The sequence below is a fragment of the Mucilaginibacter mali genome (assembly GCF_013283875.1).
Classification (GTDB): Bacteria; Bacteroidota; Bacteroidia; order Sphingobacteriales; family Sphingobacteriaceae; genus Mucilaginibacter; species Mucilaginibacter mali.
In genome coordinates, this window is sequence record NZ_CP054139.1 from 173,014 (window position 1) to 283,208 (window position 110,195).

Here is a 110,195-nt window from a genome sequence, read left to right on the forward strand (position 1 = left end):
TGATTCCGCTTTTCGCGTTGCGTTAGGGGTAAATTAGGCACGTCTAAAGCATATTCCCTTATTCGCTTTCTAATAGCTGAGGTTACCCCTTTGGGTTTAACTAAATATTCTGTGTAGTTTGGTTCCTGATCAAGGATATCAATAATTTGATAGCCTTCAACTTCCGTCTTTTTATCTGCAGTCTTCAGACTTGCGGTACCGCAGATTTCAGCCGCTATGTCTTGAAAAATGCCATTGAGCTCGTTTTTTTCTCGGCCAATAAGTTCTGGTTGGGTTAGGTTATCAATGAATTGTTGATCAAGAATGTAGGTGGCTTTGACATGCGCACCCCATAGCCCTTTTTTGGTTTGGTATGGGTGTGATAAGCTTACAATAGATTGGATCCAGGCTTTGCTCCAAGAAGCGTTTTTCTCTTTTAGCTTACTAGCTAATACCGAAGTTTTGAAGCGTAATGTTTTATGAGGATTACGAGTCTCCCGGTCATTCAAGTACCAATAATTATCGTCTCCCTCTAATCGGCCGCTAAAATCTTTGTTTTCAATATTGAATATGGCGTGTGGCGCAACTATAATGCAGTCATATTCCAAATACTGAACCTGGTGATTCTTGGGGTTGAGGTAGGCAAGTTCAATATTTGATAAAATCAGATAGTCATCAGAAAGGTTGACCTCCAGGTATTTCAACAAGCGTTCTTCGCCCGAATTAACAGGACCCTGATGATTACCACAATGCATTAATTTTGCCATGATTCGATTGCGTTTTCAACTATATTGATAGCCTCATATTCTTTTATATTGCCAAGGCTTAATTTTTCATAGGCTGTATTTACCAAATCTCCAATTTCTTTTTCAATAGAGACAGATAGTCTTGGAATAGGCATCTCTTCTAACAGAGGTAAAATATAATACAATAAGTTAGTGCCATAAACTATCGATCTGAAAATTCTGAAGAATAGATCCGATTTAAGAACTATAAACAAGTATCCAGGGTCAATTTTTCTCCTATCCGGCATTATTCTTAATAAATGTTCGGATAAAACTTTACCTTCTAAGTATCCATGTACAAAAAGAGGTCGGCTAAAAATTTCATTTTCTCCAAGCGTTCCCACTGCGGGGACAATTATCATGTCTTTTTTAGCTGTTTGATTATCCAGGTTATCAATGTATTTTTTAGAAATGATTTTCCCTTTCGGCTTGAGATTATGTAAATCGCCTTGATTTAATAATTCAACTGCGTTAATTGAATTTTCTGAAACTTCAACCCTCTTATATCTCCCACCTTTTACTGGAGCATATTGTAACAATGAAATGAGGCTTTCATGGGAGCCATTTTGAAAGACTTCTTTTATTAGTTTTAATCTTTCGCTATATGTTCTTGATCTTATTGATAATGGTGTTATTGAAGACTTTTTCACGATAAAACTACATGAGGTGGCTGATTCCGAAGAATTGGTTATTTTATCGAACAACTCATCATTGATGTTTAAATTGGAAATAAATAATTGATCAGCCTTTCTCAATAATTTATTAGCCTCGGTACGTAGCGTAGATGCTTCAATTATCAAATTATGTATTTTATGTTGCTTATCATCGCAAAAGACAGGAATTGGCATATCTTTAATCATTTCTTCTGTAATATAAGGTTGCACGCCGCCTGCAGCTAATTTCCAAAGCAATGTATTTCCGTATTTTGATACCAGAAAGGAGTAAATGTATCCCGATTTATTTTTGTCTTTAGGCACTATACGAATCATGTTATCTGAACCCATAGCGTCCAATTCTTCGAATTCAGATGTAATATAAGCAGTTTGCCCAATGGCTCCGACCCGACCTGTAACAATCATTCCTTCTTTCAGAAAAGATAATTCATCAAATCCATATTTACGAGAGTTATATTTGCACCCATTAATCGGGTTTTGTTTTACAACGTCAGAATTACTTAAATAAGGATACCCAAATTTTCTATCGGTATACATTCTCTTGCTTCTTCCCGCAGTAAATATTTTTGATGTTAAATTCTGGAGCTCTTCATGAGGCATCTCATGTATTTTTTTTAAATACAGAGTCCCCTCCGAAAGATGAAAACCACTATCAAACCGCATGGCATTAATTATATCCGTTACTCGGACTGTCGAAGTTTTCATATTGCGGTTTCTTTACAGAATTCAAAATATGCTTTACTAATTTTAGGCAAATCATCGTCCAAGCGCTTGATTTTTTCATTTCTTTTTTTCAAAACTTTACCTTCCAATTTATTGTAAGTCAGATATGTTTTTATCTCATCAAACAACAGTTCCGCGCCATCTTCATCCCTAAGAAAAATTTGATTGCCACGCCTGTCTTTCCCTAATTTTTCGGCAATTGCCATAAATATATCATAATCAGAGTGATGCAAAAGGGAATGAGCGCGTTCATCTTCAGTTTTCTTTTGCAAAAACAAGAGCGATGCTTGTACGCCTACCTGAGGTAAAAATGCTTCCACGGCTAAATCTATGGACGCTAACAATTTAAATTTGTCTAATATCCATGATCGAACATATTCGGTGTTAGGATTACCTAAAATGCCATCAGGCAATACAATAGCCATTTTGCCCCCTGGTTTCAAAAACTGATAACATTGATCAATAAACAGTATTTCAGGCGGTTGACTACTACTCAAATTTAATTTTTGCCATTGTCCATTAATGTCTTTTTTCCAACTAAACCCTAAATCGAATTGCCTTAAGATCTCGGGATCATTTATTGGTATTTTTGCGCCGAAAGGCGGGTTTGTAAAAATAAGATCGAATTTTCCAAGCGCGTTATAATCTTGTTCAAACGGGAAATCGGCATCGATTCCGGTTCTAATACTTTTACGGACGGCCTCATTGATTTTATATAGTTCGGCTTCATTGTCGCCTTTAGGGTAAGCCAATGAGTTAGCGTGAAAGATATTGGCGTGACCATCACCCGCCATCACCATGTTCATCCGCGCTGCCTTTTTTAAGTCAGGATCAAAGTCGAATCCGAAAAGGTATTGCTCTGCATAATCTTTAACTTTGTTGTTTACTTCTATAGAGTTGAACTTTTCCTCCAACCATGGCCCCTCTAAATCAGGAAATATTTGCTTAGCGAACTTTCTACGCACATGATCCAAAACCATTACCAAAAAGCCACCGGAGCCACATGCAGGATCCAATACTCTTTGATGGGCCGTTGGATCCATCATTTCTACCATGCATTTAACTATATTTCTTGGCGTAAAGAACTGGCCGGCTTCCTGCTTTAGTGTATTGGAAACTATGGTTTCATAAGCTACACCTTTTACATCAACTGTTGCATCTAAAAACGAGTATTTAGCTAATTCAGCCGCAATAAAGGCCAGCCCTTTGTCAGTTAAACTTATTTGTTCGTTGCCATCAAAAACTTCAGAGAAAAGTGGGTCTTTCCTAAGCTTTGCAAAAATGTCTTTTATTCGTTTTGCAACCTGTTCTCGGCCTTTAATCGTATTCTGTTCTTTTACGCCTACCCAAAATTCACGTCTGTAGCTTTCACCGCTTTCCGCGCAAGTGAAGCGTCTTTTTTCATCGTAGATTTTGCAAAAAATAAGGTTTAGTAGCTCCCAAAATGCAGTTTTTTTCATGCCTTCATTACCATAGATATAATCATGGCAGCGTTTAAATACGCGTATGAGTGAATCATTAGCAGGGTTACGAGCAATGATTTTATCAGATCGATCAAGATCGGCGATAGTTTGCCCTACGCCAGGAAAATCTGAAAGATCAGAAAATTGAAGATTATCAAATGCGTCAACTTCTTTCTGTATAAAATTGTAGGTAGCACCATTGGTCCAAAGTCCGAATTCGCAACTACCAACACAGCTTAATGCGTTTTGCAACGATATTTCTACCCCCTTTTTTTTGTCATTTTCCTTTGTCTTTTCGTCATGGACGATGCATAATCGAGTAATATGATCTTGTTTGTGAGGTTGATCCGGTTCAAAAATGACTAGGTCTATTTTCTGCTTCTTTATTTTCCCTGAGTCTGGGTCGTAGCCAGATATAACAAAATCCCGCGCCATATCTGGCAAATCGAACCCGTATTCTTCGTTTAACATTCTGGCAACCGACTGGAATATAATTTCTCTTCCACTGGTCGTTTTAATTTCACCAGTAAGAATACAAACAAGTTGACTGTCCTCTAAAACAATCTCATCGTTTGTAGGGTTATTCTGAATTAAATTTTCTTCGCTCATGCGGTTTTATTTTTAGATATTAAAGCCAATTGCCAATAGAAGAAGGCTTCTGGATTTGATTTTTTTAGTTTATTTAATTTGCTGTAATTGGAAGCTGTAATTTCCAGGTCTCTAATCTGCTCGGCAGATCCAAATCGTTTAATATTATGATCATCATTTAACATTAACGAACACAGGTAAGCGGTTTTAGCTCCAGCCAAAATGGCTTCATCGATTGTAAATCGATGAATTATAAAATTTACAATATTGCGAATGCCTGATTGCAAATGCTCAAACTCTTTTGACCTGGGTTCACGTAAAGCAAGTAGAAAACAAGTTTCAATAGCATCCTCAAGCGGCCCCTGCCAATCTATTTGCAGTTTCCTCAGCGCGATCTCCTCTTTAACTATGGTCCTATAACTTGCTTTGATAGTGGCGAGGTCATTTGAAAGTTCAAACAAAAAGCCGATGTCATATAACTGCTTGATAATTTCTACAGGACGGTTTTTACTATATAAAATTCCTGTTGTATTTGGCGCAAATGCGGTTAGTTTATCACCCAAAATAGATTCAAAAGAGGGTAACTGAATTGTTATCGCTTCGCCCTCCTGATGTAACCAGGAATGCGCAATGAGGTGTTCTTGCAAGGTCGGGTATGGATTCTCGCCAAATAAAATATCCAACAAAATAGGCTCTTCACCAAAATGCTGATTTACCCGGCTTTTATAATATATTTTATAATGTGATACCGGTGCGTCAGTTACATGTTTACGTTCGTTATCTGATTCCCAACTTGTAAATTGTCCCCGTGCTATAATTTTACCTATGACCATTTCAATCTCAGATTGACTGGCAGTAGTAATAATATCTATGTCTATCGAGAAGCGGCGCGGAGGGTCTGTTACTAATAATAATGATGTACCCCCCTTAAAAATTAAATTTAAACCATTGGCCTTTAATTGCTCCAATAAGTATAGTGCATAGATGACCTTTTCTAACATCTTTGGGTCACCTTTTCGCCCCAGTTTTGTAGAAACGGATTTAATCCACTCCAATTCAAAATTCTGTCTACTTATCATGTTAGTATATTGGCATATTTAATGTCATTTTGCCAAAGTTTTGGTTATGTATTTTTCAAGTTCGTTCAGTTGATTTCGCCGCCTGGCATATCTTTTAAGCTTGTTAATATTGAGTTTGTATTTTTTTAATGAGGTACTAAAAATGTATTCCAACTCATTTTGTTGTGCAGCAAAAAGATCTTTTTCGATAAGGGCATCAACAAGTAATTTTTCCAGGAGGGCTACGTGTATGCCTTTTTCGTCAACGTTAATAGGCGCTTCGGAAACCATGGGTTTAACAATAATGACTTCATTGAAATTGGCGATGTACCGCTCAAAAATCTCGTGGTCGGGGTTTAGATATACTTTTTTGCTGAAATCAGTTAGTGAATTAAAAACAGATTCCATAACATCCTTCTCTGTTTCGACAACCAAATAGTTTTTGAATAACTGATGGACCATTAAATCATTAAACCATTTACTTTCCCAAACGCAGAATTGAATAAAAGGAAATTCCTTATTGATTTTATTGTTAATTCTTTTAAGTGTGTTTGATATCTGAGGCTGGAAATCCCTCTTGTTGTCCAGCGAGTACACTCCCCTGGAAACATGCGATATGGTTCCATTTGACTTTAGACTGTGAATATGCCACGAAATTGTATTTCCAGATGCTGCCGGGAAATACTGCCTTAAATACATTTCTAACTCATTTTTGGTAAAAATGCCTTTGTCAGCAAATTTCTTTAGAATATCTATTTCGATTGCGGCTTTCAATTTTAGGTTTCTGTTGGTCATACAATAGTAGAAAATGAAAATGACATTTCAAAACTTTGGCATATTATTGTTGATTATGCCAAAGTTTTGCACGTTTCATTAGCGCAAATGCGCCCAAGCCAGATCAAGAGGAAAATATAGAGACGATAAAAAAGTACTGTTATTACATTTCCGGCAGTCATCCAGATCAACTGTGAATTAACCAGTGCTAAATTTAGAACAAGCTGAGTTGTACCATTCCAATTAAAGCTTTATTAATATCACGTAGGGTTGCCAGTATGACCGGCTGTTTATCGTTAAGGGTATCTGTACTGCCGATCCTTGAAACCATTTTAGATTTTAAATCGCTAAGGGCATCGGCAAATGCGTCCATACGGTTGTTGAATTGTTTGCCATAAACGGATAAGCCGTAACCGCCACCTGCGACACCATAGCTGTAAGAGATGGCATAAGTCCAGATACCATTTAAGCCCTTGCCTAATTTGATGGTACTGTAATTACCATAGCGGCTGGTATCACCAAAGGTCAGTTCTTCCTGATCCAGAAATACTGGTCGTTGAAACCAGCCATATTTATCAAAGGCAATTTCGCTGAAGCCGAACTGCAATCCCATGCGATAGGCATGAACATTCATGGTGATGGTACTGAATGAATCGCCGAAGTTGCGAAACCAATCTAATTGCTGTTGGTCTTTCGCTTGAATGGCAAAGATCATTTCCTGAAAGATTTCTCTTTCATAATGAACCATGTGGTTATCCTTCATGTAGGCTTTGATTTGATTTTTTGATTGAAGATTTAATACCAGGCTTTCCATAACATTACATTTTAGTTTTTTAATGCAAGGGTTTAAAAAGCACAGTGCGCGGTTGTCAAGGGCCCGGCCTGGCGCGGGGTTTCATAGACCCTTGACAACCGCGCAGGGGGCTTTACCTTTGCATTTTAAAAACTAAAAAGGTTGGAAAGCCTGTCCAATCGAACGATAAACCAACCGGTTATGAAGAGGAATAAAGCAAGGGGCAGCTTGCCGGTGGGCGCGTATAATCAGCCGGTATAGCGAAGCGGTACGAGCTGATTCGGACGGTGCGGCTGCTAAACGGCGGGCTGACGCTTGCGGTGGGGGCTGTTATCTGGTGAGCAACAGCGAACCTGATTTACAGGCAGGGCCGCATTAGCGATGGCAACGGTATCCTTTTTGGGAAAAAAAGATATAGTGGACAGCGCGGGCCGCAGGCAATGCCCAAAAAACTGGAAGTATTAATTACCAGCGATGTCATTCCTTTTAAAATGGAACGACAGATGTATTAAGTATCAATCATCGAAATGATTTCATGGGTAGGTGCAGTACTATTTACAGATAGTTAGATCAAGGAATCTATAGAAGTAACTTTTAAAAATCGTAAATCAAAATTACATTGAGATAGTGTAAGCTTACACCTAAGGAATTGTAAGCTTACATCTAAGTAATTAAGCGTTGATATTTTATGTAAATCAATCTTCATATTTGCAATATTAGATTGGACTAAACATAAAGACTTGTATATGAAACATCTTCGATTGATTGCAGTTTGTTCGCTATTGTTATTTTCGTGTAGCGATCATAGTAATAAAATTACAATTTTAGCAGAAAGTGCGACGACCATTAAATCACTGATGTCGTTCCAAAAAGACTATGAGGCCAAACATCCAGATGTCAAACTGGACTTTAAACCCAACAGCTTCGACGATGCGTTTAATAAAGCCAACCAGGATTTCGCCAATGGTACCGGCCTTTACGACATTGTGATGCAATATAATTTCTCTCTTGCCTCATTTGTGACCAACGATTACGTTTATCCCATCGATGAGTTGATCAAAAATGTGCCAGACAGCTTGAAAAGCTTTGAGAAAGACATGTTCCCACGAGCCTGGCACGAGGTTGGCTTTTACAAGAACCTGAAAGACCCCCAAGGCCCGATTGTGAAAGTAGGTTATCCTTTTACATCCAATACCATGTTCCTATGCTATAACAAAGCAATGTTTGACGATAAAGCGGCACAGACGGCTTACGAAGCAAAGTATAAAGAAAAGCTACAGGTACCAGCAACGTGGGAACAATACCAGCATGTAGCCGCATTTTTTACCCGTCCGGATAAACATACCTATGGGGTTTGCCTGCAGGGTGCCGTAGGGAGCTGGCTGTATTATGAATGGGTGAATTTCCTGTTCGGTATGGGTGGCAAAGTGATGGACAAAGAATATGGCTGGCAGGGTGATCAAAATACAAAGGTGCTGCTCAATACACCGGAAGCCCTGAACGCCACCAAATTCTATTATGGCCTGAAGCCGTATAATGCAGGTAATTTTACAAATGTTGACGCTTATGAACAGATCAAACTCGTGAAACAAGGTAATATTGCCATGGCCTTGATCTGGTCTGACCTGGCTTATAGCCTTACCGCCAAACCAGATGGTTCGTTCGATACCAGGTTCGGTTTTGCGCCTATACCGGGCAACAAATCATTATTGGCCGGAGGCAGTTTTTTCATCAACCGCAAATCCAAAAACCCAGAGGTTGCCGCCCGCTACATCATTGATCAGATGCAGCCAAAAGTACAAGTGGCTTTATTTAAAAAAGGATTGTGTTCCCCTTTAAAAACGGTTTATGATGATCCGGAAGTAAAAAAAATCCCCTATGCTGAAGCGCTGAGAAGTTCGCTCGACCGTGGGGTCTATATGCTGGAAGCTGGTATCGATGCGACGATGATCAGCGACAAAATCACAGCTGCGCTTCAAAAAATGTGGAATAATGAGCTCACCCCGGAACAGGCGGTCAAGATAATGCAAACTGACATCGATAAGGAGCGCAAGGTCATTTACGCGAACGCGGCAAAGCATTAAATATCTTTACTAAAGCAGCACAGGAAATAGTGGGTAGATATCTATATAGGATTGGCGGAATTGCTTTAAGTGCGTTGTTCCTTTTTTATTTGCTGCCGTCATTCACAGGCATTGCGGAGGGACGGCTGGACCTGATCAGCAAAAACCCTGAGGGCGTCAGCGCCTTCATTAAAAGCTTCAATTTTGCATGCCTGGCTTCGCTGTTCAACGTAGGTCTCAGCTTATTCCTGGCCTTGGGCCTGACAAAGGTCGCGATCAGTTCGACAGCGGGCAAATGGCTGAATCTGCTGATCGTGCCGGTGATGTTGGGGAATGTCTCCATCGCTTTTATCGGTAAGATCATCTTTTCTGATCTGGCTTTCTTTCAGCAAGGCAGTACGGTAAAGTTCCTGACCTTGACACTGCTCCAGTTCTATCAGTACGGCACGCTTTACACCTACCTGTTCTGGCTCATTATTCAAAACCTTCCGCGTCCCCCGATAGCTTACGTGGAAGGAATACGGCTTACTGCCGCAGAAAAAATAAAAGACATTTTTCTGCCGGCCTGTAAAGACCTGGCTATACTTCTTTTCGTGCTCAATTTTATTCTTTCATTTTACGAAGACGCCAAGTTTCAACTGATATTCAAAGCTTCGATTGGTACTAATACAGAGTTGATCAGCCAGTGGCTTATCCGCACATACACTTCCAACGCCTTATACAGTCCGGTGTTCGCGAATAATCAGGTGCTTGCCTTATGCTTGATCGCGCTCGGGGCTGCTGCGATTGCTATAGTCGCCGTTTCCGTGATTTACACATGGTTATACGAAAGACTCCTTACACGCAGGCGCCTGTTCCTGATAAATGTTCAGACGTTTGCCGGTAAAGTTTATCCGACCGTATTGCTTTTACTTGTGACCCTTCCTTTGGTTTACGCCATCGGGCGAACCATTGTCAACTTTCAATTTGACTTTCAGACCCTTATCAGCCCGTTGCTATTCACCACACTAGCGGCTATTTTCGGCGTGGCGTTTTCCGTTGTGCTGAGTATCTGTTTAAGATTAGGCTGGAAACGCACACTCGCATCCTTTAACAGGCGTTCGCTGGTCTTTTTCTTACTTTTATTTGCAATGCAGCTCATCCCTCCGGTCGCCATTTATCTAACGGGCTTCCAATGGCTTCGGCTGGCTGGCTATAGCAGCGAATGGAACCTGAAATTGTTATGGCTGACCGGACATGCCATCCTGACCATCCCGCTGATTTCCGGTTTTATTTTGGTGACGCATTTCCGGACAAGTAATAACGAACTTAGCTATATGGAAGCGCACCGGTTGCCTTTTAACAAGATCGTTACTGATTGTTTTCTTAAGCGTTACCTGGCAGAGTATCTCCTCACATTTCTGATATCTTTTTCCCTAATCTGGAATGAGTCGATCATTAATAATCTATTTTCCGATTTCATTCCTTCTTTTGTAAGCGAAATGAAAATGAATATCGAGGGTAGGGCCGCAGACTACGCCAGGGGCGTAAATTATTTATTGGTTTCACTAATGATCGCCGCTGCCGCTGTGCTGCTTTGGCGGTCCATTCTAAAGAAAATAGATCCGCACCATGAAATCACTTAAGTTTGACCGGGTGACTTTCGGCTATGATAAACGAAAGTTGTTATTTAACGATACCGTTTTTGAAATAAACGCCGATACAGTTGCCAAGGGACATATCGTGGCTTTAATGGGTGCCAGCGGTACCGGTAAATCCACGTTGTTTAAACTAGTCCTGGGTACCGAAAAACCACTATCCGGTAAGATCAGTTTCCAGGGCGAAAATGATGTGATCGCATACCTCCCCCAGGAGCCCGTCCTTTTTGAGCACCTGTCCCCGGCGCGCAATGCTTTGTACTTCCAAAACACTGCACGCTATGGCAAACATTTTAACCAACAGTTGTTTGACGAGCTCGTCGTATCGCTCGGTATGGGTGAAGTCCTCGCTGGTGCGGGTTCTGTCAGCGATCTCAGCGGCGGGCAGCGGCAGCGCCTTTCTTTATTACGTGCACTGTCCATTAACCCGTCATTGCTGCTTTTGGATGAACCTACCAACGGTTTGGATGCAGAGATCAAGATGAATTTTTTAAGCAAACTTCGGGAAATAACGGATCAGTATGGCCTGCTCGTTATCTACATCAGTCACCACAAGCTGGAAGCAGAAACTATTGCCGACGAAGTACTTTTTCTACACAGTGAAGCAGATACTACCTTGGAGAACCAGGTTTACCAAGGCAGCATACTTGATTTTATACAATCACCGCCGCTGTTGGATGCCCTTAAAGTTTTTCAGTATCCCCATCCCAATATTTTGCTGCTGGAAAAAAATGGCCCTCTGCTTACACCGGTGCGCACTGGGGGTGCAGGCGCCAATTACTATATAGGCTTGAAGGATGAACATATCCGCATTTCGGATGAAGGCTGGGCTTATGAGATGGTTTCCGGCAATCCGGTACATAATGTGATCCGATTATCGGAAAGCGGCCAGTTACTTACCCTAAGCACTAAACTTTTTGAAAATACAATGTCCAATAAAATAATGATCTATGGCAGTTTTAATGCCTATGATCTTAATGGAAAATTAATAAGAACAATTCAAATAAAGCACAATACGGAAGATGAACGATATGCGTGAGAACGATATAGCCGTGCCGGCCTACGAGCAACGGAGTACCCAATTTATGAATACAGAATTTTATGTTGACCCGAGGGTATATGTACCGAACGCGGAGACCGAATTAATGATGGCTTTTGTCCTGGAGCATATTGAAAAAAACGATCTGGGGCAGGGCACCTTTGTAGACGTCGGCACCGGCTGTGGCTGCAATGCCATTACGGTTGCTAAACGATTCCCCGGGTCCAGGATCATCGCAACAGATATATCCCCGGAAGCACTGGAAGTAGCCCGGTATAACGCCGAAAGGTATGGCATTACCAATATTACTTTTGTACAAACTGATTTGGTTGCAGGTGTTAACGAAGTACCCGACCTCCTATTTGGGAACCTGCCCTGGGGCGATGACGACCATTTATTGCAGACCAATACTAAAGAAGGTTTGGCGCTGATGCCCGACATTGCCGTCTTTGCCCCTGATGGTATTGTAGGGGCTTATGTAAGGCTCGCCGAGCAGATCCTTCAGAAGAACTGGACAACGACTTTGATCGCGGAAACCGGGATGCTTGGTATCGATATTTTAGAAGAGAACCTTTCCAATGCCTATACCTGGAAGCGGGTGCAACTCGATAGTCAGTTATTTGATTATTCTGTTACCGTATTCAAGTTCGAGGAAACAAAAAAAGGGCAGTTGGTACATCACCATTTGATCTACCAGGCGACCGTCAACCGGCCTGACCTGAACGTTGAATCAGGCGAAACCCTGATCCGTTTCCTGAAAGATATAGTAGAAGAAATTGGCGTTAAGATACTGATTGCGCCGCAGGTGGCCTTTAGCCACCAGAAAGCCTGGACCGGTATCGTAGGTATTATTACGTCCCATATTTCATTTCATTACTGGACAGTGGAAAGCTACCTGCAGCTCGATGTGTACAGTTGTAAGCCTTATGATGTAGAACATATTGTTGCATATCTCAACAAGTATTGGAAAGCCAGCGGTTCGAAGAGTATCTTTTTGGAAAGGGAGGTAGACCGGGACTTTATGATTAAGTATATTTGATCATGATATTATACGGCGAAAGGACCAGCGCTACTGCAACATCCCTGATCATTGATTTCTTTAACAGATGGAAGGGGGATGCGCCGTACATCATGAAAACAATAACTGCCATTTATAAAAAAAATGACCAGATATTCAATGACCTATCCAGATATCCCATTGACGCCCCCTTTCGCCCATACTATGATGAGTTGACCAAGTATGCTGGCGAATATCAATTAGATGATTTATTTTTTAATCCGGATGGATCAATCGGGGAAGGATATTATTATTTTCAGTTTGCTTATGACGCACGGCTGAATAAGTTCCTGGTCAGTGAAAGCCCGGCAGAAATCAGTCGCGCTCAGCAGGAGCGTTATATACCAATGTTATACAGCATGGTGACTGATGCCAAGATAGATTGGCAAGAAGCCAAGTATGAAACAATTGAAGTGGGCCAAAGCTATGCGGATGAAAAACAGATATTGCTTGTATTCGGAGAAGCCAGCTCACAAACGCTGCAATTTAGTTGGCTGGCCACCTTTGAATTAATAAGCCAGCTTAAAAATGTCAAAGTTTTAGCCGAAGAAATCAGTGCCCGCAAAGAGATACTGATCAATGCAGTACAAGGGGTTTTGTTCAGTCAACTCGATGACGTAATCATTGAAATTTTGCGGGCCAAAGATCAGCTTGCACATACACGTGAGCTGATTAAGGACCATAAACATACCTTGAAGAATTTTGGTTTCAGGGGTGTCATGGCGAGTTTGTATCATTCCATCAAAGAAAAACGCTTTACAGAAGCGCTGGAAGATTATACACGCGTGGAGAATCTGTCCATTTTGCGAGATTATGCAACGGATATACTGTACAATTTCGATGCTGATGCAGGTGAATTATTGCTGAAACAGCACGGCTTCGATACCTTTACGAGCATTCTCAATCTCATCCATAGCGCGACGCAATTGGCAGGTGAAAAAAGGATCATTTATTCGGAGGAGGTTGAACAACATCCTCTCAATCATATTAAAACTGAGAATATCCCAAGCCTATTTACAGTGTTGCTGAACCTTTATTCTAACAGCAGGAATAAAGGAAAATCAGATTATTTAGTTAACCTTGAGATAGTTGATGAAAATAAATTAATGATTATATTTACCAATGCCGGCGAAATGCAGGAGAAATACCGTGACTTTTTCCTCAGCAGCTCAGCAATGAGCGGCCTGAAGGGTGAGGGTATTTCTTTTATTAAATCGGCTTTGAGTACTTTAAAGCATATCCAAAGGGCATGTGAAACCCGGGATGGCAGAACCATTATCACATTAACCGTTGATCATGAAACCTAAACCAATCCTAATTATTGACGACAAACTTTCTGAAGTTACAGAGGAAATCGCTGACCCTCTTAAGCGACTCGGCTATCAGGTTGAACTAATAGAAAACCCTGAGACCGGCCTTAAAGTCGCCAGTCACCGCTATTTGGCCATTTTTATTGATTTCCGGTTTAGTGACGAACATACGATTAACGGCGCAGATGTATGTTATCGCATCAACGATGTTTATCCATTGTTACCCCTTGTACTATTAACAGCCTATGGAAAAGACCATATTGATGATTTTTTAAATGCTCCATGGAATTCGTATTGTGAAAAAGGTAAGTTGGCCTTGCGTCCAAGTCTTCAGGATGCATATGTTAATGAGTGTTTAGTAAAAGCGATCAACCACGCTGCCAATATTGTAAAATTTGATATAAACCAGGAAAGGGCGAATACTATTCAAGCCTATAAAGACCTGTTATCGAAGTTAAATCAGTTTTTCGTTGATGATCCAAAGGCAGCCCTTTACGACAATGCATATATTGCCAAGGTCATTAATGCTGGTACAAGGTCAAACCTTGTCGAAAAGTTCCAGATTAAAGAAAGCGGCAATATCACCAAAAGAAGTTTACTGGTCAGACACATTTTGGTTGACAACGAAGCGGAATGGGAAGAAGCAAGAAAACATTTCTCTCCTCTTAAAGCGTTGATAGAATATTATAGTATCTGACGCTAGCAGACTGTCAGCTTACATGTAAATAAACTTGTTCACTTGCGCGTAAGTCGCGCTGTAATCCGACGATAATGTATTGAAAATCAAATACTTATTATTGCATAATTAGTCTATAGTGATTTCCTTTGTCATAACAATTCAGCGACGTTATGAAAAGGAAACTTACTCCAATTACAGATCCGGCAAATAGCAAAACAGCTCACCCAAAAGCTGTTGCCAGCGACACTAATAACCCTGAAATCAATATCCTGCAGTTTACCGCAGTTTCTGCTGCGCGCCATTTAAAGATCAGCCAGATACTGGCCAACTGGTCTCAAAAATCTCCGCCCTAATGACTGATCCACACCGCAGGTTAAAGCTTTCAATAAACTCAGCTTATGTCGCTACGGCTGATAAAATAATGTAGAGACATTATTAAAAATAAAAACATCAATGAGAACTAAATTTTATCCGTTTGCCCGATTTGCAATACGCAGAAGGGCAAACCATCCCAGGGTTATGGAGGCCCTTCAAGCCGAAAGAAAAACCTATCATAATGACAACATCCAGACTTCGTATAAAAGGAAGTCGATCAAATTGAATCGTTATGGTGAAGAATTGGAAACAAGGATTTCAAAAAATGATGAGCATTTGATCAGCACTGATAAATGGGGAATTGAACGCAATTATGAGGCTCCTATTTTAAAACCCAACGAAGTGGCAACTGCAAGTAGGGACAGGTACAGTTGGACGGTAGTCACTTTTATTTTATTAATATTTGACAGCTATTTTGCGTCAATGATTGTACCGTACATATTGCCTATAAGCCAACTATGGCTCAAATTTATTTTAGGTGCCTGTATCGCTATATTAATTATTTTGTGCTGCGAAGCAGGTTTTAAAAATCTGGCGCTTTATTTTGAAGGTCGCTTATTATTGAAAAAGGGCGAACTGTCCGAAGATGATAAACCAAGAGTGATTAAAAGATTAGTAGTGGCTATTGGATTTATCACTGCGGGCGTTTTTGCCACTTTTACAATAGCAATGGTTAGGCTTATTTTCTTAGAGGCAGTTGATGTAGCAGTTAATAACCATTCAGCTATAATCAATCAATTGAATTCAAAACTTAATTCAGGATCAAAATATGCTGCTGCTGCCACGTTTGTATTGGCATTTATCGTAATAGGGCTATTCGCTTTTTATAGCCTTCAAAAAAACAAATATGCCACCCGATATAAACTGTACAAAAAATATCACAAAAATGCGAGAAGAATTAACAAATTAATTAACCGCATTAATAAAATTAATTCAATGTTTTGGCACACTGTTAAAGATAATCTTGAAGCTGCCTGGTCATTAATGCTTCATATCCGGCGTATATTGAAACGGACTGTAGATGAAGAAAATAAAGCCAAAGAGGCCGAATTTCACACAGTATCAGCGCGTGATGATTTTGAGATTAACGATAACGTTTACCGGCAATTTGAAAAAGTAGCATGCTGCAACAGGGAACTTTTTCTTTACGGAATTGATGAATCAAAAGAAGTACGAGCAATTAAACTTTCGTGGAATACAATGATGATAAAGATTAATACCATGATCGAACTTTACAAAAGTACACACCAATACAATTCAAAACCTATCAAGAAAGCGGTATCAGTTCCAAATGGGGTAAATGCGGTAATATTGGTTTTAGGGCTTTTGTTTTTTGCTTCATGTAATAATTCACCTAAAAGCATTAATATGGTGGCCTTTGTTGATTTAAGTTCCTCAATAAATAGTGATGTTAAAGATTATTATTTGAAAATAATCAGATCCTTGTTAGATGACCTTACACCAGGCAGTAGTTTAAAGGTACTTCCGTTGGATGGGAGTACCGAAAAAGGCAGTACTGAATTTATAAACGTTAGCATTCCGCCAAAAAGCACGTTCGAAAATGAATTAGATCCTCCAAGTCAAAAACTTTCACTTGAAAAGATGAGGTTTGAAGCTTTTAAGGACTCAGTTATTAAAGTGGTTGATGTAGGTATCAAGGCCATTTCTCCATCAAGCAGGAACGTAGCAGATCGGCTGGAAACTGATGTGCTTGGCGCTTTTCGCTTGTTAAGCAAATACCAGGATACAAGCAGTAAAACTACAAAGAATACAGTTTTGTTCCTGTCCGATATGTTAAATTGTAACAGAGAACTGGATATTGAGCATCATAGCTATAATGAAGAAAAGCAACAATTAATTATTGCCAAAATAAAAAAGGAAGACCTTTCAACATGGCAGGTGTTTGTTCTGACAGGTCAATCCAAAGTTACGTCGGTTAAATATTTGTCGACTAAACAGTTTTGGAGTGATTATTTAGAACAAAGTAAGAATAAAGGATTAATATACGAATCGGGTGCAACATCTTTAATTTTCAGTAAAATCAAAGAATTAACCAAACCTGATCCAGATAAGTTTTCATTTTTAAATTAACACTTCCTTCTATTTGATGTTAAATATCTACTCAATATTAATGGGGGCGGTGCGTGGTCATCGCCCTCGTTATTTTATAATGAAAGCTGGCTGTTTAATCGCAATCGTATTGTAGAGATATGCAGGATATGTCCGTATAGGCCACTGATTATCATTTCGCGCATGAACTTAGGGTTTTGTTGTTGACCGCTTCGGCTGGAGACGGCATCTTGAAGCCAGCAGAAGCACAATAATTTCCTGACGTTTGTTTATCTTGCGTCGTGTAAACAGAAAAAGAACGATGCTCAACAACCCCGCTTTAATAAAAATTACCAGGGATAATGGCCTACTGGAAACGGTCGATATCTTCCCGGTTTACCGGAAGGAAGGGGAATTGTATGTGGCTACGCAGGCTTTTCGTTTGTATGAGGGCTACCCGGCTGAAGAAGTTGAAGACTTTGAGGAAAGATCGGAACGTTACCTGGAATACGTAGAACTGGAGGGTGAAGCCAATCCCGGCTTTTTGGGCGAACTGCACTTCCAGGGCACAACCGTATACGAATGGAAGTATACCGGGCAGCACCTGAGCGAGGCAGAAGTTTTACAAGTGGTTGATTTGTTGCAGGATAACCAGCCAGTGTTCCTATCCGGTAATGATCCTGATACAGCGCTATCCTTTACCTATGACCGGTTCCATGAACGCAAATATGTCCAGCTCATGGCCGATGAAGATCGCTTCCTGGTTTTCATTAATGGCGGTTTTTCCGCCGAGATCGAGCGGACGGAGACGGAATGGGAAATCACCAGCGGGGATATTGCTGATAACCGGCTTGAAAGGGAGATCATGAGCCGGATCAAAGTTATACAACCTAAACGGCCGAAGCGGGAATAGAGTGTTTATGACCCAGATGGTAACGTAGGGATCGATGGGAACGAATGATAAGTAAGCTACCGGTTGTAACCCTGTCGGGCATGTTTTTCCAGCAATAATTGTTGTTCCTCGCGCATGGCAGCTAACTCGGTGTCGTCCTGCAGATCTACTTCTGCCCAGGCCAGGCGATAAATTGTTTTCAGTTCATTATTTTGGTAGATGGCTTCTCCGTACATGCCGTTGGTCATTTCATCGAAGCGGCTAATAAAATCGACCTCGTAACGTTCGGCGAAAGCTACCAGCAGGTCAAGGTTCGGTTGCCAGCGGCTCTCATAATTGATCCAATCTTCATTAAAGCAAATATCCAGCATGTGGCCCTTGTCGCCGGAGACAAAATTAGGTAGGTGATATCGGTGCGTCCGCTGCTGCTCCCTTTCAATATTGGCGAAAACTTCTTTTATTTCAGCTACAGTGGCCGCATCGCCCAGGAAAAGCACGCTGTTGGAACAATAATTGGCCATGGGAATCAAGAAAAAAATAAAAGCCCCAATGCACTCGCTGCCCGGGGCCTTAAACCTAAACCTTATCACAATGCAGACGAGGTGTCCGCTTATAATGGTGCAAAAATAAGCAAAAATTACTTTAAATGGATGATTATCGCAGCCGCTGGTAAATGTCCGTGTCGCTTTTTTGCGCTATTTTCTGATCAAGGATATGATCCAGCAGGTCGCCTTCATATTCGAAGACTTGCTCACCATAGGGATAGTCTCTCTTTTGCGGGTCGTAGCAAATGGCCGCGCGCAGTTCTTCCTGGTCAAGGTCGGTGATGGTTAGCATATAAAAGTCATAACGTGCTTCGCCATACAGCCCGTCGCCTATTTCCATATAACGATTAACAAAAGCCGCATCATAATGATCGGCGATCTCGGCCAGTAAACTGATATTGGGTGATGAGCGGGTGGTAAAAGTAATGCAGCCGGGTTCCAATACTATGTCCCGCATAAAGCCCTCGCTGACGGCAAAGTCCGGCAGATGGTAACGGCCATCCACCTCCTGTTTCTGCTGGATATCCGTAAACAGATCTCGGATCATCCCCAGCCTGTCCTCCGCCGCGAAGAACACCACGCTGTTAGCGCACCAGTTAGGCATATACCCTAAAATTTGGAGGAAACAAAAAACCCGCTGGGGGCAGCGGGTCGGTTAATTATCTTTTCAGCGTGCTTGCTTACGCGGTTGGTGACGCATATAATCCTGGAACTGGCGCTCCATGTCGCGGCGCTCATCATTTTTTTTCATGCGGCGATAAACACCCCAAACGAACAGCGCCCAAACGCCAAAGCCAACGGCATACAGCAGGAAGGGTGTTTTTGAATACAGGGCACCCATAAAGGCACCGGTAGAAATGAAACAGGTAAAAACCAAATAAACAAACGTTTTCATTACAGTAAAATGATCGGATTTCCTTGCTAAGCAACCTCGGGCAAATTGGTTAAAATGCCCTCATGTTTTATACCTAAAGATACTAAATTTATTAGTTATTAGAAAGGATTTTAACAATAAAGTTTAATTGAGCTCATAAATTTTATTGTTCAGCCTAGCCTGTTGTACGTAGCCGCGCAGGGTGTCTACGAGGTCTGAAGCCGGAATACCGCGCAGCCAGATCACCGGGTTTTCCGGGTCAGTACTTTTTAGCGTCAGGTTCATCAGTCCGCAAACCTGTAATAAAAACGGCTGCGTTAAAATGTAATCTTTCACACGATATAGCTCAACCTGGTCGGTGCGTTTAAAAAAGATTCCCCGCCTGATGCGGATGATCTCCGGCGTGATGGTATAACAAACGCAGCGGATAAACCAAAAACGGTACAGCCCGAAAGCTGCCGACAATAAACTGATCCACACCAACCCCGGCAAGAAGCGCCAGGCCAGCAGCAGAAAGCCGAGACTGCACAGCATAAAAGCCATAACATGCACAAAGGCAAAACACGCGCAGGCCGGATCGTGATCACCTGCGGCTCATCAACAATATTTGATTCCATAAAATAAAATGATTAATCAGATCAAAAGCCCGGCGTCCGCCTTCAGCTCGTCAAAAAAAGTATTGTATACCTTCGGCTTATCGGCAGCCACGCCAAACCGCACACCCGCCGCGCGTTCAAAAGCTGCCAGGCTGAATTGTTCCTGGCTGAAAGAAAAATGGCGTTGCCGGAAACTAATTACAACCTGTTCGCCTTCGCCGGAATAAACCGACAAAGGCCAACCCTTGATGCCTGCGGCCAGCTTCAGATCAGCCATCCGCCCCAGCAGATCCCGCCCAAACAGGAGCCGGAAAGTTTTACCAGGCAAATGCGCCCTGATCCACAATACTTGTGCATCACTTACACCCGCCCCCAAAGCCAAAAACAATAAATTTTCGGTCTGCGGAAAAGCAGGCAGCTTTTTATTCAGCCAGGAAACCGCATCGAGTGCCGAAGCGGACAGGATAACCAGGCGGACTTGTGAAAATTGCAGGTTACATGCCAGCCAAAACGTGTCTGTTACCGGCACCTTATGAAAAGCAAAACCAAAATGTTCTGCTTCCGCGCCATAAGCAAAGACCAGGTTACCCAAAGCGTCCGAACTATAGAAAGGCCGGAAGAATAGTTGCACTTCCGGCCTTATGCCCAATCGGGTCAGGTAAGGATGCATCAGCGGCTGATCGTTTCGGAAATTTCCTCGTCTGTATCGTTTTCCGGCTTAAAGTCAGGTGCAGCCTGTTTCGCTTCCGCTTCGGAAAGCTTCTCCATCGCTTGATGAAAGTTCCTGCCGGGTTCCTTGTGCTGCGGCTTATTAAACAGCGCATTCAGCCCTTTGAACAATACATAAGAAACACCGCCGTCTATCAGTACCGAAGCGATCAGGGCCAAGCGGTCGGCACGTATCGCCTGCTTGTCTTTGGCGGAATACTGTATAATTGTGCCGTCTTCGGTTTCGACTTCTTTTCCTTTGCGGTAGTTTTTCTTTTGCTGCTGTGTCAGCGGGATGCCATTGATTTCATCAGGTGGAAAAATCTTCCCAGTATCGACGGTAATAAACTCATTGGTGTCCTTATCAAATTCGACCAGGACTTCGCGTTTATCGCCTTCGCCGTCGCTAATGGTTTTTACCACATTCACGGCTTCGCCTTTTTCCAGGCTTTCAATTTCGGCATCGGTCAGGTATTCCGGGCCTTCGGCAAATTTATAGATCGGGTGCGCTAAGAGTTCCACACTGCCATTTTCATTGCGGCGAAGCGATAGCTTCGCATCCAATGCCGGGATATGCAAACCCTGCTGTTCCAGGTTTTCGAGGCGCAGCATATCGGTTCGCCGTCCGGCCAGCAAAGCCGAAAGGTCGTCATCATCGATATGCAGGACGTTCCAATCCGCCAGCCCTAATTTTTGAAGTTGCTCCATCGGGAGTTCCTCTCTTTTAAATTGTTGTCTGATCATCGCTTTTATCGTTCTATCTGGTATTGTTCATCCAGGAATTGTTCAACGGCCTCGATTTCATGATAAGCGGCTTCTTCAGCAGAAGTACCCCGGTCAAGAGAAACTTCCTGCGAGTTGTTGCGCGCGTCCAATAGTTCACCAAACAGCGCATCTTTAGAACTCATTTTGAACTTGCGCTCACTGCCTAAATCCTGCATCTGGTAAACGTTGTTCTTTTGCGCCTTAATTACCTTAAACTCGGTGCCATTATGGGGGATGACCTCGCCTTCAGTGAGTTTGGTGGGATCAATCTTTGTGGTATCGACTCCGGATTCCGCTGCTTTTCCGGTTTCATTCCCATGCTCTGTCTGCACATTTTGGTCAGCTTCCAGTTTTTCTTCGATCTGCTGCTCAAAGCCAAGGATATGATCCACGATCTTTTGCGCATCTGATGCGGCTTTAAACAATTCGGAAGGCTCATCCTTCAGTATCTGTGCCCAGGAACTGACAAAGCCCTCGTGGTAATTCAGTTCATAGGGTAGGTTCAGTTCTTTGCTTAGCAGCAAAGAGGCCAGGTTCGTCCGCAATTCCTCACGGATCATCACAAATTCACCCGCTTCGCCTACCAGCGGACGGTTCAGCCGGTTCTCTGCTGCTGTCCAATGGGCCAGTTGGTGCAACGCTTCGGCATAATACTGTTCCGGGCTGGCAAATTGTTCCATATCCGGGATAATGATCGCATCTAACTGGCGGTCATAGAACATATCCTCGCCGCCATTTTCGATCACGGCTTTACTGTTATCCAGTATCGCCTGCGCACGTTCAGCGGGTAAAAGAATGTTTGGCTCCTTTTCCCATTTTTCGAGCTTGCGCATCTGCTCACCGTTAAAGAGCCAGGCATCGACCTGTTTGGGTTCGTCCAGCTTGATGCGCTCGGTACGCTGCTTGCCGTTCTCTTTTAAAACGGGCTGCCCTTCACCGTCCACCATTTTCTGGTATTCGTAATTGGACATAAACTGGATCAGTGTGCCAGTGGCACCTTTGACCACCGCCGTATGGTTACGGTTGGCCTGGTTGGAAGTGCCCCAGCGCGGGTCGTCCCGTTTCTGCATTAACAGGATAAGCGCTGACGGCCCGGCATAACGGTGGCCGCTTTCGATGTTGAACGGCAATGCCGAGTTTAAACTGTTGTTTGGGCGTTGAAAGATGGAAGTTCCAGCTTTCAGGTCCGCGATCATTTTTCCTGTGATCTGTTCGGACAGGGGTTTAAAAGGTGTACTCATGGTTTTTCCTTATTTAATTTGTTAATTGATTATTCATTAAGCCCCGCAGAAAATACAACGGGTTGACAGGTGCTTGTTTGTAGCTGACGCTGAAGTGTAAATGCTCACCGGTCACCCGACCGGATGAACCGGTAATACCTAATGGGGTACAGGAATTCACATAGTCTCCCGGCAATACAAAGACCTGCGATAAATGGCCATACAGTAAAATAAAGTCGCCGCTTGCCAGGCGGATATACACACCAGTCACCCGGTTATAGCCCACGAATGCAATTCTCCCTTGCATGACCGCAAAAACGGTATCATGACGCGCCCGCAGGTCGATACCGGAATGAAAGCACAATTGCCCGGTAACAGGATGGACGCGAAATCCGTAGCCTGATGTAAGCGATAAATGCCGCAATGGCAAAGCCAGCAAGCAGCAGTAAAATAATTTAATCATCGTCCGTATTGATTAGAAAAGTCCCGGGAAAGCTGGTTTTTTAAAATTTCGACACATAAGTGTTGAATTGCAGGATTGTCACGGGCAGTTTGCATGGCTTTGATCTTTTCGGTCACATCTCCATAGCGCACTAACAGTTCTACGCGTCGCAAAGCCATGAATTCATTTGAGGTTTTATCATGCACCAGGCTCGCGAGGTTGTTCTGTATTTGATCAGCGGACAAGAATGTAAACAAGGCATCCGTCGAAAAAAGCCCGGTCTTATCCCGGAAGTCCACATAAATATTATCAAGGGCAATGTCGGCTTCGCTAATCACGCCGACCTGGTTGCGTTTGCCCAAAGGATCAGCTATCAGCCCAGGATGCACAAATACCACCACGCCCCGCAGCTTATCGTTTGCGCCGGAAATTTTAAAGAAATCAAAATCGTTCATCACCTTCAGCGTCCTAAGCTATAATCCTGCTTCAATCCCAGTTCTTCTTCCAGCGAAGCCATGCTATATGCCAGTATCACAGGGTTATCGCGCGCAATTTCAATCGCTTGCCGGTGATCCTTCGTTAAGTTGGAGTTGGCCAGCATACCTACCCTCAGCAGGTCTTTAAAATCCTTCGTGGTCATTTTCAGGTGATCCTGCATGGTATCAAAATGGATACTGCCCGGCTTTTTTAAAACCAGCAATGCATCGGCTGAAAACAATTCCTGCCCATCGTTGCCGAAGCTGACGATGACGTTATCGTTTTCGATCTCTGCGGAGGCAATGATGCCGATCTGGTTCTTTTTTTCTGCGGGGTCGGTCAATAATTGAGGGTGTACCAGCACTAAGGTGCCGGAGAGTTCGTCGTGTTTGTTCATGGGAAAGTGTTTTAAAAATGGTCGGCGGTGTTATTTTGGTGGTGGTACCGGCTTCATGCTGCCTTTGGGCAGCACCTGTACCTGCGGGATCGGTTTGCGGAAGCTTTCGACAATGGTATCGACCTCGCTGTTAATGCGCATAAAGTTCTCCCGCAGAATTTCCTCTTTGCGCCCCCCGAAGTCATAATAGACGGGCAGGTCGCGATAACCAGCTTCTTCGGCGCTTAGTTCGGCAACGCTCAGATTCACTTTGCAGTTAATGGCCGATGTCTCAAACTTACCTGTATAGACTTCCTGCACATCGGCAGCGATCAGGCCCACCATCTCACCCGTATTGAGCGAAGCCATTTTACCTGCTGGTATGAGCGGCTCTAACTTTTCCTGTAAGGAAGTTGAGGTTTTATTACGGTCAATGGAGAGGCTTTCGCCGATCTGCTTATTTTTGCCAAACAACCGTTCAAGCCAGTCCAAAGTTTCTTTGTTCCTGACCGAACCAGCCAGCACATTGCCCACTACTGCGGTGATGGTAGCGGCGGTATCTTTTCCATAATGTTGATTGAACTGCGGCAGCTCCTGCAAACCCATCAAAATCGCCACCTTATTGCTCCTGGCAACCGCTAAAAGATTTTCGATCTTATAGGTGTATAAAGTTGGAATTTCGTCAATGATCAAAGCCGAGGGCAAATTGCCCTTGCTGTTGATCAGCTTAGTGAGCCGGTTCATGACCACCGAGTAACAAGCTGAGTTAATATTCTGTGTATTGGGGTCGTTTGCCAGTACCACGATACCCGGCGTTGCCTTGTCCGATATCTTCAAATTGAAATCATCCCCGGAAAAAACCCAAAAAGTTTCTTTCGTAGCCAAGCGGGATATAAAGATTTTCAGCGTACCAATCTGACCCTCCAATTGCGGAAAAGCTTTGGTGGCGTAAGCGCTTTTAAACGGTGACAACAAGGAGACCAGTTCCGGCTCAGAAAACAAAGTATTGAAAACATCCTCGTAAGAATGATTGAGAAAGGACAGTACATGCGGAAAGCTGGAATATTTGCCGCCAGCATGTTTAGAAAAGAAGTAAATGCAAGCAGCCAGAAAGTTGATAGCCGACTGCGTAAAGAATTGGTCGCTGCCGCCGGACTTATCGCCCTTTTTCATGGCTTCCACCAATCCTTCGGCACCCTCGGAAGCATCGGCCAGCGACCGCAGGTAATCGGCCCGCCAGGGATTGGTACGGCGACTGCGCGCCACATCGTTTAAGTTAATGACATGAAAATCATAACCCTTGCATTTACCCTGCTGTTTGGCTAACAGGTAATGGTAATAGGCGATCTTTCCCAAGTCGGGATATTTGTAATCGTAGACCACCGTACAAAAACCCTTGCCGATCATTTGCCGGATAAAGGGATTGACGATGCCAAAGGATTTACCTGAACCCGGCGTACCGATCAGGATGGTACCCCGAAAGGGATTGACGATATTGATCCAGCCAGCCCGCACTTTGTTCTTGTAATAGAACTGCATGGGGATATTCACTGAATAATCAGTAACGACCGGCTTTACCGGCTGCATAAAGCTTTCGCCTTCGACATTCCAGATATCCTTACCCAAACCGGAGCGGATCATCTTTGAAACGTTATCCATCGAAACGCTGGTCAGGATAGCCCCGAACAGGGAACCAAGCATATAGCCTAAGTTCCACCAGGTGGTATAGGCAAAAACTAAACTACTATCCCGGCCATATAAAAAGGCTCCGCCAAAAAATAGCAAAAGCCCCAAAGCCAGCGGGTAGAGGATATGCAGTTTCGGGTCAAGTTCCTGCTTCTTTTTTGCTAAGGTGCCGATGCTGACCAGGCAGATCAACAACAGGGTTGCCAATTTGCTGTACAGTAAATTGCTGTAAATGGCCACATGACTTAGTTTCTCAATAGGCCCATAAAAAAAGCCCCAGAACGGGGCTTGCTTATAAACAAAGATGGCGGCTTCAAGCGCAATGGACACATAGATGAGGCATTGCATAAAACCATGAAGCTTATGCTGCTCGTGGGTTTCTTCCATATAATTTGATTTTTAAAGGAAGTCAGGAGGGCTTGCGCCGTTCTTCCATAACAAAAATTGAAAACAGTAAAATTCAAGGGCCAAAGCGTTCGATACTTGCAATCGTATCATGGATCGCGCCGCCGTGGCTGAACAAGGCAATGCGCTCCAAGGAAAATTTCCGGCCTGCACCCATCACGATAGAGTGGTAACCAAAGGTGATTACGATACCGCCCGGCGACAGGCAACGCGGTATTTCGTCCTTCAGTTGCCGGAACGGGCTACAGATATTGCCTTTATACAGCTCCATGCTTTTCCTTATTGAGTAGGGAGGGTCAAGCAAAATCGTATTAAACCTAACACCTGACCAGCTTCGCAATAGTGCTAAAGCATCGAGGTGATAATCGGCAGGCATGGCCGGGTCAAGGTCATTGCGCACCTCGTTCACATTAAGCAAAGTCGGGCCTGCAAACAAGTTGAGTACCTGGCCTTCACAACGCTTTTCCACCCATTGCCTGACCGGCTTAACGGAAAAGGTATAGCGGTGCAACGGACAGCGTATATGTTCAAACTGCACCATATTAAATAAATCAGGGACTAATTATCGCGCTAAATCTTCTGCTGAATAATCGACACCTAAAAGGTGTGCACGACGAATCATCTGCAAGTTTTCGGAATGGTCGAGGGTTTCGGTTTGCGCTTGTTCTTCGGTCTGTTCTTCTGCCTGTTCTTCTTCCGGCGCGGCTTGCTTTTGGGTTGCCTTGATCTTGGCGGCAATTTCCTGTTCGAGCCTGCGCAGCTCTACCCGCAGTTCAACCAGTTCCTGTTCCTTTTCAAAGGTCTTTTGACTGAGCTCTTTTAAGGTCGGCACCTCGGCAAGCAATTCGGTTTGTTCCTTTTCATACTTCTCCCGCAAGCCGGTCACTTTGTCAATCGCGTTTAGAAAATAACGGGCTGCCAGCTTGGGGTTATCGATGTTGGGGTTCCCGCCGTTAGCCTGGTATTTGATACCGCCCGGCCCTTCAGCAAACAGGTGGTTTTGCATCCGGTATTTGAATAAACCCTGATCTTCGTAACCCTCGCGCTGCTGGCGGATATAGAGGTTAAACCCATATAGAGTGCCGATCTGTTTTTCCTCCGATTCGCCTTTGCCGGGCTGCCAGCCCTTGTACAGCGCAATGATCTTGTTCCCCAAAGCTTCGGCATCCGCAGATTGAAGATCCGTCAATTGTATCGGGTTCAGTTTATTACCCTCTTTGTTGTGCTTTAATTGAGAATTGTAGAGCGCTTCGTCCTGGAGCAGGCCATCCATCGTGCCTTTGATTTCGTCCAGCCTTTTTTCGGCGGCTTCGAGGCTGTAACGATTGCGGGCGACTTCCCGGAAGTGGGCTGATTTCCAACCCTCTAATTGCGCCACTTTCTTTTCAACTTTTGCTTTCTCCAACAGCGTGGTATCGCCGGAAAGGATGGCGATATACTCCGAGAAGTTCATGCCGCTTTTTTCATCCAAAGCACCCTCGTCCAGCGTCCGCACATTCAGCTCACAGTTCTTCATTTGCGAAATAAAGGTCTGCTTGTTCTTCAATAAATTGAACTTGTAAGCATCCAATGACTGTTCTACGCCATAAATAAAATTCAGCACCTTGTTATCATAGAACTTTTTGGCCAGCCAGTTGCCCTGCCTTGCGCCCCGGCCATCGCGCTGCTCCAGGTCGCTCGGTCGCCAGGGTGTGTCAAAATGGTGCATGGCAACAACCCGCGCCTGTACATTGAGGCCGGTGCCCGCCTTTTCGGTACTGCCTAACAAAAGCCTGATCTCCCCCGCATTCATTTTGCGGAACAGTTCCGGTTTTTGCCGGTCTGTCCAGTCGTGTATAAAGGTGATCTCGTGCTTTGGAATATCAAAATCGCTCACCAGTTTATCGCGTAGGGCATCATAAATATTGAATACATCAGGCTTCGGTGTGCCGATGTCGCTAAATAAGATTTGTGTGCCTTTATGCTCCGTACTCCCATGATAAACCTCGGCGATCTTTCGCGCACATATATTCAATTTACTATCCGGGTGGTCTTCATAATCCGGGTCGATCAGCCGCATATCCGCCGACATTTTTTTGGCGTAATTGGTGGCGATCAGCATCCGGGCATTATCTTCCTCGGCGGTCAACCGTGGACGGCCCAATAAGGTCGCGTCACCTGTCTCGGCAAACTGCATCAGCTTTTTGATAAAGTCCTGCTGATCCGGTGTCGGGTGAATGTTTACTAATGTTTCAGCAAGTTCCGGCTTGTCGAGGTTAATGTGTTTGGCTGTCTTGTAATCGGTGATCTCATTATAAAAAAGCGCCAGTTCGGGCACTTTGATGAAATGGCGGAAGCGTTCCTTGGCGGTGATCTGGTTGGTGACCGAAAACTCGAAGTCGGTGGTTTTCTTGGCAAAAACCGCTGCCCAGGCATCAAAGTTGGCGATGCTTTGGCGTTCAAGTTCATTTGGCCGCAGGTATTTGAAGATCAAATACATTTCGGTCAAACTGTTGGAGATCGGCGTACCCGATAAAAACGTGACGCAGAGATCAGCATCAAATTTTTGCTGTAAAGTCCTCACCGCAAAGAGCATATTCAAAGCCTTTTGGCTGCCGTCCTGGTTTCCCAAACCCGCCACACGGTTGTGCCGGGTGGTAAAGGTCAGGTTCTTGAACTTATGCGATTCGTCCACAAAAAGGTGGTCAATATTCATTTCCAGGAAGTCGATACCTGCATCCTTTTTATTTTCGAGCGTGTATAATACCCCCTCTAATTTGGCTTCCAGGTTCTTCTTGCGCAGTTCCAACCCTTTGAGGATCGAGCGCGAAACTTCTCCGCCCAATGATTTAAGCGTGTCCAGGTCGGCTTGTATATTATCCAGCTCTGCTTCCATGATCTCCTGCTGCACTTCGGGCGATTGCGGGATCTTGCCGAACTGGTCGTGCGTCAGGATGATACAGTCCCAATTGTTATTCTTGATCTGGTGAAAGAGCGTTTGCCTTTTGACCGGCGTAAAATCATTTTCACCCGGTGCCAGTATTTTGGCATGGGGATAGGCTTTCCGGTAGGTATCGCTGATCTGCCCCACATTGGCTTTGAGCGCCAGGATCATCGGTTTTTGGACGATGCCCAAGCGTTTCATTTCCTGCGCGGCCACGATCATGGTCAGGGTCTTGCCCAAGCCTACTTCATGATCGATCAGCGCGCCTCGGTTTTGAATGATGCGCCAGGCGGCATTACGCTGTGAACTGTACAGATCTTCGATGCCCAATGCCTTGCGGTCAAGGCCGGGGAAGGCCAAATGGCTGCCGTCATATTCGCGCAGCACATAGCAGTTGAACGTTTCATTGTACAGCGCTTCTATGCTGTTCTTTTCGCTTCCGGGCAATTCGCGCAGCCATTCCTCAAAGCGGCTGCGGATGGATTCAATTTTTTGGTGGCCTAACTGGATCGCCTCGTTATCCGGCAAGCGGACCGCTGTGTCACCCGTACCGACCTTATAGCTGAAATAGGGGCTGGTATTTTCCAGCGCATGTTCCAAAAGCGCGGCACCCTTCATTTTAATGCCGGACTTCGGCATAATGGCAAATTCCTCGTCGGTCTTGGCATTGCCGTTTTTGTAGCTAACCTTAAAAGCATCAGCCGAGGAAAAATATTCGATATGCGTGTCCAGGCCAAACAGGTCGCTGGCAAATTGCTGGTAATATTCCACCGGCATCCACCGTTCGCCGAGGTTAAAATCTAATAATTCAAAGGGTATCTTTTCCGGCTGCACCCGCCTGATCGCTGCCAGGCTCCGCGCGATCTGCAAATCATCGGGATGCGCTTCGGCGGCCCTTTCCGCCAACTCTAATTTTTGCACTACGTTTCCCGACAGGTAACTATCGTTGGTTTCCCAGGTGCGGTTAATGGGGTTCATCAAAATTTTGCCGTCCAAAGCTCGGATGATCGCATATTCATCCAGCCCGGTCATGGTGCTCATGTAGTCCAGGTCAACGATACCTTTGTCATTCAGGCTCCGCGCCAAAGCTTCGGCGGGATCATCGGTATGGAGGTCTTCCTGCTGCGAAAACACCGGGCCAAATAAGATATCGGCTTTTATCCAGGCTTCATTTTCCCGGCGTTCCAATGACGAAAGCGCCACGAAACCCAAAGCGGCATCCTGTAAAATCTTATTCCGGTTGCTGCCTTTATTTAAGTCCCCGAATTTGCCGGTAAAAGTTTCATAGTTCCGGTTGAGCAAAACCCGCAAATGCGGCTGAACCTGTAAAGTTTCCGCTTCCTTCGCGTACAACTCCATATAGCTATCCCGTAAGGCGATGTATTGCCGGAAAAAGGATAAGTCATTTTGACCATCAAAAGGTTTAAAATCCGCCTGCCCGTTCTCGATCTGGCCGGTCAGACCCGCCTTTCCTTCGTGGATGACTAAAGTGTCCTGCTTGTAAAACGGCTTGATATTGGTGAACGGCACCGGGCGGTCAGGCAGCAATTCAAATACGGCTTCCAAACTCCGGTCACCCTCGTAGCGGTAGTCATGCCCGAAAGTTTTCAGCCTGGCGGATAAGGCCTTTAATTCATAGGTCAGGGTATTGCCGCTGACCCATTTGTTGGAAAAGCTCAGTTCCTGCACGTTGCTGAACAATTTATACAGGTAGCGGCCGGATTGTTTCGCCTGTGCGGTGATCAAAACAATGCTGTCATGGTCGGGCCGGGTGGTCGTGCGGATCGTACTGATCTGCCTGCCGGTTGCGGGATCGACAAAGGCTTTGTCCAGATCGGATAAATAACCCTGCGCCTGGTCATTATTTAAAGTCGGGGCATCAAAAAGCCCTAACTGGCCCTGTGTTGAAACATCGCCAGCCGGTAGTTCCGGCATAGCCAGGAAAGTAAAAAAGCGAACACTTGGCACGGTTTTACTTTCGGTTTTGCTGACCGTTGGTTCCTCGGACAACCGCTCTTGTAAAGCTTTCCAGCGGTCGAGGTCAAAATTGGCGGCTAAACCTTCGGCAACCTGTTCCATGAGCGGCTGCCTGATATCCTCCACCGGGCCTTTCTGCCAAATCCGCTGGCTTGGCTTGCCGTACTGGTTTTTGCCTTCCCCTATTGTATCGGCCAAACGCAGTTCCGGGTGCCGGTCGATATAAGCATTGACGGAAAATTTACCATAGCTATTTTCCTGTTCAACCGTATCGACCAGAAATTGCTCTGCTTCGGTAAAAGCTTCTTTGTTGTCGTTCTTCTGAACCAGCAGCAAATGGCTCGGCGCTTCCGTGTTGGCGGTATCCTTCATCAGGTTATCCGGCAAAACCGAAAGACTGATGAAATCTGCCGAGGTAAATACATGCTTACGCCCCAGGGTATTTGAGGCCGTGTTTAGAAAAGCATCCGTCACCAAAAAGGCCAGCAGCCCGCCGTCACCTAATTTATCCAGGCCTTTAGCAAAAAAATAGTCATGGATCTTGTTGGTTACCGCGCTGCCCTGATAGGCCGGATCGAATACCTTGAAATTACCAAACGGGATATTGCTGGTAATAAAATCATATTTGCCTTTTTCGTCCGGGGCTGTTTCCTCAAAACCACGAACCTGAACGATATTGTTTACCGGCAAAGTCAAGGCGAGCGCCATCAGCACCTTGCCGGTCAGGATGTCCTTTTCGACTGCGTTGACCTCCTGCAAATCCGGGAAGGCTTTTACGGCCTCTGTAATAAAGATACCTGCGCCACTGCTCGGCTCGTATAGGTACTGCGGCAAAATGCCCTGATCCTTCATGGCGGCGTACAAAGCGCCAGGCACTAAGTCCGGCGTATAAAAAGCCGTCTGGATGCTGCTTTTCATGGCATCTATCGCCTCCTTATAATCGGCAGGCGACTGCTTTTCCCGCAATAATTCATGCAAGGCTACGACTAAAGAGTGCAGCCGCAGGTCATTGGCCGAAGCGTTTTGCTGTACCCATTCTTCCACCGGCCCCGCGCCAAACAGGATGGCTTTCAAACCCCCGAAACCGGCGTAGCCTTTTAATGTTTCTACTTCCTCCTGGCTATAATTATCCTGTTCCGATAAAGCGATGCGGAGGGCATCAATATTACCGGCCAGTTTTTTTGAACTGTTAAAAGCCATGATCTATTCTCCTTCCAGGTATTCGGCAATGGTGTCGGTGACGGCGTAGCGCAAAAGGCGGCTGTCCTCGCTTTCAGGAAAGCCGAACTCATCAAACAAGTACTTGCATACCGATAGCAAATTCAGCAGCTCATAAATGAGGATGCCGTTAATATGAAAAGCCAGGTGGGTCTGCTCAAATTCTTCCTCAAAGACCTCCTGCAAATAATCATAGCGTTCGCGTTCGTCCGGCTCCAGTAGCTTTAATGGGTTCATCAGATGGGGATTGTATCCGCATCGAGCACGTCCTGGTAGGTAATACTCAAGGTGATCACTCGGCCAGAAATCTGCTTTTCGCTCAATTCGATATGGAGTACTTTATTTCCGGGAAAGGTCATTTTTTTCAGGACGATGATGTTGCGGTAGGTCTTTTGAAAAAAGGGGTTGTTAAATAAGATATATTCGGGCTTGAGCTCTACTGACTGCACATTGGTAGCCTTGGTGATCTTTTTATCATCAATGTGGAAACGGAAGTCTTCAATATTGTAGGCCAGGTTCGTTTTGTTCCAGTAACCCAGGTCGATAAATACATAATCCCCGGCTGTATAGATATGGTATAGTTCTGCTTTCAAGCCGAAAGCCTTCGTCTTTTCAATGGCCCGTCCCGGCCGTTTACAAAAGAGGTTGAGCGCCATTTGCTTTAACTGGTTTTGCGAAAGCCCGATACCCGAAATATCCAGCGGGTGAGTGCCAGCGGGGTCAATCGCAATTTCCGTTCGGGCATCCCTGGCCGTGATCGAATCCGCACGGATCACATGGTATTGGGTGATAAATTTCTCACCCGCAATAGTGATCACCGCATCCGCCAAATTCACCGAATCCTTTAAGCGGATGCGGAGTACATTTTTTAGCGGCAGGTCGCCGATGACCGATTTGGCGGAAATATCCACGTACTGGATCGGTTCGGGCGAAATGAACTGCACCGAAACATTTTCGGGCAGGTAAACAATGGGCAAAGCGTTCTTTTTAATACCCTCTGCAAAGGGTGTTAATTGCGCATAGCTATGCAGGCCCGCCAGTAAACCGGCAAGAAATATGAATATTTTTTTCATGGTTAGTAGTGTTGCTGCGCTTTTTCCAGCGCTTCGTTATCGATTAAATAGAGGTAAGAATTGTATTTGATCCTGGCCTTATCCTTACGGATCAGCCCGGAGATGGCAGATGAAGTGGATTCAAACATTTTGCTGGCGGTGCTCATTGCAAATTGGCTGGCAACCGAGCCGGTGCCGCCGCCGTCAATAGTTACACCCTGCACGGTATTGGTGCCGAGGTCTTTGGTAAAATCACGAAAAGCCGATTCCGGCACATAAAGCCCGGAAAGCCCGTCGAGGTCGTATACCTGCAATTTGACCGGCAAAATCTTATTTTCATACAAAATGGATTTGACCGTCAGTTCTACACGCTGCCCGGAAAAACCCGTGATCATTGCATAGAGGTAAGTGCCTTTGCTAATCCGGTAATTTCCTGCTTCTATGTCATCCAAAAGCCGCAGCCGGATACGCGAACCGGCATAACCGGTCAAATTCTCATCAATCACAACCTTAATAAAGTCCGGGTGTCTCTCCGGCAGCACGGTATTGAATCCTGATGATGGCGCATCGGCCAGCCTTACAGCTAATTTGGGTTCGGCGGCTTTTTGAGCGGCTATTTTTGCCCGTGACTCAGCTAATTGCCGCTCGGCTTTAACTGCCGGATCATTGACCTTGTTCATGCTGTCAAGGTAAGCCATCTGCTGCCGGAAGATTTCCATCGGGTCTTTGACCTTTTGGTCATTGTTAACACTGCTTTCCGCAGGGTGCCGATTCTTTAAGCCGTTAAGAGCAGCAAGCATAGCCTGGTCGTTATTGCCCGGCTGCTTATGCATCGGGACCGCCGTAGGGTTTTGCGCATATTTCGCTTTTATCGCTTCATTGATCGAATCCAGCATTTTTTTCTCTTTATCTGAATAACTGCTTTGAAAGGCCGGGTTGCTGGTTTTTTCAGCGGGCAGTGCATTGACGGCGGTCATACCGTCACCTTCTTTATAGGTATTACGATAAGCATCCAGCTTATCTTCCAGCTGCTTTTTCTGCACATCGCCGGAAACCTGGCCGACCGAAGTGTTAATGCCATTTACTGGCTTGTCCTCTGTTTTTTTAGCAGCAAAGCCGCTGTGGTAAACAAAGAAGAACAAACACAAAAACGGCAAAAGTATCAGCGGCAGGATGTATTTGGGTTGTTTTAAATTGATAGTCATGATACTAATGGGGTAAGGTGAGACGGATATGCTGCAGGCTGTCGAGGTCACGTACCAGCGTTAAGCTGTCGGCCTGGGTCAGTACTTTTTTGGCGGTGATGCTATCGACCTGCCGCCTTAACCGGATGGTTTGCCCAAGTGCCGTACCTGCGGCTAAAATGAGGTCAAAACCACTATTTAACATTTCTGTCCTCGGCTTCACTTTTGCTTTTTCCGGCGGAACGATTTGGTGACGCAATGCTACCGCCAAAACTGCGGAGACAATCAATAACACGCTCATCAAACCAAACAGGAAGCGCGGATATTTACCGGCAAGCTGTTTGCCAAACCGGCCTCCTTTGTCGGCATAAACCGAAAATTCCTTTTTCAATTCCCTGTACAGCGTATCCCTGGGATCGCGGTTAGAATGTATTTTTCTGAACATTTTCGAGGTCTTTGTTTTCAAGCGTTTTCCAGTTCATAATGAGCACGCCATGCGGGTTATTGTCGCTGCGGGGAATATCCTTTAGATAGCCTTCGGTGATCAGCGAACGGATGACCGTCGAGCTGCGCCGGTCGATCTTCAGCTTGCCATAATAGCGGAAATAGCGTTTGGTCATGTCAAGCGAAATGGAATCGGTTTGCAGGGTAATGACGGAACTGGAGGACAGTACGGAGTTGAAAAAACCGTTCTCCTTCAGGTTGTTCACCTGGTCGGCACCTGATTCATCGACGAGGTACATTGCTTTTTTTAACTGATATTCGATATACTTATCATCCGGTGTCAGCGAAAAAAAAAGGGCATGAAAAAGGTCGATGTCGGCCCGGTACTCTGAAGGGCGGTTTACCTGCATATCGGTTTGATTGGCCTGCAAGGGAATACCATTGCTCAGGATGTAAATACTTTTGCGGGCGTCCGAAACCTGCCAGTAGGCGTACGAACAGCAGATAGCCGACAAAACGATGGAGGTCAGAAAACTGCCCACAGTCACCCAGGTCGCCAGCCGTATTTTGGCTTCGATATTTTTAACGATCATAAAAAGTTGAGAAAGAGGTTAGATGAAACTGCCGACGATGCGGGTGGCACCGGCCATGGTGCTGGCACCACGGCCAATGTTGGAGGCGGCCGAGCTGATACCCGAAGTGGAGATGATCCACGTAGAAATGCTGGGCACGGTAAACATACAGATGGCACCGATCACAAATACGATAATGACCGTACCGAATGACAATATACCGTTACCGGCAAAAACCGCCAGTTTCGCCATATCCGCAGGCGCTCCGGTTTTACCCACGAGTTCCTGGTACTTGCTGATCTCGGAGGTCAGTGCATATTGTTCCATCAGGCCGCAGAGGTACATGATCAGGTAAGCGATACCCGAATACAAATTGACCGACACAAAACGTGCTACCCAGGTTGAAAAACTATCGCGAAAAGCAGGCAGAATACTGACCGCTACCGAGAACGGCCCTAATATGATCAAGATAGATGAATAAATAATCTGGATCATAAATATAATGTACGTCGCGATGCGCAGAATCCAAATCCCCAATAACTCCAAAAGTTGGGTAAATAGCAGTTGCATCCCGACCGTGAGCCGGTTCTTCAGTTCCAGCAATGGCGAAACCACATCGGCGATACCTTGTTTCACTGTGCTCGTTACCGTATTCCAGGCCTGCCCGTACCAGGTATCGCTTTCCTTTTCAGCAACGTCGGCCTGTGCCTGGAACGTATATAAGGAATTGGCGACTTGCAGCATTAGGTTAGCCCGTGTAAAGCGCAAGCCGTCTACATCGCTTTGCACGCTGTCAAACATTTGCTCGGTCTGCTGGGCCACCAGGTCTGTCGGAAAGGCAACCATTTTCACGAATCCGCCCCACCAGATAATGATCATGGCCAAACCGAAAGGCCGTAACAGCGGCATGATCTCCATACGCTTGTCACCCACCATCATTTCATAGCTTTTGATGGCAAAAAATATGATCATAAAGATGGCGGCCAACGCCTGTGCATCGCCGATGAACATACTGAAATGGTTCCAGATCGAGCCTTTGAGCCCTTTCAAAAATACCATGACACCGCTTTCATAGACCGCATCGCCTTGCAGGTATTGCAGCGACTTGCGGCTAATGGCTGTATCAACGGTAGCAGTTTGGGCAAAACCTGCCGTTCCCCATAAGGTGAACAACAGGCATAAATAAAATAGTTTCCGTTTCATGGTTAGTATTTAGCATTCTGCAATATTTTATTGGCGATGTGCACATCGCTGTTAGGCGTCCAGTTCGGAATGGAGACCGAACCTTTCTGCAAGGTTTGCTGATGGGCTGCCATATCCAATGTCATTTGCGCTGTCGAGGTGCGGATCGCCCAAACAGATGAAAGGTTTTTGTACTCATTCAGCATCCGGTAATAAGCCATGATCCGGGAACCGCGGTCCATATCGGTTGAACGCGCCCCGTTCAGCCTTCCCTTTAATTTATCCAGTTCGCCCGTGTACCAACCGTAAAGGCCTTCGGAAACCAGCTTACCGCTGACCTGCGGTGATAAGCCGCCTAAAATAGACACCGGGGAATAGTTCAACAAGGGATTGAATTGCTGCTTATAGTATAGCAGCCACAAAGGGTCGGCATCTGATAATAAACCAGATTGGGAAGCGATTTGTGATAGCGCCGTGTTCCTGGCCGTATCTGATTGCAGCTTATAGCGGTTATCGATCCCATTCATCGTAGCGACCAAGGCCAGTCTTTGGGTTTGCTGACCGCTAGCGCTTAATGGGCGTATGTCGGTTTTGTGATAATTCGGGTCGAACAGACCCCACACGAGCCAGTAATAAGGGTTGAGGCTCAGAAAACCAGCCTTTGGATAAAACTTGTTCTGGTCCCATTGCTGGAACACCATGCGCTGGCTTTGGTTATCCACCGCATCATCCTTGATGATGGATTGGGCTTTAACAGTATAAAGGCTAAAGCATAAGGCGAAAAGCATTAATATTTTTTTCATTCTTTGAGGTATTTAGCGTTAGTAATAATTTGCTGGACGAAGTATTTGTCCTTATTGATAAAGTCCTGCCAGGGGTTGATCGTGGCGATAATGCCGCGCTGTTTGGCCCAATACATGGCTCGCCAGGCACCATAGGCCAGTCCGTCTAAAATCTGTAAGGTAGTCGTGACCTTTTTGAGCAATTGGTCACGCCCATTATAATCGGCCAGTATATTATCGCCGGATTTCAGCACATAGGTCGAAACTTCACTAACTAAAGCGACTGACCGCACTTTCATTTCGTTGGCGATATTGGTGGCAAATAGCAGCAAGTACGGATCGGATTTGCCTAAAGCCAATGCCTGGTTCAGATAACTGATCATATCGGCGGTAATGGTCGCCATGTATTTAACCTCCAAACCATCTTTTAAAGCGGAATTGACATTGGATAAGCCGTTATAGATGATCGTTTGTGCCAGCACCACCGAACCTACATTGGTATTCAGGTCTTCGATGTTATTGTTGATCTTGCTTAAATACTGATTATGCGTTTCCTCTGCGCTGCTGCGCACGGCCTGGTTAGCTTCGACAGAAGCAAAGTATTTCGGGTCGAAAACGTATTGCTGACCAAAAGCGGAAAGCTTAAAGCATAAAACCAAAAGTAAAAGAATAATATGTTGCTTTTTCATTGCTTTAAGTATTTAGCGTTTTGGATAATACTCTCGGCTACGTTTTTATCCTGGTCGATATAATTCTGAAAAGGATTGATGGAACGCAGCAAGGAATTCAGATTGGAATAGGTCAGCGTATTGACCAGGTTGCCTGATAACTCCTGTATCTCCGAAAGTTGCATCAGTACATAATCAAATAACAGTTTCCGGTCGGAAGCTTTCATTTGGTTCACATCGCCAATCGATAAGGTCAGCCCTGTCACATAACCGATCAGGCCCTGCGCTTTTTCCACAAATTCGATCTCCGTTTGGTAACCCAAAAAAGCAAGCGCCGGGTTCTTTTCCACCAGACCGATGATCTGCGCCTGATAGCTCACGATTTGTTTGACTTCCGGCGTGGCATAGATTCCAATGTCCGCGATATTGATGGCTGTCCCCAATGTATTATACCTGTTTTGTAAGGTGCGGTACATATTTTTCATTTTGGTCAGCAGTGTCAAATTCGCCTGTTCATTAGTGGTAACGGTTGCCTGGTTGTTCCGGGCATTGACCTGCTGGGTATGCTCTGATTTGGACTGATCGATTAACTGGTGGATACCGGCAATGTCGAGGGTGCTTTGCTGCGCGGAAGCTGTAAGCGAAAAGCACAAAGCTGAAAGCAGAAATAGATAAATTCTTTTCATTGCTTTAAGTATTTAGCGTTGTTTAATACATCGTTGGCAATCTGCACGTCCATGTTCTTCCATCCCGCCCAGGGATTGAGCGAAGCCCAGATACCCCGCATTTTTGCCCAATACATCGCCCGTCCCATCCCGTAAGCAATGCCCCTTAAAATCTGCATTTCGCTCTCGATATGATTTAAAAGCTTGCCGCGTTCACCGGCGTCCATGAGGTTTGAACCGCCTTTGAGCACAAAGGCGCTGACATCAGCGGCAAGCGTTACTGCCCGTATTTGAAATTCACGTGCGCCTTCCTCGGCAAACAGTAATAAAACAGGGTCGGACTTGGCGATGGTAATCGCCTGGCCCACATCGTTGACTATATCCGTCCCGCAGCTGGCGATCTCCTTAATGGAAGTGAGGTTATTAATGACGGAAGCCACCTGACTCAGGCCGGTGTAAATCTTGTTTTGCAGGTCATTGACAATAAGGAGTTGACTTGTTACCGCCAGTTGTCCCCGCTGTATGGCGCTGAGGTTGTTATTGGTAGTATTTAACTGGCCGTTGATGACGGAGCTGTTCACGATAATGGCTCCGGAGGTTAAAGGGTCAACGACAATTTCCTGGCCGAATACTGCTTTACACAACAGTAGTGGCAGGAGGATAAGGAGCATTAATATTGTCTTCATGGATGTCATAAAAAAATGGATGATCGATTTGATTAATATGGCTGACAAACTGTGCGAGCGACATTTTGCTGGCGTGAAAGTCATTGACAAAGTGATCCAGTGCATGCTGGTATTTGCCAAAGTACTCGATGTATACCTCCAGCGCAGACTTCTCCGGCTTTTCCGTTGAAAATGTGAGATACTGATGCAAACTCACTTCGACACCATAGACCTCGCCAGCCGATCCGCGCCGTATATATACTTCTTTGAAGCGTCCGCGTCCTTCGGTATTCTCCAGCTGGTTAATAGAAAATATCTTTTTGCGCTCCGTTTCATTGATCGATAAGAGCGAAGCGATAGCACCGTAATTGTCCTTGAACTTGGTTTGATCCAGCAGGCAGATCGTATCTGAATTGTTGATGATGCTGTCTTTAACCACTGCGTTGCCGATTATATCTCCTAATTCCTGGGTAACGACTATGGCCTCGCCCCAAAACTTTCTAACGGTTTTGTAGAGGTATAGAAGGTACGAAGCCATCAAAGGGCTTGCTATCGCTTTCCACGCTTCCTCCACCACAAGGGCCTTACGACGTGAGGAACGGAAGCGCATCTTCTGGATGAATACATCCATGATCGCCAGCGTAACGATTGGAAAGAGGACGCGATTTTCTTTTACCGCGTCAATTTCATAGACAATAAAGCGCTCGGTAAACAGTGAAGAATCGGTTGCTTCGTTCAGGATCTGGGCAAATTCGCCGCCCATATAAAACTTCTTTAATACATAGCGGAACTCATCCACATCGAACGGAATGCGTTCTTCCTGTTTGATCTCCGGTATTTTCCAGAGTGCAAACTCGTAAAAGCTATTAAAGTTTAACTGTTCAATATGCGGCTTTCCATCGGCTTTAACGCGGCGCAATTGTTCGTCTTTAACTGCCTGGTGAAACTTTTCATCATAAGCTGCCCGGAAAGGATTGGTCTCGTTCGGCGTTAAAGTGTCGCCGGAATGGGTGAGTGCATCTACCAAGGCCTGGTCATCGCGCGGCAGTTCACCCGCTAAATCATTGTCCAGCACTTCAATTTCAAATTCGGCGAATGGCGTGAAGCCGCTACCACCTTTCATTTCTTCCAATACTTTTTTGCGGATAGCGAACTGATCTTTTTTGGAGATTGGCGGCAGTTTTTCCTGCTCAAAGTATTGCAGGTAATAAGCGTTGATCACATTGCTGATGACATCCCGTTCGACCTGGCTGAAAACTCCGTCCGCACCTTTCCAAAGCAAGCCAACCAGCGAGATCAGGAAATCCTTTTTCTCGATGTTGAATTCCTCCACGGTGATCTGGAAGGGGTTCATGGTAATCGGCTTCTTATCAGTATAGGTAATGTATTTGCCTTTATAATAGGCGCATAAACCGGAATAGGAATGGCCAGTGTCCACAATGACCATATCCATATTGAACAGCATATATTGTTCAATCAGGCTATTCATGAAGAAGGATTTACCCGAACCGCTGGGGCCTAACACAAACTTGTTCCGGTTATTGATGCGGTTAGTCCGCATAGGAAGATCGGCTACGTCAATTCCTACCGGTACGCCCTGCCGATCTGTAAAGCGTACCAAAAAATCGGACAGCTCATCGAGCGGCATCGACTCTTTTAGAAAAAAGCAAATGGCAGCATCGCAGGTGGTAAGGAACCAGTCATAATCCTTCAGTTCCACCGCATTACCCGGCAGGGCGCATCGGTAAAGTTCCAGTTGGTTATAGCCATTCTTGCTGGCCATAATACCCAACCCAAAGAGCGCGCTCTCGATAAAATTGGCGGCTTTCTGTATCTTATCCTGCTGAGCGGCCAGCACAATATTAAAATGGCAGTTGACCAATAACTGGTTCTCCCGTGCCACGTCATTTAAGAGCAGATCAATATCCTCGACGCATAGCGTATTAGCAGGGTCGGGAATGCCCGAATGTCGCTTCTTTTTTAATTCCAGCTTTTTGAGTGTCATAAACTGGCTGGGTATGTCAATGACCTGGTTAAAAAGGATCACCTCGAAATCTGGCACCCGGAACAAAAACGACAGGAAATCTACCGGGAAACCGCGCAGGGTTTCCTTCTCGTTCATTTCAATGTGTGTATTTACCGTTGGTGGCAGATCCACGTTATCAATATTGATCAGCGGGATATTGCGGATCGCGCGGTCACCCATTTTAATCTCGGTATCGTTTGGCGCGAAGTTGTTCAGCACGATATGTTCCGGCTTAAAGTCCATTGCAAGAAACTGCATGATCAGTAAATTAAGTTGCTGCTCCTGAAGAATCACCGGTGACGTTTTGGCAGCAACCAGGATGTCCATGACCTTATCCAGTTGCTGGCTGAAATCACGAAGCACCTTTTTATCAAATACATAAAAAGCGCCCTTGCGTACCTGTTTGGTCAGGGTCATATAGGTATTAACCCTGATATAATCCCGCCCGGCGAAATGTTCATTGTATTTCTGCTGCAAATACTCGCTGCCCTCTTTGAGCGGGTATTTTTCTTTACTGATCACATCCGACTTTTGCAGTAAATACCCATCGCCCATGATCTTGACCACGTTGATCATCAGGGCATGAAACTCGTCGTACGCAGAAGAAGCGGCAGAGAAGCGGGTAACCGGATTGGTAATTTTGATCACCACGGAACATTCGCCGCCTGTGCCGACCAGAATATCGATGCCATGATAGTGATCGATACCGATGTAAGGAATATTAAAGACTTGTTTTCCGGCCATAACGGGAGAGATTTTTGAAATTGACCTGGTGAATAAATATACCCGTCGGACGGGCTTTGATATGGAGGCCTTGTTTCTGTTTGGCGGCGATAAAGACCAGTCCACCAGCAACTGAGGCGATCAGGACGATCAGGCCGAGCCACATATTGACCAGCGCCATCGTTAACGCGCCCAATACCAGACCGGCTAAAAGCGAAGCAACGCCCCAATAGATGTATTTGCCTTTAAAACCGCGATATACGAGCGGCCTTTGCAGCCCCTTGTATACCTGGAATTGCCTTGCCATTAGGTCAAACCAAAGAAGGCTTTGATCACGACTGCGGACACCACGAGGAACACACAACTGCCTCCCCAGCCCATTAATTCTTTGTTAATATCCTGGTCGCCGCTGTTCCATTTCGAGTAAACGCGGATCGCGCCGACAATGCCGACGATACCCCCGATGACCAGGGTCACATTGGTGACAGGGGCGACATAAGTTTTAAGGGAAGTGGTAGCGGAGTTCAGGCCGGTAACACCGTTCTGGGCAAAGGCAGAAGCCGTACCCAATGCAAGGGCCACGGCTGTGGCCCACATTTTTCTGATTTTGTTCATTATAGGGGTATTAAAAATTATTAGAAATAAAAAAGGCGGCCCCCGAATCATCGGGGAACCGCCGGGGTTATGGAGGGGTATTAAAGAATTTACAGGCCAAACACGCCGCGCAGGAAGACACCTGCCAATACCATGAAAAACGCGGCAAAGAACCAGGCGGCCACCTGCTCATCGATGCGCGGGTGGCCCATTTGCCAGTTATGGTAAATACGCACCGCGCCGATAATGCCAAACACAGCGGCCAGCACCTGAGCGCAGTCCATCGCGGAGAAAAATGTCGATCTTAAATTTTGCTGCGCCTGCTGCATTTCCGAAATGCCAGGCTGCGCGTTTGCGCCCAATGCCAGCAGGCAACAACAAAATGTCATGAACTGTCTTTTCATATTAAAAGCTGACAGAGCGTGTATAGATAATGGCTTCCTGTTTGGCCAGGCGAAAGAGGTCGGTGATCGGCACCCCACCGGAGCCAAGCACTTCGTTTTTGTTTGAGGATTTAGCTGGCGCGGCCGGTTGCGTCGCCAGTTGCACCGGCGTAACCTGTTCGGAAAAGGTCAGTTCGTACGGATTTCCGCTGGTCACGTCCAGCCGTTTGCTCCGCGCCAGGTCGGCCAGAATAACGATCAAATAATAAAGGCCGTAGCCGACAGCCAGCCAAAGTAAAAAATGGGTCCAGTTCATGTTTTGAGTTGTTTTAAGAATTGGTCGATAGCCAGCCGCAGTTCCGGGTGCTGCTTGAGCAGGTCGTTGATAGCATAGGCCATCACTTTGGTAATGTCAATGCCTGTGGCCAGCTTGAGCTGGTTCAGGATCACGACCGTATATTCATCCAGCCGGATATGTACCACACTGTGGTGGTCACTATTATCATAGGCCCGGATACGGTCGAGTATCTCATTGAAGGCCGGGTCGCGCTGCTGGCGAAGGATTTTTGGATTCATAGCTCGAAGTTGGCTAAGTGTGCTTTGATTAATGATTTGAGTTCGGGGTTCTGATCGAATAGCTGCCTTATGGAAAAACAGATCAGGCGGGTGACCTCTATGCCGGTTGCAATCTTCAAATGATGGATCATCTGCGCGGTTTGCGCATCCACGCGGGCATGGATCAGTGTTTTGTTGGCGCTGACATCGAGATCACGCATCAGCGAGACGATCTCCGGGATGTCCGGCGGTTTGGCTGATTTGGGTTTAACCACTTTTACCGGCTTTTCCGGCGTGTCCGGCTTGGCCATTTTACTCCTTAACTGGTCGGCCAGTGTTTTGATCTCGCTCATAAATAGGGTTGGATAAAGTCTTTAAAAACCCGCTCGAAAACCGGCAGCAAAAGCGCCTGCACGTTGATTGGTGTCTGGAAAGTATTGGTGCGCTGGAAATCGATACGGTCGGCAATCGCCTCGGTAACGTGCCCCAGTTGGTTCAATTGGTCGTTCACATCCGCTTTGATCTCGTACTTGACATTGGCCTTGATGCGGTTGGGTACAAATAATAAATGCACCTCCGGGTTAATCTTCTTCAGTACCAAAGCGAAAGGGATCGTTGATTCAAAGCTGAACTCATCATAGGCAAATGGACAAATCGCTACCTGCGCTGCTTTAAAAACACCTATCAAACCATCGTCATCCAGCTTGCCCGGCAGGTCGATCAAAACAATATCCTTTGGATTATCACGGATAGTGTCTGCCATCATTGGGAAGTCTGCTAATCCAAATGCCAGCACCTCATACGGCTCGGCATTCTCCAGTATTTTTGCTTTCTCGAATTTTTGGGAAATTGACTGCTGGTAATCCATATCCAGCACAGTGACTTTGCACTTTTTATTTTGCGTGAGATAATTGGCCAGCAAAAGTGTGAGCGTGCTTTTTCCGGCGCCGCCTTTCTGGTTTCCGATAATAATGACCATAAGCTAAATTTTAATTGTCAGCGGAGATTGGTTCTTGCTTTTTTCTTCCGGCGGCGCTTCATCCCTAATACTGCATCATCATCTATGTCTGATGCCAGGTTGATGCCGGGTATTACCGGATGCTGTCTTTGCGACTGTTCATCCCGAAAGTGGTAACTGAGCGAAGCTTGTTCTTTTTCGTTTAAAAGTTCAGCTGTATTGATAAATACTCCAGCTGCCGGATCATGCAGGGTAAAGCCATTTTCGTTTTTAATGATGACCAGGTCCTGATGCTGTAAACCCTGCGTCAGATCAGGGTAATTGTACATCGCCGCTTTTAAGAGCGCGTCGTAATAGTGCATTTGTTGATGGTTGTTCTCGTAGCGAACTTTCGGTTTTTCCTTTTGCGGACTTTCAGAGACGCGAATGGTTAAAAGTTCTTTTAAGGGCATGATCTCACCGCCCTTAAAGACATTTTTACCGGAATGATCGATCACCGAATAACCATAAGGCGGTTTGTCGCCGGAAGCGTGAAAGACCAGTTCGATGCCGAATTTGACTTTCATTACAGCTGAAAATTCAGATTGGTAACCCTTACGGCCTTTTGCCAAGGTCGTATCATGGGTGGCTGCATATTTATGAAACCAGGCTTTTAGCTGTTCTTTCCGCTGCTGGTCAGCATCCTTGCTTAACTTTTCAGCTATTAAACTCCGCTCAATGGTTTCCAATAATTTCCCAAATTTGATCGCCTCGTAAAGACCGCCCCGCTCCCGCAGTACATAGCCCTTACTTTCCAGGATCATGCGGAATTGTGCTTCAGTGGCAAACCGAAAAGCCAGCGCATTTTCAATATCACTTTTAGCTTTATGACTGGCATCAATACCCAATACCCGGTTCAAAGTTTCCACCGCCCGTATCTTTTCAAAGCGGTCGCTGATCTTTTTACCCGTGCGGTCGATGCGTGCGGTCACCAAATGGACGTGGTTGTTGGCCGTATCCTTATGAAAGATGATCAGGTAAGGTTGCTTTTCATAACCCATTCGCGCCAGCCATTCCTCGCCAATGGCGGTTAGTTCGTGTTTGTCATAAGTGCGGCTTTCCGCTGAAACTACCACATGGAACTGAGGTCGCTTGACATGCTTATTCGTAGCTGATACCATCGCCAGGTGGTTTTTGTAATCCTCCGGCCGTACGCTCATTAGGCCCATTAAAGCGCCAAAGTTCGCCACCTTCATCAACTCGCCCTTATTTGCATCAACCTTATCGGTATTATAGCTAACGGCGGGAAAGCCATCGACTGGCGGCAGGATGTGGACGATCATAACTTGTTCATTGTGAACTTGTGCATGCTGATCTTTTTCATTGCGAACAAATTCGTCGCGAACAATTACGCTGAAAACAAGTTTGGAGAGAACAAGTGCAGTGCAAACAAATTTGCTCCAAACAAATTCTGTGTGAAACAATTCGCAGCAAACAAGTTCCCACTGAACTATAAGCCGGTCATCCGGAAGATTTTGCGCAGGCTGGTATCCAGTGCTTGTTGGTTTTTTAGATATTGCTCAAACAAAACAGTAAATCGCTCAATCACTACAGGCGATAGCATACCTCGTTTTTTCAGGATGTTTGCATATTTCGCTAACTGGTTTATGTTATTGCCGCAGCGTCCCATCTCGGCACCCACCTGGTCCAATAAAACGATCAGCTCCTTTGCATTCACGACCAGTAATCCTGCATTACTCAACAGTCGCTGCCTGATCAACTCCGTTTTGGTCAAACCCAATGTTTGCTCCAGTTCGCAGATGATCTTATATTCATCTTCCGTAAAGCGGGCATCGATCTTCTTGATCTTTTTACCGCCGGGCATTTGCGGCCTGCCCTTTGTCCTGCCTCTACCATTCATCAGAGTAAACGAGTTGCGAGTTTACGATACTCCCTGGTCTTCGCGTAGGTACGGAGCGAAGTCCGGGGCAAGATTGCGACTGGCTGGCAAAAAATGAGCGGAGCGGTTTTTTGTCGGACAGGAGCACATCTTGCAAGGGGAAAAACCAAAACGGAACTTGTTCGCTTTTCATCGGTTTAGCTGGTAATTGATTCGCTCTGCAACGATCAGGTCATTGTAATCATTGTAGCCTTTATAAATACTGGCTCGGTCGACGGCCCAGGGTAACGCCGCTTGAAAATCGTGGGTGGCCTGCCGTCCGGATGGGTCGTTATCGAAGTAGAGGGCGATATCCCGGAAGTCCTGGGCTTTGATTATTCCTGCCTGAAGCAATGAGAGCGAATTTAGTACGAGCACGCTGTCCGGTGCGAACGGGTTCTCTGTGAGCCAGCTCAAGTAGTTAAAAAAACCTTCAAACACTGCCAGCTTCTTTTCCGAATTTGGGATAAAGCTGATCGCCTTGTGTCCCAAACAGCCTTTAAAGTTAAGGTTACGAATTTCCCAGGCACCCTGTTCGTTTTGCCAGCCTGCTGCAAAGAACTTATTCCGCTTTTTATCTTCATCCTCTATATAATAATAAATTTCTTTGAGGCGGCCCTCAGCGACCTGACCGACACCCCGGCTTTCCAGGTAATTCAGGATGGCGGCATTGCTGCCAATGTCTTTAATGTCCAGTATTTTATAACTGGGTTCCTTTTCAAGCAATGATTGTCTTTTATAATTTGGCGCAGCAGCTAAATCCGGAATTAGACTACCGCAGGTCAGGACTATTTTTTCCAATACTTCGGGAAAAGGCAAGCCTTTCCAATATAGCAGGGCAAAATCTATAATGTTGCCGCCTTTGCCTTCGCCGAAATCGAACCAGGTGCCCTGTTTGTCATTTACGGAAAATGAGGGTGTCGTATCCGAATCGCGCAGCATACTCAAATAAAGCTGTTCATTGCGAACTCGCTTGACCGGCTCATAGCCCAAGTGCGTTAGCAGGTCAACAAGGGAATAATTTTCTTTGATCTCGCTTGCCTTTAATGTTTGATTTTCCATATTTCGGGCATAAAAAAAGGGGCGCGAGGCCCCTTCAGGTTAATTATATATGTTGTTCGGAACTACTCACGTCGTATTCTACAATACGGCCTCCCGGCTGCCAATGCGCGTTCGCTTTATTGATACTATCTCAGCTTCGCAAAATTTCCAGTTGTTAAGTGGATAATGCTTCGTTCCCCGATGTCAAAGACCGTAGAATCAGGAGAACTTGTTCTTGCCTGATCGACGGTACAAAGGTTCGGAGAGTGCAGATTTTTACCGGGTTCCTTAAGGGGTCGGACCCTTAAATAATTTTTAATGAATTGATTTTCAATAAGATTACGAGCAATTCCTGGTTGGGCATTTTCCTCATTAATAAGATTAAAGAAATAATCAACCTCATCACGGGGGTGGATAGAAGACTTGTGTTTCTGAAATATTTTAGGGTGGATGATTGATACACATATCAATCATCTATTTTAAGCTGTGCAAAAATAAGGTGGACCGGTTTTCGTACTTTCAATAAGCATTTCTAAATTGAATTTACTTTAGCACAATACAGAGTAAGCCTAACTATTCCTTGTTGAATGTGTAAATATCCCCACCTTTAACGCTGCATCTACGAAAAAACTCATGAGGTATTCCTTCATCAAAATTAACATAGGTAGTTAATTTAGGATCACAGGAATTATTTGCACGTTTATTTATGAATACTAACTTATTGCCTTTAATAAAAGTTGGAAGATCATCTGTTATCGTAAGCGGATAATTACCGAGATATTTATCATTCTCATCAAAAATTAAGATACGGGATGTTGCGCGATGTGCATGGCCCCATGACCAAACCGAATTCATAATTTTAAAGTGAACGCCCTTTTTTGAGCTAAGCCAGCCTAAATATGTGAGATGGGTCGAAGACCTATCTTCCGTTTTAAAGATAAACTCATGACCTGTGCGATTACTTTTCAGCACTTGTAATCTTAAATCTTGCTCTTTTGTTTGTCCAAAAGCCCCAAAAGAAATAAGGAGTAAAAGAACACCTGAGATCGTAATATAATTCATTTAGGGGATTTGGTTATATAAGGTTAGTTTGAAGTGGTCGTTTTGAGGTTAATTGTAAGTGTTCCAATATACGCAAAGAAAACAAAAGTCCTTTTGGAAGCACATTATGAATTTACTGATAAAATAGCCTTTATAAATCTTTCTGTCCATTCTATTTTTGTATCATGAATAAATTTAAAAGTAAAAATTGGGATAATGTAGAATTTGATTTCCATTGGTTTAAAGGTAAAGGCGAATTTTTGCAACCCGATGGTAACAACATAACTGTTGATGAATTTACAGTTTGTCCTGTAGATAAGGCGATGCCGGGAACCTACACGTTTCAAGTACTTGAAAGCGATAGTGAAGCTAAAATTTTATCTCAGACCAGAGATGAGGGTGAAGGGGTAAAGGGCATGAACATTTGTGGAGCAATGCTCCCTGAATTTTATAGACACTATGGAAAAAATATTATTTCAAGTTCAAAATCAGCGCCAACAGTTCCCGAAGAAAGCAGGGTAAAGAAAATGACTGCGATTTACAAACTATTAGAGGAAACTGGATTGGTTAAGTACGATAATACAAGGGATGTTTTTGTTTATCCTAACGTTGTTTCTTAAAAAAAAACTATCGAATTAAAGCGTTTGCATTCCCATTTTTTCGAGATCTTCTAAATTAACTTTAAAGAAAATTTATCAGTTTTTTAAATTGGTTGAGCCAAAGACTTTTCGGAGCTTTCGGGCAATTATCGTAAGCAATTACCCCGTGAGATTACGGTGCTTTGCACCGTAATCGTATTGCCCCTTATAACTTTTACGATTTTTACGATTTTTTCCACTTGCACTTTTTCAGTGCTATAAAGAACGTTCAGGCACGTAAAGTTAACAGATATTTTTTTTCATACAAGCCCCGGTGGTTGGTTGATTTTTACCACAGGGAGCCGCCGGGTTGGTTGTTTTTTTGGATTTTTCCACCACAGCAGCTCGATTTTTTTTATGATAAGGTTAGCGGGTGATGTTTATTAAGGGCTTCTTTCAGGTCTTCCAGATTAGTTGTTTTATACCTTTCAGTTGAACTCACATACCGGTGCCCGGCCATATATTGAACGGTGCGCAGGTTCTTTTCTTTGAGCCATTCCGTGATCACACTTTGCCTGATCTGCTTGGCATGCTTGTATTTTGGGCTGAGTTTCCGGAGGGCATAATTGAGGTGTAAAAGGCTGTTTCTGATGTCTTCCTGTGCGTTAATGCTGATAAACAAACGTTCGATTTCCCGGGCATCTTTGTAACGATCCGGCTTGCGCCCCGGTCGTTCGGCCAGGCGCTCAGCCAGTATTTTCGGACGGATCACGAGCAGGTATTCATGCAGTTCGAGGATTTGATGAGGCTGTAACGGAAGTAAGCGGCCAAGCTGCCTGCCGGTGGCGGGGATATGGATTTTGCCCTCCCTTAGTTTGAGATGTTCAGGGCGTAAATGGCTCAGTTCATCTCTTGTAATTGCCTGATAAACAAGCAACCCAATAATGACCTTATTGCGGTAAGTACGATTGTCGGTAACCTGGTAACTTTCATAGAGCGCCTCCATTTCAGGCATGGTCAACAGGTCATGCGGGAGGTTTCTGACCGTACCTTTAAGTATGATCCCTGCTGCGGGATTGATGTTAATGGCCTGTTCCTGTTGCAGGTGGGAGAAGTAATACCGCAAAGTCCGCATGATCTGGTTGATCAGCTTGATACTAAAGCCTTTCTGCCTTAACTGGTCGGCAAACTCCATTACGTCGGCATGGGTAAGTTGTGCCAATACCAAGCTTTGGCTGTTGAGCCATTCCTGGAATGTAGCGGTATAGTTGATGGTTTGGTGTATGTAACTGTGGCTGAACTGCTCTTGTTTCAGGTAAGCCCGGAAAGGTTCTAAAGCAGCCAGCGTAGCCGGTGCGAACTCATATTTTTTGTTCATGCTGTAGATGGGTGTAGATCTGCGTACTTTCCATGCTGCCATGCCCTAAAAAGCGTTGTATCTGCTCCAGTTGCATACCGGAATGTAACAGGTGGCTGGCAATGCTGTGCCGCAGGGTGTGCAGGCCCACGGGTTTAGGGATAGCCGCCGCTGTTTTCAGTGTTTGTAAGCGGTCATAACAGGTTTGGCCGGTGAGCCGTTTACCACTGACATTAAGCAGTAAAGCGTCTTCTTTTTTGTCACCTGCGAAGTGTGGCCGGGCATACAGGATGTAGTTCTCCAGATCGGTTTTAGCGGTACCGGCCAGTGGCACATAACGCTCTTTATAACCTTTGCCTTTGCGGACGTAAACCAGTTCTTTATCGGGCAGGATGTCACGGACATTGATATTAACCGCCTCATTTTTCCGCAGGCCGCAACCGTAATACAGGGCAAGCATCGCCCTGTCCCTTAACCCATATATATCATCTTTAACCACATCATAAAGCTTGCTGATCTCGGCCAGGGTCAGTATGCTTTTGATATTGGTGCTTTTGCCTTTAATGCGCAGCTTTACAGTAAAGCTGGGCTGGCCGCTCTCCATCAGGTAACGGCTGAACTTACGGATCACCTGTAAGTGTTTCCGGATGTAGTTCAGGCTGATCGCACCGGCTGCGGTCTGGCTCGGTCTTTCGTGCAGATATTCCAGGTATTTTTTAAGGTGTTCGGGCTGTATATCATGCGGGTGGTCGCATCCCTGGGCTTCTAAATAAAGTAAGAACTCGGCCAGCATTTTAGGCATATCACGAGGGCTGGTAGGTTCAAAGTTGAGTATCCGGAGCCATTGGGTAAAGCCTGCATGCAGCCGGATATACAGCGGATTTATTAAGGTGCCTTGCATTTTTTATTGTTGTTGGGCTACTGCGGTTTTCTTGCTGGTTTTCTGTACTTTATGTAACCCATCAGGGCTTTGGGCTACACCTGGGCTACTATGATTTACCTTACGTATCTCAGCCAGGATATTCTCCATCATTTCATGGGCATCATTGGTCAGGTTTTCCAGATCATCCCAGCTTTGTACCTTGTATTCAAAGCCTTTATAGCGGCTGCCACGCGCGATCTTGATATAACCCATGCGTTCCAGTTCGTACAGATAACGGCTCAGACTGCTTGGGCTGAGGCGAAAGACCGGGCGCACTTCCTTGCTGTAAAAGGTTTCGCTATCGTTTTGCCTTAGCCAGGCTTTCAGTTTTTCAAAGAATGAACGGCAGGCATCGTTTAACTCGTCGCTCTTTTTGAGCAAGGTCGTTTCCAGCAGCGAAAAGGCAACCTCAATATCTTCAATCGTAGTTTCTACGTACTGCTCACCGGTAGTGGTATCGGTTTGCAATTCCCGCTGATACTGGTGGTAGAACGTAATGGTTTCGGTGAATAACAAAAGCAGCAGCATGGTGCGCCTGGGCTTGAAGATGGCCTCCGGCAGTTGCAGGTAGGTAGCGAACGGGTTTTTAACGCTGACCGGCTGCAGCAGGCGCTGCACGTTCTTCAGCTGCTCACGCACGTTGCGCTCAGCCTGCTGATCAACCAGCCCGGCGCTTTGCTTGCGCTGGTAGTCCATGATCCTCTTATCCTGTTCAGGGCTATCGTCCGTGTACAGCAGGATACAGCGGTTGGCGTTATCCTCATAAAGCTGTTCGCGGGTGGTGCAGCCGCTGACACATACCGGCCCCTCCACGTTAAGCGTAACCGTTTTCAGGTTACCCTTGCTGTCCTTTAGGGTGACGGTCTTGCTGATCCGGCGTTTGCTTTGCAGTTCCCGGAGCGGGTACAGCACGTTATCCGCACCGTCCATGTCCTCGATCAACAGCAGCTTATTTTTAAGTTCATCCTTACCGAAGTAGTAAAAGGCATTCATGGAGAGCATGGTGATCTCCAACTTATCTTCTTCGGGGATCAGTTCGCTGACCCGTTCCTGCAGCCAGGTCTTGCCGGTGCCGGACGGCCCCAGGCACATCAGGTGCAGCGGTGTATTCCGCTTTCTGGACGTGTAGATCAGGTAGGCGATCAGGCTGTTCACTTCTTCACCGACAATACCGCTGGCTGAGATCGCCTGCCGGGTCCGTCCGAGCAGGCCTGGCGCTTTCAGGTATTGCAGGGCGATCTTACGCTCAGCCTCGGTGAGCTGCTTTTTTTCCGCCTGCTTTGGCTTCATGGCTTCGAGCCGTTCGGACCGGTAATCTTCCAGTGCAGTGGTCAGGCGGCTGATGATCCCGGCCAGTTCAGCGGCAGCAACGTCCAGCGCCTCGGAAGCCTTTTCCACCAGGTGCTCACACTGCACGCTGTTATACAGGTCGAGGTTATGGCGAAAGGCTTTGATGGTGTTGCCACCAAAGACTATCTTCAATGTTACTTTTAAGCGGTCGAAGCCGGTCAGTTTAATACCGCCCAGGACTGTTGTATGCGATTTGCCATCAATATAAAGTAACAACTCTGGATTATCTGTAATTAACTTTGGTATTACATTCATTTATTATGTGCTTATATAATACTTTTTTATTCGGCAATTATAATGATGATGCTTTCATAAAAGCAAGTGATACTCGTTTGTATTTTACCACGCATTTTATGTATCATTCTTAGTATTTTTGAAGTTAAAGGAATAAAGGAAAAATGAGTTTAGGAAGCCGGATCAGGGAACTACGTACCCAAAAAAGACTGAAGCAAGCAGAGCTTGGCGCAATCGTCGGGCTGACCTATGTGCAGATTGGCCGCTATGAGATAGGCAAAGCTAAACCGGCAGCAGATATGCTTTCTAAGCTGGCCAAAGCGCTGGATACGACTGCCGATTATCTGGTAAATGAGGATGTGGATGACCCGGCAGTGACGGCACAGTTGACCGACCGGGAACTGCTTAAACAGTTTAAAGAAGTGGAGTTATTGAACGCTGAAGATAAGCATATTGTGAAAGTTTTTATTGACGCCTTTCTAACCAAAAGGCATATCCAGGAATATGTAAAGTAAGAATTGCTATAAACGAACAAAGCCCCGATTTTAGGGGCTTTGTCATTGGTATCAGTTTGTTTTTTTCTTCGGCTTTGCAGCTGGCTTTTTGCCTGTTGCACTGTCCGCAAACGCATAGGGATTATGCTGCTTGGGGTCTTTTTTGTGCTTCAGGTGATAGGCACTGTGGGCACTGTCCTGCTGCGCTGTTTGCGCATGAACTGTAAAAGCCATGCTTAGTAGTAGTAATAGGATAAGCTTTTTCATTGGCCATTGTAATTTTCAACCACTTTATAATCACCATTTTTTGAGATGATTAAGAATACCCCTTTTCCTATATCTGTTGTAGGTATTGCAAGAGAATAAACCAGTACTATTTGACTTTTATCTTTATTTCTCCGCGAAAGATTGGGCATCAATATAGTACCATATTTTTTTAGGTTACCTCCGAATTCATCTTTAAAGTAGGGGGCGAAATCGCTTGCTCTAAACTGCTTTTTCAAAACAGTATCTCTCTTATTGACAAGTAACACATCTGATGCAAATTCATGTGTTAAGAAGTCTTTGGGAGCGCTCTTATCAATATCATATGACTTGGGTACCAATAAATTGGTGTTCTTCAGACAATAATATTTTAGATGAAAGTTTAAGCTGTCATTACCATTAACTAACATGGTATCAATTGTTTTAACATCATCATAGCTTTTTAATATTCTATTTTTTTCATCCGATTGCGAAGGTGTTTCTTCTTCACTATCGGAGCGATTGCCTTTAGCCATTTGAGCATCAATCGCTTTCTGTTTAGCATCTGCTACTGCTTTGGACGTATCGCCAGTATTGTTTAAAGAGTCGGATGAACTCTTGGTCGAGCTGCTGTTGCAACTTGTCCATGTGGCTGTTGCGATTAGAAGTAATATTAAAAGTCGTTTATTCATTTTCTGCAATTTAGATATGTTACATATTATCCATTATGTAATTAAAAGTATTAACTACACTACTCTTTATTGAATTCCATAAACCGCCTTGGCTTTGTTGTTGGGGTTTATTATTGGATGGTGCTGATGCCGGTGCATCAGGTTTAGTATCAAATTTATTAAAACTTACAATTCGCTTTCCCCAATACATAACTTTTCCATTCTGTATAAGGTTGCTTACCCTCGGTCCAGAAGTTCCACTTGAGGGATCTCCACCTGAATCCGTCATCTGTAAGTTTACAAAATTGCCATCTTTATCCCTTTGGACCAAAGTAATAAGTCCCCCATGCTTATTGCCATTTAATGTGACGACATTTCCTGGTACTACATCTTCTGGATCAACATTTGGTAGATTCTTGTCAATATTGGTTATACCATTACTTTTTCCGTGGTTAGGGTCTTTTTCGCCTCCAGCAACGACAACTTTTGTAATTAATCCAGAACAGTCGATTTCGGAACCGGGGCCATCCTCGCCTTTCGCACCTAACCTATACGTATTACCTTTTCCATTATCATTTCCTGCTACCCATCTCCCTGCCTCCCTAACAGCTGCGTTTCTTTGAGCAGTATCTCGACCATCAGGGTCTATAAACCTAATAGGGTTATTAACCGCATAATTATAGGGTGTCCATCGGCTATTTTTCTCCGCAAGAGGATCAATAGCAGTCCACCTCGCAATTACAGGGTCGTAGAAACGTGCACCGTAATCTCACGGGGTAATTGCTTACGATAATTGCCCGAAAGCTCCGAAAAGTCTTTGGCTCAACCAATCAAAAATCCAATTTTTAATATAACTAATAGTTAAATTTGGCGCGATAATCATTGACCTTAATATTTAAGTGCAAATTATTTAATTGATAGCTGTGAACTAACAATATTAAGACCTTTTATTCGAATTTAAAGTATTGGGCGGATTTTTAATTTGAATGCTGTAGAAGTAATGAATAATCCTAAAAACGACCCTGAAACCGCGCACACAATTAGGTCGCCGTACTGATAAAGTTTAAGGCCTGTTACAAATCCAATTATTACCGTTAAGCAAGCAACAAATCCAATGCATATCCAATAAATTAAAATGGAATTTTCATTATTTTTATTACTCTTCTTTAATGAAAATACACCAACACAAATGACCACAAGCCCAATCAAGGTACTAACGTGCTGAATAATTTTATAAACTGCGATATTATGCCCCGCTAAATTTAAATCGCTGGATAAGTTTGGTATCAGTTTTACAAAGTAGCCTGTGGGGTGGGTAAATCCATCCCAAAGAATATGAGATAGAGTTCCTATTAAAATAGAAGTGAGAACGACTATTAAATTTTGAAATTTGAAATAGTCTTTATCCGTTCCTTTGAATCCGACAAATCGGCTATACAATGAAGTTGGGAGGTGTTCGATTAAGCTATCTTTAATTAGAAATTGATAAATAATTAATATACACAAACCCAAAGGAACATCAAACCAAAATAGCCCTGGCCAAGTATGGCTATAAATACTTTTAACCCTCATTCTCAAAAAGTACTCAAAGTCTGGTGTCATACTTCCCACAATCAATCCTGTAATTGAAACCCAATGTTTAGATAATTTCGCAAGAGGAAGGACGATAGCAGGATGAGCAAAGGTGAAAGGCATGCTTTAGAAATCAAATCATTAAAAGCGAGATTGATAAAGATAGTAATGTAATAAACCAGAGCCAAAGGATTAAAACGATCTACGTAGCCTTATTTATAAGGCATTAAAGATTTTTACTGTCATTTAATTGTAAAACAAACAGTTAATGCAATGAAATGCAAAATTCCCTATTCGGTTAAATTTGTAAATTGCATGGGTAAACATCTATTAATCCTACTCATATGAAAACTAACATTAACTTTCTTAAAGCAAGTTTTAAGGACTTTGAAAATATTCCGGACTTAAACGCATTTGAACGAGCTGAAGTATTCCAGGAATTTACCAACTATATGGAAGAAAATGGCCAAATGAATTTTAGATTTATGACCAGCATCAATGGCTGCGGCCCGGAAATGTGGGTAACATCGCCATTTAACAAAACACCAACCAAATGTATTAGCCTGGTATCTAACGACTATCTGAACTTTACCCAACATCCAAAAGTTAAACAGGCCGCAATTGAGGGAATTGAAAAATATGGCACCGGAGCCGGAGCCTCGCCCTTAATTGGTGGCCATCATGATTATCACGAATTATTGCAGCGAAAAATATCTAAGTTTTTTCACAGAAGTGAAGACTCCGCGTTAATCTTTACTACCGGTTACACCGCCAACAGCGCAACACTTTTGGCACTTTTAAAAAAGGAGGATATCGCTATTTTGGACATGGCGGTACACGCAAGTGTTTATGAGGGATGCAAAGAAACTAACGTTAAAATGTTTTTGCATAATGATCTTGAAACATTGGAACGGATTTTAAAAGACGCACACGATAAATTCCTGACAAGGCTGGTAATTATTGATGGTGTGTACTCCCAGGACGGTGATTTAGCCAAAATGGAGGAAATCCTGAAGTTAACCAAACAATACGGCGGTTTTTTAATGGTGGATGACGCTCATGGAATCGGTGTATTAGGTGAGACAGGACGTGGTGCAATAGAAATCTTTAACATGCTTGATAAAGTTGATATCATATCAGGAACGTTAAGTAAAGCTTTCGGCCATGTTGGTGGTTTCATCGTAGCTGATCCGAAAATTATCAACTTTTTAAAGTTCCAGTCAAGGCAGCAGGTTTTTTCATCAACCTCTACACCAGCAGCGGCAGGTCTGCTGAAAGCAATCGATTTAATCGACGAGGAACCCCAATGGCGTAAAATGCTTATGGAAAATGTAGCTTATTTCAAAAAAGGATTAACCGATTTAGGATTAGATATAGGTAACACAGAATCGGCAATTATACCGGTGAAAATTGGCGATGCCCACAAAACTGGTGATGCGGGCCGATTGCTTTTGAAAGCAGGTGTTTACGCTAATACCATCGTTTATCCGGGTGTCGCGAGAAAAAATGCAAGAATCAGAACCAGCTTAATGGCAACACATACCCGTGATCATTTAGATAAAGCACTCAGTGCGTTTGAATATATTGATCAAAAGTTGCATATTTCCTCAACCAAAAGGGAATAAACATGACCAAAAAAAGATATCAAGGCGAAACAAATGATAAAGAGCGTTCAATGCAGCGCTTAATGGAAGCGGTTGGCTGTGTTATAAAAGAAAAAGGGTATTCAGGACTTGGCCCTACAAATATTGCTAAGGCAGCCGGATTAAATAAAAGATTGATTTATTTCTATTTTGGCACCGTTGATAATCTGATTGAACAATACGTCCGGAGTAAAGATTATTTTGCAGGAGCTTCTAATGGTGCCAATCAATTGTTAGAACAGAACAAAGCGTCGGGCACCTGTAAGTTGCTTGAATCCTTGTTAATAAATCAATTGGAGCATTTCTATAACAATGAAGAAATGCAAAAAATCATTTTATGGCAAATCAGCCAAAAAAGCCAAATAATGTATGAGGTCGCCGAAACCCGTGAGCAACTCGGAGCACATTTTTTTGAGCTCGCTGACAAGGAATTAGACAGAGCTAAGGTTGATTTGCGCGCAGTTGCCGGTTTACTGGTAGGCGGAATTTACTACATGGTGCTTCATGCCAAATCTAATGATAGTTTATTCTGTCAAATTGATGTAAATACAAAAGAGGGGATAGAAAGGATAAAGAGTGCGATAAGTACTATTTTAGCAGACACCTACCGATGCGCAGGACTATCAAATAATTAAAAGCATTTCAAGTAATTACCAATTGTTTTTCCTGAAGTCAGACAGGCTGAATATTTTAATTTTTTTATAATTGAGGCTAAATAATAAACGGTATTAGTCGTTCTTTTTATTCATTAAAATATCTATTTTTTCTCGTTCGACTTTAAGAATGCTCTCATACAGTTCAATAATTTTTTCAATCGGATTATTGATCTGTGTACACTCCCTTGTGTTTATAGAACTATTTGTTACTGAACTTCCTTCATAAAAATTTGCGGTAAAAAGAACAGTTTCATCTCTAAAACTTTTTAGACCTTCTAAAGTAACGCCTAATACGTCAGCAATTTGCTTTAATCTGTCTTCCTCAATATTTTCACTTTGCTCAATTTTTGATACAGCTTGTTTAGTAATTCCTAAACCAACTGCCACATCTTCTTGAGTCAATCCCCGGAGCTTTCTAACTCTTTCAATTTTTTTACCGATATGTAACGGCTTATCATTTACTACTGAATCCATATATTAATCAAGCCTTATTTTGGTTTTTCAAAAGTTCTAACTTCTCTCTTTCACTTTGTAAAAGTCGTTCGTATAGTTCAGCTATCTTTTCTATTGGATTGACTTGTTGAGCAATGAAATTACCATTGTCCTTAATTTCAAAATCATGAACATCGTATACATTATTAATGTGATAGGTAATTCTATCCTCATCAAAGTTCTTTATTACTTCAGGTGTAACGCCTAATGCATAAGCAATTTGCTTTAACAGTTCCTCTTCAATTTCCTCCTGTTGCTCAATCTTTGAAACTGTTTGCTGAGAAACGCCAAGTTTATTAGCGAGATACTCCTGTTTGAATCCACGGAAAGTTCTTATCCTTTCGACTTTCTGTCCGATACTTAATGGCTTTTTGTTAAACAAGGTTTCTTCCATTGGAAATAATATGCTTTAAAGTTAGTAAAAATCAATTTGAAAAGCGTAAAGTACAACGCAATAATTTTCCCCGATAAGTGAAAATTAACTTATTTCGGTTGTTAAATTATGTGCAAGATAATCAATAGCCCACTTTATCAGAAAATAGTTTTTGGGAGATTATCCCATGAGAAAATTATTCTGGCTGCTGATTTCAAAAGATACTTTAGTCCGGTCAGTATTCAAACGGCTAATGGATACCCGGTATTTTGCCCTGCGCGAGGCAGGGCCTTTTCCTTTACCCTTCAAGACCCTATAAAAAACATCATTTGTTCCCCTGAATGACAGGTAGGGTAACGGCAGCCTCCAATCAGTTAATAGTTATTCTTTAGTTGGCTGCCGTTTTTTGGATGATTGAATTAACCGCTCCTCAATAAGTTCCCTGAATTTAAATGAAAAAAACAACGACCAAGATCGCTATGGCATTGCTATGCCTGATGCGCAGCTATATTATAACAAATACTTTTCTCTTTTTTTTAGCCGTTTTATTGATTATCCCATATAATAATGCTGATGCCCAGGATCGTTTTGCGCTTGCCGGAACGGTAATGTCAGCAGATCATGAGCCGCTACCCGGAGCGACTATTGCCGAAGCAAGAACCGGGATTAAAACATCCTCAGATGGTAATGGTCAGTTTCGGCTGTACCCTGCGGATACAAGCGGATATTTGATCATAACCTATGTCGGTTTCAAAACCGCGCAGGTAAGGTTCGACAAAACAGCTAAAGGGCCGATACAAATTATGCTTGTCAGCGACCCTTCCGTGCTTAAAGAAGTAATCGTATCCACAGGGTATCAGACATTGCCCAAAGAAAGGGCGACCGGCTCTTTTGTTCAGTTAGATAGCGCCATTATAAACCGCCGGATCAGCACAGATGCAATCAGCCGTCTAGAAGGTGTTGTTCCGGGATTACTTTTTAACAGGAATACGAGTGCAACCTCTACTGGAACGTTAGATATCAGCATTCGCGGACACAGTACCCTGTTTTCCAACGACCAGCCTCTAATTGTCGTAGATAATTTTCCTTATGATGGTGATATAAACAATATTAATCCTAACGACATAGCCAGCATCACCGTATTAAAAGATGCTGCCGCAGCATCCATTTGGGGTGTTCGTTCAGGTAATGGCGTTATCGTCATTACGACGAAAAAAGGGAAATTAAATCAAAAAATGGCGGTAGAGTTAAATGCGAACCTGACCATCGGCGCAAAACCGAACTTATTTTATGATCCCAATTTTCTTAACGCAAACGAGTTTATTAATGTCGAGCAAACCCTGTTCGCCAACGGATTTTATAACAGCGCCTTAAACTCAGGCTATCAGGTTGTTTCACCCGTTGTGCAAATACTGGCAAATGAGCGTGCCGGAACAATTTCAAACGGAGATGCCAACAATCAAATCAATGTTCTCAGGGTTTTAGACTTGCGTAAACAGATTGCGAAATATTTTTACCGGACATCAGCTAATCAGCAGTATAATTTGAATTTCAGGGGTGGGGGCGATAAAAGTGATTATTATCTATCATTGGGGTATGATAATGATTTAACTAACCAGGTCGGAAATAACAATAACCGGATCACCATCAACAGCAATTACAATTTTTACCCCGTTAAAAATTTACAGTTATCAACCGCCATTATTTATACGAAATCAAATGAGCAGAACAATAGCACCCTTTCCGGCATCAGAAGTGTTAGCGGCAAAAGCCAGTTATACCCTTACGCGCAAATTGCCGATGCAAATGGAAGTGCATTACCTGTTATTCATGGCTTCTCTTCAAATTTTGTTAATAATCCCGCCAACTCCCAATACCTTGACTGGAATTATCGCCCGCTTGATGAGTTAAGTAATGCCGACAACACTTCTGGCATAACTGATAACCGGATAAATCTCGGGCTGAAATATAGTTTCCTAAACGGATTTAGCACTGAATTTAAATACGTGTATGAAAACAGTCAATCTGATTTCAGCAATTATTTTAATACAAATACTTATTATACAAGAAACCTGATCAACCAGTTCACGCAAAAAAGCACCAGCGGATCATTGTCCTATCCAATACCCGTAGGCGGCATACTGCAGGGTGCCAACGCGTCTTTGTTGTCCCAGCATCTGCGCGGTCAGCTTAATTATTCTAAAGATTGGAATTCCAAGAACTCCTTTAGCGCAATTTTAGGGTCTGAATGGAGTTCTGCGATCAATAAATTGGCGGATCAGGGTACGGCTTACGGATACGATAAGAATACAGATGCAAATTTTACAAATATTGATTATTTAACCTTTTATAGCCTGAATCCCCGTGGAATGGGATCAATGCAAATTCCCAACGGCCAGGCCTATACACAAACGACCGACCACTTCATTTCCTATTTTACAAATGCGGCTTACACCTATGATAATAAATATACTTTATCAGTTAGCGGCAGGATCGATAAATCAAATCTTTTTGGGGTCAACGCTAATCAGAAAGCCGTCCCCTTATATTCAGCAGGTATTTCGTGGGATATTGGCAAGGAAGATTTTTACCATATCGGATGGCTACCAGGCGCGAAGTTAAGGTTGACATTTGGTTATAACGGCAACATAAACAAAACCGTGACGGCTGTCACAACCCTAAAGGAACAAAGTAATTCATATTACTCGGGAACGCCTTATAATATCATCGCCAATCCTGGCAACCCGGAACTGCAATGGGAAAAAGACCGCATAATAAACCTCGGATTTGACTTCAGTGCAAAAAGCCAGGCTGTAACAGGTTCTGTTGAATTTTATTTTAAACAGGGGGACAATTTGTTCGGGAGTTCATCGCTTCCGCCGTCAACGGGATACAGCACATTTTTTGGAAATACCGCGAGTACGTCCGGGCATGGCGCAGATATAACGCTCAACAGCCGCAATATATACCATAAGAAATTTAAATGGCTTACTACATTTCTTTATAGCTATTCATTTGATAAAGTTAACAAGTATGGTGTTCAGTCCACACTCACGTCATTTCTAACACAAGGCGACGGCAACTCGGGCGTTATCACGCCACTGATCGGTGCCCCGCTATTTGCAGTCTACAGTTTTCGGTCGGGTACTTTGACCCATAATACCGGCGATCCGCAGGGATACCTTAACGGCCAACTGAGCACAGACTATTCTGCCATCATCAACAATACATCTGTGAACGATTTAGTTTACAACGGGCCATCAAGACCAGCATCTTTTGGATCATTAAGAAACAACTTTATTTATGGGGACTGGACACTATCGTTCAATATTATTTATAAGCTCGGCTATGTCTTCAGGAAACAATCCGTACAATACGGCGCCTTGTATAACAACTGGCTGGGGAACAAGGATTTTAGCAAAAGATGGCAAAAGCCAGGAGATGAGCTGACTACCACAGTCCCTTCCATGCCTTTGCCTCCTGTTAACGATAACAGGGATTTTTTCTATACGTTCTCGCAAACACTGGTTGACAATGGCGATCATATTCGTCTTCAGGATATCTCAATAAGTTATGACCTCACCAAATCTATCTGGAAAAACTCACCTTTTACCAACCTTAGCATATATGGCTACATTAACAATGTCGGTATTCTTTGGCGGGCAAATCATGATGGCCTCGACCCAGATGTATTTTCCATAACCGGTGGCGGAATAACAAGCCTTCCTTTACCAAGAACTTACGCCATTGGACTTAAATCAAATTTCAAATAACGAAAAGATGAAAACAAACCATCCATATTATTTACCGCTGCTTTTGGTTATAACCACCATAGTATTTAGCGGCTGCAAGAAACAGGATGACCTGCTTAATGCCAAGCCAAATCAGGCCCTGAACATTCCCTCCACTCTTGCGGATTTACAATTACTGATCGGTAATGAAAATATATTTAACCGAAATTATCCTTCACTTGGTCTGCTATCAACGGACGATTATTTTGTCGATGCCGGTCTGTGGGCAAGCAGTTTTGCTTCCGGAAAAAATGCCTATGTATGGGCAAAGGAAATCTACTCAGCGAATACGAACGTGGGGGACTGGAATTTTCCTTATCAGGCCGTTTATTATGCCAATACCATATTGTCAATCCTTCCGACAATTCACACTTCAAATAGTCAGCAGACAGCCGCTAACACGATAAAGGGTTCCGCTTTGTTTTACAGGGCTATATCCTTTTACAACCTCGTTCAGACGTTTGCGATGCCTTATGATTCGACGACAGCCGCCAAAGATTTAGGTGTTCCATTACCGTTAATGCCGGACTTAAGTTCAAAACTTCCACGCTCGACCGAAAGTCAATGTTATGAGCAGATCATTAATGATCTCAATTCTGCACTTCCCTTGCTGGCCGACCAGTCAACGTCAAAGACCCGGCCCTCAAAAGCAGCGGTATTAGGGCTGCTCTCAAGAATTTACCTGGTTATGGGTAATTATAATAAATCGTTAAAATATGCCACCGATTGCCTGGCGCTTTACAACAAATTACAGGATTTCAACAAGCTCGACCCCTCTGCATTTCCTGTTTATCCGAATTTTTCACCTGAAGAAATATTTCATGCCAGCATGATAGGCTATGATGAGAATAGCTTCTCAGCCCAGGTTGATAGTAACGTTTATCACTCCTTCAACGATCCGCATGACTTAAGACTGGCCATCTTTTTTTATAACAATAACGGTGAGATCGAGTTCAACAGCCAGTTCGATTTTAATAACGCTAATGCTGCCCCGATTGCCACCAATGAAATAATGTTAACCAAAGCAGAATGTGAAGCAAGGCTGAACAGTACCTCATCGGCCATGTCTGACCTCAATGCCTTACTGGTGAACAGATGGGTGACGGGTACATATAAACCTTTAGTGGCTGTGTCCGCCGATGATGCGCTGAAACAAATTTTAAAAGAGCGACGAAAGGAACTGCTGTTTACCGGATTAAGATGGAGTGATTTGCGTCGGTTAAACAAAGACACCCGTTTTGCAATTACGCTGTACAGGAATATTAACGGGGTTACTTATTCAATCGCACCCAATGATCCACGGTATGCACTACCAATACCAGATAACGAAATAGCCTTAAATCCCATTCCTCAAAACCCGCGCTAAGTTTTTCCAGCAATAAATCCGATATGAAAAAAATAACAATGATTTTATCGCTTGTCATAAGCGTTTTTACAGGATTTTCGCAAAGCAAACGAACCGTCCTTACTGGTGAGTTTTCACATTTGAAGGACAAGGATACTGTTCGCCTGTTAGTTTACAGGTACGGCGAATTTCCATATAGTATTAAGGAATTAAGGGAGAGTTATGACGGCGTTGTAAGGGAAAAACAATTTAAAATAAATATTCCCCTAACCGATGATCTTCCCTATGAATGCCTTTTGGTGATTCCTCGTCTACGGATCAGCGGCGATATCATCATTATAAAACGGGGCGACCAACTACATATAAGCGGCAGTGACGTTGTAATTAACGCCCTTACAGGGAAAGGTGCGGAAAAAACAAACGTGCTGCGAAAGCTAAACGAAATATGGAATTCTCCAGCATTAAAAGCAGCAGCAGCAGCCCCCAATGCTTCCGGGGCATCCGGCTTGCCGTTGCTTATTACCGCTTCTCAAAACGCTTTTGCCGCAGGCAATAATTATTTAAACACACAACGCGGGCGGCTTGATAACCACAGCTTTAAAATGTTAAAGGCCTATATAAACGGTATGATATCAGAAATTGCCAATACGCTTTACTGGTACTCTAATGTCGGTTACAGCCAGGCACAAAAAGATTCCATTCAGACTGTTTTAAAAAATGTTTGGCTTCCTTTTAAAAAACGGGCCTATAGCAGTCCTGATGTTGAAACTTCACTATCTGATTTTTATTTTAGTAAAAATCTCGCGACAGATTATGCCTTGAAACAGGTTATAGACCACCAAAATTTTAATGCACTTAAGGACAATTCGGACTTAAAAGAAAAGTACATTTATTTTAAAACTCATTATTCGGGACTGGTCAGGGAAAAGATGATTACGTTTCTTATATTATCTGCACCAAAATCCAACGACGTCGGTTACTGTTATGATGATGCCAAAAAAATTATAACCAATAATAGTTTTAAAGCGGCCCTTGATAAGTATTGTCAATGCATTCCGGGATCTCCAGCCTATAACTTCACTTTACTTGACTCCAACAAAGTCATCCATCATTTAACAGACTACAAAGGCAAAATTCTTGTTTTTGATTTTTGGTTTACAGGCTGCGGAAATTGTCGTGAACTGACCCCAAAGTTAAGGGAAGTGGAATCACGGTATGCAAACAATAGCAAAGTGGTGTTTATCAGTATAAGTTCGGATAAGAATTTTAATCTGTGGAAAAATAGCATCCGGGACGGGATTTATACAACGTCTCCGCAGGAAATCAACCTTTATACTTCAGGCAACGGCATCGCTGACCCTTTGTATTATAAAACAAATACTTATAGTGCCCCCACCTTAAAATTGGTTGATGCCAATGGAAACTGGTGTGAAAATCCAATAGACTGCCGGTTCGACAACGGGAAAGACCTCATCGGTAAGATTGATAGACTGTTAAATAACTAATGACAAATTGAATAACGCCCTTTGCGAACTATACAAAGGGCGTTATCCGTTTGTTACCGGTAAACCTGGTTGGTCACAGTCTGTCCTGCCGGCATTTGCCCGTCAACAGGTGGCGTAGAGGTAACAATTGTACAGGCCACATTTAAAGCGGTTGATTGGCAAGTTAAATGAGGTTTTGATGTTACCCAAATAAAACTGCTGCCAGATTTTTGGGCATAATACGTAGTAGCATTCTTTTTTGCAGCAGGGCTAAAAGCGAATGCACCACCGACGCTGCTGATAGCAGCCAGGGCCATAAAGGCCATTTTAATTTTTTTCATAATGGTATTTTTTTAATTAAATATTACCGGTTTTAAGTCCAGGACCAGTTTTAACCTGATTTCGCGCGTGAAATATTTTTAATTACAGTGAACTTCTAGCAGAGCGGGCTATTTCCTGTCGTTTCCCAGGGGTTATTTTTAAACTGATAACCGCAATCGCTATGAAAAAAAGGTTGAATAACAGATGTTGCTTCCAGGTCAGCAGCCTGATGATCCCACCACAGGTACAAGGTTCTGCCGGATATAAATGCAGTAAGATGGCTATAATATAAAAGGTAAACGTAATCATAAGGATAATGGTCGCGATCAGACCGGATTTCCTGGTCTTTTCGAAGAGCAGCAAAGTTGCCGTTATAACTTCAGCCGGGGGAAGAACAATAACCAGTAGTTGACTGAGCCATACGGGAAAAGGTTGATTACCCATTGCTCTTTTGAATCCTGAGAAATCAAAGTATTTACTGAATGCGGCATACAGGAACATCATAAAAATGAGTGTAACCAAGATATCTGCTATTATTTCCTTTTTCATTTATATGTCTTTAAATTGAGAATAAATGGAAGCCAATTTTTTCCGGATGTTGAAACCGTAATAAGAAATGCAGTATGCCACCGGTACCGGTCATAAAACCTGCGGTCGGCAAATTTTCGCTGCCATCTAACCAATAGGTGCTGCCGTCTTCCTGTATCTTTGCGCAATGGGCTAAAAATGCCGCAATGTGTGATGCCCTTTCAAACCATTCTTTTTCTTTAGATACGCGGTATGCTTCAAGGTAGACTTCGCCTAAACCTGCTAAGCCATTAGCCTGGCTTAAATAATTACTTGCGATAAAGCGAGGGTGGCTTAACAATGCTGATTTGGCGGCTTCGTAATAAGCGTCATCATTTAATATTTCAGACGCTTTGATAAATAACCAAGCTACACCGGTAAACCCATATTCCAGCCAGGGATTAACAGACTGGCCATTTGAATTTACAGACCATATCAGCCGTCCATTTTCTGACCGTCTGTTTTTTAGCAACCAGCCTAATGCAGCTGTGGCAGCGGCTTTACTTTCTTCACTACAATACCTAACCCCGTATTCCAGCAGGAAATAAGTGATACCAGCTATGCCATAAAATAACCCGGTATGTTTTACACCCTTTTTAGAAGTATTATCTTTATTAATCGACCATGAACCGTCATTATGCTGCTCCCGCATCAGTTGATTGGCGATATTGCCGGCAGATGATGCAAAAGCTGGGAATTTCAATAAGTCCGCACATAACAGCATAGCTATTCCCTGTCCCGCCACGCCATTTGCGAGGTTTATCTGATCGTTGACCTGCGAAAGCTGGCTGGAAATGTTATCGAAATTAGCGATGTGCCTTCCAAATAAATCATATTTAATCAACAAAGCCTTAGCTACACAAAACCCTGACAAGCCATTCAACAGTCCACATTCTGGCACCATGGTTTCTTGATAATAGGCAGTCACTAAGTCTAAATTAGAATAAAGAAAATCGCGGTTATCCGATAGGTCATATCCGTAATGGTCAGCCAATGCAAGCAGGTAAACAATGCCGCAGGTTCCCGAATAAAAACCGGGAAACCAGGAGTAACTTTTAAATTCATTTGAAATAATGTTATCCTCGTTTTCGGACTTTGCATACCAGGTACTATTTTTCCCTAACAACGGGTATTTTTGATAAGACAATAAAACATCCGTAAACATGCTCACGAAATTTTGCTCAGCTTCCGATTTATAATTTGAGTTAACGCCCTTGCTTTCAGTTAAAACGGTGGAAGAATAGACCTCCAGGCAATGTCTTATCCTGTCGAGCGTGGGTCGTTTGCCCGCGTCATTATCCAGGCATAAACAAATTAGTGTGACAATTCTTTGGTTTTGCAGGTGATACATTAAATCCAGGTATAACTTTTCCTTATCATCCGGATTGAATTTTGTGGGTGACAGACCAGTAAAGGCTCTGAGTATCAATCCCCCAATGCCATAAATATCGTCCTCTACGCAAGGTATGTTCGACCTGATTTGTTCGGGTGACATATAACCGGGAGTGCCTAAGGTGAATGCGGGATTGGGCTGATTTGTCAAATAATTAAAACAAAGTTCTATATCTATCGCTATCACGTTATTGTCAGCAGTAACCATAAAATTTAAAGGGCTTAAATCCCGGTGAATGAATCCATTAGAATGAAATTTTCCGAGGATATCCAGCGTTTGGAGGAGATAATTAATGATAGCTATTTTATTTTGTGTTTCCAATGCGAACCAGGCGGTTCCTCCCTGCAGACCATTAAACATATCGTATAAAGAATTGCCCTCTATAAACTCCATTACTAAATACGTGCTCCTCTCCAATTCAAAAAAATCTGAAACTTTTGGCAAAGCAACCTTTCCATCCAGCGCAGACTGAACATGAAATTGCCATTCAAGCCTGTCCCTGATCGTTCTATCAGCATCATCGTAACATTGATTTGCATTTCCTTGCTTAATGATACACCATTTGATATTTGACCACTGGCTGAAATTCAGACCCTTGTAAACATTTCCTTTAATGTCACCCTTAATCATACTGGCGATGAGGTATTTTCTTTTTAGCCATTTTGTTTTTTTGGCAAGTGGTTCCGGGGATATTTTTTTGAAAGGCCATCTGAGATCATTGTCAAATTTTAATCCTTCCGTTCCAGGCGGGGATACCCTATATTCAGTATAGACACAGCTGCCTATCAGCTTTGCGCCGGGGATGGCTGGACCCAGGAATTTTTCCGTGCTCTTGACCAGTTGTCCGGCGATTATGGGCAGACTTTCCTTATTGGACACCTGGATAATGATTACCTTTCCTGTTTGGTTTAAACCCAGGCCACCATCAAGTATCATCGAATGTACGCCTGCATTTTCAGGTATGAAAAAGGTTACATTCGCTGAGTTCAGGAAAGGCAGTACTGCCTCGAAAAGTAAGGCAAATTGTTTTTTAACTATGGAAATATATAATACCCAGCCACTTTCGGATTGAAAATTACCAACCCTCAAATAGCCTCCGTCCGAGATAAAATCCAAACCGGATTTTTCCAAATAAAAATCATACCCCACCAATGGACGACTTCTTAACGGGCTTTCCGCAGCATCCGTTGAAGTCACGCCATCAGGTTTAAAAGCAGGCTGTTCCATTTTGCAGCATTAATTATTGGTTAAAGCTACGGTTGGAAAAGATTTCGGTCATTAATGAAGAATATTAAACATCCGCTTTTTCCCTAAAAAAATTTACCAAGTAATGCAGGAACTTAGTTGCGGAAAATCAATTTGTTTCTCCGGCATTTCAACTGATAAAGTAGTGCTTTTTTTTTTACCGGGCTTCTGATATTCGTGGCCGCGTTACCTCAAATAATCAAATAATTGGAAAAGGTAAAATAGAGCTAAGTTCTAAAAAATTGGCGGCAATAAATTTGATATAACGTAAATTAATAACAATGAACCATATTTAATTGATGGAAGCATTCGGTTATAAAAGTTACGGAAAATCAATAGGGCAAACCTTTATGCAGTCGGCTAAAGGTTTCTTTGGTGACATTCAGGTAAGACGCGACAAGATATTGGGGCACCCGTTTTAGAATAAAATCTTCGTTCGCATTAAGGTAGGAATATCTGTCTTTTGCCGTCGGTATCCTTAATAGTTTTTCCCTGTAATGTAACTCAGAGGCGGTTTCCGCCATCAGCAAAATCATCAGTTCCATAGCCTCGGGTACAGTTTCGCTGATTTTTTGCAAATTTTTAAACGGCAAGGCGATCAGGGTGGTCTTAAATACCGCGCTGATATATTCCTCGCTTGGTTGCTGGTTGACCAGTCCGTGCGGCACAATGATGTCGCCGTCCCGCTTAAACCAGGTGCTTAACTTTTCGACTGGCCCTTCGATTGCTCCCCTTACCAAACCAGATTCGATAAAATAAATGCAACTGGCATGGTTGCCAGGAGAAAGGAACGTCTCCTGCGCCTCAAACCGGTTAATTCTAAACGCTTCCATCAATAAATTAGAAAGTTTTAATGAAAGTGTTTTTGTACGGTTCAGGCGGTGTATAAAATCAGCGGCACTATTCATTATTACTGTTTTTTTAAACAAAGAACTACAAACTAAAGGCTTCAGTCAAGTGGCTGCGGGTTGCACCAATTCAGCCACCTTTTTAAAAAACGCACGTTTTTGTCAGAATTTCCTATTAAGCAATATAATTTTCCCTTATTGGGGAATTTTATGATTAATTTTGAATTAGTTGTTATAACAGAATTTGCCCCTGAACTGATTATACCAATTTACTACCTAGCGAAATGACTTATGGCAGCGTCTATAACTAAAATAAAGGGGTTCATTCAAACCTATATTGGTTACAATTTTGAAAATTTAACCGAGGCAGAACTAGAAGATTTAAGGATTTTTTTAAGCCAGGCTTTAATTGCGCTGCGCTGGGAAATGGAAGATGAATTTAATAACCTGCATGACGATGCCGAAAAATCAAAGTATGTTTTAGGGTTGCAATCTCAATTGATATTTATTGCTGACGGAATAACAAATTTCCAATTTGAGGACAACGACGTGGTTATTCTGCCACAGATATTTAAATGGCTGCAAATAAATATTTTCCAAGTGCTTGAGGATATGTGTGCGTTCTTTAGGGATTATTTTAATCTCGACGCGAAATTACCGTCGACGTTTTTTGAACCGGATAGCCATTCAAATCAAATCGCAAGATTGACCGCCAATTTACAGCAGCATCAAATTGACGAGGATCTTTCTGAACTCGTATTGAATTATGCCCATGCGGTCAGCAATTCAGATAAATTTAAAGTGAAAACCTGGCGGCAATTGAATTTTCATAAAAAGCTGATCGCCGCAGTGGAGAAACTAATTGAACCGCCGCAATCAGGAGATATTAATTTAGAGTTGTTAAAATTGTTTGTCCGATACGAGTTTAACAGCATTCAGGTATATGCCTATTTCGTAAAATACATAGAACAAATTACCACAAAGGAAACTGCTTTCGAAGAGCAACAGGGCGCATTGCTTTATCTGTTAAAGATTTTCAATCAGGTAAGAGTGGAATCTGATCATCTATATGAGCCTACCATCCAATCTTTAAAGGCTTCTGTACTCGAAAGCATTACTGCCGAACTGAATTACCTGGAGCAAAAAAATAAGCTTTATCAGGAAAGCTTTAAAGGTTCTGATAGCGCCCCGACCTCAAAATTTTATTTCGGCATCGCGGTTACATTAGCAGAGTTGATGTTTTTATTCAGGGTATTCTTAGAGGTTGGTTTTATGCATACCAAATTTAAGTCGTATTTATATGAATTCGTCCACAATCATATTAAACCGGAGAAAGAAGAGAACTTTTCCATGAAAAGTATGCGAAACCTTTTAAACAGTAAGCCGTTTCCCGATCGGCTGGTGAGAAATATAAGAGGCTGGCTGGTGATCATGATCGCTCATATTGACCTGTATTATAATATCAATCCCTGAATAGTTATTGTTTTTCCATAAGATGGACCAGATCATTTGCATCTAAAAACCGAATGACCTCATTAAAGCTCACATAATTAAAGCCTTTCATTGTACGAAGTCCCGTCCAGCCTGTAATTATTACATCTTTCAAATTGAGCATCCCAAGAGTTTTCAAAAACATTTTGCACTCCTGACTCAGAGCTAAATCCTCAATCGGGATGCTAAGTATTATCTCGTTGTTTATTTCCATAAAAAATAGCGTGGGACACTGGTTATCTGCTACAGGAGGTACGGCTAAGAACCTACACGCAAAATAAACCAATGCCCACGCTAAGCCCGGACAATCTGTCTATTACTTCCTTGTGTGTTTTATGAATTTAGCCGATTCCCTGTACCAAGGTTAATAGTGCTGGTATATCTTCAACAATTTTTCTTTAACTCATAGTTCAAAAATACCTATATACCAGCCAAATTGCGAATGCCTGAAAAAAAATAAAAAAAATCGATAATCCAGGTTGCTGCTGTTTTCGGGTTTGCTACTCTCAAATTGCTTATTCTTAACGGAGTATGGCATAAATATCAGCCATCTTAGCCACTTTACAACAAAGGTCTTTTACACCAAGTTTGTCGCAGGTTTTTAAAAAATGGTGTTAAAAATAATTTAAAGTTATGATAATCGAAGCAGCAAAAGTACGTTTAGTGCAACTTGACGAAGACCTGGAATTATTTGATGAAATGGGAATTCCAGCAGGGCAAAAATTGAATGGTAAGCTCAACAGCATCAGGCAGGCAATTGCTGACCTGAAAGCATTGTTAAACCAGCAGTCCTTCTCTTCAACAGATGAGGAAATCCAGTTTTTTAAATATGTAAAACCGCAGTTCATCGCGCGGCAGTTATTTGCTTTGGATATTTTTACCATCGAAGCAGGTAAACCGGTTGATACGGCCGAAGTGGTTAAAAGTTATTTTGAACAGGAATTAAAATATACGAGGAAATATTATGACCAGAACAAATTTATGCATCAGTATTACCTGCTTGACGGCACTGAACTTGATGCTTTATTATTTGTCCGCAATACTCAGCCGCCAGGTTCGCTGATCCCCGATGTGCAGGGTTTTGATCCTCAATTTTCAACCGCCGGTGATTATGTATTCGCAAGGTTTATAACTAATGAGCGGATACAGGAATTTTTAACAGATCGCTTGTATAGTCCGCAAGAAGCCGAAACCTTGTCCGGCATAACTAAAAGGAGAGTGACATTAAAGTGGACGGGGGACGCTATTAACCTGGCGGAAATGGCTTATGGTATTTGGCTGACTGGCCAGGTCAATAATGGCAACGCCGGGATTACTGAAATTATGGGCTGGCTGGAGGTAAACTTTCAGGTAAACATAGGGCGACCATTCAGAAGGTGGCAATCTATCTCCGGCAGGAAGCGGGTGAGCCAGGTGAAATATATTGACCAGATGAAAGCCGCCATATTAAAACGTTTGGATGATGAGAACGCGTAAAATAAAAAGCCGGGTACCCGGCTTTTTATTTTTTAGCCTTTTTTGCCGTGCCGTCCATGAGCTGCATAATATCCTCATAATTGTAATAAATGATGTGCCCGATCCGGGTGAACTTTAAAGTGCCGTTTGCGCGCAAAGTGTGTAAGGTTCCCCCTGATATCTTCAGCATATTTTTTACCTGGTAACTTTTCAAATATTTCTGCGGTTCTTCGGTTCGTTTGGTTAAAAGCAATTTGAGATCCTGCAACATCGATTGCCGGAATTGTTCCAAATCGTCCTTTGTTATTAGCTCTACTGTCATGTGTTTTTAAATTGAATGAGGGCAAACCTATCTAATCGATTTGACCATTATGGTGTCCTTTTAGGGTCGTGCCCTCATTTTTTTAGGCGGTTGCAGCTAATTTAAGTGAGCCATTTATTTCAAATAGCTTATCATGCAAAACTTTCATATTGTTGCTGATTTTCCTTTTGGTCATCTTAGCATAGATCTGTGTTGTACGGATATCCTTATGACCGAGCATCTTGCTTACTGTTTCTATAGGCACGTCATTTTCCAAAGTAATTGTAGTGGCGAAAGTATGGCGCGCGGTATGGGTGGTCAGTAATTTGTTGATGTCACAAATATCTGCCAGTTCTTTCAGATATGAATTAAACCGCTGGTTGCTGTTGACCGGCAGCAATTTATTTTCGTTGACGCAATAGGGGTGGCGTTTATATTTTTCGATGATCTCCAATGCAACAGGCAATAGGGGTACGGTTTCCTCTGTACCTGATTTGGCCCGATCTTTTGTGATCCACAAACCGCCATCGACACCGGTAAAGATATTTTCCGGTTCAAGCGCATACACCGTTTCAAACGCATAGCCGGTAAAACAGCAGAAGACATAGACATCCCGGACTTCGGCAATCCGCTGACAGCTGATTTTCTTACTGTACATTTTGATAATTTCATCCATTTCAAGGTAATCGCGGTCCGGGTCTTTGTAGGTACATTTAAAGTTATTGATGGCACTTTGAGGGATCATCCCTTCGTTTACGGCCTTCGCCATTACCTGTTTTAAGGTTTTGACGTATTTCATGGATGTGTTTTCGTCAATATCCTGCATCAATAAATAATGATAAAAACCAGATGCGAAAGAATATTGGATTTGGTCAAGGTTAATGTCTGAGGCTTTGAACTTCTTTTTCAGGTAGGCTTCCACCTTTCGCTGTAAGCGCTCATAGCGCCCCAGTGTTCCTTTTGTTCCTTTGCCTTTGCTTACCTTTTCTGCGAACTCGTCATTATGCACTTTAAATGCCTGCATCAATGTAGGTTTAGGCTCTGGTTTGAACAGGTAGGCATCTTTCAGCATTTTAGCGGTGACATCTTCATGTTCTTCACAAAGCAGATTATAGCACTTTTCCAGCTCCCTGGTAGTATAAGTGATATAGGTATTGATCGTTGCAGCATCTTTACATGCTTTAATGGCGAATCCGGTCTCTTCATTCCAGTATTCTGCCTTGATTTTCTTGCCGGATGAGAACTGATCCCTTAACCCGTTGAGGGTAATCCGCACATAGATGGGAACCATCCCATCTGAGGTTTGTTTGGCTTTCCAAAGCCAGAACAAGATTGAAAGTTCCTGATTTACTTTCATTTAGCCAGTATTTGAGGTTAAACCATGGCCCCACCACAACCCCAAACTGAACTAATGGCATAATTCGGTATACTAAATTCGGTTTTTTTGACAGTATACCGAATAGTATACCGAACGGCTTAAATCGTTTTGACCCTGACTGAATAAAAAAGTGCCTTAGAAGTGGTTTAAAACGAGAAAAGCCATTCTTTTGAATGGCTTTATCTCTCCTTAAATCGGATTTTGTGATCCCGCTGGGACTCGAACCCAGGACCCCAACATTAAAAGTGTTATGCTCTACCGGCTGAGCTACGGAATCATTAACCGTTTCCGATTAAAGTGGTGCAAATATAGGGTTATTTGATAATCCCTGCAAGCCTTTTTTTAATTTATTTTTCAAGTTATTTTAAGCGCTTCATTGCCAGTAAACTATGGTCTGAAGATCGCTATTTTGCCCCTGTCGCCAGCTAATAATACCAGTTTGCCGTTTTTTGCCTTGCGGCAAACGTTAAAGCTGTTGGTATCGATCTGTGCCCAGTTAAGCCCGCCATCGGTAGAAAAATTGCTGCCCGAAGTGCCTGTTGACAGATAAATATTACCTTTTATGTTTTCTACACACGACTGATAACCAGCAGGAGGAGTAGTACTTAACTCATATACACCCTTTTTAATCAAACTACAGCTAACCGAATCTTTGGTTTTATCTTTTGAATAATTGCCGCCAACCACAACGGTATTATTGGATGATATGGAAAATGCGCCATTGCTCTCGGGGCCGTGTGTAATGGGCAAGTTATCGGCAACCCATTCCGCTGCTGAGGGCTTTTTATTTATACGCCTTGCTACCTTGCCACCACTTACTATAGTAATATTGCTTTTCGTATCAACTCTTAAACAAGTTCCGCTGGCTGCAAAAGCGGCTTCACCGGGCAGTGCATCGGGTTGGTTGCTGAAAGGGTGCCAGGTTTCGCCCGCATCAGTTGTTTCCAATAGCAGGAATTTATTGTTGATCGGGTCTCCCAGGATAAAGCCGTGTTTTTTATCGGCAAAATCCATGGCATCTAAAAAATAAGCCTTATCGTCATTCTTATATTTTAAATCCCAGGTAGCGCCTCCATCGGTGGTTTTTAGTATAAGCGCCGGCGTACCCGAACTTAAAATAATCGCTTCCTTGTCCGAAAAAGCTTCAATATCTCTAAAATCGGCTTTCTCGTAACCTTTTATTTGCTGCCAGTTCCATGTTTTGCCGGCATCGGTAGTGGTGGCAATGTATCCTGCGCTTCCACTGATCCAGGCTATATGATCATCAACAACCGATAGACCGCGGATGCTTGTCCGCTTGCCCTGATCCAGTATCGCGATTTTTTGCGCCCGTAGAATATTGGGAATGAGCAATAAACAAACGATGAAGGAAAAATAGTAGAATTTGCGCATAAAGATGTACTTATTTAAATGTACTATCTAAAGTAGTCTTTATGCTACTTAACACAAAGCTTTGATAAAATTTTAACGATTTTGTTGGTGGGTTATCGCCGAAAAGATTTATATTTGCACCCTTGTTAAGCGAAAGGCAGTACTTGTATTTGTTTTAGCACACCAGGCCCGGATGGCGAAATTGGTAAACGTTGCGGTCTCAGAAGCCGTTGAGAATTGTCTCTTGAGAGTTCGAGTCTCTCTTCGGGCACTAAAAAAAGTGCAAAATTAGCCTCAATTGAGGCTTTTTTTATGGCCGCTGAAAAAAGCGGTGTAAAAAACGGTGTACCCTTTGGGGCATTCCGTCAAATGTGTATGGCCCGTCGTAAAGCTAAACCTCACTACAAAACCCCTACCGTTATCCGCAATAAGGATGGCGATTGGTACATCCAATATTACTACGAACACCCCATGCGCCCGGGTGAATGGAAACCTTTTAAACTTCGCGAGGGCCTGAATTATATTAAAGACGAATCGGAAAAGGAAACCGAGTTTAATTATTTGCGCCAGGATGTAGAAGACTGGCTTAAAGCCGGTAATAGTCCCTTTGATACCTACGACGATGTATTAGCGCAGATCGAAGCAATGGAAGCCGAAATTGCTGCCGATGAATTAGCGAAAAACGGCTGGAAAATTGAGCACGCGGAAAGAGAATTTATTAAAAACATTACTTACAGGGGCTTAACGCCTAATACCATAAACACTTATAAGCGATACGTTCGTGCTTTCCGTACCTGGTGCCTTGAAAATGAATATCAAGATGTGCCGCTATCAAAGATGACTGAGTTTGATCTTGAAGAATTTCTGAATGAATGGGCTGAGGTAAAGAATTGGCAGGGGCGAACTTTTAATAATTACCTCGAATTTTACGGCAGCTTTTTTGATAAATGCCAGGGACTTGAGCGCCGGGAAAATCGCCGTAATGGAATAGAAGGGGCGGTAGTTTACCTGATCGATACGAAAGATATTGAACTAAGAATAGTTACACCCGAACGAAATAAGCCCTTTAACCCGGAACTGTTTGAATTAATTAAGTCTGCCGCAAAAGAGCCAGGCCGGGAAATGCTTTACGATTATTTGGAGTGGATATTTTACAGTCATATGCGCCCCGATGAGATCAGGCATTTAAAGGTTGAAAGCATAGATACCAGGGCGCGGCAGATACGCTTTGTGGGTAAGACAGGCGACCGCCTGGTGCCTATAAATAACGGTTTAATGGGCGTGATTAGGCGGCGCGGTTTGATAGATCATCCGCAGGATAGCTTTGTGTTTGGAAGGATGGGAAAGCCAGGCCAGCAACGGATGAGCGTGGCCTATTTTTTAGATCAGTTTGCCGAGGTCAAAAGGGATATAGGCAGTAGAACTAAATTAGGGCCGTATAATATGAAGCATACATCTGTACAGCGGATGAAGTTAGCCGGGTTAAGTGATGATGAGATTATGCTACAAACAGGACATAAAACTTTGGAAGCCTTCCGGGCTTACCTGGCTGATTTTTATATTGACAACGGGGATAAGATGAAAGGCGCGACTATAGAATTTTAAAGCCCGGCTATTTAAGCACAGCCGAGCCTTTTAAGTTTATCCAGTAGTTGCGTTTGTAATTTACGGGTACGTGAAAGAGGTATGGTCAGATGGTCGGTCACCCATTTATATAAGTTTCCTTTACCCTCATTCTTATACCTGGCATTGAAGTAGTTGTTTATCGATATAATGGCTTTATCAGATTGCTTTAAAAGCCCTGCCCAGCTATCATCGACAGAAAAATCTAACCTGTCTGTGGTGTGTAGCAATTGCCCTACTATACCAGTTTGTAAGAATGATACACCAGCTTGTCTTAACCAGGATTGCGACATACTATCGTGTAATAAAATAGCGGTATTGGCAATGTCAGTTCCATTTTGTACCGCTTTATTTACGATCGCCTTTTTTTCCTTAGCAACATCAGGCAAAATTCCGCCGTCATCATCCTGTTTTTTCATCCAAAACCAATAGGCGGCCGCTACCAGTGCCACAACTATTATTAAAGTGCTTACTCTCATTTTTTAAGTTTTTTGTTTTTAGTGATCATCTCGCATAAAACTGCGATGCGGGATCTATACCGGTTGTACCGCTGTTTTATGCGATGCTCCAGCCCGCTGTTTACCTGGTATCATCGGGTAATTTTGCGATACGGTCCGCACCGCAGTTTTATGCGATAAATACCAGCACGTACCGCAAAATTTTGCGATGCTGTACAGCCACGCATAAAAATGCGATGCGATATCATCCGCGATATATCCGCCAGGCGACAAACACCAATGCCAGGATACCCGCTACCCATATGATCAAGCCGTATGAGGGTGTTATAGTGGTATCGGTATGCCGCCCTTTATCTTTTACCTGGTTGCTTTGCTGCTGGTGATAGCCTGCTTGGGCTGTCGCTTGTTTTTGCTGATCTGTGCGCGTTAAATTGTGTTGCTCGGTTCGTATATCGGCCCGGTGTTCTATGGTGCGGTCGATGTCGGTAGTTTTGTTGCCGGTTCTGCCATCGGTAACGCTGTGCTCGTGTTCGGTGATCCTGGTAAGGCCGTTATCAGCTACCGTGGTTTTGGTACTGTCTACCGTTTTAGTTTGACTGGCTTTGTGCAAGCTGCTCGTATCGCTCGAAACTGCGGTATCGTTTTGCTGATGGCTGTAGCTGTCAACGATCTTATGTTTTACGTGGCAACCGGTAAGAATTACCAGGCAGGCCAATAACAAATACTTTTTCATTTTAAAAAGCGGCTTACGGCAGCTATCTGCCCTGTTAAACGTATTTTTCTGTACACGCCATCACCGTCGCGGCTACCGGCTACATTGGTGTTTGCTTCAATGCCGGTTACGGTTTTGGTGCCCCATATCTCCACTACCCCCACATGTGCAATGCGCCCTTTTTCGGGGAAATAAATACCGTACACATCGGCCGGCAGTGGCGTTTGGTTCGACTTCGCGCCTTTTTTATAGATCACGCCTTTGCGGAACAAATCAGGGCAATAGCCGCTACATGGGTTGGGCAGGTGGTTTTGACCGTAGCCCCAACACACATACGATGCGCAATAGGGGTTACCTTTGCCCAGGCCTACGTAGTGCAGGTAGTTTTCTACCGCCACACCGTCGTTATGCCCTGTTAATTCGTGTACGCCGATCTGCGACCGGTAAGTTTTGATTAGGTCAGCCCTTATATCACGCGGCTGAGCAAAGCCAGCGTAAACAGTAAGGCAAAATATACTGATAAGGAGATTTTTAAGCGTTGCCATGGGGTGGTATTGTGTTTAAAGTCGTTTGTAAAATGCAGTTCGAAATATTGCCGGATGGGAAGCCAGTTAACTTTCAGGGTCATCCAAACAATCACCATAAAGGAGCAAAAGCGGATGATAGCCAGTATATCTAACTGTAGTACCCCCACATCGTACGCGGCCGCTGTCGGGTCGTACAGGTGCAATAGGGTAGGGGAGTATAGAAATAACAGTATCGCCGCTATGAGTGGGATAAATTCGTTTTGCTTTTTAAGCCAGGTTAATAATTTCATTTTTTATCGGTTTGAGTTATAAGTAAGTTGCGGGGTGCCGAATACGCGGGTTTCGAGCGCGGTAACCCGGTTGCCCATTTTTCCCTGTGTATCCTGGTATTCTTTTAGCTGGCCGCTTAAATTATTGACGGCGGTGGTGAGCTGCTTAACATCGTTGCCCTGATTGATCTGCGTAATGCCGAGACCGGCGAGGAACGATAATACAGGCCACACAATGGGCAATATCGTTTGCCAAATGGTTTTAGTATTATTTCGGGCTGGTGACATACATTAGCGTTTTAAGGTATTATTTCAGGAATCGCGGGAAATTCCCATTCTATGGCCGCAACAATCTGTCCGTCGATGAACAGGTATTTACCCAAACCAACCGTTTCGTAAAAATCAGTTGGAAGAGCGCCATTGTACAACTGGCAACCCTCGATATCATAAATACTTATTAAGTTAATATTTCCGTTTTCGTCTGATCTTATATACATGATCTATAGTGCTGATTGAGTGATTACCTGTAGTTTACCAGCTATGTTATTAGGTGCTACCATGCGCATATTTGCAGCGGTTGGGTCACAGGCAATACCCCAAGATGTAACTCCCGTGATACCATTACCGAGCACATCGCCGATAATCCCCAATGTGGTATTATTGATGATTTTAATTCCCCCGTCCCGCTGAATGGCATAAAACCTGTTATTCTGAGATATAGGGTCAAACGCAATATTTGCGATTAAATAAGTACCCCAATAAACAGAAGTTAAAAGGCCGTTGGTGGCCTTATCATATACCCTGCAATAGCCGCTGCCGTCTATCAGGTAATATTGAGGTAAAACTGGGTCATGCGCCACGGCGTAGCACGTAGTAGCCGCAAACGAAGTAACGAGGGTGTTGGTACTTGTGTCTATGACGAAAGCGGTACCAGGGTTGCCATAGGTGACACCAATGGCCCTGTTATTTACCGGGTCTATGCTAAACCCATTACCGCCGCCAATACTGCCAAGGTTAGCTATAAAAGCATAAGTTGTAGGGTTATATTGATAGAGCGTTCCCGAGCCATCGGTGATGTACATCCTGTTCTTTGCAATATCAACAGCAACCGCGCTTGCATCTGAAACCCCAGTGATTGTTGCCACGGTGGTTAATGTTACACCGTCTATCACTTGTACCGTCCCGGCGGTGGCATTAGGCACGTAAATGCGATTATTAACCGGCTCCCAAAATATGCGCCTCATGCTGGTAGTGGTGGTGGTAACCGGTGTGCCTGTATAGGTGTACTTATCACCTATGCGAAAGATGTTAGAGCCATTTTTGTAAATGCTCGTTCCCTGTTTATATAGATGTGCCATTGTTTATGCTGTAGTTGACGGTGTTTTTTTCCAAAGGGATGATGTCCATTTCTCATATCGGTTATTCACGCCCCAAACGCATTGCCCAATAATTGCAGCCGGATAAGCTGTGTTTAAGTCGGCGCTTGTTTTGTCCCCGGCACTATCATCTATTGCGGTTAGGTATAAGTCGATCAGGTTACCGTTTAGTGCGCTTCGCCTCCATGCGTTTGTACCAATACAATCGTATCGGTAATTAGTATCGAATGAATATTGCCCTGTTAAGCCAGTTACGGCAGCCGTACCACTGCTAAAATCGGCGGAAGTAAGCGCGGCCGAACTAACCACCTGGTCTACCGGGTCGTATGTTTTCTGCACTCCTGCATTTGTAACCGACAGCACCTTTTCGCCAGTGGCAACGGTAGGTATAGCCGTTTGGGTTGAGTTGATAATTTGAAAGTTTGTACCATCATAAGCAAGGCAAACAATTTGTCCAGCCAGTATATCGCCCGCTGAAAGTGCAACGCTAACGTTCTTTTTAATGGCCTTCGCACCTAAAGAGTTTAGGTTTAGCGTGGCCGCACCGGTATTGGCGTTAGTGAAAGTAACATAAAACCGCTGTTTGGTGCTATATGCGGAAATTGCTGGCGAAATGGCGGCAGTGTAGGTATCAGTGCCGCTGGTTGTGGCCGACAATTTATCAAAGCCTGTTTGAATATCCTGTTCTGATGCAATGCGTGCCATAATTTATGCTGCTTCGGGTTTAGTTGGTGATATAATTAAGTTTTGGCCGTAGTCTACAAAAACCGGGGTAGGGTCTTCGCCTGCGGCAACGTCGCCTATGGTGCCGGTTTCGTAAGTAGCCGGGTCGTTAGGGTCGTAAGTAGCCGGGTCAAACAGCCAGTAAATGGCATGGTCGGTGCCGGTACCAAAATCCATATGCAGGCTATAGGTGCCGCGGTTATCGTAGCTGCGGTTACTGTGCGACGGTATATAATCTTCTAAATAATAATCCTCGTCGCCGCTTATGGTTAAGTACAGGGTTTTGCCGTACCCGTTTGATACGTAGGTGCTGGTTGGGATCACGCTACAGGTAGCGCCGCTTTCTTCGCCATTGGCATAGGCCTGGCCATCCGCGTTAAAATTCGCGTCGGCTATCGCTTCCGCTGTGTCCTGGTCTATGGTAGATGTATAATCGGCCGAGAAAGTTACGGTAGTGCCTTCCTGCCCGCCCGGGCATTCGCGGGTGAAATTGCCGGTACGGGTAGCGGTGTATACCGTTGTTTCGGTATCGCTGATCACCGGCTGCCAAAAACATTCAATATAGTAGGGCTGCGGTTCGCTTTCGCCGCTGCCGGTTGGCAGTTGCAGTTCGTCCAGCGCTTGCAGCTTCACTTCGCCGGTAGTTTCCACAATTAAAAAAACCTCGATACCTTTTACAATCATGTATTTTTTTAACTGCGCGGCCGGCCGGGCATTTTCGGGAAGTGTACCCAGCGTAATTTCGTCGCCTATGACGGTATCGGCCAAACCGAATTGCCCGTGCAGGTAAACTATCGAGCGGCTGGGGAAGGCTTGCAGGTCGGCTTTAAATTTCAGTTCAACCTGTTCGTCGAAATAGCTGGCTGTGGGGCTGTCTAAAGCTGTCCACGCGCCGAAATTGCCGCTAATGATCTGTATGGTTTCCGCGTCGCCCCCACTGCCCGGCGCTGTGCCGGTTCCGCTATCCTGTTTATCCAGTTTCCAGGTAACCAGGTCGCTATCCAGCACGTAGGTATTTTTATTGGCCTTTACATAGCACGTCATCCCTTCAACCAATAAATGAGCTGGTATCGCATTCATTTGCGATACGGTATCGCGGGTGTGGTGGCCGCCTTTTATATCAACCTGTTCGGCAACTGCATAAAGGTCGGCGCTGTCGGCGGTTTTGAGTGTAGCGCCTATAAGTGTTCCTGTGTTCTTTGACATGTTAGTTGATGGTTACCGTGTCTAAAGGTGAATTGTAGATATTATCGCTTACCCACACATCCATTACCACCGTAGCGCCCTGGGCGTTGGTGAAGTTGCTGGCACTGCGCACTTTGGTAAAGGCTGTATTAACCAGCCCGTTGATATTGAAAGCCGGGTTGCCAAAAGCCGTAGGGAAAGCGAAAATCAGGCGCTTACTGCCGCCGCCAAAATTGATCAGCGGGTCTATCAGGCGGTCGCTTCGCAATTGCTGGCCTACCAGGGCGCGTATATCAGTGTCCAGTATGGGCGATCCGCTGCCGTCTTTTGTGGTAGTGCCCCAAAATACTTTTGGTAAAAATTTTATGGTGCAGCTGGCCGTACCTGTCAGTGTGCCGTCGGTAGCGGTTATGCTGAAAGTGCCGGTACCGCTGGCTAAGTTTACCAGCTGCGTACCATTTTGGCTTTCGCCTGTAAGCACCGCTATCTCATTACCGGCAACATTAATGCCCGTAATGGCGTTGGTGTGTTTTACGGCTTCCCAGGTTAATATAAAATTAGGGCTGCCGCCAACTTCGCGGGTAGCATAGTCGGGCGCTATGGTACATGTGGGCGCTACAGCGGGGAAAAAAACAGCTTCCAAAAATTCGCCAACGGTTAAAGCGCCGGTATTCAGGCCGGGCAACTCGTTAGGGTTACGGGTAATGGGGCGTGCGCCGTTAAATGTGCTGTCGCCGCCGCTGCCACCGCCGCCATTACCGCCACGGTTGGTTTCCAGTATCCGGGTACGAATAATTTTAGTCATGGCTTACACGCTGAAATATTGAACATTTAGTAAATGGTTAAGCCCATCGCATGGGAACAGGCGGGCGCGTACCAGGTCGCGGCGGCAAGTGATCTCAAATGCCGCGCCGTGGGTAACTGCCAGGCCTTTAAATTCGGTCGGCGTTGTGCCATCCAGCCAAATACGGGCCAGCGTGGCTGTTAAATCCGCGTCGGGCGCAGCTTCCAGCATCAGGATAGCCGAATTAGCTTCGCCCGGAATATTAGGCAAGGCTGTGCCGCTATCAGCCACCATGCGGCAGGTACCATTACCAACCGCTTGTTTTTCCAGCCCCAGACGAAGCGTATTATTAATGGGGGCCGGGGTGTCGATCAGTTCCCCGCCATCTGCCGGGGGCGCTATCGCTATATCATCTATTGGCATAACTTATGAGTTAATTAGGTTGTGTATGTGTCGTGTTATGGTATCCTGTTCGCTATAAGCCAGGTTATTTTCATTTTTCTGCCGCTCCATCGCTATCATTTGCGCGTCGTACTTTTCAAGGCCGTACAGTTTAATGATCCTGGTTAACTTGGCGGCATATTGGTCTCGGTCGGCTCCTTTGTTGTAGCCTGCATTTTGCAGGGCCTGCGCCTGATCGGCCGGGGTTTTAGCGGCGAAGGCACCGGCTAAGCGGTATTTGGTTTGCTTTAATACCTGTATATGTGCGGCAATGCTGTCGGCAATGCTGTTATATACCCGCCATTCCTTACCACCCGGTACCAGCTGCGCGGTTAAGCCCTTCCAGGTTGCCGACGCCATATGACCGAATAAGTTTTTAAACCGGGTAGCCAATGGCGAGCTGCCCGACCCGCTTTCCTGAATGCCCTGGGCGATGACCACGGAAGGGAATACACCGGTATTCAGGCAATCAGCGATTACGGTAGGGGCGATGCTTTGGGCAAATTGCTGCGGTGTCATATTTCAGTGTAAGCTGCGTAAAGGATCAGGCCGATAAGGGCCGCGACCGCGATGTAAATAATTTTAGTTTTATCCATGGCCAGCACCGATTTTTTTTGCGATGCTCCAGCCGGTGTGCTGCCGCTTTGCGCGGCATGTGCGCCGTCGTACTGCTTCAGGTTGTACTGGTTAATAATGGCGATCAGCTTTGCGGCATATTGCGGATCGGTAGCGTAACCGGCTTTTTGCAGCGCCTGGGCTTCAGCTTCGGGCGTTGCGGCCGATGTTACACCGGCGGCGCGGTAGTGGCTGCCCTGCAATAGCTTTACCTGGTCAGCAAAACTATCGGCGGCACTGCTGTACACCCTGAAAGGCGACTTTTCCATCACACTACGCCCGTTCCTTACCTCGGCGCTATCCAGCCTTACCGCCCCGCCCGACCAACCGCTACCGGCTTTAACACCGAAATGGTTATTATACTTGCGGGCTAAAAGGCTTTGGCCGTTACCGCTTTCCAACGCAGCCTGGGCAATCATTACCGAAGCATGCAAGCCGGTACCGGCCACCGCTTTTTGCGCAGATGGCGCTATACTACTGATATATGCCGGGGCTGCCATTATTCGACAATTGACATTACCTTACAGCGGCATTTTATGGGGCGGGTGGTACGCCATATATACCAGGCGAATGCAATTGATATTATTAAAATCGCTAAATAGCTGCCCCGTCTTAAAAGATCGTCGATATTCATTTGCTTTTGGGTTTATAGATCTGCCACCGCTGTTTTATGCGATGCGTACCGTATCGCCGTATTTTGCGATACTTCAGTACTGCATCGCAACTTTTCGCGATGGGTGATCAATGTTTAAAATATTTGCTGTATACCCACATGATAATTACCGCGCTTACTACCAGCATAGCACCGATATCGATCAGGGTTTCCCGGCTTACGTGCACGGTTATGGTTGCTTGTTCCATTGCTCGTTTAGATTAATCCCAGGCGTTTAATGCGGCCCAAAAAGTCGCTACGGTGGCCATTATCGATATTGGCACTGCACAGGTCAGTATCAAATGGCGATGTAAAGCCGTCCAGCACCTTCCAGGCACGTACCGACTGTATAAAATCGGCGTCGCTTAATTTCAATACTTCGTCAAGCGCTTTATTGATATTGCCGGTAGTACCGTAGGTATAGCGGTATTTATAAGCATCGTGGTTAGCCAGTTGCAGGCGTTTGGCTATGGCCTGCACATTGGGGTTATAGCCAGCCAGCTTGTTATCGGGCATTTTATTAAAGATACCGGCACCAAAAATGGCAGGCAGTATGGGCTTTAAAAAGTCGGTAGTGCTTTTAGCGCGCAGCTGTTCGGTTAATTGATCGTGCAGTTGCTGCGGGTTATTCGCCTTTACCTTTTTTGGAGGTTCGGGGCGCTTTTCGTAACCCGTTGCTTTGCCGGTCGGCGCTTTCGCATCGTTGGTATTGCCGTTGCTTTTACCGCCCTGATCGGCAGGCAGATCATTGTTAGCGCCGCTACCGTCGCCATCGCCGCCCTTGCCAAAAGTGAGGCCGCTAACCCATTTGTAAAAGGCGTAAGCAAGCCCTACAATCAGGACTAATATTAATATGCTGCTCCATCCTTGTTTCATTGCTTAGCGCTTTACTAACCTGTACTTTTTCCAAACAAACACACCTACGGCGACTACTATAGCCAGGCCTAACAGGTACTTTACATTGTTGCTCATTGCTTTAATTTTTATATGAATAATTTGGGTTGATTACTTTGATTACTTAATGTTAAGCCCGTTAAGGCGAAGTATCACGCTTGTTTTAGTATGATCCTTATCAAAAGGATCGGCCGGGGTATCACGCACTACCTTTACCAGGCTGCCCGAAGCTGCATATTTGCTGTTCCAGCTTGCCGCCATTTGTTTAACCTGGTTATCATCGGCGGCCAGGATATGGCTAAACAGCCTATCGCGTATGGCAATGTGCGTAGGGTGCAACATCACCTTAAAGCCTTTTTCCTTTACCAGGTATTGGTACATCGCATCCGCGAATTGCCCCGGTGTAAGCGGTTCAACATCGGGTTGCTTTACCAAAGGCAGGGTTAGCATTTTATTTTTGTTGCTTAAGTAGATGGCCCAGGCGATATAGCCCGCTATGGCCGCTAAAATGATCTTTCCCATTACTTAAAATTTGAAGTTTAACTTTTTGTGTTTATGCAGCCAGTATACCAGCGCGGCAACCGCTACGGCTATGCCGCCCCATAACCACCAGTTGGTTTTTTTATTGGGGTTGGGTTTAGTGAGATCGGGCATTTCGGCGTAAGTGGTTTGACCATCAGGTGAAGTATACGCCCCGGTTTCAGTGTTATAGGTTGATCCATCAGCCCAACTGATATTACCGTCGCTATCGGTTACCAGGTTAGTACCGTCATCACCGGCATAGTTACCACTCGTATCATAATCGCCACCGCCGCCGCCACCAAATACCGACGGATAGCCCTGATCCTGCAAAGTCTGATCGATCTGCTGATCGCTATAGCCGCTATTTTTCATGGCAGAAATTGCCCCCAACAGACCGGCCGCAACTTCGGGGCCTAAGCCTGGTATCCATATTGCCGCCGCCGCTGCCAGGTAGGGCCAGTTTTTCGCGGTAAACTTTCCAGCGGCCACACCCACATCGCGGGCAACGTGCGCTACGCCAACGCCTGCATCACGAACGACATGGGCGGTACCTACAGCTGCATCACGTACAACATGGGCTACGCCGGTACCTATTTTGCCCCCCAGTTTAACAACCGGTTTGGCAACAAAGGCGGCGGCATGTCCTACCGCTTTGGCGGCGCTCCCAACACCTTTGCCTACCGCTTTGGCGGCATTACCAATAGCCTGGCCGATCTTCTTAAAGTTTATCCCTAAAAAATCGCTGTATTCCTGCTGTTCGCGACCATTAAGGCTTTGCAAAAAGCCGTTGTAATTGTGCAGATCGTTGGCAGTCATATTGCCGATGGTCAGGCCGGTAAAGTTGCTGCTTTCCGCTTTATGCTGTATAACAATATGCGCTATGCCATAGGTTAGTATCTTACCCTGCAAACTTTCGCTTAAGCCGGTTAGCAGGTCGGGTACTTCCGCTTTTGGCAAAGGTTGAAGCCCAAACGAGTTTAAGGCGCGTTGTACATCGCGGTTAGGGTTGTAGGCATTGAGGTTATGAATAAAACCAGTGCGCGGGAATTTGGTGGCCTGGCCTGCGGGTACGCCTACCAGCCGGATATTATCGCCCAGGCCGGGGATTTTTCCCTGCCCGACGATAACCGCGTTTATCAAATTTGTACTCATTGGTTAATTTTTTATTGGTGATCCTGCTCGTACCTGGCTATGCGCTGCATTTGCAGGTAGATGCGCCAGTTATGCTGCGGGTTTTGGTTGTTTAATAGTTTGGTCAGTACGCTAAGGCTTTCATCAGGCGGGCCGCCCATATCCAGGTATTGCTTTTCTGCCCATTCGTCGGCCTTCACCTCGTCGCCGGTTTGCGCTTTGATGTGCCCCATTTCGTGCAGCAAAACAAATTTTCGCTGCCAGGGCGTAAGCACCTTAAAATGCTTTGCGCTTACCTGTATCACGCCGGTATTGTGCTTTACACGCGCCGGGGTAGCGCCCAGGTCGGGTACTACTTCAATAGCGGTGATCCCTTGTGCCCACGCCATTAGCCGCGCTTTTTAAGTTCGTACAGGATGGCAATACCAATAAGGATAGCGATCGCGTACACAAACTTTTTATCCATCCCAAACCAGCGGTCGCTTTTCAGTTCGTCCCTGTCCCAGGCTACCACGCCATATTTGCCCGAAGGCTCGTAATACGATGGTATACGCTGGTTATAAGGTTCGGCGGGATGCTGTGTAGCGCGAATGATGTTGCTGAACACCGTGCCGGCATTTGCCAGTTTATCGGCAGTGGTTAGCTTTTCAGCTACCGCAAACCGATCGCGGTCGCCTACCAGGTTGCTATAGCCGGTAAAATCGCTGTCATCGTTACCGAAACCGCCTGCTTTTACTCTTTGTAACAGGTCGGTGAAAAAGTCCTTTTTTACCTTAGCGGCGCGACCTACGTGTAATCTCGTTGGCGGCGCGTCTATCCCATGCTTTCTAAGCAATTGAGCGACACCGTTAGGGTGCCGCTCAATTATTTGGGAGATGCCGTCGAACGCAGCCTTAATGAAACCCTTGTTTTCATCAGGCTGGCTTATGTTCCATGGCCCCACGGTCAGGTTTTAGCCGATGAAGTTTTTTGCTACCTGGCCTGCGGCAATATTGTTTACCTTATTGGTAAGTGCCGTTGCATTGTTCAGCGATGGGCCAATCACGAAAATGAAGTTAACCGTAGTGCTCGGCTGTATACCGTAGCTGATTTTGGTTTGGAAGTCTAACTGGAATGCTGACGGTACGGTGATCAACTGCCCGTTAGGGTTAGCCTCACTGGCGTACACACCCGGATTGATCAGTCGCGATTCATTTTGTTTGAAGGGGCTGTCTTTGGTGATGGTCATGATCTCATCCAACTGCACCGCGTTAGTGGTGGCAATCTTAAAGCCCAGGATCATGATCGGGGCACGCTGTACCAAAGCGTTAAAATAGGCCAGTGAGAAAGGCGTACCGGCAGCCGATAAGCCCGAGCCACCGGCAGTATCGTTAAACGCGCCTTCGGTCATCAAACCGGCAGCATTTACGATCAGACCAGGGCAAAATAACATTGTCCTTTTGTTGGTGGTATCGGCGTTGGTTACACGCAGGTTGTAAACGCTGCCTTTCGAAATCGCGTCGGCAAAGCCATCGCCGGTAAATTCTAAAAATTCGTCGTTACCGCCGAAATTATATGTAAGGCCATCGGCGGCTTGCGCCAATTCGGCCGGAGACATTAGTCCGTTTCTCATTTTACTGATTTTTTGAGTTTAAATTTTTGTTGAAGTAATTAGTGGGTAGGGGAGCGGCTTATTTAGCCAGCGGGTTTTTTAAAGCGTATTTATCCTCACCGGCTACGGTTGTTTTCTTTACCAGTGCGACATATAGCGCGCCGATTACGATGGCGGTAACTACCCCGGTAGCTACAGTGCCCCAATTGATGTATTTGTGCATTTAGTTTTTTTTGATTTATAACCAAATGTGCATGGCTTTAAAATGCTGATAACCAGTTCGGGAAGGTACGGGCGCTTTCGGGCGGCTTTAATTGTTTTCGGGCGGGTTTGGGAGTTTTCGGGGCATAAAAAAACCGGCATTTTTAGGTGCCGGTTCGTTCCCAATTAATTTATATATGATGAAAATATAAAGAACACTACGGGCGTTCAAGCCGTAGACTATTCCGCTGGTACCGCTTCGGTTTCTTCCAGCCAGTCTTCCAGGGTCATTTTATAATCTTTACCGATGGTAAATTGACCGGCCACCACATCGCTGACAGTGTTTAAGGTTGGGTTTGTACCGCCTGATAAGTTATAGTATACGCTTTTAGGGTCGTACTCTACACCAAATTCGATAGCGTGGGCTGTTGGATTTGCTTTTGCATCACCATAGCCATAGTTTTTTGATTGCTTTTTGCTTAAGCATTTCAGTTTTACTACTGTGCTCATTGTTTTGGGTTGTTAGTTAAAAAAGGGTTAATTAATGATCTTCGCCAAACTGCGAGATTGCCGGTTTCCACTCTTTAGCCGGTTGCTCCTGTGTGGTTTCCGGCTGTGTGGTTTCGCCTGCTAACCTTGCGGCTTTTGCAGACTGGGCAGCGGCGGCCGCGCCAGTAGGTTTTCGCTTTGGTTTGGGTTCGTCGGTTTTTTTAGTTTCGGTGCTCATGATCTTGCTGTTCAGTATCCCTGTCCCCGGTTTAAATAGCTTCGGTTACGGTTATGATGTACTTTTTACCCGGCGCAAATTTTATCTCCGGGTTCGCATCTAAACTAAGGGTTAATGTTGCTGCAGGTTCTTCGTCAATATCATCACGAAAGCGGCGGCGGTTACAGTTACAGGCTGGCGCACTTTCTAATGTAACATGAGTGCTTTTGGTAGTTTGGCTTATATGTTGCCCTATTACGTTAAAAATCATAATACAAACGTTCAGTATCCCTGTCCCCGGTTTATGGTTTATTCAGGCCTGCCCAGGTAATGGATAATTATTTCCAGTTGGGCGGGGGTATAGCAACGGCCGGTATAAGGCCCTATGCGCTCTTTTGCTTCTTCGGGTATCAATGCATCGTACCAGCCGTCAAACAGCTTTACACCCACGCGATACCATGCCGCTAACTGCTTTTTATTCATGGGGCCGGGTATAGGTTGTATGTTATCGGCGGCATTGCTCATTCAGTTATATATAAGTTGCTACATATTCGCTATGGTAGTCATCTTTATGCGCGTTTACACGCTTTACGGCCGCTAATACGCCCTCGTAGTTGGGCACCAGGTCGCGGTTACGCCTGCTTTCAAAGGTTTCGAGGGTTTTAAGCACCAGTATACCGCTAACCATTGTCCAAAAGAAAGGCGGCACACTGCGGAAACTGTGAAAGGTGAAGATCAGATCGCAACCATGCATACGGTGGTCGACCAAAAAAGACTTTATTTCGGGCGGCGGGATGGCAGGGATATACTTGGTGCAATCTTCAAAAATTACCAGACCGTTGCGGAAATGCTTTGAAACCAGGTTAAGCGTGTCCTTTGTGGGCGTGCCGTATATTTTGGCCTTACCTGGCTTTGTCCATCGCGGTATATCGTTTACCGCAATTTCGTGGATCGCACTATAAGCCGGTGATCCGTTAACATCAATTATCAGCACCTTTTTATTAGCGTCGTAACTTTTAGCTACATCGGCAAGTTTGGTACTTTTGCCCGTGTGTTTACGCCCGGCAACCAACAGGGCCATGTGTTCGCGGGTACCGCTCATTCCCTTACCCCTTTCGAGCGCTTGAAAACCGATAAAAAACCGTCCACACTTGATTTTACCATTGATGCTATATCGTGGCCGATATTGTTTACATCCTTGGTAATGGACTTAAACATGCCATACATTAATATGGTGCTGCCTATTTGCGATACAGCCAATAGGCACAGGGCGGCAAATATGAATAAGTGATCCATCACGCAATTACAGGTTTAGTTTCCCCGGCGTAATCTTCGTAAACACGGCGGTTACGCAGCCTGGTAACCCCGTAACCGATCAGGCAGCCTACTACCAGGCCGACCGAAAACACGATGATAACTTGCCGGGTCATAAGCTGTTGTTAAAGATTTTGGTACCCCTTTCGGCTAATACCGATGTAACCGAAGCCATAAGCGCCTGAAATGGCGTTACCTGCACATTCATCGTACGGGCGTAAATGATCCCGGCATCCTGTAACCGCCTTTTCTCATCATCCTGCAAAGGCAGTTCTTTAATAAGGTTGGCTACCTTTCTTAATTTAGCCATGGCCTTTTGTTCGCGGCTGTTAACCTCGTAAACAGTGCTGCCACTGGTATCTACATCGCCGAAAAGTTCCTTTTCATTATCATTTAGGATAAAAAACTTACTGGCCCAAGTAAACCCGCATGTTTGCGCCCAATCAAACAGGTTTACGGCGATAATTGCCAGGTCATCGGGCGAAAGCGTAACCGGCTCATCGGACGGTGGTTCCTGGTAACCCTGCTGATATTGCGCACCGGGTACAGCTGTCATCGCAGGATTATGCGGTGCTGCAGCCGGTTGCGGTTGGGGCGCTGGCTCCGCTTCGATGAAATCGGGCCTTTCGGGGGTTACATCAACCGCCACGTCATCAATAACCGGCTGCGGGATAAAAGCTTCGGTATTGGTACTCAATACGTCCGACAGGCTTAATGTAGCGCCTGGCTGTGGGTTAGGCTGTGATCTGCTTTTGCTCATGGCTTACAGTGTATTTTTCAACTACCGGCACGATAGCGCCGATAGTTGCCATTAAATTTTTATCGGTAGTGATCTTCATTACCGCGCTTACAATGTTACCACCGTTGATTACGGCCGTAAACTTGCTGAATAGGGCAACCAGCTGTATCAAATCATCGGTACGCTCTTTTAACAGGGCTTTAGCCTGCGTATTTTGCTCGATCAGGGTAGCCAGTTCGTCGGCATCTACCTGGATCAGGTTAGGCATTTTGGCTACCGGGCCTTCAGGCTTTAATTCCGGCTCGTTTTTGGTGTTTTCGTCCATTACGTTTAATTTTTTGTGGTTTAACTATCTTTTGTACCGGCTGACAATCCGCGCAGCCTGGGCATGGCTTACCGCCGGGGAACACACCCCAGCCGCTGCAAAGTGCTTTCTTTACGGCCATTACTTTGTTTTAATACCGGTAAGCATTCGGGCGATAACATCGTTTTCCAGCCTTTCATAAACCAGTAAGGCAAAACCGGCTATATCGCAGTTATTGGCGGCCAGTATGCCGCTGATCCGTGCTTTTTGAGCAACGGTACATCGGGCGGTAACCTGTTCGCTTTTGCGCTCATCATCGCTTTTAGGTGTAAACTGCGGTTTCGGCTTAACTACAGGAGCGGCAACCGGGGCCGATGGGTTGGGTGTATCCTCCACTGGTGGTACACCGCTTCCCGGTTGCTCAACTTCCTGCACATGATCCGGGGCCGGTATATTTTCTGCGCTGCCGGTCATGCTTTTTTGCGTTTAGCCATATCTGCAATCCTGTTTTCGAGGTTAGGCATTGACAAATATGGAAGCCCCTCTTTACTTCTTAGCTTGTTCATACGAACATATAGGCGAAAGGCTTTTTTATAATTTACATTTTTCGCGGCAAGCGCGTTATTCATCATTTTTTGAACATCAATTGCTTTCATGCTTTTTTGCGTTTAGCCCTCATTTTCGCCTGTTTGCGGCAATGATGGCGGTTAGTATGTTTGGCGCGGCAGCTTTTGCCGTACCATATGGGTGAACTAAAATCGGGCGGTATATAGCCCATCGGTATAAATGGGCGATAGTTAAGTGTGCGGCTAACAGTGCGCTGTCCGTAGTTTTCGGCAGTACGGCCGGTTGTTTGACTCTGGCTACAGGCGCGGGCCTGTGAATGGCCGGTGGCGGTGGTGGTAATGCTGGGGGCATATCAATAGTTTAAATTAATTAGCACAGAATAAAATTTTGCTGTGAAAACCGTGTTTTCAGCGATTAATTAAGGTTTTATAAAGGTAGCGGCGGGGATGCAGATAGTTTAGAAGCGCCATTCCGAAATATAATTCGGTGGTGCTATTCTGAATGAAAAAAAGCGGGTAATACTGATGCGCGAAAAATGCCCGATTTTTGCAAAAATGTATAAAATTCAGAGAGTAGATTTATTTTGTTACAACTGTTACACTGTTACAAGTAGTGTTACTTATCTGATTATCAATAAAATATACTGTAACAAAGCCGTAACAACCTGTAACAAAATTGTAACAGCCTGTAACAAAATTTTTTGCCTTGTTACATTTTTGTTACGGACTTTAAATTTTTGATTTTCAGTTTTTTACCTATTACTTTTTGTTATCTGTAACAGTTGTAACAATATTTTTAATACTTTAAAAAAATAATAATACTTACTGCAAAATTTTATTTGGCGGTTTCCTAAAATTCGGCCAAAATTTTTTGATACCTACCCCTCCCCTCGTCAAAAGGGAAAGGCGGCATTTCGGGTCGGGAACCCGACCGGGAATAAAAGGCATTCGCTACGCTCATGGGTGTGCCTGGCTCGCTATCGCTCGCGCAGGCGGTAAAAGGCGGCGCTATCGCGCCAGTGTGCGCCTGTAGCAACGATCTAAGTTAGCGGCCGGTGCTGGGCACCGCCACGCTAACAGATCGCCGCTACGGGCGCGGAATTGGGGCTGTTTGGCGGTAATAAAAAACCTGTTAATAACAGGCTTCCTTAAATTGAGTGAGGGGGATAATTTTATCGCTGTTTTTCAGCACTACATAATGCTCAAATTGAAGGCTGTCCGGTATTTCTGTCCATCCGCTGCATATTTGCGTCGCTTTCGCAATCGCCTGGTTAACATCGCCCATAAATTGCACGCCTATCATTAAGGATTTTACGCTGTGGCCTTCATAAACCATGTTTACGGCTGTTTGGGTTTCTTCGCTAAGTGTTTGAATAGCTTGTTTTAATGTCATGTTAATTTGATTTAGGTAGCTAAGATAAATAAAATGTAAGTACCTGTCAATTAGTACTTTATATCTAATATTTTATACTAATTAAACATGCATTATCGAAGGAAAATGCGAGTGTGGCCACATGACAAGTCCTGTATCGCGTAAATGTGCGATACGGCCGGCATTATCGCAGAAAATTGCGGTGGCTGCCGGCATCGCAAAAATATGCGGTGCCGGCAGCCACCGCAAAAAAATGCGATACGGACCGCATCGCAAAAATATAAGGGGATACCAGGTGTTTGATCACGTATCGCTTATTGTTGCGATGCGATATCGGCGGCTTGCTGCTGTAGTTCGGTAAGGATGCGGTTACGTAGATCGGGTTCAAGCCGGTTAATTTTAGCCAGCATGTTTTTTACAATTCGGGTTTTACGCTCACGGCTGCGGAAGTTTTCGCCAATGAAATTATAATCGTGCAGCTTGCCGGTTAGCGGGTAGTTGTAATAAAGCCGCTCACGGGCTTTGCCTTTGCGGGTTTGGCTATCGTAGTCGGTGGTATTCCAGCCGGTAAGCATACGGTCGTACAGGGCGCAGGGGTAATGCGCAAAGATGATACGGGCATGTTTAAGGGCCAGGGCGGCTTCTATCAGCGCGATATGCTGCGCTTCGGACATTTCAAAGCGGTATACATCGCGCTGGCTGCGCCTGGTTGATTTTAAATACGGGGGATCGATGTAAATTACGGTAGCTGGAGTATCGTATTTTTCTGCGATAACAGATCTCAACAAGTCTACCGCATCCATATTGTACAGCCGGTAACACCCGGCCTGCGGGTGCGCAGCTACCCAGGGCTGCCAGGCGGCTATTACCTGCGGGTCAATATCGTTTAGGATGGTAAGCTGTGCCGGGTGTATGTTGGCAATCATGCCGTCATTGCCCAGGCACAGCGATATAAGCACATCGCAGGGCGGTATATGGTTGATTTGGGTTTGCATGGTACCCGGCCCATTTTTACCGCCGAAATAGGTTTTATAGGGGGCTGGCATGGTTAAAAATTAGTGCAGGAGCATGAATAAGCTGGGGCTAACTTTTCAAGGTTAACCTCATCGAATAGTGTTTTTTGACTTTGGGCAATTTGTAAAAGTTGGCGGTAGGTGATATCGGAAAAATATGATACCTGTTTGCCGGTTCGGGCGCTCATTTCATCTTCATCAGCGATCCATGGTTCTGCAAGTTCGGGGAATAATTGCAGGATACGGATTATAGTAGCTTTACCCTTTAAAAAACACAGATCGCAATTACCTAAGATGCTGGGAATTTCCAAAGTATAGGGTTTCAGCAACCAATATTGATCTACCATTGGTTTTGTAACCCCCTGCTCATTCAAAATAAAGCGGGTAGAAACTTTTTTATATTGACTTTTTAAACCGATTATTCTATCCTGTTCATCGGCCCTAAAACCTATAAACTGTTCAAAGCGCTGGATACCTATTGAACGCAGATACCGCTTAGTCATCAGTATTTTTAGCTCCACCGTACAAATGCGCTTTACACGGTTAGGTAAATAAACTTTTTTACGGTTTAGTGCGGTCATCCCTGTTAAGCCAGGTGATTTTTTATGCGTGTAGGTAACCCGGTGAACTTTTATACCCTCGTAACGCTCGAAATCATCAATAAACTTGTAGGTTTTTTTATGCTCCCTGCCGGTGTCGGTAAAAAGCACTATGTCATCCGGCGTCGGTTTTAATAAGATTGTCATTAAGGCGCTGATTTTACCACCGCTAAAATTTATCACTCGTTGCATTATTAAAATAATTTGTATTGGTTAAGCCGATGGTTACGTCTGTATTTTCGGTTAGCGATGTGGCTTTCCAGTTGGGTGGGTATTGTTTGTAATCGCAGGGCATGGGGTAATACTTACTTTACTTTTTCGTACCATGGGTTGGCGGCTATCCACTTATCGGCATCGGAGCTGCTGAACCGCAGCGTATTGCGGTAGCCCAGCTTTGCCCAATGCCCTTGAAAAAAACCGACAATAAAGCGGCCATCGCTAATTTTTCTTAGCCGGAAAGTTTTCTGCTGCTTTGCCATGGTTTAAGGGTTAAAAAAATTCTCCGAAATCGGGTTCAAAGGGTTCATTATTGTTGCTATCAAAAAGTGATAGTTCTCCTGAGCGTGTTTTTTTCCTCGCTGCCCAAAAGGCTGTCATGTCGCTGGGCTGCGGTTCTCCTTTTATAAATTCCGCGTACTTTTCAATAGCGGCCGCCGGTGTAACACCCGCATTATACAAGCCCACTATAAAGGCTCCATCTGCCAGGTTAATAATGATCTCCCGGTCATACCCGGCCAACGTTAACGCGTGTACCCAGGCCATAAATTCGGGGGTTACTTCAATTGTATTTTCCATGCTTATTAAAGGTTAATTGTTATCAGGGTTAAAGGGATCGTTAAAAGCGTCTTTAGGTAGTTCGCTATCGGTGGCTTTCATGGCTATGAGTTTCGGGTAATCGAAAATTGCATCTTCCCCCTCGCATAGCGTACGCAATTCGGCATCGCTATAAAAATCGGTGATGAAAAAGCGGTATACGCGCCCTAACTTTTGTTCCAAATCGGGTAACAGGTTATTGCGACCGGCCGGATCAGTGGGGAAATAATAGCGCATTAGCTTTGCTTCCTGGTGAAACTTATCGAACATCTGCTTTTTTACATCGGCCTGGCGAAACTTGACGGCTGCGTTGCGGTTATTCAGCAGTTCTACCAGTTCGCCAATAGTATAATGCAGCGTGTGGTACTGGTATTTTACAAAGCTTTCCTGCAAAATGGTTTCCAGTTCGCTATACAGCCACCCGCGGCTTGCTTTCTTCACGCGTTGCCCGGCTTCGGTATCTATCAGGTCATTGGAAAACCAGCTGCGGGTTCTTTTTGGGTGCAAGGCTTCGCGGGTTGACAGGTAGTAAAGAAAGTGCGGTAATTCGGCTTTCATTTTGTCTAACAGGTCGGGGTCTTCTTCGGTCAGCACCGGCACCTTGTTCACCCAAAAGCGTACTTCTTCGTCATCAATACCGGCGAAATTGTCCTCGTCGTTACTGGTTAAAATAAACTTGCCAAAAAAAGGTATTTCCTGCCTGCCTACGTGCATCATACGCAGGTTGATGGTATGTGCAGTGCTGTAGCTTTTCAGCTTTTCCAGCGTGGCCTTTTTTTCGATAAAGCCTTCATCTATCAGGATGGCCGCTTTGGGTACCCAGTCGCTATTAAACTGGTCTTTCAAATCTTCGCTGCTGATAAAGGCGGCGTTTTCTTGCAGCATTTCTTTCACCAGGAACAAAAAGGTTGATTTACCCGTACCACGTTTGCGGTTCACCAGCGCCGGGATGGGCAAACGTTGTGTGGGAATGCGGTAAAGGATATTGAGGTAATCGAGGGCCAGGTCGTAATTAGTATGCCCGCTGGATAGCACGGCTTCGCCAAAGGCATGTTTAAGGTAGGCTTTTATGGTAGGCCAGGCACCCTCTGAAAGCTGGTGGGTTAGCTTAAAATACATATTATAGCACGATCCTATTACCTGTTCGTAACCGTCATCGTTACAGGGGACGTTACAATATTCATCGTACCGGGGGATCATCTGAAAAAAGCCGGGTACCCCGTTCTTTTCGTAATCGCGCGATAGTTCGCCCGATGTCCAGCCCTTTAGCTTGCGGCGCATGATCTTTTTAGCGTCGGGTACGTAGATCACTTTCACATAATCGGTACCGATGCGCATAAAGCTATCCGCGTCCTGGTGGCGTACCAACTCAAGGCCGTTGGTTGGTTTGTTCTGATAGCGGCCTTTGTAGAAGGTAAATTGCCGGTCATCGATAATATGATCGTACCGGTTGTAAAATGATTGCGGTACGCGCTTATGAAAGTCAAGAAAGAATAAGGCTTTAATTTTATCGGGGCCTAATTCGCGTATCTTGTGGCCGACAAATAGCCTGCCTGGCTTTCGTGCCGCCAGTGTCAACAGGTCGGTTACCAATTCGGGTAAGCGTTCCGGGGTTTGGTTTCGTATTGAAAAGATCAGATCATCCAGCCCCTTATTATCAGGCATATTGTCCTGACTTAGGTGCATAAAGTAAATATCCTTTACATGGTCTAAAGCCAACTCTTTAAAGCGGCGTACAGCGGTAAAGAAATCAAAAAGGCGCTTGCTTAAATCTTTGTTTGGCTCTAAATCCGCGTCCCATTCCAGGTGGTGCACATCGGCATCCATCAATAACACCAGGTGTTCTACCTGGCAGGTATTGAGTATAGCTACAATGTCTTCATGCAAGCGCTTATCGGCGCTGGCAAACATTTGTATACCGGCAATGCCTACCATATCAATATCCAGCGCGGCCCCGGCAAATGCTTTAAATTCGCCTTCTACCACATACAGGGTTTTGATCTTTTCTTTATCGGCAAACTTTTTAAGGATCAGCGGCGGGTGAAAGATGTGTACCCCGCTGCCTTTTTCGCTCAGGTATTTAATAGCCCGACCAAAACCGTCGCGCTGTGTATGATCGGGGTGTATACGCAGGCGGGTAAATGGTTTTTCGGTATCGGTAATGTATTCCAGGCCGCCGTAAAGACAGGGGTAATTAATCACAATGTCGCCGCGCTCGGTTTCTGAAAAAATAGGTTGGGCGGCATATACGCCGGGGTATTCCAGGTTCTCGTAAGTGATTACATGGTCGGCCGTATTGGTAATGCCCAGGTGGTGCATACGCTGTTTGAAATAGGTATCCAACTGCGTAGCGTCGATAGCTTCGGTTTTTTTATGCTGCTTTTTAGCCATTTATCAATTCGGTAGGTTGGCAGTTTAAAAATGATGCGGCTTTTAACAGGTGGTCGGCCGAAATACTGTGTTTCGATCCGGCGGGCACCGCGTCCCAATTATCCAGGGTGCGGATATCGATATGCAGTTCGATGCAGAATTTATAGCGGTTGCTTTTGGGGTTTCCGGGCATAGCGGATATAAGCCGCCCGATGTTGTACTTTGGGTTTGCACACATAGTTAGTTTTGGTTTTAATTAAGCGTATTGGTTTTATGCGATAGGCGAGGGGCTAATAATAGGCTTTTATGCGTCCGGCGTTGTCCTGTTCGCCTTTTACTACCTTGGGTTTATAAGAAAGTCGCCAAATGTTGTCAGGCAATTTGTCTTGACGTATATAGCCATTTGTGGCCCAACCCTTAACGGTATTGTACTTCAAAACAGATACAAAAAAGGTGTAGGATTTTAAGTCGCTTTCTTTGATAATCACATCGCAAATCCATGATTTACCCTTCATTTTTTTAATTAATTGCAGTATCTGTTCTTTATCAGATTGCGGCAATTCGTCATACTTTTTACAGGTTTCCATTTTCTCGGTTAGGTTAGTGGATTAAAAGGTTAAGCGGGTTGCTGGTTATGCTCGAAAATTTCGTGTGCGGATGGGTGTCGGCTCATTCCTTCGCTTTCGGGGAACAGGCAGGCCTGCGGGTCGGTCTTTTTAAGAAGTGTAGGGATACAATAGGGTACCCGCGTATCGGGCATACGGATGGTGATCAGGCTAAAATCCTGTGTATCGTAATCGTATCGGCAACCTGCATATACCTTTTTCATCATTTCGATGGCGGTCTGCCTGTCGTAACCGGTATCTATCTGCGCCATTGTTTCATTAAGCTGGTAGAGCTTAAAATGTACGATGGTTCGGATAATGCCCTCGCCAATAACCTCGCCATCTAAACAGATATCGAAAATGCGACCAACGATAAATTTTTCATCATTCCTGGGGCGTATGGTGGTGTGCGCAATGCACATCAGCTTGTTATTCCAATTGTGGCTGTAGTTGATACGGGGTGTTTTGGTACTCATAGCGGTTAGGGTTAAAAGATCATGTCGGAAAAAAGCAGGGACGTGCTGAATTGCGCGTTAAACACCTGGCTGCTTACGTGTATACCTTCGTTGCTTATGGCTTCGACAATGCAATACATTCGGCCTTCGAAGGCGATATAAGCCACTTCGAATACTTCGCGGTATTCAAAAGCCTTTACATGCTTTAGCGGGGCGGTGCTGAACTTGCAACCGGCTAAAAATCGGTCGCGGTTGTTTATGGTGGTAGTGGTTTCAGGCATGGCTTAGATAAAGTTTAGGTCTGAAAAATTATAAGTACGATTGATCGATACATCGATAAAAAAGCCCCAAACACTGAATGTTTCATCGGTTATGTTACGGATGCTGCAATAGTAATTTCTATCGTTATCTGATATACATGCAGCATCCGGCGTGTATTGGTCATAATAAAGTGTTTCACTACTATTGATGCGAAATTTCTCACCGGCTAAAAAGCGGTCGCGGGTGGTTGGGGTGGTAGTGGTTTGGCTCATAGATTGAAGTTCATTTCAGAATAAAAAACTGTTCCATGCTGCCCGTTTTCGTAATAATAGATCATCCTATCATCGTATGAGGTCAGCGCTGCCACTGGGATGCCATCCCGGTGTATTAGCTTAATGGGTTCGGTTAGCTGTAATTTGTAATAGTGCCAACCCAATCCTTTGATAAGGAACTTTTCTCCCGCTAAAAAGCGGTCGCGATTGGTCGGGGTGGTAGTGGTTTCGTTCATCGTTCAAGTTCTTTAGGGATAGCGGCGGTTAATATTTCGTATACCATTTTGATAAGCACCCCATACACCGCCAAAAAGCACACTACTACAGTAAAGTGCCCGTATCCGGTAAACAGATCGGCCAGGGCTTCGCTAAAGGCGGCCAGTATGGCAAACATGACGGCTATGATAAAGTACTTCATGCTGTTACCGCCTTTCCCATGTATTCGCTTTCGGGATAGAAAAATTTCCAGGTACGGAAAGCCAGGATCAGGGTTACCATGTAGGTATCGGTCAGCTTCGCAATCTCAATTTTGATGCTGCCGCCATCTTCGTAGTAGGTGCCTGGCTGGTAGCCGCCGATGGTAATCAGGAGATCAGCGCGTAACTGTTCGCGCGAGTAATCGGGAGGTAGGGTTATCATTGGTTTGGTTGTTTAACAGGTTCATCGAAATAGTAGGTTTCCAGTTCGTTTAAAATAGCCCGGTAATCTTCGCGCAGCTTTGCCACCGCTACGGGGTCGATGGTATCCGGGATCAGCTTTTCCAACTCATATTTTTTGGCTAAGAGTTCGTTGCGGCGGGCGGTGGTAGGGGTGGCTTTCATGGCTTATCCTTTTGCAAGGCCAAAAGCGGCCGGTGAAAGGTCGGGTTCGTTATCTTCGGTCGCCATCCTGGTTATGTAATTTGGGTCGGTCTGAATTAAAAAAGTCATCATTGAACTGGCTTTAAATTTCGATTTCGGATCGGCCGCATTAAAGCGCAGGGTTACCTCATGGTATTCGACGCCTGTGCCTTTTTCGATAATTTTGTTTTCAGTAACCTCTGTTTTAAATTTTTCCTTTTTCATGATTTTATGTTATGGGTTAAAGTTGAATTTTGGAAACCATCCGGGATTTCGTTTTTGTATAGCCGCTATGCGACCTGCGTAGTCGCGGCAGGCTTTTTTATACTGCTTAACAGCCATCTTAAGGGCAAATTGCTGTTGCCGGGTTAACTGCTCTTTAGTTGGCGGCCCGGTATTATTGAGCCGGGAATATGCTATATGCATAATCCACTACGCCGCCGTTTCCTGCTTTATCAGTTCATCCAGTGTAGGGGTGGTTACCTGATAATTGCGCAGGCTGCCGGGTTCGATGCCGAAAAATTTTTCCAACAGAGCTACCTTTTCAGCCGGTATATCGCCGGTATCCCCTATTTCGAGGTTGCAGTATATGCGGAAGGTGTTGTATTGAACATTCAGCAGACCCGGCAAAGCGGCGATTGCTTTTTTTCGCTTGACCATGGGCAGGAGGTCTAACTGTTCATCTATTGCGTACTTTTTTGACATTACTAAATATTTGTGTGGTGTGACTAAACTTTTTTATGCTTTTACGCTCAAACTGCCAAAATTTTCAACCTATGATAAAACACTTAACTCCAACCTTAAAGAGGGTGCTTTGCGCTGTCCCTTTATCTCCACTTTTTTGCAGTCCGTTCACGATTTTTTGTATATGTTTAACGAATTATCGTGATGCAATTCTAAATAATCGAATTGTTAATTCAAAATAATTGAATTCAAAAAATCAAATAAATAGAATTATAATTTATAATTATCTGATTTTCAGATGAAAAAAATTGACCTAAAAAATCTAATTGATGAAGAGTTAGCCCGTCAGGGTAAAACTTTTAAGTGGCTGGTGAATGAATTGGATATGTCTTTTGACGGATTAAAGGCCGGGCTGGCTGGTGAAAGCATAAAATTGCGAGACTTAAAAAAACTGATTAGCGTCCTAAATATGCCAATACATGCCTTTTTTGAGGAAGGTTCGACCTTTCAATCAATTGTAGGGGACAGAAATAACCAGGCTAATCATTCGGTGCTCAATGAGCCTGTGGTAAAGTATCAGGTTGAAAATTTGCAGCAAAAAGTAGAGATGCTGGAAAAACAAGTTAAAGACAAAGAAGAAATTATACAACTGCTGCGAATGCAAAAACAATAATTAACTATTGCTTACTTAAACCTTAATTTCATGATTAAAAAAACTTACTTATTACTATGGCTATTGCCATTGGTCGGCTGCGTTAAAACGACTAATAACAACGGCACGACTACTTCTGACACGGTTATTGAATACAGCTTTACGCCTACAACGACCGATCTTAATTACAGTGTGATTTACACTAATGAGAGCGGCGCACCAGTATCATTAACCGTACAGGCGGGACAGCCTTTTAATAAAACCGTTAGTTCAAGCGCTGCCAAAGGGCTTAAAACCGTAGAATTTTGGATACAGTACGGCGATGCTATAAAATCGCTAACTGGAAGGGTTAGCTACAAAAGAAGTCCATCGATGAATACATCTGAAACTATCACATTAACGCCATCCCAACCCAGTTATACGTTCAGAGACCCTGTTTTTAAATAATACGAGCCATGGCAGACAAATTACCCATTGAAGAATTTGAAAAGGAGATTGCCACGGCCGGTAATGACCTTTACCTCACAAACTACCGGCTGCGCTACTACAGGCATGGTGTGTATTATTCGATAAGGCTTTCGGAAATTAGCTATGTAGAGTATGAGCGCCGCCACATACCGCGCATTTTAACCGTTACCCTGTACATAGCCGCATTTGCAATCGCTGTTAACCTGTTACAGTACTATACACAAGCCCAGCCTATCAACCTGGCTATACCCATTGCTGTAGTTATAATCGGGTACCTGATCTATCAGTTTTGGACGGTGAAGACAATTAAGTTTTCATCCAGCGGTGGCGGGATCACTGTTAATGCCAATAGCTTAACCGACCCGCAAATTGACCGTTTTATTGAGCTTACCGAGAATGCGATATTTGAGTATACCACCCGTAAACCGATATACAGGATACAATAAAAAAACCGCTAATTACGGTGTAAAAAGCGGTGTAAAATAATATAGAAAATGGCAAAAAATATTAGTTTTGCAGCCGATAAGACGGTAGGAGTGAACGCAGGGGACAATTCGAGTCTCTCTTCGGGCACATCCAAAACCCTCAAATCAGCAGATTTTGAGGGTTTTTTAATGAATAATAAAAAATCAGTTTAAACTGACAGGTATAGACAAGCCCGGGTGGCGAAATTGGTAGACGCACCATCTTGAGGGGGTGGCATTCGTAAGGATGTACGAGTTCGAATCTCGTTCCGGGCACTTCAGAAATCAAATTAAAAAGTTCCTTACGGAACTTTTGATGTTTTAGGGCAAACGTTTAAGCTGCGTTTTTATATTGGTGTTGATAATACCATTCTAACAGGTAAACACTATCGCGCCAGTTCAACTGGCCATCGGCCGCTACCTGGGCAACCAAGATGGATAAATTATGCAGGAACGCGCCTTGAATATTACCATCCATGTTTTGTAAAACCTTTACTGCGCATGCGGTAATCTCTGCCGGATCTGTTAAGCCGGCGCATTCATCAGCCAACTTCAATTCGGTTAGTATAACAGGCAGTTGCTTGCGTAGTATTTCTTTTATTTTGTCGTCAATATCGCCCGGAATTAATACTGTTAAAATGTCGGCCACCGGCGAATCCGTAAATTTTTTTACATTTTCGGTTACCAATACGCCAATATGTATGGCCGTTTTCAGATCGGCGGGTATCTTGTCGAATAGAGACTTAATACCTGCCCAAATTTTTGCTAAAAATGTTTTTAAGCTCATGTTAATTATTGTGTTTTTTTAATTGTTCAACTTCGGTTTGTAGCAAGGCAACCTGGCCTTCCAGTACTTTCAGGCGGATTTCGTTTACCCGTGTTTGCGCTTCCTGTTGTGTTTTAACATCGTTGATGTCGCTTTTTAACTGGAAGTAAGTGGTCATTACCGATGCGACGATACTGGCTGTGCTCATGATCGTTACCACCAGGTTTTTTAGCGTGATGCCTTTTAGTTGCTGATGTTCTATACTGGTCATGGTTTTAAGAATAAGGTGCGCTCAGCGGCACGGCGTTTAACTAATGTATCGCACACTATTTTTTGACCGGTATGCGGATCGGTTATTTTATTCCATTCTGTCAGTTGATCTGCCGCGCCCTGGTAATCTTTTGCGTTTAGCTTTTCGAACAAGGTTTTGCCCGACGCGGTGCCGGTATTGTAGGTAAAGGAAACCAATGCATCGAATTGATTTTGCGTTAAAGGCACTTTAACCTTATGATTAACCGCATCGGTGTATGCCCCTAATGTGTTGCGCAGCAGGGCATCTGCCTGTTGCTCGTTAGCCAGTTTATCGGCCGGCTTTACAGCTTTACCATCATGATAACGGGTTGAACCGTAGCCGATGGTCCAAAAGCCTGCCGCATCGCGGTAGGCAGAGAGGCGTAAGCCTTCAAAATTTTTAATAATGGCTTCGCCATGATCGCTTAGTTGCATCATATTGTATTGGGGATTAAAAGCGTAAGAGATTTGATATAATTGATTGATTAAAACATGAAAGATGGTAGCGAGACTAAGGCCATCCTTTATATTCTTGATTGAGTTACGACTTGTAACTTGCCTAACAAATTATTGCAAGCCACAAATAAGTTATTAGCAGGATTGGGATCATAAGCTATACCATAGCTTGTGTTATATGTTATACCAATGCCATCTATTGTGCCAATCACGCCAAGTGTTGTATTATTTATTATATAAATACCGCCATCCCTTTGAATAGCTAAAAATCTATTATTTTGTGTAATGGGATCAAAAGCAATACTTGTAATTAAAAAACTGTTCCATATAGTGGTGCTTATTAGTGTATGAGTTATACTATTATAAGTAAAACAACGGCCGTCACTTCCTCCTACTATGTAATATTGCGGTAATATGGGATCATGGGCAATACAATAACCAGTATCAACTTGGAATGAACCTGTTATAGTGTCCGTTATTGTATTTATTATAAATGCTTTCCCATTAGTTCCACTGCCATATTTTAGCGCTATAGCTGTATTGTGAGACGCAACGGGATCAATACTAATCCCATTACCTCCCCCAATATTTATGGGGGTGTTCAACAAAACATATGTATTTGCATTGTAATTGTACAGCAGCCCATTGCCATCTAATACGTACATTTTTCCATTGGAAACAGATACAGCTGTCGCATTTGGAATGCCAGTGATTGTTGTTATCGTAGCAAATGTTGATCCGTTGATTACCTGAACAGTGCCATTTGTTGCATTGGGTACGTATATTCTATTTGTAGCTGAATCCCAACAAATGCGCTGTGCGTTAGTGCTGGTTGTTGTTTGTGGAGCACCAGTATAAACATATTTGTCCCCAATTGTAAATACATTACCGCCAACTTTGTAAAGTATGTTACCTTGTTTATATAAATGTGCCATACTTTATGCGTCTATTGATGCGGTTTTTTTCCAAATTGTAGAACTGTACTTTTCATAATAGAATTGTATACCGTAAACTTTTTGTCCTATTGATGCCGAAGGATAGGCTGCATTTAATTCAGTACTTGTTTTTGCTCCTGCGGAGTCATCTATGGGGGAAAGATAAAGGTCAATGGAGTTGCTACTAAATACACTGCGTTTCCATGAGTTAACACCTACACAATCATATCTATAATTTGCATCAAATGCATATTGACCAGTAAATCCTGTGTATGATATTGCCCCACTAGTCCAATCAGCAGATGTTAAAGCAGATGAGCTTATGATCTGATCTACCGCATCATAATTCTTTTGTACACCGGTAGATGTTATTGATAATAATTTTTCCCCACTTGATACAGTAGGAATTGCTGCAGGAAATGAGTTGATGATTTGAAAATTTGTGCCATCGTAGGCAAGACAAAGGATTTGCCCAGCCAATATATCGCCAGTACTTAATGTCACGCTTACGTTTTTCTTGATCGCTTTAGCACCTAAAGAATTTAGATTTAATGTTGCAGCACCGGTATTGGCATTTGTGAAAAGAATATAAAAACGCTGTGTGCTGTTGTAAGCCGTTATTGCAGGAAATATTGTTGCAGTATAAGTATTTGTGCCGCTTGCCGTAGCCGAGACTTTAGCACCTGATTGTGTTAAATATTTAGAATCCTCCAGCCCTGCAGCTGTAACAAACTTAGCATCGTCGGTACCGGTATTCAGTTCTGCGCCCGATGATTTTACAATACCAATTGGTGGATCCACCCATTGTGTATTGAAGTCCGTGCTGTTTACTTTGCTGAGTACCTGCCCAACCGTGCCACCAGTAGCAACACCTGGTCCGGTGTTGCCGGTATCGCCCTTGGCGCCGGTCGGCCCGGCATCCCCGGTGTCTCCTTTGGGACCTGTTGTGCCCACATCGCCGGTATCCCCTTTAGGGCCTGTAGATCCCATGGGGCCTGTATTGCCAATGTCGCCTTTATCACCTGTTGCTCCCGTCGCACCCGTATCTCCGGTATCGCCCTTTGGGCCGGTATCACCAGTATCCCCTTTCTCGCCTATCGGACCAACTATGTTAGTGCCAGGCCCCCATATACCGCCGGTCTTCGGGCCAAATAGGGTATAGGTAGCTGTATTTACATAAAAATCGCCATTGATGCCATCTGTTAGGTTTGATGGATTTGTCAAGCCGTTTAATACGCTTCTGCCTGGATTTCCCGCATCGCCTTTATCTCCTTTGTCGCCTTTTACACCGGCTGGGCCGTTTAGCATCGTAAATACCTGGCTCCATGTGCCCGATGTTTTTTTATAAAATGCACCGGTGTTGGTATTAATATAGGTATCGTTATTGTTGCCGGTACCATTTGCAGGTACACCAATGCCATAAAGTACGGTGCTATTTGCCAGGCTGCCTGCCGCAGGCAGCGTGTAAACTACATTCCATGTGCCTGATATTTTTTGAGCGAAGGATGCGGCCGAAGTATTTACAAATACATCACCGTTTTTGCCGCTGGTGTTTTGCGGCAGTGTTGTGCCGAAGGTAATTGCGGCACCGATAGGCAGGTTGCTGCTGATAAACGTCAGTAGCGTGGCGAAGCTAAATTGATAGTCGGTATTGTTATGAACGAGGATGGAAACATCGGCCGAATCGATACCGGAAGCAGATGTTAATTCGCTTATTTTTTTATCCATGATAATTTTAGATTATGAAGATTTACACTGGCGATAAGCAGTTAAACTCGTCCCTTGCGTTGTAATTAAATTCGGTTTTGTCTACGCCTCTGATCCGTGGCCCTGCCTGGCGGGCCGATTTGTTTTTAGGGTTGTATGTCCACAACGGAAAATCGCTTTTTGTGATCGCGCAGAAAGCGCTCGGTTTCATTAGCATAGGCATTTGCAGTACTGCGTTGTTGTTCTACCAGTTTGGCGATCTCGGCCGCACTAAGCGAATTTCCGCCTTCGCGCTGTTTGATCACCGGGCCGGTTGCGGTGTAGTGCACCGAGTCGTCCTCGATAAAGCGTGCAAAGGCAAAGTAAACCAACAGTGGACTAAGCCCCTGGTATAAAACAATGTGGCCACGCTTGTCCAGGTATTCGGTGCCATTTACCAGGTCTTTGTAGGCTTGTGGGGTGTCGGTTTTAAGTACGCCGTCATTGTTAAAGTGTTGCATCAGATCGTAGTATAATGCGTAGCCTAAAAAAGGTTTCAGGTCGAGTTCCTGCGCTTTGCTGATGAACACGCCCAGCCGCTCGGGTTTAATATTCGTGCTGATATCTTCGAAGCGTTGAAAGGTTGTTTGATCGATAATATTCATATAGAAATTATTTATGAATTTTTAATTTGTCCATAGTCGTTGACTATGTGTGGTGTGTACTGGTAATTAATCAATCACCATAGCCTCCGCTTCGGCTGGTTTAAAACCGTATGCGTATATTAAAATGGCTGATTTACTGCTTGCCGGAAGATCGGACAGTAATAGCTGATTAATGCTGTTACCCGCTGCTATACCGGCGCTATTGTCAGCCACATCGGCCGGAACCGGGATGATATCCCAATTACCTGATGGGTTGATATCGATATAAAACCGGTTAAATATTTCGGCAAATACTTCAGAGATCTCCAGGCGTTCGGGCGCTGTGTTGTCATTGAATTCGAGAATGGCTTGCTTCTTTTCGCTGCCGTTACTTAAGCCCGATGCTTTTTCGGCGTTCACCAATTCCTTTGGTACCGAGAATCCTTTAATGATGCGGGCTTCTACCGATCGCTCGGTAGTTTCAAACAACTTATCATTATTTTGAATGGCATAAGGTTTAAATTCGGGCTTGGATGATTCGTCTTCGTATTCTATCACAATGATCTTCTGCGCGCTTTTGGCACCCTGGAAGGCACCAAGATCCTTTTCTAATTGAGAGGGTATATTGCTCACGGCTTCATCGCCCGTATCCGGGCCCGAGTTATCTGCTTCCTCCCTGCGCGATTGCATAAACAGCATGGTAGACGGCAGGAAGCCGGTGGTAACCTCGCGGTTATTAAATACCTTAATGCCGGCTTCAGTCTCAAAATCCTCCCAAACGCTGTCGGCTTCAATCAAGGGATAATCATCAACTTCCGGATTGAAATAAAACAATTGACCTTTATAGTTCTCCCAACCTCCCGCGGCTAACACCTGTTGTTTAATTACTTCCGGATCAGGATCATACTTATCTAGGAAGGTGATCTTGCTGCGCATGATGTTTTTCCAGGTCTTTCGGCCCCAGTCAAAATAGATGGCGTATTTATCAGCGGTTTCCGGGCAGTCGGTATCGCCCATGCGTATGTCCTCGAACTTTATA

At 44.4% G+C, this 110,195-nt stretch carries 136 protein-coding genes, 3 tRNA genes and 1 pseudogene (2 of these 140 only partly in view); 25 read left to right on the forward strand and 115 right to left on the reverse strand.

The genetic code is table 11. The features are described from left to right. The 6 genes from mads6 to HQ865_RS00755 form a co-directional block, all read right to left on the reverse strand. Positions 1-746, reverse strand: the 5' portion of a protein-coding gene (mads6, locus tag HQ865_RS00730; RefSeq protein ID WP_173413045.1) for a methylation-associated defense system protein kinase MAD6. Its footprint begins 3,331 nt before the window's first position; only the first 746 of its 4,077 coding nucleotides appear in the window; the start codon lies at positions 744-746; its stop codon lies beyond the left edge, outside the window. Further along, positions 734-2,143 carry a methylation-associated defense system restriction endonuclease subunit S MAD5 gene (gene mads5, locus HQ865_RS00735; RefSeq protein ID WP_173413046.1) on the reverse strand — a complete coding sequence of 470 codons (1,410 nt, stop codon included), beginning with the start codon at positions 2,141-2,143 and terminating at the stop codon, positions 734-736. Before mads5 ends, mads6 begins: the two co-directional genes overlap by 13 nt. Beyond that, a complete protein-coding gene (mads2, locus tag HQ865_RS00740; protein WP_173413047.1) occupies positions 2,140-4,233 on the reverse strand; it encodes a methylation-associated defense system DNA methyltransferase MAD2 in 2,094 nt (697 codons plus the stop codon). Before mads2 ends, mads5 begins: the two co-directional genes overlap by 4 nt. Then, positions 4,230-5,291, reverse strand: a complete 1,062-nt coding sequence (locus tag HQ865_RS00745) for a nucleotidyl transferase AbiEii/AbiGii toxin family protein (protein WP_173413048.1) — start codon at positions 5,289-5,291, stop codon at positions 4,230-4,232. The genes mads2 and HQ865_RS00745 overlap by 4 nt, the downstream gene beginning before the upstream one ends. 24 nt (positions 5,292-5,315) lie before the next feature. Beyond that, positions 5,316-6,044, reverse strand: a complete 729-nt coding sequence (locus HQ865_RS00750; RefSeq protein ID WP_173413049.1) for a DUF6577 family protein — start codon at positions 6,042-6,044, stop codon at positions 5,316-5,318. A 214-nt stretch (positions 6,045-6,258) separates the two neighbouring features. Further along, positions 6,259-6,858 carry a hypothetical protein gene (locus HQ865_RS00755; protein ID WP_173413050.1) on the reverse strand — a complete coding sequence of 200 codons (600 nt, stop codon included), beginning with the start codon at positions 6,856-6,858 and terminating at the stop codon, positions 6,259-6,261. Between the two features lie 836 nt (positions 6,859-7,694). Here HQ865_RS00755 and HQ865_RS00760 point away from each other — a divergent pair. The 9 genes from HQ865_RS00760 to HQ865_RS00800 all read left to right on the forward strand — a co-directional run bounded on the left by HQ865_RS00760 (position 7,695) and on the right by HQ865_RS00800 (position 17,959). Then, on the forward strand, positions 7,695-8,921 hold the full coding sequence (locus HQ865_RS00760; protein ID WP_173413051.1) for an extracellular solute-binding protein: 1,227 nt from the start codon (positions 7,695-7,697) through the stop codon (positions 8,919-8,921). Positions 8,922-8,950: 29 nt separating this feature from the next. After that, positions 8,951-10,525 (forward strand): hypothetical protein, encoded by a 1,575-nt coding sequence (locus HQ865_RS00765; protein ID WP_173413052.1) that lies wholly within the window; start codon positions 8,951-8,953, stop codon positions 10,523-10,525. Continuing rightward, positions 10,512-11,576: an ABC transporter ATP-binding protein gene (locus tag HQ865_RS00770; protein WP_173413053.1), complete on the forward strand. Its 1,065-nt coding sequence runs from the start codon at positions 10,512-10,514 to the stop codon at positions 11,574-11,576. The genes HQ865_RS00765 and HQ865_RS00770 overlap by 14 nt, the downstream gene beginning before the upstream one ends. Next, entirely contained in the window at positions 11,560-12,615 is a 1,056-nt protein-coding gene (locus HQ865_RS00775; protein ID WP_173413054.1) for an S-adenosylmethionine decarboxylase, read from the forward strand. The genes HQ865_RS00770 and HQ865_RS00775 overlap by 17 nt, the downstream gene beginning before the upstream one ends. A 2-nt stretch (positions 12,616-12,617) precedes the next feature. Next, positions 12,618-13,940 carry a hypothetical protein gene (locus HQ865_RS00780; protein ID WP_173413055.1) on the forward strand — a complete coding sequence of 441 codons (1,323 nt, stop codon included), beginning with the start codon at positions 12,618-12,620 and terminating at the stop codon, positions 13,938-13,940. Then, positions 13,930-14,640: a DNA-binding transcriptional response regulator gene (locus HQ865_RS00785; RefSeq protein WP_173413056.1), complete on the forward strand. Its 711-nt coding sequence runs from the start codon at positions 13,930-13,932 to the stop codon at positions 14,638-14,640. The genes HQ865_RS00780 and HQ865_RS00785 overlap by 11 nt, the downstream gene beginning before the upstream one ends. A gap of 152 nt (positions 14,641-14,792) precedes the next feature. After that, entirely contained in the window at positions 14,793-14,975 is a 183-nt protein-coding gene (locus tag HQ865_RS00790) for a hypothetical protein (protein ID WP_173413057.1), read from the forward strand. 100 nt (positions 14,976-15,075) lie between these two features. Continuing rightward, positions 15,076-17,088, forward strand: a complete 2,013-nt coding sequence (locus tag HQ865_RS00795; protein ID WP_173413058.1) for a hypothetical protein — start codon at positions 15,076-15,078, stop codon at positions 17,086-17,088. Positions 17,089-17,368: 280 nt separating this feature from the next. Next, positions 17,369-17,959 carry a hypothetical protein gene (locus HQ865_RS00800; RefSeq protein ID WP_173413059.1) on the forward strand — a complete coding sequence of 197 codons (591 nt, stop codon included), beginning with the start codon at positions 17,369-17,371 and terminating at the stop codon, positions 17,957-17,959. 56 nt (positions 17,960-18,015) lie between these two features. Here the strand turns inward: HQ865_RS00800 and HQ865_RS00805 are convergent, their stop codons facing one another. From HQ865_RS00805 to HQ865_RS00975, 35 genes are all read right to left on the reverse strand, one after another. Then, the gene (locus tag HQ865_RS00805) at positions 18,016-18,459 is read right to left on the reverse strand and encodes a DUF1281 family ferredoxin-like fold protein (RefSeq protein WP_173413060.1); all 444 of its coding nucleotides are present in this window, start codon (positions 18,457-18,459) and stop codon (positions 18,016-18,018) included. Between the two features lie 133 nt (positions 18,460-18,592). Next, positions 18,593-19,087: a DUF1281 family ferredoxin-like fold protein gene (locus HQ865_RS00810; protein ID WP_173413061.1), complete on the reverse strand. Its 495-nt coding sequence runs from the start codon at positions 19,085-19,087 to the stop codon at positions 18,593-18,595. Positions 19,088-19,150: 63 nt separating this feature from the next. Continuing rightward, positions 19,151-19,378, reverse strand: a complete 228-nt coding sequence (locus HQ865_RS00815) for a hypothetical protein (protein WP_173413062.1) — start codon at positions 19,376-19,378, stop codon at positions 19,151-19,153. Between the two features lie 123 nt (positions 19,379-19,501). After that, positions 19,502-19,891 (reverse strand): PH domain-containing protein, encoded by a 390-nt coding sequence (locus HQ865_RS00820; RefSeq protein ID WP_173413063.1) that lies wholly within the window; start codon positions 19,889-19,891, stop codon positions 19,502-19,504. Positions 19,892-19,990: 99 nt separating this feature from the next. Continuing rightward, entirely contained in the window at positions 19,991-20,623 is a 633-nt protein-coding gene (locus HQ865_RS00825; protein WP_173413064.1) for a hypothetical protein, read from the reverse strand. Beyond that, positions 20,623-21,405 carry a DUF4099 domain-containing protein gene (locus HQ865_RS00830; protein WP_173413065.1) on the reverse strand — a complete coding sequence of 261 codons (783 nt, stop codon included), beginning with the start codon at positions 21,403-21,405 and terminating at the stop codon, positions 20,623-20,625. Before HQ865_RS00830 ends, HQ865_RS00825 begins: the two co-directional genes overlap by 1 nt. Positions 21,406-21,410: 5 nt before the next feature. Next, positions 21,411-22,667 (reverse strand): zincin-like metallopeptidase domain-containing protein, encoded by a 1,257-nt coding sequence (locus tag HQ865_RS00835; RefSeq protein ID WP_173413066.1) that lies wholly within the window; start codon positions 22,665-22,667, stop codon positions 21,411-21,413. A 13-nt stretch (positions 22,668-22,680) separates the two neighbouring features. Then, the gene (locus HQ865_RS00840) at positions 22,681-23,109 is read right to left on the reverse strand and encodes a M23 family metallopeptidase (RefSeq protein WP_173413067.1); all 429 of its coding nucleotides are present in this window, start codon (positions 23,107-23,109) and stop codon (positions 22,681-22,683) included. Next, positions 23,106-23,543: a hypothetical protein gene (locus HQ865_RS00845; RefSeq protein ID WP_173413068.1), complete on the reverse strand. Its 438-nt coding sequence runs from the start codon at positions 23,541-23,543 to the stop codon at positions 23,106-23,108. The genes HQ865_RS00840 and HQ865_RS00845 overlap by 4 nt, the downstream gene beginning before the upstream one ends. A gap of 5 nt (positions 23,544-23,548) precedes the next feature. Beyond that, on the reverse strand, positions 23,549-23,962 hold the full coding sequence (locus HQ865_RS00850; protein WP_173413069.1) for a hypothetical protein: 414 nt from the start codon (positions 23,960-23,962) through the stop codon (positions 23,549-23,551). A gap of 30 nt (positions 23,963-23,992) precedes the next feature. Further along, positions 23,993-26,014 (reverse strand): type IV secretion system DNA-binding domain-containing protein, encoded by a 2,022-nt coding sequence (locus HQ865_RS00855; protein WP_173413070.1) that lies wholly within the window; start codon positions 26,012-26,014, stop codon positions 23,993-23,995. Positions 26,015-26,087: 73 nt separating this feature from the next. Then, the gene (locus HQ865_RS00860; protein ID WP_237073683.1) at positions 26,088-26,501 is read right to left on the reverse strand and encodes an RsmD family RNA methyltransferase; all 414 of its coding nucleotides are present in this window, start codon (positions 26,499-26,501) and stop codon (positions 26,088-26,090) included. Between the two features lie 93 nt (positions 26,502-26,594). Continuing rightward, the gene (locus tag HQ865_RS00865; RefSeq protein ID WP_173413072.1) at positions 26,595-32,132 is read right to left on the reverse strand and encodes a helicase-related protein; all 5,538 of its coding nucleotides are present in this window, start codon (positions 32,130-32,132) and stop codon (positions 26,595-26,597) included. Positions 32,133-32,135: 3 nt separating this feature from the next. Then, positions 32,136-32,387 (reverse strand): hypothetical protein, encoded by a 252-nt coding sequence (locus HQ865_RS00870; protein ID WP_173413073.1) that lies wholly within the window; start codon positions 32,385-32,387, stop codon positions 32,136-32,138. Beyond that, entirely contained in the window at positions 32,387-33,223 is an 837-nt protein-coding gene (gene traN, locus HQ865_RS00875; protein WP_173413074.1) for a conjugative transposon protein TraN, read from the reverse strand. Before traN ends, HQ865_RS00870 begins: the two co-directional genes overlap by 1 nt. Positions 33,224-33,225: 2 nt before the next feature. Further along, positions 33,226-34,407, reverse strand: a complete 1,182-nt coding sequence (gene traM, locus HQ865_RS00880; RefSeq protein ID WP_173413075.1) for a conjugative transposon protein TraM — start codon at positions 34,405-34,407, stop codon at positions 33,226-33,228. Positions 34,408-34,411: 4 nt separating this feature from the next. Further along, complete coding sequence (locus HQ865_RS00885) at positions 34,412-34,831, reverse strand: hypothetical protein (RefSeq protein ID WP_173413076.1); 420 nt, start codon at positions 34,829-34,831, stop codon at positions 34,412-34,414. Continuing rightward, positions 34,809-35,423 (reverse strand): conjugative transposon protein TraK, encoded by a 615-nt coding sequence (gene traK, locus HQ865_RS00890; RefSeq protein ID WP_173413077.1) that lies wholly within the window; start codon positions 35,421-35,423, stop codon positions 34,809-34,811. Before traK ends, HQ865_RS00885 begins: the two co-directional genes overlap by 23 nt. 18 nt (positions 35,424-35,441) lie before the next feature. Then, positions 35,442-36,605: a plasmid transfer protein gene (locus HQ865_RS00895; RefSeq protein ID WP_173413078.1), complete on the reverse strand. Its 1,164-nt coding sequence runs from the start codon at positions 36,603-36,605 to the stop codon at positions 35,442-35,444. Positions 36,606-36,607: 2 nt separating this feature from the next. Next, complete coding sequence (locus tag HQ865_RS00900; protein WP_173413079.1) at positions 36,608-37,387, reverse strand: hypothetical protein; 780 nt, start codon at positions 37,385-37,387, stop codon at positions 36,608-36,610. Further along, the gene (locus HQ865_RS00905) at positions 37,384-38,055 is read right to left on the reverse strand and encodes a hypothetical protein (RefSeq protein WP_173413080.1); all 672 of its coding nucleotides are present in this window, start codon (positions 38,053-38,055) and stop codon (positions 37,384-37,386) included. Before HQ865_RS00905 ends, HQ865_RS00900 begins: the two co-directional genes overlap by 4 nt. After that, positions 38,052-38,720, reverse strand: a complete 669-nt coding sequence (locus HQ865_RS00910) for a hypothetical protein (protein WP_173413081.1) — start codon at positions 38,718-38,720, stop codon at positions 38,052-38,054. The genes HQ865_RS00905 and HQ865_RS00910 overlap by 4 nt, the downstream gene beginning before the upstream one ends. Beyond that, positions 38,717-39,385, reverse strand: coding sequence for a hypothetical protein (locus HQ865_RS00915; RefSeq protein ID WP_237073685.1), 669 nt, complete (start codon positions 39,383-39,385; stop codon positions 38,717-38,719). The genes HQ865_RS00910 and HQ865_RS00915 overlap by 4 nt, the downstream gene beginning before the upstream one ends. Then, positions 39,336-42,134, reverse strand: a complete 2,799-nt coding sequence (locus HQ865_RS25900; protein ID WP_237073687.1) for a TraG/VirB4 family ATPase — start codon at positions 42,132-42,134, stop codon at positions 39,336-39,338. Before HQ865_RS25900 ends, HQ865_RS00915 begins: the two co-directional genes overlap by 50 nt. Next, the gene (locus HQ865_RS00925) at positions 42,112-42,420 is read right to left on the reverse strand and encodes a plasmid transfer protein (protein ID WP_173413082.1); all 309 of its coding nucleotides are present in this window, start codon (positions 42,418-42,420) and stop codon (positions 42,112-42,114) included. The genes HQ865_RS25900 and HQ865_RS00925 overlap by 23 nt, the downstream gene beginning before the upstream one ends. Next, complete coding sequence (locus HQ865_RS00930; RefSeq protein ID WP_173413083.1) at positions 42,420-42,728, reverse strand: DUF4134 domain-containing protein; 309 nt, start codon at positions 42,726-42,728, stop codon at positions 42,420-42,422. The genes HQ865_RS00925 and HQ865_RS00930 overlap by 1 nt, the downstream gene beginning before the upstream one ends. An 89-nt stretch (positions 42,729-42,817) precedes the next feature. After that, entirely contained in the window at positions 42,818-43,111 is a 294-nt protein-coding gene (locus tag HQ865_RS00935) for a DUF4134 family protein (protein ID WP_237073689.1), read from the reverse strand. A 1-nt stretch (position 43,112) separates the two neighbouring features. Then, positions 43,113-43,406, reverse strand: coding sequence for a hypothetical protein (locus HQ865_RS00940; RefSeq protein ID WP_173413084.1), 294 nt, complete (start codon positions 43,404-43,406; stop codon positions 43,113-43,115). Next, the gene (locus HQ865_RS00945; RefSeq protein WP_173413085.1) at positions 43,403-43,666 is read right to left on the reverse strand and encodes a hypothetical protein; all 264 of its coding nucleotides are present in this window, start codon (positions 43,664-43,666) and stop codon (positions 43,403-43,405) included. The genes HQ865_RS00940 and HQ865_RS00945 overlap by 4 nt, the downstream gene beginning before the upstream one ends. Continuing rightward, positions 43,663-43,998 (reverse strand): hypothetical protein, encoded by a 336-nt coding sequence (locus HQ865_RS00950; RefSeq protein WP_173413086.1) that lies wholly within the window; start codon positions 43,996-43,998, stop codon positions 43,663-43,665. The genes HQ865_RS00945 and HQ865_RS00950 overlap by 4 nt, the downstream gene beginning before the upstream one ends. Next, entirely contained in the window at positions 43,995-44,624 is a 630-nt protein-coding gene (locus HQ865_RS00955) for a ParA family protein (RefSeq protein WP_173413087.1), read from the reverse strand. Before HQ865_RS00955 ends, HQ865_RS00950 begins: the two co-directional genes overlap by 4 nt. A 17-nt stretch (positions 44,625-44,641) precedes the next feature. Then, entirely contained in the window at positions 44,642-46,066 is a 1,425-nt protein-coding gene (locus tag HQ865_RS00960) for a relaxase/mobilization nuclease domain-containing protein (RefSeq protein WP_173413088.1), read from the reverse strand. A 26-nt stretch (positions 46,067-46,092) separates the two neighbouring features. After that, on the reverse strand, positions 46,093-46,503 hold the full coding sequence (locus tag HQ865_RS00965; protein WP_173413089.1) for a plasmid mobilization protein: 411 nt from the start codon (positions 46,501-46,503) through the stop codon (positions 46,093-46,095). A gap of 168 nt (positions 46,504-46,671) precedes the next feature. Continuing rightward, on the reverse strand, positions 46,672-47,583 hold the full coding sequence (locus HQ865_RS00970; RefSeq protein ID WP_173413090.1) for a toprim domain-containing protein: 912 nt from the start codon (positions 47,581-47,583) through the stop codon (positions 46,672-46,674). Between the two features lie 552 nt (positions 47,584-48,135). Next, the gene (locus HQ865_RS00975) at positions 48,136-48,624 is read right to left on the reverse strand and encodes a hypothetical protein (RefSeq protein ID WP_173413091.1); all 489 of its coding nucleotides are present in this window, start codon (positions 48,622-48,624) and stop codon (positions 48,136-48,138) included. Positions 48,625-48,788: 164 nt separating this feature from the next. Here HQ865_RS00975 and HQ865_RS00980 point away from each other — a divergent pair, with 164 nt between their 5' ends. Then, positions 48,789-49,223, forward strand: coding sequence for a hypothetical protein (locus tag HQ865_RS00980; protein ID WP_173413092.1), 435 nt, complete (start codon positions 48,789-48,791; stop codon positions 49,221-49,223). A gap of 373 nt (positions 49,224-49,596) precedes the next feature. Here HQ865_RS00980 and HQ865_RS00985 read toward each other — a convergent pair whose 3' ends face one another. From HQ865_RS00985 to HQ865_RS00995, 3 genes are read right to left on the reverse strand one after another with little or no spacing between them, the layout of a single operon-like run. Further along, positions 49,597-50,559 (reverse strand): tyrosine-type recombinase/integrase, encoded by a 963-nt coding sequence (locus HQ865_RS00985; protein ID WP_173413093.1) that lies wholly within the window; start codon positions 50,557-50,559, stop codon positions 49,597-49,599. After that, complete coding sequence (locus tag HQ865_RS00990; protein WP_173413094.1) at positions 50,543-51,439, reverse strand: tyrosine-type recombinase/integrase; 897 nt, start codon at positions 51,437-51,439, stop codon at positions 50,543-50,545. Before HQ865_RS00990 ends, HQ865_RS00985 begins: the two co-directional genes overlap by 17 nt. Positions 51,440-51,442: 3 nt before the next feature. Then, on the reverse strand, positions 51,443-53,065 hold the full coding sequence (locus HQ865_RS00995) for a P-loop NTPase family protein (RefSeq protein ID WP_173413095.1): 1,623 nt from the start codon (positions 53,063-53,065) through the stop codon (positions 51,443-51,445). A 143-nt stretch (positions 53,066-53,208) separates the two neighbouring features. Here HQ865_RS00995 and HQ865_RS01000 point away from each other — a divergent pair, with 143 nt between their 5' ends. Further along, positions 53,209-53,559 (forward strand): helix-turn-helix domain-containing protein, encoded by a 351-nt coding sequence (locus HQ865_RS01000; RefSeq protein ID WP_173413096.1) that lies wholly within the window; start codon positions 53,209-53,211, stop codon positions 53,557-53,559. 51 nt (positions 53,560-53,610) lie between these two features. Here the strand turns inward: HQ865_RS01000 and HQ865_RS01005 are convergent, their stop codons facing one another. The 4 genes and pseudogenes from HQ865_RS01005 to HQ865_RS01020 all read right to left on the reverse strand — a co-directional run bounded on the left by HQ865_RS01005 (position 53,611) and on the right by HQ865_RS01020 (position 56,147). Continuing rightward, entirely contained in the window at positions 53,611-53,805 is a 195-nt protein-coding gene (locus HQ865_RS01005; protein ID WP_173413097.1) for a hypothetical protein, read from the reverse strand. Next, a complete protein-coding gene (locus tag HQ865_RS01010) occupies positions 53,802-54,473 on the reverse strand; it encodes a hypothetical protein (protein WP_173413098.1) in 672 nt (223 codons plus the stop codon). The genes HQ865_RS01005 and HQ865_RS01010 overlap by 4 nt, the downstream gene beginning before the upstream one ends. 19 nt (positions 54,474-54,492) lie before the next feature. Further along, positions 54,493-55,206, reverse strand: a pseudogene (locus tag HQ865_RS01015) (RHS repeat-associated core domain-containing protein); the annotation flags it as partial. A 203-nt stretch (positions 55,207-55,409) separates the two neighbouring features. After that, complete coding sequence (locus HQ865_RS01020; RefSeq protein WP_173413099.1) at positions 55,410-56,147, reverse strand: DUF4184 family protein; 738 nt, start codon at positions 56,145-56,147, stop codon at positions 55,410-55,412. A 221-nt stretch (positions 56,148-56,368) separates the two neighbouring features. On the opposite strand from HQ865_RS01020, the gene HQ865_RS01025 reads away from it, so the two are divergent. Further along, complete coding sequence (locus HQ865_RS01025) at positions 56,369-57,649, forward strand: aminotransferase class I/II-fold pyridoxal phosphate-dependent enzyme (RefSeq protein ID WP_173413100.1); 1,281 nt, start codon at positions 56,369-56,371, stop codon at positions 57,647-57,649. 2 nt (positions 57,650-57,651) lie between these two features. Beyond that, positions 57,652-58,302, forward strand: a complete 651-nt coding sequence (locus tag HQ865_RS01030) for a TetR/AcrR family transcriptional regulator (RefSeq protein ID WP_173413101.1) — start codon at positions 57,652-57,654, stop codon at positions 58,300-58,302. Between the two features lie 93 nt (positions 58,303-58,395). On the opposite strand, the gene HQ865_RS01035 is transcribed toward HQ865_RS01030, so the two are convergent. Both HQ865_RS01035 and HQ865_RS01040 read right to left on the reverse strand, forming a co-directional pair. Continuing rightward, positions 58,396-58,797 (reverse strand): helix-turn-helix domain-containing protein, encoded by a 402-nt coding sequence (locus HQ865_RS01035; protein WP_173413102.1) that lies wholly within the window; start codon positions 58,795-58,797, stop codon positions 58,396-58,398. A 7-nt stretch (positions 58,798-58,804) separates the two neighbouring features. Beyond that, complete coding sequence (locus HQ865_RS01040; protein ID WP_173413103.1) at positions 58,805-59,209, reverse strand: helix-turn-helix domain-containing protein; 405 nt, start codon at positions 59,207-59,209, stop codon at positions 58,805-58,807. Positions 59,210-59,640: 431 nt separating this feature from the next. Between HQ865_RS01040 and HQ865_RS01045 the strand changes: the two genes are divergently transcribed. From HQ865_RS01045 to HQ865_RS01055, 3 genes are read left to right on the forward strand one after another with little or no spacing between them, the layout of a single operon-like run. Continuing rightward, on the forward strand, positions 59,641-62,961 hold the full coding sequence (locus HQ865_RS01045) for a SusC/RagA family TonB-linked outer membrane protein (protein WP_173413104.1): 3,321 nt from the start codon (positions 59,641-59,643) through the stop codon (positions 62,959-62,961). Between the two features lie 7 nt (positions 62,962-62,968). Then, a complete protein-coding gene (locus tag HQ865_RS01050) occupies positions 62,969-64,345 on the forward strand; it encodes a RagB/SusD family nutrient uptake outer membrane protein (protein WP_173413105.1) in 1,377 nt (458 codons plus the stop codon). A 23-nt stretch (positions 64,346-64,368) separates the two neighbouring features. Then, positions 64,369-65,829, forward strand: coding sequence for a TlpA family protein disulfide reductase (locus HQ865_RS01055; RefSeq protein ID WP_173413106.1), 1,461 nt, complete (start codon positions 64,369-64,371; stop codon positions 65,827-65,829). Between the two features lie 53 nt (positions 65,830-65,882). Here HQ865_RS01055 and HQ865_RS01060 read toward each other — a convergent pair whose 3' ends face one another. The 4 genes from HQ865_RS01060 to HQ865_RS01075 form a co-directional block, all read right to left on the reverse strand. Further along, positions 65,883-66,149, reverse strand: a complete 267-nt coding sequence (locus HQ865_RS01060) for a hypothetical protein (RefSeq protein WP_173413107.1) — start codon at positions 66,147-66,149, stop codon at positions 65,883-65,885. Between the two features lie 82 nt (positions 66,150-66,231). Further along, positions 66,232-66,678 (reverse strand): MauE/DoxX family redox-associated membrane protein, encoded by a 447-nt coding sequence (locus tag HQ865_RS01065; RefSeq protein WP_173413108.1) that lies wholly within the window; start codon positions 66,676-66,678, stop codon positions 66,232-66,234. Between the two features lie 10 nt (positions 66,679-66,688). Beyond that, on the reverse strand, positions 66,689-69,316 hold the full coding sequence (locus tag HQ865_RS01070) for a lanthionine synthetase LanC family protein (RefSeq protein ID WP_173413109.1): 2,628 nt from the start codon (positions 69,314-69,316) through the stop codon (positions 66,689-66,691). Between the two features lie 350 nt (positions 69,317-69,666). Continuing rightward, a complete protein-coding gene (locus HQ865_RS01075; protein ID WP_173413110.1) occupies positions 69,667-70,242 on the reverse strand; it encodes a Crp/Fnr family transcriptional regulator in 576 nt (191 codons plus the stop codon). 231 nt (positions 70,243-70,473) lie between these two features. On the opposite strand from HQ865_RS01075, the gene HQ865_RS01080 reads away from it, so the two are divergent. Continuing rightward, positions 70,474-71,655 (forward strand): hypothetical protein, encoded by a 1,182-nt coding sequence (locus HQ865_RS01080; RefSeq protein ID WP_173413111.1) that lies wholly within the window; start codon positions 70,474-70,476, stop codon positions 71,653-71,655. A gap of 651 nt (positions 71,656-72,306) precedes the next feature. Beyond that, complete coding sequence (locus tag HQ865_RS01085; protein WP_173413112.1) at positions 72,307-73,149, forward strand: RteC domain-containing protein; 843 nt, start codon at positions 72,307-72,309, stop codon at positions 73,147-73,149. Between the two features lie 25 nt (positions 73,150-73,174). On the opposite strand, the gene HQ865_RS01090 is transcribed toward HQ865_RS01085, so the two are convergent. The 4 genes from HQ865_RS01090 to HQ865_RS01105 form a co-directional block, all read right to left on the reverse strand. Next, complete coding sequence (locus tag HQ865_RS01090) at positions 73,175-73,450, reverse strand: MerR family transcriptional regulator (RefSeq protein ID WP_173413113.1); 276 nt, start codon at positions 73,448-73,450, stop codon at positions 73,175-73,177. 82 nt (positions 73,451-73,532) lie between these two features. Beyond that, complete coding sequence (locus HQ865_RS01095; RefSeq protein WP_173413114.1) at positions 73,533-74,786, reverse strand: site-specific integrase; 1,254 nt, start codon at positions 74,784-74,786, stop codon at positions 73,533-73,535. Between the two features lie 225 nt (positions 74,787-75,011). Then, positions 75,012-75,084, reverse strand: a tRNA-Lys gene (locus HQ865_RS01100). Between the two features lie 110 nt (positions 75,085-75,194). Beyond that, positions 75,195-76,199, reverse strand: coding sequence for a WD40/YVTN/BNR-like repeat-containing protein (locus HQ865_RS01105; RefSeq protein WP_173413115.1), 1,005 nt, complete (start codon positions 76,197-76,199; stop codon positions 75,195-75,197). Between the two features lie 166 nt (positions 76,200-76,365). Between HQ865_RS01105 and HQ865_RS01110 the strand changes: the two genes are divergently transcribed. Then, positions 76,366-76,449, forward strand: a tRNA-Leu gene (locus HQ865_RS01110). 41 nt (positions 76,450-76,490) lie between these two features. Beyond that, positions 76,491-77,783, forward strand: a complete 1,293-nt coding sequence (locus HQ865_RS01115; protein WP_173413116.1) for a tyrosine-type recombinase/integrase — start codon at positions 76,491-76,493, stop codon at positions 77,781-77,783. Positions 77,784-77,794: 11 nt separating this feature from the next. Here the strand turns inward: HQ865_RS01115 and HQ865_RS01120 are convergent, their stop codons facing one another. The 50 genes from HQ865_RS01120 to HQ865_RS01355 all read right to left on the reverse strand — a co-directional run bounded on the left by HQ865_RS01120 (position 77,795) and on the right by HQ865_RS01355 (position 102,815). After that, a complete protein-coding gene (locus tag HQ865_RS01120) occupies positions 77,795-78,280 on the reverse strand; it encodes a hypothetical protein (RefSeq protein WP_173413117.1) in 486 nt (161 codons plus the stop codon). A gap of 223 nt (positions 78,281-78,503) precedes the next feature. Beyond that, complete coding sequence (locus HQ865_RS01125) at positions 78,504-78,992, reverse strand: hypothetical protein (RefSeq protein WP_173413118.1); 489 nt, start codon at positions 78,990-78,992, stop codon at positions 78,504-78,506. After that, the gene (locus HQ865_RS01130) at positions 78,989-79,516 is read right to left on the reverse strand and encodes a hypothetical protein (protein WP_173413119.1); all 528 of its coding nucleotides are present in this window, start codon (positions 79,514-79,516) and stop codon (positions 78,989-78,991) included. Before HQ865_RS01130 ends, HQ865_RS01125 begins: the two co-directional genes overlap by 4 nt. Continuing rightward, positions 79,438-79,788 carry a hypothetical protein gene (locus tag HQ865_RS01135; protein ID WP_173413120.1) on the reverse strand — a complete coding sequence of 117 codons (351 nt, stop codon included), beginning with the start codon at positions 79,786-79,788 and terminating at the stop codon, positions 79,438-79,440. The genes HQ865_RS01130 and HQ865_RS01135 overlap by 79 nt, the downstream gene beginning before the upstream one ends. A gap of 3 nt (positions 79,789-79,791) precedes the next feature. Beyond that, on the reverse strand, positions 79,792-80,055 hold the full coding sequence (locus tag HQ865_RS01140) for a hypothetical protein (RefSeq protein WP_173413121.1): 264 nt from the start codon (positions 80,053-80,055) through the stop codon (positions 79,792-79,794). An 11-nt stretch (positions 80,056-80,066) separates the two neighbouring features. Beyond that, on the reverse strand, positions 80,067-80,264 hold the full coding sequence (locus HQ865_RS01145; protein ID WP_173413122.1) for a hypothetical protein: 198 nt from the start codon (positions 80,262-80,264) through the stop codon (positions 80,067-80,069). Positions 80,265-80,267: 3 nt separating this feature from the next. Further along, complete coding sequence (locus HQ865_RS01150; protein ID WP_173413123.1) at positions 80,268-81,125, reverse strand: YncE family protein; 858 nt, start codon at positions 81,123-81,125, stop codon at positions 80,268-80,270. Between the two features lie 3 nt (positions 81,126-81,128). Beyond that, a complete protein-coding gene (locus HQ865_RS01155) occupies positions 81,129-81,848 on the reverse strand; it encodes a hypothetical protein (protein ID WP_173413124.1) in 720 nt (239 codons plus the stop codon). Between the two features lie 3 nt (positions 81,849-81,851). Continuing rightward, a complete protein-coding gene (locus HQ865_RS01160) occupies positions 81,852-83,072 on the reverse strand; it encodes a DUF5977 domain-containing protein (protein WP_173413125.1) in 1,221 nt (406 codons plus the stop codon). 1 nt (position 83,073) lies between these two features. After that, positions 83,074-83,856, reverse strand: a complete 783-nt coding sequence (locus HQ865_RS01165; protein ID WP_173413126.1) for a hypothetical protein — start codon at positions 83,854-83,856, stop codon at positions 83,074-83,076. 3 nt (positions 83,857-83,859) lie between these two features. After that, entirely contained in the window at positions 83,860-84,258 is a 399-nt protein-coding gene (locus HQ865_RS01170; protein ID WP_173413127.1) for a hypothetical protein, read from the reverse strand. 3 nt (positions 84,259-84,261) lie between these two features. Further along, positions 84,262-84,795, reverse strand: coding sequence for a glycoside hydrolase family 73 protein (locus tag HQ865_RS01175; protein WP_173413128.1), 534 nt, complete (start codon positions 84,793-84,795; stop codon positions 84,262-84,264). Then, positions 84,792-85,391, reverse strand: coding sequence for a glycoside hydrolase family 73 protein (locus HQ865_RS01180; RefSeq protein WP_173413129.1), 600 nt, complete (start codon positions 85,389-85,391; stop codon positions 84,792-84,794). Before HQ865_RS01180 ends, HQ865_RS01175 begins: the two co-directional genes overlap by 4 nt. A gap of 368 nt (positions 85,392-85,759) precedes the next feature. Further along, on the reverse strand, positions 85,760-86,419 hold the full coding sequence (locus HQ865_RS01185; protein WP_173413130.1) for a hypothetical protein: 660 nt from the start codon (positions 86,417-86,419) through the stop codon (positions 85,760-85,762). Positions 86,420-86,557: 138 nt separating this feature from the next. After that, the gene (locus HQ865_RS01190) at positions 86,558-86,959 is read right to left on the reverse strand and encodes a hypothetical protein (RefSeq protein WP_173413131.1); all 402 of its coding nucleotides are present in this window, start codon (positions 86,957-86,959) and stop codon (positions 86,558-86,560) included. A 3-nt stretch (positions 86,960-86,962) separates the two neighbouring features. Beyond that, positions 86,963-88,111 carry a hypothetical protein gene (locus tag HQ865_RS01195; RefSeq protein WP_173413132.1) on the reverse strand — a complete coding sequence of 383 codons (1,149 nt, stop codon included), beginning with the start codon at positions 88,109-88,111 and terminating at the stop codon, positions 86,963-86,965. An 11-nt stretch (positions 88,112-88,122) separates the two neighbouring features. Beyond that, complete coding sequence (locus HQ865_RS01200) at positions 88,123-88,479, reverse strand: hypothetical protein (protein WP_173413133.1); 357 nt, start codon at positions 88,477-88,479, stop codon at positions 88,123-88,125. Beyond that, on the reverse strand, positions 88,479-89,033 hold the full coding sequence (locus tag HQ865_RS01205) for a hypothetical protein (RefSeq protein ID WP_173413134.1): 555 nt from the start codon (positions 89,031-89,033) through the stop codon (positions 88,479-88,481). Before HQ865_RS01205 ends, HQ865_RS01200 begins: the two co-directional genes overlap by 1 nt. 9 nt (positions 89,034-89,042) lie before the next feature. After that, positions 89,043-89,702 (reverse strand): hypothetical protein, encoded by a 660-nt coding sequence (locus HQ865_RS01210; RefSeq protein ID WP_173413135.1) that lies wholly within the window; start codon positions 89,700-89,702, stop codon positions 89,043-89,045. A gap of 58 nt (positions 89,703-89,760) precedes the next feature. Continuing rightward, positions 89,761-89,904: a hypothetical protein gene (locus tag HQ865_RS01215; RefSeq protein ID WP_173413136.1), complete on the reverse strand. Its 144-nt coding sequence runs from the start codon at positions 89,902-89,904 to the stop codon at positions 89,761-89,763. A gap of 218 nt (positions 89,905-90,122) precedes the next feature. Continuing rightward, entirely contained in the window at positions 90,123-90,392 is a 270-nt protein-coding gene (locus tag HQ865_RS01220; RefSeq protein WP_173413137.1) for a hypothetical protein, read from the reverse strand. A 31-nt stretch (positions 90,393-90,423) separates the two neighbouring features. Next, a complete protein-coding gene (locus HQ865_RS01225) occupies positions 90,424-90,609 on the reverse strand; it encodes a hypothetical protein (RefSeq protein WP_173413138.1) in 186 nt (61 codons plus the stop codon). A 31-nt stretch (positions 90,610-90,640) separates the two neighbouring features. After that, on the reverse strand, positions 90,641-90,859 hold the full coding sequence (locus HQ865_RS01230; protein WP_173413139.1) for a hypothetical protein: 219 nt from the start codon (positions 90,857-90,859) through the stop codon (positions 90,641-90,643). A 38-nt stretch (positions 90,860-90,897) separates the two neighbouring features. After that, entirely contained in the window at positions 90,898-91,113 is a 216-nt protein-coding gene (locus HQ865_RS01235) for a hypothetical protein (RefSeq protein ID WP_173413140.1), read from the reverse strand. 4 nt (positions 91,114-91,117) lie between these two features. After that, positions 91,118-91,690, reverse strand: a complete 573-nt coding sequence (locus HQ865_RS01240; RefSeq protein WP_173413141.1) for a hypothetical protein — start codon at positions 91,688-91,690, stop codon at positions 91,118-91,120. Next, positions 91,687-91,884: a hypothetical protein gene (locus HQ865_RS01245; protein ID WP_173413142.1), complete on the reverse strand. Its 198-nt coding sequence runs from the start codon at positions 91,882-91,884 to the stop codon at positions 91,687-91,689. Before HQ865_RS01245 ends, HQ865_RS01240 begins: the two co-directional genes overlap by 4 nt. Continuing rightward, positions 91,884-92,018, reverse strand: coding sequence for a hypothetical protein (locus HQ865_RS26020; RefSeq protein ID WP_262889708.1), 135 nt, complete (start codon positions 92,016-92,018; stop codon positions 91,884-91,886). Before HQ865_RS26020 ends, HQ865_RS01245 begins: the two co-directional genes overlap by 1 nt. After that, on the reverse strand, positions 92,015-92,662 hold the full coding sequence (locus HQ865_RS01250; RefSeq protein ID WP_173413143.1) for a hypothetical protein: 648 nt from the start codon (positions 92,660-92,662) through the stop codon (positions 92,015-92,017). Before HQ865_RS01250 ends, HQ865_RS26020 begins: the two co-directional genes overlap by 4 nt. Beyond that, the gene (locus HQ865_RS01255) at positions 92,637-92,966 is read right to left on the reverse strand and encodes a hypothetical protein (protein ID WP_173413144.1); all 330 of its coding nucleotides are present in this window, start codon (positions 92,964-92,966) and stop codon (positions 92,637-92,639) included. The genes HQ865_RS01250 and HQ865_RS01255 overlap by 26 nt, the downstream gene beginning before the upstream one ends. A gap of 120 nt (positions 92,967-93,086) precedes the next feature. Then, positions 93,087-93,419, reverse strand: a complete 333-nt coding sequence (locus tag HQ865_RS01260) for a hypothetical protein (protein WP_173413145.1) — start codon at positions 93,417-93,419, stop codon at positions 93,087-93,089. Then, positions 93,416-93,601: a hypothetical protein gene (locus HQ865_RS01265; RefSeq protein ID WP_173413146.1), complete on the reverse strand. Its 186-nt coding sequence runs from the start codon at positions 93,599-93,601 to the stop codon at positions 93,416-93,418. The genes HQ865_RS01260 and HQ865_RS01265 overlap by 4 nt, the downstream gene beginning before the upstream one ends. Positions 93,602-94,643: 1,042 nt before the next feature. Next, a complete protein-coding gene (locus HQ865_RS01270; RefSeq protein ID WP_173413147.1) occupies positions 94,644-94,904 on the reverse strand; it encodes a hypothetical protein in 261 nt (86 codons plus the stop codon). 293 nt (positions 94,905-95,197) lie between these two features. Next, positions 95,198-95,929 carry a hypothetical protein gene (locus HQ865_RS01275; RefSeq protein ID WP_173413148.1) on the reverse strand — a complete coding sequence of 244 codons (732 nt, stop codon included), beginning with the start codon at positions 95,927-95,929 and terminating at the stop codon, positions 95,198-95,200. A gap of 2 nt (positions 95,930-95,931) precedes the next feature. Further along, positions 95,932-96,678, reverse strand: a complete 747-nt coding sequence (locus tag HQ865_RS01280; RefSeq protein WP_173413149.1) for a phosphoadenosine phosphosulfate reductase domain-containing protein — start codon at positions 96,676-96,678, stop codon at positions 95,932-95,934. Further along, positions 96,665-96,790: a hypothetical protein gene (locus HQ865_RS26025; RefSeq protein ID WP_262889709.1), complete on the reverse strand. Its 126-nt coding sequence runs from the start codon at positions 96,788-96,790 to the stop codon at positions 96,665-96,667. The genes HQ865_RS01280 and HQ865_RS26025 overlap by 14 nt, the downstream gene beginning before the upstream one ends. 10 nt (positions 96,791-96,800) lie before the next feature. After that, complete coding sequence (locus HQ865_RS01285; RefSeq protein ID WP_173413150.1) at positions 96,801-96,974, reverse strand: hypothetical protein; 174 nt, start codon at positions 96,972-96,974, stop codon at positions 96,801-96,803. 10 nt (positions 96,975-96,984) lie between these two features. Further along, the gene (locus HQ865_RS01290) at positions 96,985-97,290 is read right to left on the reverse strand and encodes a hypothetical protein (protein WP_173413151.1); all 306 of its coding nucleotides are present in this window, start codon (positions 97,288-97,290) and stop codon (positions 96,985-96,987) included. Between the two features lie 12 nt (positions 97,291-97,302). Further along, positions 97,303-99,699, reverse strand: a complete 2,397-nt coding sequence (locus tag HQ865_RS01295; RefSeq protein ID WP_173413152.1) for a DUF5906 domain-containing protein — start codon at positions 99,697-99,699, stop codon at positions 97,303-97,305. Beyond that, a complete protein-coding gene (locus HQ865_RS01300) occupies positions 99,692-99,916 on the reverse strand; it encodes a hypothetical protein (protein ID WP_173413153.1) in 225 nt (74 codons plus the stop codon). The genes HQ865_RS01295 and HQ865_RS01300 overlap by 8 nt, the downstream gene beginning before the upstream one ends. A gap of 52 nt (positions 99,917-99,968) precedes the next feature. Then, positions 99,969-100,265, reverse strand: a complete 297-nt coding sequence (locus HQ865_RS01305; protein WP_173413154.1) for a hypothetical protein — start codon at positions 100,263-100,265, stop codon at positions 99,969-99,971. 29 nt (positions 100,266-100,294) lie between these two features. Next, positions 100,295-100,759 carry an ASCH domain-containing protein gene (locus HQ865_RS01310; RefSeq protein WP_173413155.1) on the reverse strand — a complete coding sequence of 155 codons (465 nt, stop codon included), beginning with the start codon at positions 100,757-100,759 and terminating at the stop codon, positions 100,295-100,297. Positions 100,760-100,770: 11 nt separating this feature from the next. Continuing rightward, positions 100,771-101,019: a hypothetical protein gene (locus tag HQ865_RS01315; protein WP_173413156.1), complete on the reverse strand. Its 249-nt coding sequence runs from the start codon at positions 101,017-101,019 to the stop codon at positions 100,771-100,773. 3 nt (positions 101,020-101,022) lie between these two features. Further along, entirely contained in the window at positions 101,023-101,271 is a 249-nt protein-coding gene (locus HQ865_RS01320) for a hypothetical protein (RefSeq protein WP_173413157.1), read from the reverse strand. Continuing rightward, positions 101,268-101,507, reverse strand: a complete 240-nt coding sequence (locus HQ865_RS01325) for a hypothetical protein (protein WP_173413158.1) — start codon at positions 101,505-101,507, stop codon at positions 101,268-101,270. The genes HQ865_RS01320 and HQ865_RS01325 overlap by 4 nt, the downstream gene beginning before the upstream one ends. Then, positions 101,504-101,689, reverse strand: coding sequence for a hypothetical protein (locus HQ865_RS01330; protein ID WP_173413159.1), 186 nt, complete (start codon positions 101,687-101,689; stop codon positions 101,504-101,506). The genes HQ865_RS01325 and HQ865_RS01330 overlap by 4 nt, the downstream gene beginning before the upstream one ends. Further along, positions 101,686-101,910 carry a hypothetical protein gene (locus HQ865_RS01335; protein ID WP_173413160.1) on the reverse strand — a complete coding sequence of 75 codons (225 nt, stop codon included), beginning with the start codon at positions 101,908-101,910 and terminating at the stop codon, positions 101,686-101,688. The genes HQ865_RS01330 and HQ865_RS01335 overlap by 4 nt, the downstream gene beginning before the upstream one ends. After that, positions 101,907-102,092, reverse strand: a complete 186-nt coding sequence (locus HQ865_RS01340) for a hypothetical protein (RefSeq protein ID WP_173413161.1) — start codon at positions 102,090-102,092, stop codon at positions 101,907-101,909. The genes HQ865_RS01335 and HQ865_RS01340 overlap by 4 nt, the downstream gene beginning before the upstream one ends. Before the next feature lie 3 nt (positions 102,093-102,095). Then, positions 102,096-102,335, reverse strand: a complete 240-nt coding sequence (locus HQ865_RS01345) for a hypothetical protein (RefSeq protein WP_173413162.1) — start codon at positions 102,333-102,335, stop codon at positions 102,096-102,098. Between the two features lie 9 nt (positions 102,336-102,344). Beyond that, on the reverse strand, positions 102,345-102,536 hold the full coding sequence (locus HQ865_RS01350; RefSeq protein WP_173413163.1) for a hypothetical protein: 192 nt from the start codon (positions 102,534-102,536) through the stop codon (positions 102,345-102,347). A 6-nt stretch (positions 102,537-102,542) separates the two neighbouring features. Beyond that, positions 102,543-102,815 (reverse strand): hypothetical protein, encoded by a 273-nt coding sequence (locus HQ865_RS01355; protein WP_173413164.1) that lies wholly within the window; start codon positions 102,813-102,815, stop codon positions 102,543-102,545. Between the two features lie 277 nt (positions 102,816-103,092). On the opposite strand from HQ865_RS01355, the gene HQ865_RS01360 reads away from it, so the two are divergent. The 5 genes from HQ865_RS01360 to HQ865_RS01380 all read left to right on the forward strand — a co-directional run bounded on the left by HQ865_RS01360 (position 103,093) and on the right by HQ865_RS01380 (position 104,654). Beyond that, a complete protein-coding gene (locus HQ865_RS01360) occupies positions 103,093-103,467 on the forward strand; it encodes a hypothetical protein (protein ID WP_173413165.1) in 375 nt (124 codons plus the stop codon). A gap of 30 nt (positions 103,468-103,497) precedes the next feature. Then, on the forward strand, positions 103,498-103,893 hold the full coding sequence (locus HQ865_RS01365; protein WP_173413166.1) for a hypothetical protein: 396 nt from the start codon (positions 103,498-103,500) through the stop codon (positions 103,891-103,893). 8 nt (positions 103,894-103,901) lie between these two features. Next, on the forward strand, positions 103,902-104,360 hold the full coding sequence (locus HQ865_RS01370; RefSeq protein ID WP_173413167.1) for a hypothetical protein: 459 nt from the start codon (positions 103,902-103,904) through the stop codon (positions 104,358-104,360). 48 nt (positions 104,361-104,408) lie between these two features. Beyond that, entirely contained in the window at positions 104,409-104,552 is a 144-nt protein-coding gene (locus tag HQ865_RS01375) for a hypothetical protein (protein WP_173413168.1), read from the forward strand. A gap of 18 nt (positions 104,553-104,570) precedes the next feature. Beyond that, positions 104,571-104,654 (forward strand) — tRNA-Leu (locus HQ865_RS01380). A gap of 58 nt (positions 104,655-104,712) precedes the next feature. Here HQ865_RS01380 and HQ865_RS01385 read toward each other — a convergent pair. From HQ865_RS01385 to HQ865_RS01415, 7 genes are all read right to left on the reverse strand, one after another. After that, positions 104,713-105,165, reverse strand: coding sequence for a hypothetical protein (locus HQ865_RS01385; protein WP_173413169.1), 453 nt, complete (start codon positions 105,163-105,165; stop codon positions 104,713-104,715). A gap of 1 nt (position 105,166) precedes the next feature. After that, the gene (locus HQ865_RS01390; protein ID WP_173413170.1) at positions 105,167-105,415 is read right to left on the reverse strand and encodes a hypothetical protein; all 249 of its coding nucleotides are present in this window, start codon (positions 105,413-105,415) and stop codon (positions 105,167-105,169) included. Continuing rightward, the gene (locus HQ865_RS01395) at positions 105,412-105,873 is read right to left on the reverse strand and encodes a lysozyme (RefSeq protein WP_202020437.1); all 462 of its coding nucleotides are present in this window, start codon (positions 105,871-105,873) and stop codon (positions 105,412-105,414) included. Before HQ865_RS01395 ends, HQ865_RS01390 begins: the two co-directional genes overlap by 4 nt. Before the next feature lie 86 nt (positions 105,874-105,959). Further along, entirely contained in the window at positions 105,960-106,826 is an 867-nt protein-coding gene (locus HQ865_RS01400) for a YncE family protein (RefSeq protein ID WP_173413171.1), read from the reverse strand. 3 nt (positions 106,827-106,829) lie between these two features. Next, a complete protein-coding gene (locus tag HQ865_RS26085; RefSeq protein WP_317170043.1) occupies positions 106,830-108,554 on the reverse strand; it encodes a hypothetical protein in 1,725 nt (574 codons plus the stop codon). Between the two features lie 125 nt (positions 108,555-108,679). Beyond that, positions 108,680-109,177 (reverse strand): DUF6712 family protein, encoded by a 498-nt coding sequence (locus HQ865_RS01410; RefSeq protein WP_173413172.1) that lies wholly within the window; start codon positions 109,175-109,177, stop codon positions 108,680-108,682. Between the two features lie 66 nt (positions 109,178-109,243). Then, positions 109,244-110,195: the 3' portion of a hypothetical protein gene (locus tag HQ865_RS01415; RefSeq protein WP_173413173.1), read on the reverse strand. 335 nt of this gene lie beyond the right edge of the window; only the last 952 of its 1,287 coding nucleotides appear in the window; the start codon falls outside the window, past its right edge — the gene reads right to left on this strand; the stop codon is at positions 109,244-109,246.

Excerpts from the sequence above, each read along its gene's own strand:
- HQ865_RS01350 (WP_173413163.1), bottom strand. The coding sequence starts at position 102,536 with ATGCATATAGCATATTCCCGGCTCAATAATACCGGGCCGCCAACTAAA.
- HQ865_RS01090 (WP_173413113.1), bottom strand. The coding sequence starts at position 73,450 with ATGACAGTAGAGCTAATAACAAAGGACGATTTGGAACAATTCCGGCAA.
- HQ865_RS01295 (WP_173413152.1), bottom strand. The coding sequence starts at position 99,699 with ATGGCTAAAAAGCAGCATAAAAAAACCGAAGCTATCGACGCTACGCAG.
- HQ865_RS00775 (WP_173413054.1), top strand. The coding sequence starts at position 11,560 with ATGAACGATATGCGTGAGAACGATATAGCCGTGCCGGCCTACGAGCAA.
- HQ865_RS00910 (WP_173413081.1), bottom strand. The coding sequence starts at position 38,720 with ATGAAAAGAATTTATCTATTTCTGCTTTCAGCTTTGTGCTTTTCGCTT.
- HQ865_RS01395 (WP_202020437.1), bottom strand. The coding sequence starts at position 105,873 with ATGATGCAACTAAGCGATCATGGCGAAGCCATTATTAAAAATTTTGAA.
- HQ865_RS01060 (WP_173413107.1), bottom strand. The coding sequence starts at position 66,149 with ATGAAAAAAATTAAAATGGCCTTTATGGCCCTGGCTGCTATCAGCAGC.
- HQ865_RS01080 (WP_173413111.1), top strand. The coding sequence starts at position 70,474 with ATGGCAGCGTCTATAACTAAAATAAAGGGGTTCATTCAAACCTATATT.
- HQ865_RS01345 (WP_173413162.1), bottom strand. The coding sequence starts at position 102,335 with ATGAAAAAGGAAAAATTTAAAACAGAGGTTACTGAAAACAAAATTATC.
- HQ865_RS01025 (WP_173413100.1), top strand. The coding sequence starts at position 56,369 with ATGAAAACTAACATTAACTTTCTTAAAGCAAGTTTTAAGGACTTTGAA.
- HQ865_RS01310 (WP_173413155.1), bottom strand. The coding sequence starts at position 100,759 with ATGAGTACCAAAACACCCCGTATCAACTACAGCCACAATTGGAATAAC.
- HQ865_RS01275 (WP_173413148.1), bottom strand. The coding sequence starts at position 95,929 with ATGCCAGCCCCCTATAAAACCTATTTCGGCGGTAAAAATGGGCCGGGT.
- HQ865_RS01225 (WP_173413138.1), bottom strand. The coding sequence starts at position 90,609 with ATGAGCACCGAAACTAAAAAAACCGACGAACCCAAACCAAAGCGAAAA.
- HQ865_RS01330 (WP_173413159.1), bottom strand. The coding sequence starts at position 101,689 with ATGAAGTACTTTATCATAGCCGTCATGTTTGCCATACTGGCCGCCTTT.
- HQ865_RS01235 (WP_173413140.1), bottom strand. The coding sequence starts at position 91,113 with ATGAGCAATGCCGCCGATAACATACAACCTATACCCGGCCCCATGAAT.
- HQ865_RS00990 (WP_173413094.1), bottom strand. The coding sequence starts at position 51,439 with ATGCAAGGCACCTTAATAAATCCGCTGTATATCCGGCTGCATGCAGGC.
- mads5 (WP_173413046.1), bottom strand. The coding sequence starts at position 2,143 with ATGAAAACTTCGACAGTCCGAGTAACGGATATAATTAATGCCATGCGG.
- HQ865_RS26085 (WP_317170043.1), bottom strand. The coding sequence starts at position 108,554 with ATGGATAAAAAAATAAGCGAATTAACATCTGCTTCCGGTATCGATTCG.
- HQ865_RS01365 (WP_173413166.1), top strand. The coding sequence starts at position 103,498 with ATGATTAAAAAAACTTACTTATTACTATGGCTATTGCCATTGGTCGGC.
- HQ865_RS01340 (WP_173413161.1), bottom strand. The coding sequence starts at position 102,092 with ATGAAAGCCACCCCTACCACCGCCCGCCGCAACGAACTCTTAGCCAAA.
- HQ865_RS01095 (WP_173413114.1), bottom strand. The coding sequence starts at position 74,786 with ATGAAAGTAAATCAGGAACTTTCAATCTTGTTCTGGCTTTGGAAAGCC.
- HQ865_RS00830 (WP_173413065.1), bottom strand. The coding sequence starts at position 21,405 with ATGATCAGACAACAATTTAAAAGAGAGGAACTCCCGATGGAGCAACTT.
- HQ865_RS00755 (WP_173413050.1), bottom strand. The coding sequence starts at position 6,858 with ATGGAAAGCCTGGTATTAAATCTTCAATCAAAAAATCAAATCAAAGCC.
- HQ865_RS00925 (WP_173413082.1), bottom strand. The coding sequence starts at position 42,420 with ATGGCAAGGCAATTCCAGGTATACAAGGGGCTGCAAAGGCCGCTCGTA.
- HQ865_RS01065 (WP_173413108.1), bottom strand. The coding sequence starts at position 66,678 with ATGAAAAAGGAAATAATAGCAGATATCTTGGTTACACTCATTTTTATG.
- HQ865_RS01410 (WP_173413172.1), bottom strand. The coding sequence starts at position 109,177 with ATGAATATTATCGATCAAACAACCTTTCAACGCTTCGAAGATATCAGC.
- HQ865_RS01355 (WP_173413164.1), bottom strand. The coding sequence starts at position 102,815 with ATGTCAAAAAAGTACGCAATAGATGAACAGTTAGACCTCCTGCCCATG.
- HQ865_RS00965 (WP_173413089.1), bottom strand. The coding sequence starts at position 46,503 with ATGAATGGTAGAGGCAGGACAAAGGGCAGGCCGCAAATGCCCGGCGGT.
- HQ865_RS00800 (WP_173413059.1), top strand. The coding sequence starts at position 17,369 with ATGCTCAACAACCCCGCTTTAATAAAAATTACCAGGGATAATGGCCTA.
- HQ865_RS01305 (WP_173413154.1), bottom strand. The coding sequence starts at position 100,265 with ATGGAAACCTGTAAAAAGTATGACGAATTGCCGCAATCTGATAAAGAA.
- traM (WP_173413075.1), bottom strand. The coding sequence starts at position 34,407 with ATGACTATCAATTTAAAACAACCCAAATACATCCTGCCGCTGATACTT.
- HQ865_RS01260 (WP_173413145.1), bottom strand. The coding sequence starts at position 93,419 with ATGACCGGCAGCGCAGAAAATATACCGGCCCCGGATCATGTGCAGGAA.
- HQ865_RS00905 (WP_173413080.1), bottom strand. The coding sequence starts at position 38,055 with ATGAAAAAGCAACATATTATTCTTTTACTTTTGGTTTTATGCTTTAAG.
- HQ865_RS00895 (WP_173413078.1), bottom strand. The coding sequence starts at position 36,605 with ATGAAACGGAAACTATTTTATTTATGCCTGTTGTTCACCTTATGGGGA.
- HQ865_RS00870 (WP_173413073.1), bottom strand. The coding sequence starts at position 32,387 with ATGAACCCATTAAAGCTACTGGAGCCGGACGAACGCGAACGCTATGAT.
- HQ865_RS00795 (WP_173413058.1), top strand. The coding sequence starts at position 15,076 with ATGAGAACTAAATTTTATCCGTTTGCCCGATTTGCAATACGCAGAAGG.
- HQ865_RS01125 (WP_173413118.1), bottom strand. The coding sequence starts at position 78,992 with ATGAAAAAGTATTTGTTATTGGCCTGCCTGGTAATTCTTACCGGTTGC.
- HQ865_RS00825 (WP_173413064.1), bottom strand. The coding sequence starts at position 20,623 with ATGCATCCTTACCTGACCCGATTGGGCATAAGGCCGGAAGTGCAACTA.
- HQ865_RS00745 (WP_173413048.1), bottom strand. The coding sequence starts at position 5,291 with ATGATAAGTAGACAGAATTTTGAATTGGAGTGGATTAAATCCGTTTCT.
- HQ865_RS26025 (WP_262889709.1), bottom strand. The coding sequence starts at position 96,790 with ATGCCCTGCGATTACAAACAATACCCACCCAACTGGAAAGCCACATCG.
- HQ865_RS01265 (WP_173413146.1), bottom strand. The coding sequence starts at position 93,601 with ATGAAAGCAATTGATGTTCAAAAAATGATGAATAACGCGCTTGCCGCG.
- HQ865_RS01250 (WP_173413143.1), bottom strand. The coding sequence starts at position 92,662 with ATGAGCAAAAGCAGATCACAGCCTAACCCACAGCCAGGCGCTACATTA.
- HQ865_RS00820 (WP_173413063.1), bottom strand. The coding sequence starts at position 19,891 with ATGCTGTGCAGTCTCGGCTTTCTGCTGCTGGCCTGGCGCTTCTTGCCG.
- HQ865_RS25900 (WP_237073687.1), bottom strand. The coding sequence starts at position 42,134 with ATGGCCGGAAAACAAGTCTTTAATATTCCTTACATCGGTATCGATCAC.
- HQ865_RS01070 (WP_173413109.1), bottom strand. The coding sequence starts at position 69,316 with ATGGAACAGCCTGCTTTTAAACCTGATGGCGTGACTTCAACGGATGCT.
- HQ865_RS01180 (WP_173413129.1), bottom strand. The coding sequence starts at position 85,391 with ATGGCAGCCCCGGCATATATCAGTAGTATAGCGCCATCTGCGCAAAAA.
- HQ865_RS00975 (WP_173413091.1), bottom strand. The coding sequence starts at position 48,624 with ATGAATTATATTACGATCTCAGGTGTTCTTTTACTCCTTATTTCTTTT.
- HQ865_RS00995 (WP_173413095.1), bottom strand. The coding sequence starts at position 53,065 with ATGAATGTAATACCAAAGTTAATTACAGATAATCCAGAGTTGTTACTT.
- HQ865_RS01300 (WP_173413153.1), bottom strand. The coding sequence starts at position 99,916 with ATGTGTGCAAACCCAAAGTACAACATCGGGCGGCTTATATCCGCTATG.
- HQ865_RS01035 (WP_173413102.1), bottom strand. The coding sequence starts at position 58,797 with ATGGATTCAGTAGTAAATGATAAGCCGTTACATATCGGTAAAAAAATT.
- HQ865_RS01325 (WP_173413158.1), bottom strand. The coding sequence starts at position 101,507 with ATGAACGAAACCACTACCACCCCGACCAATCGCGACCGCTTTTTAGCG.
- HQ865_RS01210 (WP_173413135.1), bottom strand. The coding sequence starts at position 89,702 with ATGAGAAACGGACTAATGTCTCCGGCCGAATTGGCGCAAGCCGCCGAT.
- HQ865_RS00840 (WP_173413067.1), bottom strand. The coding sequence starts at position 23,109 with ATGATTAAATTATTTTACTGCTGCTTGCTGGCTTTGCCATTGCGGCAT.
- HQ865_RS00815 (WP_173413062.1), bottom strand. The coding sequence starts at position 19,378 with ATGAAAACGTTTGTTTATTTGGTTTTTACCTGTTTCATTTCTACCGGT.
- HQ865_RS01230 (WP_173413139.1), bottom strand. The coding sequence starts at position 90,859 with ATGATTTTTAACGTAATAGGGCAACATATAAGCCAAACTACCAAAAGC.
- HQ865_RS00900 (WP_173413079.1), bottom strand. The coding sequence starts at position 37,387 with ATGAAAAAAATATTAATGCTTTTCGCCTTATGCTTTAGCCTTTATACT.
- HQ865_RS00805 (WP_173413060.1), bottom strand. The coding sequence starts at position 18,459 with ATGGCCAATTATTGTTCCAACAGCGTGCTTTTCCTGGGCGATGCGGCC.
- HQ865_RS00945 (WP_173413085.1), bottom strand. The coding sequence starts at position 43,666 with ATGAATCCAAAAATCCTTCGCCAGCAGCGCGACCCGGCCTTCAATGAG.
- HQ865_RS01185 (WP_173413130.1), bottom strand. The coding sequence starts at position 86,419 with ATGAAACAAGGATGGAGCAGCATATTAATATTAGTCCTGATTGTAGGG.
- HQ865_RS01245 (WP_173413142.1), bottom strand. The coding sequence starts at position 91,884 with ATGGATCACTTATTCATATTTGCCGCCCTGTGCCTATTGGCTGTATCG.
- HQ865_RS01050 (WP_173413105.1), top strand. The coding sequence starts at position 62,969 with ATGAAAACAAACCATCCATATTATTTACCGCTGCTTTTGGTTATAACC.
- HQ865_RS01085 (WP_173413112.1), top strand. The coding sequence starts at position 72,307 with ATGATAATCGAAGCAGCAAAAGTACGTTTAGTGCAACTTGACGAAGAC.
- HQ865_RS00940 (WP_173413084.1), bottom strand. The coding sequence starts at position 43,406 with ATGAACTGGACCCATTTTTTACTTTGGCTGGCTGTCGGCTACGGCCTT.
- HQ865_RS00850 (WP_173413069.1), bottom strand. The coding sequence starts at position 23,962 with ATGAACAAACACGACGAACTCTCCGGCACCTTAGTGCTGGTACACCCT.
- HQ865_RS00930 (WP_173413083.1), bottom strand. The coding sequence starts at position 42,728 with ATGAACAAAATCAGAAAAATGTGGGCCACAGCCGTGGCCCTTGCATTG.
- HQ865_RS01220 (WP_173413137.1), bottom strand. The coding sequence starts at position 90,392 with ATGAGCACAGTAGTAAAACTGAAATGCTTAAGCAAAAAGCAATCAAAA.
- HQ865_RS01005 (WP_173413097.1), bottom strand. The coding sequence starts at position 53,805 with ATGAAAAAGCTTATCCTATTACTACTACTAAGCATGGCTTTTACAGTT.
- HQ865_RS01255 (WP_173413144.1), bottom strand. The coding sequence starts at position 92,966 with ATGGACGAAAACACCAAAAACGAGCCGGAATTAAAGCCTGAAGGCCCG.
- HQ865_RS01055 (WP_173413106.1), top strand. The coding sequence starts at position 64,369 with ATGAAAAAAATAACAATGATTTTATCGCTTGTCATAAGCGTTTTTACA.
- HQ865_RS01140 (WP_173413121.1), bottom strand. The coding sequence starts at position 80,055 with ATGTCACCAGCCCGAAATAATACTAAAACCATTTGGCAAACGATATTG.
- HQ865_RS01170 (WP_173413127.1), bottom strand. The coding sequence starts at position 84,258 with ATGCCAATAGATGATATAGCGATAGCGCCCCCGGCAGATGGCGGGGAA.
- HQ865_RS01370 (WP_173413167.1), top strand. The coding sequence starts at position 103,902 with ATGGCAGACAAATTACCCATTGAAGAATTTGAAAAGGAGATTGCCACG.
- HQ865_RS01165 (WP_173413126.1), bottom strand. The coding sequence starts at position 83,856 with ATGACTAAAATTATTCGTACCCGGATACTGGAAACCAACCGTGGCGGT.
- HQ865_RS01290 (WP_173413151.1), bottom strand. The coding sequence starts at position 97,290 with ATGGAAAATACAATTGAAGTAACCCCCGAATTTATGGCCTGGGTACAC.
- HQ865_RS01020 (WP_173413099.1), bottom strand. The coding sequence starts at position 56,147 with ATGCCTTTCACCTTTGCTCATCCTGCTATCGTCCTTCCTCTTGCGAAA.
- mads2 (WP_173413047.1), bottom strand. The coding sequence starts at position 4,233 with ATGAGCGAAGAAAATTTAATTCAGAATAACCCTACAAACGATGAGATT.
- HQ865_RS01135 (WP_173413120.1), bottom strand. The coding sequence starts at position 79,788 with ATGAAATTATTAACCTGGCTTAAAAAGCAAAACGAATTTATCCCACTC.
- HQ865_RS01175 (WP_173413128.1), bottom strand. The coding sequence starts at position 84,795 with ATGACACCGCAGCAATTTGCCCAAAGCATCGCCCCTACCGTAATCGCT.
- HQ865_RS01390 (WP_173413170.1), bottom strand. The coding sequence starts at position 105,415 with ATGACCAGTATAGAACATCAGCAACTAAAAGGCATCACGCTAAAAAAC.
- HQ865_RS00885 (WP_173413076.1), bottom strand. The coding sequence starts at position 34,831 with ATGTTCAGAAAAATACATTCTAACCGCGATCCCAGGGATACGCTGTAC.
- HQ865_RS01145 (WP_173413122.1), bottom strand. The coding sequence starts at position 80,264 with ATGTATATAAGATCAGACGAAAACGGAAATATTAACTTAATAAGTATT.
- HQ865_RS01010 (WP_173413098.1), bottom strand. The coding sequence starts at position 54,473 with ATGAATAAACGACTTTTAATATTACTTCTAATCGCAACAGCCACATGG.
- HQ865_RS01115 (WP_173413116.1), top strand. The coding sequence starts at position 76,491 with ATGGCCGCTGAAAAAAGCGGTGTAAAAAACGGTGTACCCTTTGGGGCA.
- HQ865_RS00980 (WP_173413092.1), top strand. The coding sequence starts at position 48,789 with ATGAATAAATTTAAAAGTAAAAATTGGGATAATGTAGAATTTGATTTC.
- HQ865_RS01150 (WP_173413123.1), bottom strand. The coding sequence starts at position 81,125 with ATGGCACATCTATATAAACAGGGAACGAGCATTTACAAAAATGGCTCT.
- HQ865_RS01160 (WP_173413125.1), bottom strand. The coding sequence starts at position 83,072 with ATGTCAAAGAACACAGGAACACTTATAGGCGCTACACTCAAAACCGCC.
- HQ865_RS01120 (WP_173413117.1), bottom strand. The coding sequence starts at position 78,280 with ATGAGAGTAAGCACTTTAATAATAGTTGTGGCACTGGTAGCGGCCGCC.
- HQ865_RS01335 (WP_173413160.1), bottom strand. The coding sequence starts at position 101,910 with ATGATAACCCTACCTCCCGATTACTCGCGCGAACAGTTACGCGCTGAT.
- HQ865_RS01075 (WP_173413110.1), bottom strand. The coding sequence starts at position 70,242 with ATGAATAGTGCCGCTGATTTTATACACCGCCTGAACCGTACAAAAACA.
- HQ865_RS00865 (WP_173413072.1), bottom strand. The coding sequence starts at position 32,132 with ATGGCTTTTAACAGTTCAAAAAAACTGGCCGGTAATATTGATGCCCTC.
- HQ865_RS01190 (WP_173413131.1), bottom strand. The coding sequence starts at position 86,959 with ATGGGAAAGATCATTTTAGCGGCCATAGCGGGCTATATCGCCTGGGCC.
- HQ865_RS01040 (WP_173413103.1), bottom strand. The coding sequence starts at position 59,209 with ATGGAAGAAACCTTGTTTAACAAAAAGCCATTAAGTATCGGACAGAAA.
- HQ865_RS01360 (WP_173413165.1), top strand. The coding sequence starts at position 103,093 with ATGAAAAAAATTGACCTAAAAAATCTAATTGATGAAGAGTTAGCCCGT.
- HQ865_RS00915 (WP_237073685.1), bottom strand. The coding sequence starts at position 39,385 with ATGAAGACAATATTAATGCTCCTTATCCTCCTGCCACTACTGTTGTGT.
- HQ865_RS00985 (WP_173413093.1), bottom strand. The coding sequence starts at position 50,559 with ATGAACAAAAAATATGAGTTCGCACCGGCTACGCTGGCTGCTTTAGAA.
- HQ865_RS00955 (WP_173413087.1), bottom strand. The coding sequence starts at position 44,624 with ATGGTCATTATTATCGGAAACCAGAAAGGCGGCGCCGGAAAAAGCACG.
- HQ865_RS00950 (WP_173413086.1), bottom strand. The coding sequence starts at position 43,998 with ATGAGCGAGATCAAAACACTGGCCGACCAGTTAAGGAGTAAAATGGCC.
- traN (WP_173413074.1), bottom strand. The coding sequence starts at position 33,223 with ATGAAAAAAATATTCATATTTCTTGCCGGTTTACTGGCGGGCCTGCAT.
- HQ865_RS01320 (WP_173413157.1), bottom strand. The coding sequence starts at position 101,271 with ATGAGCCAAACCACTACCACCCCAACCACCCGCGACCGCTTTTTAGCC.
- HQ865_RS01215 (WP_173413136.1), bottom strand. The coding sequence starts at position 89,904 with ATGCACAAATACATCAATTGGGGCACTGTAGCTACCGGGGTAGTTACC.
- HQ865_RS01155 (WP_173413124.1), bottom strand. The coding sequence starts at position 81,848 with ATGGCACGCATTGCATCAGAACAGGATATTCAAACAGGCTTTGATAAA.
- HQ865_RS01030 (WP_173413101.1), top strand. The coding sequence starts at position 57,652 with ATGACCAAAAAAAGATATCAAGGCGAAACAAATGATAAAGAGCGTTCA.
- HQ865_RS00970 (WP_173413090.1), bottom strand. The coding sequence starts at position 47,583 with ATGGAAAATCAAACATTAAAGGCAAGCGAGATCAAAGAAAATTATTCC.
- HQ865_RS00760 (WP_173413051.1), top strand. The coding sequence starts at position 7,695 with ATGTCGTTCCAAAAAGACTATGAGGCCAAACATCCAGATGTCAAACTG.
- HQ865_RS26020 (WP_262889708.1), bottom strand. The coding sequence starts at position 92,018 with ATGACCCGGCAAGTTATCATCGTGTTTTCGGTCGGCCTGGTAGTAGGC.
- HQ865_RS01285 (WP_173413150.1), bottom strand. The coding sequence starts at position 96,974 with ATGGCAAAGCAGCAGAAAACTTTCCGGCTAAGAAAAATTAGCGATGGC.
- HQ865_RS00935 (WP_237073689.1), bottom strand. The coding sequence starts at position 43,111 with ATGAAAAGACAGTTCATGACATTTTGTTGTTGCCTGCTGGCATTGGGC.
- HQ865_RS01400 (WP_173413171.1), bottom strand. The coding sequence starts at position 106,826 with ATGGCACATTTATATAAACAAGGTAACATACTTTACAAAGTTGGCGGT.
- HQ865_RS00835 (WP_173413066.1), bottom strand. The coding sequence starts at position 22,667 with ATGAGTACACCTTTTAAACCCCTGTCCGAACAGATCACAGGAAAAATG.
- HQ865_RS01240 (WP_173413141.1), bottom strand. The coding sequence starts at position 91,690 with ATGAGCGGTACCCGCGAACACATGGCCCTGTTGGTTGCCGGGCGTAAA.
- HQ865_RS00810 (WP_173413061.1), bottom strand. The coding sequence starts at position 19,087 with ATGCCTAACTGGTGCGCTAACAGCGTGGTGTTCTTCGCGGCGGAGGAC.
- HQ865_RS00790 (WP_173413057.1), top strand. The coding sequence starts at position 14,793 with ATGAAAAGGAAACTTACTCCAATTACAGATCCGGCAAATAGCAAAACA.
- HQ865_RS01270 (WP_173413147.1), bottom strand. The coding sequence starts at position 94,904 with ATGACATTAAAACAAGCTATTCAAACACTTAGCGAAGAAACCCAAACA.
- HQ865_RS00780 (WP_173413055.1), top strand. The coding sequence starts at position 12,618 with ATGATATTATACGGCGAAAGGACCAGCGCTACTGCAACATCCCTGATC.
- HQ865_RS00845 (WP_173413068.1), bottom strand. The coding sequence starts at position 23,543 with ATGAACGATTTTGATTTCTTTAAAATTTCCGGCGCAAACGATAAGCTG.
- HQ865_RS01105 (WP_173413115.1), bottom strand. The coding sequence starts at position 76,199 with ATGCGCAAATTCTACTATTTTTCCTTCATCGTTTGTTTATTGCTCATT.
- HQ865_RS01045 (WP_173413104.1), top strand. The coding sequence starts at position 59,641 with ATGAAAAAAACAACGACCAAGATCGCTATGGCATTGCTATGCCTGATG.
- HQ865_RS01375 (WP_173413168.1), top strand. The coding sequence starts at position 104,409 with ATGGCAAAAAATATTAGTTTTGCAGCCGATAAGACGGTAGGAGTGAAC.
- HQ865_RS01195 (WP_173413132.1), bottom strand. The coding sequence starts at position 88,111 with ATGAGTACAAATTTGATAAACGCGGTTATCGTCGGGCAGGGAAAAATC.
- HQ865_RS01130 (WP_173413119.1), bottom strand. The coding sequence starts at position 79,516 with ATGGCAACGCTTAAAAATCTCCTTATCAGTATATTTTGCCTTACTGTT.
- traK (WP_173413077.1), bottom strand. The coding sequence starts at position 35,423 with ATGATCGTTAAAAATATCGAAGCCAAAATACGGCTGGCGACCTGGGTG.
- HQ865_RS00770 (WP_173413053.1), top strand. The coding sequence starts at position 10,512 with ATGAAATCACTTAAGTTTGACCGGGTGACTTTCGGCTATGATAAACGA.
- HQ865_RS00785 (WP_173413056.1), top strand. The coding sequence starts at position 13,930 with ATGAAACCTAAACCAATCCTAATTATTGACGACAAACTTTCTGAAGTT.
- HQ865_RS01000 (WP_173413096.1), top strand. The coding sequence starts at position 53,209 with ATGAGTTTAGGAAGCCGGATCAGGGAACTACGTACCCAAAAAAGACTG.
- HQ865_RS01200 (WP_173413133.1), bottom strand. The coding sequence starts at position 88,479 with ATGGCGTGGGCACAAGGGATCACCGCTATTGAAGTAGTACCCGACCTG.
- HQ865_RS00855 (WP_173413070.1), bottom strand. The coding sequence starts at position 26,014 with ATGGAAGAAACCCACGAGCAGCATAAGCTTCATGGTTTTATGCAATGC.
- HQ865_RS01315 (WP_173413156.1), bottom strand. The coding sequence starts at position 101,019 with ATGCCTGAAACCACTACCACCATAAACAACCGCGACCGATTTTTAGCC.
- HQ865_RS01385 (WP_173413169.1), bottom strand. The coding sequence starts at position 105,165 with ATGAGCTTAAAAACATTTTTAGCAAAAATTTGGGCAGGTATTAAGTCT.